The sequence below is a fragment of the Cupriavidus sp. SHE genome (assembly GCF_000812445.1).
Classification (GTDB): Bacteria; Pseudomonadota; Gammaproteobacteria; order Burkholderiales; family Burkholderiaceae; genus Cupriavidus; species Cupriavidus metallidurans.
The window spans coordinates 1-114,234 of record NZ_JWMB01000052.1; the positions used below are offsets into that span (position 1 = coordinate 1).

The following is a 114,234-nucleotide window of genomic DNA, read 5'->3' on the forward strand; positions in this document are numbered from 1 at the left end:
CGTGATCACCTACGCTACAATCTCCTGACCGCGCAGTACCACCTTCCTTCCCTGATCACGTTCGCCGAAACCGCTGATCACCTTCACCGAAATCCGCACCATTCCGACCCCAACAAGGTGAGTTCGTCCTACAACCACGCCAAGTACGTTGAGCCGCGCCGTCGGATGATGCAGGACTGGGCCGATCGGCTCGACCTGCTCGAACAGGGCGAAGTGGAAGCCGCGAGCGCGCATCTGACCATCCGTATCGACGGGGTGCCGGCGATGGCAGAAGTGGAGGAAGCGGTGGATGCGACCCTCGCGATGGCCGAGCCCACTCCTCCCGGCGTCCCGCCCGTCGTGGCCACGCCTATTGTCGTAACCCCGAGCAACGGCGGCATCACGTTCCAGCGGCTGTCTCAGGTACCGCCGCCTCCGACGCATGCCCCAGAGCCGGAAGTGTCCGCGATCCAGCGCGAGCGCGAGGAAATGCTGACCATCTACGAGTCTCCAAGCAGCTTGCCGGTCCCGCTGTTCGGCAAGCTGGCCGGAAAGTCCAAGGACCAGATCAACCGCGAACTGAAAGCGGGCAAGTTGCTGTCCATCAGTTTGGGCAATCGGGGGCAGCGTGTTCCCGATTGGCAACTGGTGCCGCTCAAGCACAAGCTGGCCCAGGTGCTCATGAACCAGTGCCCGCACGCGGATTCGTGGGATCTGTACCGCATGCTGACCCAGCCGCACCCTGACCTGGGGGACCGCGCGGCCATTGATGCGGTCACGCCGACCAACGTGCCGGCGATCATCCAGGTCATCATGGGCGACTACCAGCACTATGCGGATATGCCCGAGGCCATTGCCCCGTACCCCATCCCCGAGGATGTGCGGCAAAGCGTTCGTCGGCTGGTGGATAGCGCAGTAGTTCTAGACGGAGCATAGGGCTCTCAAACCTTGCAGGGGCCTTGCGGCCCCTGCATTACGCTTGCACCGCCTCCACGAGTTCGCTCAGCGTGCGCGGTGCGGGAGCGAAGAACACGGCGCCGGTGTGCGCCGTCGAGAAATCGAGCAGGCGGTCGTGCATGCCTGGCGGATCGCCGAGGAACATGCGCTCCAGCATCTTCTGCGTCACCCACAGATGCCTGGAGTAGCCGATGAAGTAGGTGCCATATTCGCCCTGGCCGGGGCGGCCGAAGGGCATGTTGTCGCGCAGGATGTCGTGCTCGGTGCCGTCGTCGTCCACGATCGTGGCGAGGGTCTTGTGCGATTTCTGGCCGCTCGTCGCGTCGGGCAATTCGACATTGCTGACGATCTCCCGGCCGATGATCCGCTCTTGCTCGTCCTTGGCGAGCCGAGCCCACGGCTGCATTTGGTGCAGATACTTCTGCACCACCAAGTAGCTGCCGCCGGCGAACGCCTGATCTTCACTGCCGACCAGCGTCGAGGCGCCGATGTCGTGCCCGGTCGGGTTGGCCGTGCCATCGACAAAGCCAAGCAGGTCGCGGGAGTCGAAGTAGCGAAAACCGACCACCTCGTCGGCCACCGTCACGCTGCTGCCCAGTTGGTCCAGCAGCAGGCGCTCGAATTCAAAACAGAGGTCCTCGCGTTCGGCACGGATGTGAAAGAACAGGTCGCCGGGCGTGGCAGGCGCGGTGTGCTTGGCACCCTCGATGGGCACGAAGGGCCGTAGTTCCTTCGGGCGCTTCCCGGTCTGGAAACGGTCCCATAGCGCCGATCCCAGTGCAGTGATGCACGACAGCCGGCCGTTGAGATCGCGGAAGCCCACCGTTTTGATCAGGTCGTCCAGCCCGTCCAAGACGCCGGCGACCGCCTGAAGGGCCTCGTGGCCCTCGGCGACTGTCAACGTGAGAAACACCGCCGCGCGCGACAGCGGCGCATCGATGCTTTGCGAGTCAATTGGTACTCGATCCCAACCACTTCCAACCATTCGTGCCTCCAAAGACCATGTTAATTCATCATATTGCCAGAGATGGAAGCGCTATCACTGGCGCGCTAACAGGCGCGTGCCGCTGCAATTACCCGCACGCAGCCTCGGCGAGAGCGGGCTATGGGGTATTCGAGCAAGCCGCCCTGTCCCTGGCAACCAACATTGCCCTGTGCTCGAACCGCTCAGAAACAACATTGGCTCGTCCGTGGGGCCGCTGCAGATATGTCACGATCTCGTAGGGGCCGTCTGAAAGCGGTCGCATAGTGATCCCCCACGCATGGGCACGCTCAATGCGCGATTGCGCGGAGAGCCCCACTCCGTAGCCAGCGGTCACCCAAAGCGCCATCATCTCGAACGAAGTCACGTGCTGAATGCTCTGCTGGCTCAACGGAAGAAAGGACAGTCGCTGATCCAGCAGTAGGCAAGCCTCCGCCGGCCAGCGAAACACCGGATAGTCCAGAAGCTCGGCAAGCGTGATCTTCGCCTGGGCAACTAAGGGGGACCCCAGCGGCACTGCAACAGCCACGTTCTCCACCCAGAGCGGTTGGCTTTTCACGGCCGGAGCACCAGCGTTCCGAAGCGTCATTCCAGCGTCGTAGCGGCCTTCCTCAAGGCCCGTCAACAGATCATCGGCTGAGGTCTCAAAGAACGTGATGGTGACTTCTGGTTCCTCCGCGCGCTGTAGGGCAAGAAGCGTTGTGAGGCAAGAGGATGGCACTCCGGGCGCGATAGCAAGCCTGAAATGGGAAAACTGGCTGGTGGCGTCATGCATGAGGGCCCCCAATAAGCGATCTGTCCAGAAAGGCAAACCAGCGTTGCAGGAAAGAGTGAAGTTTAACGTCGTTATCTTTAACGTGGTTAATTGTGGCAGATTGTTTGACGCTTCTGCTAATGCAGAAATCAACAATTCAGCCAGGCCGTCCTTCTGGCACATCGACGTATGAATCCGAGTCGGCGTTAGCCTTCGGACAGGCCGTGCGCGCTGCGCGCGTCGCTCAAGGAGTCGCGCAAGACGAGTTCGCATCTCGGGCAAGCATTTCGCGTTCTCACATGGGTAAGATCGAGCGTGGTGAGCACGTGCCCACGCTTCCGCTCATACTGAAAATTTCTACGGCACTTGGAATAAGCGCGGCTGACCTGATGACGGCGACCGAACGCAATCTGCGTGCCGACACTGATCCCTGAGTGTCTAGCCTGCCAGGCTCCGTCAACCGTCCGAAGAGTCGCGAAGGCGAACGATAAATCGCTCCACCGAAGCCGATAAATTGCCGCCGTCGGGCCGAAGCAGGTAGGTGGTGATCACGGCAGAATCCATCGCCAAGGGGCGGATCACCACATCCGGCCGTTGGGAGATGGGAATCTTGGTCGCCGTCATGAAGCCGATGCCGTAGCCGGCGCCGACCAACGTGAGCATCATGTCCAGCGAGGACACTTCCTCGACAACATTCAGCTTGTGCTCCAACGTGTTGAGCAGCCGCTTGAGTTCGCGGCAATAGCCCTCGCATACCTGCGGGTCGCACAGGACAAGTGGATGGCCTTGAAGTTCTTGAAGTGGCACCTCCTTGTAGGTGAGCAATGAGTGACGAGCTGGCACCGCAATCACCAGCGGGTCGTGCCAGATTGGTTCGGCAGCGATACCGTCGCCGACATCGCCCGTGTGCGCGAACCCGATCATGAAGTCGCCCGAACGCAAGCCACGCACTTGCTCTGCCAGAAGCACTTCTGACAAGCGTATTTCGATCTCCGGCTCCTCGGCGCGGCAACGAGCCAGAAATGCCGACAGCCGTGGATCGATAGCCCCATCTGATACAGCGATGCGCAGGCTACCGCGCAAGCCCGATGCCACAGCCTTGGCATTTTCACGAGCCTGTTCCAGCACTGTGAATAGACGGCGAACATCTTGCAAGAAGACCGCGCCCGCCGCCGTTAGAACTGTTCCTCGTCGGTTTCGGTCGAAGAGCACTACGCCCAACTCGTCCTCAAGTTCCTTGATGGCTCGTGATAGCGGTGGTTGTTCGATATGCAGGCGCTCAGCCGCCCGCGTGAAATGTAGCTCCTCAGCAAGAACTACGAAGCAGCGAAGATGGCGCAGCTCCATAGGCCACCCTCCCGTTCCGACTTATCCAACACTGTGCTATCTCCCTATAGAAGTGACTGCCATTCTGGCGGCGGCGAGTTCGGCCACATCATTGGAAACTTCTGGCTGAATGAGCCAGGGCTGGGTTGACCGTGCGATGGCCCGAGGCAGGCACAACACCAGGCGAGCCTGATCAAGTCCGTGGGGTGATAAGGATCAGACGAAGGCTATCTCCAGCCACGCACGTCAATGGATGCCGTGCATCGTCCCCGTCTGACCCTTGGCCGATTGCGAACCAAGCGCTTGAACACGCTTGCGGTTGATCATCACCTGCGGATTGCTGAGGCTCTGCTCCTGGTCCGAGCCAAGGCAAGTACCCTGGGGCAGACGGCAAATGCCGGCGAAAATATTCGCCGGCTCCAGTTGCTGCCCGGAGACTGGCGGGACCAGAATGCCTCTCACCAGAAAGTGTGAGACATCCTGATGCTTAGCCCGCGCCGGATGCTTAATGCCGCACTGAACCATGCGGGTCGATGACGTACTTGTATGCAGAACCCGCGTCGAACTCTTTGTACGCGGCGGGCGCGTCTTCGAGCTTGATGAACTTAGTGTTCATCATCGGCGAAAGGTAAGGCATGCGATCGTTCAGTATCGCCCGCATTAACGCGTGGTTGTAGTTGGCCGTCGGAGATTGACCAGCCGACATTCGCGGCGACTTGATCCAGGCGTTGGACCATTCCAGATCCATATGGCCTTTCTTGGCTTTCGGGTCTTTCGAGATCGGGTTTGCGCAGTACACACCGACCGTACTGGTCATTCCGCCGAAGCGGACATATTTGAGCATTGCGTTGGTAACAGCGCTCTCCACGATCTTGTCAGCCTCCGCGCCAAACCCGCGGCAGTCCACACCAACATAGTCGATGACGCGATCCACCTCCCTGTGCCCGGTAATGCGTTCGAGATGCTCCTCGATCGGCACGCCGTCGGAAAGGTTGATGGTTTCCACGCCGTGTGGCTTGAGAAGGTCCAGCCGCTCTTGAATGTAATCGGCAACGATGATGGCGCCTGCACCCAGAAGTCTGGCGCAGGCGGCACCCGCTCTGCCGACCGGCCCGGCACCGAAGATCAGGATGTTTTCGCCGACGACGTAGGCCGGCGCGGCTGGCCAGTCTGGGCCAGCGAACCCATGGAAAGCTGTGGGTAATACGTCAGAGAGAAGGGTCAGGTCGCGGATTTTTTCCATGGCGGCATCCTTGTCAGAGAAGCGAAGGAGATTGAAATCCGCATACGGTACGAAGAGATAATCACCTTGCCCCCCCGTCCAGCCACCGAGGTTGAACCCGTAGGCTCCGCAGTCGATTTCGGGGTTGGTGTTCTCGCATACATCGGAGCGCATATGCTTGCAGTTGTAGCAACGCCCACACCCCACATTGAAGGGAACGGAAACGATGTCGCCCTTCTTCACGACTTCGACGTCTGATCCCACTTCGATCACTTCGCCGGTCATTTCATGGCCCATGGTCATTCCCTTGGGAACAGCAAACGAACCGCGATAAATGTGAAGGTCGCTGCCACAGATATTTGTGGTAACTATTTTGAGGATAGCGCCATGGGGTGCGCTTTTCCCTTGAGGGGTTATCAGCTCTGGAAATTTGAAGGTGTTGACCTTCATTTCCAAGGGCTTCTCGAAAGTCACGATTCGGTTACCGGTCGGAGTCATTTCGTCACCTCTGTGCGTTAATGTTTCCATCTTCTAAATCGAAGTGGGAAACGAAATTTACCGCTGTCAAGAAGAACGATCGTGGTATTGCCTAGCCGTTGGCCGCGTCTCCTTCTGCGGTCTTGACAGCATCGGATCAAGCTCAGAAGTGGTCAAACTGGAATAATCTATGTGCAGATAGGCACGATCTATCTACGCGGGATCGTCGAGCCGTGCTCGTCTCCTAGCCGGGAGAGGGCAACGATCATCGCTACATCGCGCCTCCTAGCTTGATCTAGGAACAGTCAGCTCGACCCAGCGAGACATGAGGAGGCCGCATGCAGCAGGTACTCCTGCCCCCCCGAGTTGCCCCTGGACCTAGTGGCCTTCGATGGGTTGCTCAGCACGTGGCGCCTGTTAGCGGCGCACACGGCATGCCTGCAATCTTCGCCTGGTTGAAGCAATACAGAGTTGCTCTTCAAGACTCGCTATTTCAGGGGGCTTTGAGATGAGTCTGCTTTGGGCTGGAACCGACGATGGATCGATATAACGGATTGAAGAGTGGTGGCGAGTTCGGGGGTGTGCACCATTTCGAGCAATGCACGCGATGACGGTGCCTCGAACGCATTTTTCCCAGCAACGAATCCGACATTTGAGTGCGACATTGGTCCATTGATTGCGATTGCGTGGAGATTTGGAATGTGCGCGAGTTGGCCGGCGAGAGATTGCGGAAGAACTGCCGAATATTTTCCTGTCGCCACGTGTGCCGATAGCACGTCAATTGAATCAGTGCGAATAGTCTGCGCGGTACATTGCATCAGCCTATCTTGAATGGGTTCAGGTACTGCCGAGTTCAGCACGCAGAGTTGTCTATTGAGAACATGGTCCCACGTTGTGCTTCGGGGTTGCTGTGTTCTCGCGGCGTGAAAAAGGAAAATGCGTTCACGGTACAGAAGGTGAGTATCGAAGTCTTCCCCTGGGATATCCTCCAAATGCATGAGTGCGATATCCAAATTGTTTTCTCGAATCGCCTGTAGCAGGGAAGAAGCGCCGGAAACCAGAACTGATTGTTGAAGTAAGGGTGTTTTTTCAGCAAGGGCGATGCTTAATGTGGGCGCTACACCGGCAGTTCCTGGGAGTATCCCTAGCCGGAATTGCCCCTCTATACCTCGCCGTAGTGCGGAGAGTTCTCGCTCCAGCCCTTTGCAGTCGTCATACATCTGCTGAGCCCAAGACAGTACGCGCATCCCTTCAGAAGTGAGGCCGTCATAGCGTCGGCCATGACGCACGATCTCGACACCCATGTCTTCCTCCAATTGCTTAATGCCCGCGGAGAGTGTCGGCTGAGAAACATTGCAGCTTTTGGCCGCGTTGCCAAAATGGCCTTCACGGTGCAAAGCAAGCAAGTATTCAAAGTTTCTTACGATCATATATTTTCTTCTGATAAAGTTGATTGGATTTTATACTTTCACGAAAAACCCTGCGCACGCTTCGATCCGCGTCCAACCTTGGGCACGTAGCTGGCACGCATGAAAGGCTGCCGCGCGCAGTGTCCATACAGTAGGTTCGACTCGTCATCGACGGTCAGCACCACAACGCACGGGACAGCCAATAGCGCGAACACAGGTGCTTTGCGCTGTGGGCGAGTCGTCCTCATGTAGCTTAGGGAAACTTATATGGACGCCTCCCGAAGCTCAATGGGGTAGTCATGCTGACGTATAGGTAGGAGCAGTCTTATATCCGGCCTGTTTGTGCAGGCCGACAAGCCTACTGGCCCTGATGGAATCCGCTGACGAGGCCCTCATCTGAAAATCGAGCTGATGGTGTGCCCATAGCTCATATTCCCTACCAGGTTTACCTCGTCACGGTCTGACCTATTTCGCCATCACGTATCTACCGCGTGCGCTCCTTGTGAAGCCTTTTGTCTATAAGCTTTTTCAATGCCCTACAGGGCATGCCGTAAAGAGTTCTGCGCGATATCGGGAGCCTTTGACCAGCACAGCCCAAACGGTTCTCGCGAGTTTATTGGCAACTGCGGCCACCACCACGTTATACGGTCGCCTGGCAAGCAAGCGCTCAACCCACTCAGACTTCTGCCCCCTGGCAATGATTGAGCGGGCATCATGCATAAACAGTGTTCGCAGATAGGTGTCACCGCGCTTGCTCAGCCCCAGTTGCCGAACTCGACCACCTGTGCCTGTCTGTCGAGGAACCAGTCCCACCCAAGCGGCAAACTGCCGACCGGAGCGAAAGGTTTTGGCATCGCCCAGCGAGGCAACTGCGGCTGTGGCCGTCAACAAGCCTACTCCGGGGATTTCTGCAATTTTTTGACAATCGAGACGCTCACGCATGCAGTGTTTCAAACGGAGTTCAATCGCTTGGATTTCTTCGTCCAGCCGGATTACCCGTGCCCACTGCTCGCGCAGACTTTCCAACAGCACATGGGGTACTTGATTTTCCGCATCGACGAAGGCGTTAGGCACCGCCTTGGTCAGCGGGGTGTAGCCTTCCGGCAACACAATCCCGAACTCATAGAACAAGCCGCGCAATGCATTGCTTTGCATAATGCGAAATTTCAGCAGTTGAGCGCGGATGCGGTGCAGCGAGAGGATGGCCTGCTGATCAGCTTGTTTGATTGCGACTTGGTGGGCGTCGGGCTGCTGCACTGCTGTCCATATCGCTTGGGCATCAGCCGCATCGGTCTTGTTCCTGAGTACGAATGGGCGTACCGAGCGAGGAGCCAGTAAGCGCACCTCATGCCCCAACTGCTGAAGCTGGCGCGCCCACCAGTGCGCACTGCCACAAGCCTCCATCGCTACCAAGTAGGCCAGTGCGCACTGCCACAAGCCTCCATCGCTACCAAGTAGGGCTGACGCTCGGCGAAAAACGCCAAAACCTCTTCACGCCGCAGCTTGAAACGTTCGATTTTTCCGGAGCGCTGATCGACGGTATGCAGTTGGAAAACCTTCTTGGCGATGTCCATACCAATCACACTCTGTTTCATGGTGGATCCTCCTGTTAGAGGTGTTCTTGCTGTTCACACGCGTTACTTTGACACTTGTATATCGGGGCCGCGAGATCCGCTTGTCGTGCACAGTGCGGCGGTCGGCCCGCTGCCGGGGGGAGGCGTCCATACCATCTGAAGAAGACTTCCAGATTTTGGCAAAATACCCGGATTCCACCCGCTGAGTTTCCCCATGAAGCAGATGACCTTCGCTGACGCCGAGTACGCCGGTAAGCGCAAACAAACCCGCAAAGAGTTGTTCCTGATCGAGATGGATCGGGTGGTGCCGTGGAAGGGTTTGATTGCCTTGATCGAGCCGCATTATCCCAAGGGTGAAGGCGGTCGTCCGGCCTATCCGCTGATGGCGATGCTGCGCGTGCACCTGATGCAAAACTGGTTCGGTTACAGCGATCCAGCGATGGAAGAGGCGCTGTACGAGACCACCATCTTGCGCCAGTTCGCGGGGCTGAGCTTGGAGCGTATCCCCGATGAAACCACCATCCTCAACTTCCGTCGTTTGCTGGAGAAGCACGAACTAGCCGCCGGCATCTTGGCTGTCATCAATGGCTATCTGGGCGACCGAGGGCTGTCGCTGCGCCAAGGCACGATCGTCGATGCCACGCTGATCAATGCGCCGAGTTCGACCAAGAACAAGGACGGTAAGCGCGACCCGGAAATGCATCAGACCAAGAAGGGTAACCAGTACTGTGTGTCACGAACACAGGTCGTATGACCTGTGATGCTGTACCGAAGATGGAAGTAGGCCTTCCGAAGTCGGCTTGCAGGAGCAGGCTTCAAACCACCCGGTGCTGCTGCATCCAAAAGGTGCGGTGGTGAGCAACCGAGGAAAAGTCATCCCATGATGATGGCAGGTGAGTATGGAGAAGATGAGCGAAAGCAAACCGTCCGATGACGCATCGTTATTCCCTAAAGTGCTGTCGAAACTGAGGTTGAGTACTGGCTTCAGGACGAGTTGGGGCGTTACCTGCTTACGGCCCCAGTGGCAGCCGGTGTAAAGGCGGCATGATCTCCATACAGGCTTGGGTACGGAACGTGAGAACCTTGTTCCAGATGCAAAGGAAAATGACAAATGGCTAAAACCATGAGGAAGAATACCAATGCTGGAATGAGGGGCGGAGCCTCCTGTAGTAGTGATGAAGCCTTTGTAATGAAGGCGGAGCGAAGGGGAGGCGTTATCCTGTCAACGAACGCTGTCAACCTCAGGGGATGAGTGGCGTGAGTTCGAACAAACCTTACAACATAGCGCGTGATATGGGAGGCCTATCAGCAGGTCAGAACCAACCGGGGAGCTGCTGGAATCGACGATGAGACCATTGCCGATTTTGAGCGGAACCTGCCGAAGAATCTTTACAAGCTATGGAATCGAATGTCGTCGGGGTCTTATTTCCCGCCGCCGGTCAAGGTTGTTGAGATACCGAAGGCATCGGGGGGTATACGCAGGCTGGGAGTGCCTACGGTCAGCGACCGTATCGCACAAACTGTAGTCAAACTCCTCATCGAGCCGAAGCTGGATGCGCTTTTCCATCCGGACTCATATGGATACCGACCAGGGCGTTCAGCCAAACAGGCCATAGCGATCACACGCGAGCGCTGCTGGCGATACGACTGGGTGGTGGAGTTTGATATCAAGGCGGCTTTTGATCACATTGATCATGAACTGCTGATGAAAGCGGTGCGAACCCATATCAAAGAGGACTGGATACTGCTGTACATCGAACGATGGCTGGTTGCTCCGTTCGAGGCAGCAGATGGCGTTCGCATTCAACGCGAACGTGGCACCCCGCAAGGCGGCGTGATCAGTCCCATGCTGATGAATCTGTTCATGCATTACACCTTTGACGCTTGGATGCAACGAAACAGCCCAAACTGTCCTTTTGCCCGGTACGCCGATGATGCGGTAGTGCATTGTCGTAGCGAGAGGCAGGCAGAACACGTGATGCGTTCAATCGCTTCACGTCTAGCAGTTTGTGGTCTCACGATGCATCCCGAGAAATCGAAAATCGTGTACTGCAAGGACAGCAATCGACGCGCGGAGTATCCGCATGTGAGCTTTACCTTCCTTGGTTTCACTTTTAGACCCAGGAAGGCAATCGGCCAACAGAACAACCTTTTCACCAGCTTCCTGCCGGGAGTCAGTGCGCAAGCGTTGAAGCGGATGCGGCGAGCAGTGCGCGAGTGGCGGGTCAACCGCCAAACTCACGTGACGCTGGCTGCTGTGGCTCGGCTTTACAACCCAGTGATACAAGGTTGGTGGCAGTACTATGGCGCGTTCTATCGGACGGCCATGCTTGGCATCTTTCGACATATCGATAGCGCACTCAAGCGTTGGGCCGGTCGTAAGTACAAAATACTTCACGGGCGCAAGCGGCGCATATCTCAATGGTTGGACACGGTGCAGACGGCTGCCCCTCGACTGTTTTATCACTGGCAAGTAACCGAGCAACAGGTTGGATAACGGGAGCCGTATGACGCGAGAGTGTCACGTACGGTTCTGCGAGCGGCTACGGGGGCAGTTCCTGTGGCCGACTCACCACTTCGGCAGTGCGACCTGAAAGTCGCATGGGTTTCTGTTCCGCAGGTTAACGCCCGACGGAACCGATTGTTCCACCACTCGTTCCCTACCCAGACAGGCGCGGCCGGTAACAGCTGGGTCTGAAGCCCTGGGGACAATGTAACCGCCGATTTTCGGTAGGTCGAACCGTGAGGCCAGACTGAATCTGCCAGCATCAAGGCGGAGAGGTGCTAGGGATGAACGGGTACGGCTAACACACGTGAACCTCATATAAACGTCGTCAAAATAGCCAAGCCAAAGATGCTGACAGGCTTGAACCAAAAGGTAAGCGGACAGGCAGGGGGTCTTACCGATACCCCCTCGTGGATGTGGTGCCGCCGGCGAAATCGAGGAGCCCGACCCGTTCGGAAATCCATGTGGAACAGGGTAAGCCCGTAGCGCTGCCGGTTTCGGCAGGTGAGCTGTAAAGCAAGCTGTTGGTGCTGCGGGTAAAGGAATGTGGAAAAAGCGAAGGTCGCCCTGTAATGGGGCGAATACAGGTTGAAAGATCATCTGGCGCGAAAGCGAGCAGACTTCCACAAGGTCTTCCATGGCGAAACAACCTGATCAATCGTTGTACGGAGGAAAGCAGATGGTAGTGCTCACATCCCATGCACAAGCACCGGCGGGCACTGGTGCATCTTCGAACTTCGAGTCGGTCTGGCCCCTATCCTGGTGCCAAATCGAATCGCAAGTGAAACGACTCCAGGTACGTATCGCCAAGGCAACACGAGAAGGCAGATGGGGCAAGGTGCAAGCCTTGCAGCGGCTGCTGACTCGCTCGTACCGCGGCAAGATGTTGGCCGTTAAGCGAGTGACGGAGAATAGAGGCAAGAGAACACCGGGAGTTGATGGCAAGATCTGGTCAACCCCTGTGGCCAAATCGAAGGGAGTGAAAGCGTTACAGCATCGGGGCTATTGCCCTCAACCGCTCAGACGTATCTACATACCCAAAAGCAATGGCAAGAAGCGCCCGCTGGGAATTCCAACGATGCGGGATCGCGCAATGCAGGCACTGTGGAAACTGGCACTTGAGCCGGTTGCAGAAACGCGTGCGGATCCAAATTCGTATGGATTTCGGCCGCAGCGATCCACGGCCGATGCAATCGCACATTGCTTCAATGCACTGGCGAAACGCAGTTCGGCGCAATGGGTACTTGAGGGCGACATTCGAGGCTGTTTTGACAATATCAGCCACGATTGGCTGCTCGCCAACGTACCCATGGATAAAGCGGTTCTGCGTAAGTGGCTTCGAGCCGGGTATGTCGATCAGGGAGCCTTGTTCGCAACGGAGGCAGGAACCCCGCAAGGGGGAATCATCTCCCCGATACTTGCGAATTGGACGTTGGATGGGCTGGAACATGTTGTCCACACAAGCGTGGCTTCGACGAACCGAAAGCGACAGCCATTCAAGATACACGTCGTAAGATATGCCGATGACTTCATCATCACGGGAACTTCGAAGGCTATCCTGCAAAGTCAGGTTCGACCTGCAATTGAGGCATTCCTGAAAGAGCGAGGCTTGGAACTCTCTGATGAAAAGACTCACATCACGCATATCTCGCAAGGCTTCGATTTTCTGGGCCAGAACGTACGTAAGTACGCTGGCAAGCTACTCATCACTCCGGCTCGCAAGAGTGTGAAAGCGCTTCTGGATAAGGTCCGGGAAATCACAAACGGAAACAAGGCGGCGATGCAAGCAAACCTGATTCAGGTCCTGAACCCGGTAATCCGGGGGTGGGCCATGTATCATCGTCATGTTGTCGCTGCCAAGCGTTTCGCGTGGATCGACCATCAGATTTGGCGAGTGTTATGGCGCTGGGCTGTCCGCCGGCATGCCATGAAAAGTGCCCATTGGGTAAAACAACGATACTTTCGTGTAGTGGGTCAACGGCACTGGATTTTCGCCAGCAAGGAAAAAGTACGTGGCATGAGTCAACCCGCTTGGCTTTTTGCCGCAGCCAGTGTTTCGATTGTTCGGCATATCAAAATATGCAGTGCAGCGAACCCGTTCGATCCGGCATGGACGTCTTACCTTGAGCGCCGAAGAGCGCATTGTCAGGTAGCCCGGTCTCACTCAGGCTGCTGGAAGGCTTGAGCCGTATGAGGCGTGACTCTCAAGTACGGTTCTTAGGGGAGGCAGGAGTGGTAACACTCCTGCTTTACCCGACTGAAGGCGCACATCGGTGTCGATGATGAGTCGGGCTTGGTGCACAGCGTGGTGGGCACGGCGGCCAACGTGGCCGATGTCACCCAGGTCGATAAGCTGCTGCACGGCGATGAGAACATGGTCGGTGCCGACGCGGGTTACACCGGCGTCGAGAAACGCCCTGAACATGAAGGCCGGGAGGTCATCTGGCAGATCGCCGCCCGCCGTAGTACTTACAAGAAGCTTGATAAGCGCAGTGCTTTGTACAAAGCCAAGCGCAAGATTGAGAAGGCCAAGGCTCAGGTACGAGCCAAGGTCGAGCATCCGTTCCGGGTGATCAAGCGCCAGTTCGGTTATGTGAAGGTGCGCTTCCGTGGTCTGGCGAAGAACACGGCGCAACTGGTGACGCTGTTCGCGCTGTCGAACCTGTGGATGGCGCGCCGACATTTACTGGCGAATGCAGGAGAGGTGCGCCTGTAATGTGGGAAATGGCTGCCGCGAGGTGCTCGCGGCGGCTAAAAACACAGAAATAGGCGGGTGATCTGAGCGTTTTTGATCGATTTGCCGCTTTTAAAATCGGCAGGGGCTGAAGTCAGCCAGAAATACACAACTACTTCAGACCATCCCTAGTAGTCGCCCTGGGCGCGGGCCTGGAGTCCGACGCGCCAGTCCTGGTCAAGCTGGTCGTCGGTGCCGAGTTGAGAGATGTCCTTTTCTACCGGTCGGGGACCATGCACCTCGGGGAGCATTTGAAAGTGTCCGTTCGAAGGCATACAATCGAGAGTCTACATGCAAGCTACAGCGCCGCCACGGTGACACCACGCCGGATGCGGTCAGCAGACCGGGAGGTGTTACTTGAAATGCACAACCGATATGCCCGCCAGTGTCATCACGACACTCACCTACCTGGTCAAGCACGATGCGAAGCCCTATGTGCATACCGAGGCTCTGACCGGCGACAGTGAACCGCATTACTTTGCCGAGCAGGAGGAGCGCGAGGTCACGATACACAGCGGTCGTCCGTTGGCAGACAGCCTTTCTCTGGACAAGCAGGGGTTCGAATTCCATCGGCGGGATACGGTGGTCGACGACCTCTACGACGATACCTCAGTGGAAAACGTCTACTATGAAGAGGTCAAGGCCTTGATCAAGGAGTTGACGGGCGCGAGCCGGGTCATCATCTTCGACCACACCAGGCGCAGCGACGCCGAGGGGCGGGATGTTCGCGGCCCAGCCAGCCGTGTGCATAATGACTACACAGAGCACTCGGGGCCTGAACGTATCCGCGACGCGCTGGGCATGGATCAGGCCGCCACACTGGCAGCGGTGCCGGTGGCCCAGATCAACCTCTGGCGCCCGATGAGCGGGCCCGTTAAGCGCTCGCCGCTGGCCGTGCTGGACGCCTCGACGCTCGACCCCAATGACCTGCTGGCCACCGACCTGGTCTATCCGGATCGTATCGGTGAGATCTACCACCTGGCCTACAATCCGCACCAGCGCTGGTACTATTTTCCGGACATGCTCCGTGACGAAGTCTTGCTGATCAAGGGGTATGACTCGCGTCACGACGGCCGAGCCCGCTTCACGCCCCATACCGCCTTCCGGGACCCAAATACGCCGCCGGGAGCCCCACCGCGCGAGAGTATCGAAGTTCGCACCCTGGCCTTCTTTGATTAAGTTTTTGCCACCTGGCGGATAGCTGATCCACCCATGACTGCAGAGCCCTCGGCTACGGTGTGGGTGATGCCAAACCGATGTCGCTCTCTAGGGACACGCTGATCGATTACGGGTTCCGTTTGCCTTCATCGAAGAACAACCGGCCATTGAACTTTGACGAGTTCGAGAAGGTCAAGCCTCAGACCATCTTTGTTTCCGCTACTCCGGGCGACTACGAGCTGAGGGTGTCGAAAGGCAGGGTTGTCGAACAGGTTATCAGGCCAACGGGACTGCTTGACCCCAAGGTTGAAGTGCGGAAAGCGGATGGATACATAGATGACCTGCTTGCCGAAATATCGAAGTGCGTGAAGAGAAAGAATCGAGTGCTTGTGACTACGCTGACGAAGGTCAGTGCAGAAGAGCTAACGGATTTCTTGACGGACAACGGGATTCGAGCGCGCTACATGCATTCGGACATAAAAGCGGAGGATCGTGTTGAGATCATCAATGGCCTGCGCGCAGGAGAGTTCGATGTTTTGATTGGGATTAGTCTTTTGCGCGAAGGGCTGGATATTCCAGAGGCATCATTGGTTGCCATTCTCGATGCAGACCGTGCAGGGTTCTTGCGTTCGGCCCATGCGCTCATTCAGATGATCGGTCGAGTCGCTCGGAATGAAAACGGCAAGGCGATCTTGTACGCCGACGCGGTGACGCCGGCGATGAAGCAGGCGATCGATGAGACCAATAGGCGCAGGCAGCTTCAAATTGCCTTTAACGAGGAAAATGGGATTTCTCCAGCCTCGTCTGTGCGAAAACTAGCAGGGGAAGAGACGAATACGGAGGAGCCCACCGTTCATTCCGAGGCTTTCTGCGAGAACTTGTCCGACCTTTGCGATCAGATCACTGCCAAGGAACAGCAGCTACTCGAATTTACCGATACCGGTGACGAGCAGCGCGTCGAAGACATTCGTCGTCAGTTGGATGGGTTGTACCGGCAATTCATTTACATCTAATCGTTCGCCGGCATTGGGTTGCATGGCCGACCGATCTGCATCTGGGGCAAGCGGGCAGACGGTCGGCTCATCATTCAACCGGAGGGGTGAGCCGCCGAGGCTCAGTGCCCCGCTTTCCAAGATGTGTGCCCTACAGCGTCTTGCGAGGAGTCAGGGCAAAGCTGGCAACGATCCCACGGCGAGCAGCATTTCATCAAATACCGCTCGAACCCGTCCTGGAATGGGGCCACGCTGAGGCCGATAGACGTACAACCCCCATGCCGGAGGTTCTTCGTTCTCCAGCACTCGCACCAGCTTCCCGTTGGCAATGTAGGGGGCAGCCATGTAGTCCGCCAGTTGCGCGAAGGCGATTCCGGCCAACGCTGCCCCCATTTCGATGTCGGCATTGTCAGCGACGAGAGTGGGTGCGGTAGGTGTCCACTGGCGTCCCGCCTTGAAGTGCCAAGGCTAGGGGCGGCCGGTATTGATATCCAAGGCCACGGTAACTGGCAGGCTGCTTAGCGCATCGATGTTTGCAGGTACGCCCACTTTCTTGATCAGGCGCGGAGCGGCAACGATGGGGAGTCTCATGTCGGCGGCCTTGCGTGCGACGAAGCGGCTATCGCGCATGAATCCGACCCTGATCCCGACGTCAATCCCTTCGTCAACCGTATTGCTGATGCGATCGGACAGGCGCACATCCAGCGTGATGCCGGGATGACGCGCGGCCACGCGCTCCAGTGCCGGTAGCACCGCTCTGGTGCCCAAGCTGTGCGGTGCGGTGATGCGAACCGTGCCGGACAGAGAGGCCTGCTGGTCGGAGCTAGGCGTTCGCCACAGATCCTCGAACCGCTCCAATGCGGGGCGCACTTGGTCTAGCAGCCCTTCGCCGAAGGCGGTGATGCGCACCTGGCGCGTGCTTCGATGAAACAACACCTCGCCGTAGTGTTGCTCCAGTTGCTGGATGGCACGGGTTACACCTTGCGGAGAAGTCCCCAGCCGGACGGCCGCATCGCGAAAACTGCTGCTTTCGGCCGCCACCCGAAAGATGCGCAGTAGTTCCATTTCTTTGTTCATGACGCACGCCTCATGGCCGGTTTCGCTGCTCGTTAATTGTTCCAGATTGTGGAATTATAAAATCGCAACAATTCCATATACAAGGAGAGCGCGGTTGCCCAGACTGACAACACCCCGGAATGCTCCGCTCCGAACAACCCAACAAGGAACGCGAATGAACGCTGCGACTCTCATCACTGCCTACTACGACGCCTTCAACCGCGGCGACCGCGAGGCCATGCTGTCAATGTTGACCGATGACGTCGCGCACGACTTGAACCAGGGCGCTCGTGAGGTCGGTCGCGAAGCCTTCCGCGCCTTCCTGCAGCGCATGGACCGCTGCTATGGCGAGCAACTGCGCGGGATCGTGGTGATGGTCAGCGCCGACGGCCTGCGTGCAGGCGCGGAGTACGTGGTGCATGGCGAATACAAGGTGACGGACGACGGGCTGCCGGAAGCCCAGGGCCAGCGCTACGTGCTGCCGGGCGGCGCGTTCTTCGAGATCCGCGATGGCAAGATCGCTCGTGTCACCAACTACTACAACCTCGGCGACTGGATCGCACAGGTTGGAGGGGACGCCTGAAATGACCAGCGACGTGCAGGTGCTGGTTCGTCGTGGCCCGGACATTGCCGAATGGTTCGATGCCGTGGCAGGCCTGCGGGCGAGCGTCTTCCGCAGCTTTCCTTACCTGTACGAGGGCGACACCGAATACGAGAAGCACTACCTCGCCATGTACGCCCGTTCGGCAGACAGCCTGCTGGTACTCGCGCTCGCTGATGATGTGGTCGTGGGTGCGTCCACGGGGTTGCCGCTCGGCGATGCGGAGCCGGCCTTCCATGTGCCGTTCGCCGATCGAGGAATCCCGGTGGAGGCAGTGTTTTACTGTGGCGAATCAGTCCTGCTCCCGGCCTTCCGGGGCCTTGGCCTGGGCCATCGCTTCTTTGACGAGCGCGAAGCGCATGCCCGTTCGTTGGGCGGCATGCAGTGGGCATCGTTCGCGTCGGTGGATCGTGCAGACGACGATCTCCGGCGTCCTTCCAACTACCGCAGTAATGACCCCTTCTGGACCCGTCGCGGCTACGTGCGGCAGTCGGACATGAAGGTTACGCTGCCCTGGAAGCAGGTGGGTGAGCCGAGCGAAACCGAGCAGACGCTCACGATGTGGCTGCACTCCCTGGAGAACGCGAAATGAAAGTAGCAGTTGCGAAATACTCAGTGGGTCAGCCCGCGGGCTTCGAGGCATTTGCTGCGCGGCAGCGGCTGGTTCTGGAGGAGGCGCGCCGTGGCGGGGCGGAACTGGCCGTGTTGCCCGAGTATCTATCCCTCGAACTGGCTGCAACGTTCGAGCCTGGCATCCGCCATGATTTCAACGCCTCTCTGGCCGCGCTGCAGGCCTTGCAGCCTGCGTGGCTGGCACTGTATGCCGACCTGTCGCGCGAGTTGTGCATGACCATTCAGGCCGGTACGTTTTTGACCCAGGTTGGATTGGACCGCTACCGCAACCGGGCTTGGTGGTTTGCGCCTGACGGCACACGCGACTACCAAGACAAATTGCAGTTGACGGGGTTCGAGAAAGACGCCGGCGTCATCGAGGGTGGCGACGAACTGAAGGTGTTCGATTTGAAAGGCGTGCGTGCCGGCATCGCTGTTTGCTATGACAGTGAGTTTCCATTGCCCGTGCGAGCCCAGCGAGAGGCGGGAGTGCGCCTGCTGCTGGTCCCGAGCTGTACCGACACCCAAGCAGGTGCAACCCGGGTCCGTGTGGGCTGCATGGCGCGGGCACTGGAGAACCGAATGTTCATCGCGCAGGCCGTGACGACCGGAGCTGCTGACTGGAGCCCGGCGCTGGACACGAATACTGGCGAGGCCACGATCTATGCACCCATTGATCGCGGATTCCCGGAGGATGGCATTCTCGCGACGACTTGCGGCACGCAGACATGGGCGATTGCTGATCTGGACGTTGAAGCCCTCGAACGAAACCAGGAACAGGCCCAGGTTGCGGTCGATCGTGACTGGGACGGCCAGATGTTGCCTGCACTGAGGAAGGCTCGGTACTCGGGTCGTCAGGTCGCCTAGCCGGTCTCATCTTGATAGCTTCAGCTCGATGAGTTGGCTTAGATAGGCCATATCTATCTGCGCATAGATTTTTCCAGTTTGACCGGTTTTGAACTTGCCCCGATGCTGTCGATACATGCAAGAAATATTCATTGATTTGAATGTTTTGCGCTTCTTGGGAACAAATCTGTACTAGCCTGTAATAGTGCTCGAAGAGCACAGAATTTGTGGCGAAGTTCGGCCGCATATACTATGGTGGAGTATTGTATAATGCGGCGGTGTACCCAAGTAGAGAGGTGTTCGATGCCACACAGCCCGGAAGAAAAGAAGCAAGCCCTGACGCGCATCCGGCGCATCAAAGGTCAGGTAGCGACTCTTGAGCAAGCGCTCGATGCAGGTGCGGAATGCCCTGCAATTCTTCAGCAGCTTGCGGCCGTTCGTGGGGCAGTCAACGGATTGATGGCAACCGTTCTGGAGAGCTATCTGCGGGAAGAGTTTCCCAGTAGCGAAATCAGGAGCGATTCGCAGAACAAGTCCATTGACGAGACCATCTCTATCGTCCGCTCCTATCTGCGGTAGAGGCACCAGGGTGCCCTCGGTGAGGGCAAATTTAGTTAGCTAGTAAAGGAAGCGACATCATGAAATCACGTGCAGCAGTTGCCTTCGGGCCAGGAAAGCCGCTGGAAATCGTCGAGATCGACGTCGAGCCGCCGCGCAAGGGCGAGGTGCTCATCAAGATCACGAACACCGGCGTTTGCCATACCGACGCCTTCACCCTGTCGGGCGACGACCCCGAAGGTCTCTTCCCGGTCGTGCTGGGTCATGAAGGTGCGGGTATCGTCGTGGAGGTGGGTGAAGGTGTGACCAGCGTGAAGCCTGGCGATCACGTCATTCCCCTCTATACCGCCGAGTGCGGCGAGTGCCTGTTCTGCAAGTCCGGCAAGACCAACCTGTGTGTCGCGGTGCGCGCCACCCAGGGCAAGGGCGTGATGCCCGATGGCACCACCCGCTTCAGCTACAACGGCCAGCCGATCTACCACTACATGGGCTGCTCGACCTTCAGCGAATACACGGTGGTGGCCGAAGTCTCGCTGGCCAAGATCAACCCGGACGCCAATCCCGAGCATGTCTGCCTGCTGGGTTGCGGTGTGACCACCGGCATCGGCGCTGTTCACAACACGGCCAAGGTTCAGCCGGGTGACTCTGTGGCCATCTTCGGCCTCGGCGGCATCGGGCTCGCTGCGATTCAGGGGGCACGCCAGGCCAAGGCAGGTCGCATCATCGCCATCGACACCAATCCAGCGAAGTTCGAGCTGGCTCGTACCTTCGGCGCGACCGAATGCCTCAACCCGAAGGACTTCGACAAGCCGATTCACGAGGTTCTCATCGAGATGACCGGTTGGGGTGTCGATCACACCTTCGAGTGCATCGGCAACGTCAACGTGATGCGCTCGGCACTAGAAGCAGCACATCGTGGCTGGGGCCAGTCGATCGTCATCGGCGTGGCTGGTGCAGGCAAGGAAATTTCGACGCGCCCGTTCCAGTTGATCACCGGTCGCACCTGGAAGGGCTCGGCTTTCGGCGGGGTCAAGGGCCGCACTCAACTTCCCGGCATGGTGGAGGACGCAATGAAAGGCGAGATCGATCTCGCCCCGTTCGTCACCCACACCATGGGCCTCGACGACATCAACAAGGCCTTCGACCTGATGCATGAAGGCAAGTCGATTCGCACGGTGATCCACTACTGACCGCCCACTACCCATTCAACACCAACCACCAAGGAAATTAATCATGTCCACTCCTGTCATTTCTGGCGATGGCATCTTTTCGCACATTTTTATCGGCGCTGCCGACCTTCAGAAGTCGGTCGCGTTCTACGACGCCGCTCTGGGTGCTCTTGGCATCAAGAACCTCGGTCCTTTCAACAACGGATGGGTACTTTTCGGTCGCGAAAAGCCGGCTTTCATCATCGCCCGTCCGGGCAATGGTGAAGCGCCCTCCAGCAACGGCGTGACGATCGGCTTTGCGGCCGCCACTCCCGCCGAAGTGGATGCCTTCCATGCTGCCGGCCTTGCCGCAGGCGGCACCGACGAGGGCCAGCCTGGCGCACGTGGTCACCTGCCGGGTGCCTATGCGGCCTACCTGCGTGATCCGGCGGGCAACAAGGTCTGCTCGTACACCTTCGTCTGAAAGCAAGGAAGCTGAGGGCGTTCTGAAAGGGCCAGCACAAGCCTCTATACGGCGAGCCTATTAGACGGACCGTGTAGAGCGGTGCCTGCTCATGAAGATCGGCCCGCAGCCATGTGCGAAACGCATGGCTGCGGGCATTTGCTTTGAAGCGTGTTTTTCAACCAATGAGAAATGAGGTCGTTATGCAAGAGCCGGCCAACATCAATGCGACGACCGTACAACCCGCCCCGACCGCCACCGTGTACGGCATGCCGGCCTATGCCGATCGTGCTGCGGCCGTGGGTGAAGTGCATGCGCGCCCGCATCTGTTGATTCAGGCCCCCCGCGGCATATTGCAGCTCGCTTTCATGACCGAAGGCGATCAGGCCAGGGATCAGATGGCGATGAGTGAGTTGTCTCATCGCTTCGGCGTTGCCGAGCCCGACCACGCTACGCCGCTTCACGGCATGACATGGGATGAGGGAGACCTGCACTGTGAAAAGCACACCGAGTTCTCAACGTATCTCTGGTGCGCTTCGCTGGATTCCGAGACGGGAGAGCCGTGCGGCGAAAATCCGTTCAAGCATGGATTTGTTCCTCCCGGCCCGGTCGTATCCGGCATCCGTTTGAGACTTCTTCCATGGACGCCGGAAACGGAGAAGGAGGCCGATCGCTTCGATCCTGCCAGCCTGTGCTACTCGCTGGTGGAGAACGGCTCTGCCGCCATCCTCACCGACTTCCGACAGGATGAGGATGGCCTGACGCAGATCCTCGTCCTTGCCCGCGATTTGACCCCGGCGCGGGCGGGTGCGCTGGCTCAACGTCTGCTGGAGATCGAGACCTACCGTACCTTGGCGTTGCTGTCCTTGCCGTTGACGCGGTCGATGACGTCGGAGCTGCGGCGCATGGAGTCGCGCCTTGCGGCGATCACCGACGAGATGTGTACGAGCTTGGTGGAACGGCGCGACAGCGACGTGCTGCTGTCCGAATTGACCGGCCTGGCTGCCGAACTGGAAGCTGGCGTTGCGGCGAATCTCTATCGCTTCGGCGCCAGTCGTGCCTACTACGAGATCGTCGAGGAAAGGCTGGCAGCGCTTTCGGAAGAGGCCGTATCCGGGTACTGCACCTGGGCGGATTTCCTGCAGCGTCGCATCGCTCCCGCCATGCGGACATGCCAATCCGTAAAGGAGCGCCAGACCAAGCTCTCCGACAAGCTGACCCGGGCCATCGCGTTGCTGCGTTCCTGGATCGACGTCGAGCTTGAACGCCAGAACCGCGATCTGCTTGCGTCGATGAACAACCGGGCCAAGATGCAATTGCGCCTTCAGCAAACCGTCGAAGGCCTGTCGGTCGCGGCAATTTCTTATTACGTCGTGAGTCTTCTCGGCTATTTTCTCAAGGGCATTCCGATGGTTCACGACAGCGTGGCGCCGGTGATGGCGGTTCTGGTGCCTGCGGTGATGCTGACGATCTGGTGGATCGTGCGCAGGATCAGACACGCCCACGGCGACACGGCAGCGGAAGAGAAATCTTCCTGACGAGCTGCCGTCCTGGCGCGCGAGAGCTGCGCCGTTCCTTTGAACATAGGAGAACTACATGGAACGCATCGAACATCACGCCAGCTTTGATGGTTGGCAGGACGTTTATCAGCATGAATCCACGACGCTCGGTTGCACGATGAAGGTCGGCGTCTATCTGCCTCCGCAGGCACAGCACGGCAAGGTGCCGGTGCTGTACTGGCTTTCAGGCCTCACCTGCACCGAGCAGAACTTCATCACCAAGGCCGCCGTCCAGCGCTACGCGGCCGAACATGGCATTGCCGTCGTCGCGCCCGATAGCAGTGCTCGCGGCGAAGGCGTTGCCGACGATCCTGCCTATGACCTCGGACAGGGGGCGGGTTTCTACGTCAACGCCACACAGGAACCCTGGGCTGCGAATCATCGGATGTACGACTACGTCGTGCAGGAATTGCCGGCGCTGATCGAGGCCCACTTTCCCGTGACAGCGGAGCGGAGCATCAGCGGCCATTCCATGGGAGGACACGGCGCTCTGGTCATCGCCCTGCGCAACCCGGGCCGTTATCGAAGCGTCTCGGCCTTCTCGCCCATCGTCGCCCCCACCCAGGTTCCCTGGGGGCACAAGGCCTTCGAGGCGTACCTGGGCAGCGATCGGGAAGTGTGGAAGCAGTACGACACCGTGGAGCTGATTCGCACCGTGCAGGAGCGTTTGCCGTTGCTGGTTGATCAGGGCTTGGGCGACGAGTTCCTGGAGAGCCAGCTTCAGCCCGACCTGCTGCGCAAAGCCTGCGACGAGACGGGGCACCCGCTCACGTTGAATCTGCGCCCAGGCTACGACCACAGCTACTACTTCATTGCCAGCTTCATTGGCGAGCATATGGCACACCACGCATCGGCGCTGAAACGCTGAGAGAGGAGATCAGGTCATGACAAAGACCTCCAAAAACCGACATCACGTCGTCATTATCGGAGCGGGCTTCGGCGGGATCGAGGTTGCCAACCAGCTTGCTGGTGTCGAGGTCGATGTGACGATCATCGATCGGCGCAATCATCACCTGTTCCAACCCTTGCTTTACCAGGTCGCAGGTGCGTCACTTTCGACATCCGAGATCGCCTGGCCTATTCGCTATCTCTTCCGAAATCGCCCGGAAGTGAACACCTTGATGGCGGAAGTGGAAGGTATCGACCAGGACGCGCGTCAGGTCATTCTCAACAATGGAATGCGGCAAACCTACGACACGCTCGTGCTCGCGACAGGTGCTACCCATGCCTACTTCGGACACGACGAATGGGGGGCTTTCGCGCCGGGGTTGAAGACGCTGGAAGATGCCACGACCATTCGGGGCCGAATCCTCGCGGCTTTCGAGGAAGCAGAGCGCACGAGCGATCCTCAGCAGCGTGCCGCGCTGCAGACGTTCGTCATCATCGGTGGTGGTCCCACCGGGGTTGAATTGGCCGGAACCATCGCCGAGCTGGCACGAGACACGCTGGCGCGTGACTTCCGCTCGATCGACCCGAGCACATCGCGGGTTGTACTGATCGAGGCTGGCCCGCGTCTGTTGTCGGTCTTTCCAGAGGATCTTTCGGCCTATACGCGCCAGGCACTCGAAAAACTCGGGGTCGAGGTCGTGCTGGGTACTCCGGTCACCGAATGCTCGGCCGACGGCGTGGTGTATGGCGGCAAGCCCCTTTCGGCCAAGACCATCGTCTGGGCCGCCGGAGTCCAGGCGTCTCCCGCGGCTCGCTGGTTGGGCGCTGCGTCTGATCGTGCTGGTCGAGTGGTCGTTGGCCCTGACCTGACGGTGGCCGGTCGCCCGGAGGTCTTCGCCATCGGCGATACAGCCTCGTGCACCATGGCCGATGGGAAGCCCGTGCCGGGCATCGCCCCGGCCGCCAAACAGCAAGGGAAGTACGTCGCTAACCTGATTGGACGGCGTTTGAAGGGCAAGCCCGCTGACGGGCCTTTCAAATACCGGCATCAGGGGAACCTGGCCACCATCGGCCGCAGCCTGGCGGTGATTGACATGGGGCGGGTGAAGCTGCGTGGTGCCTTTGCGTGGTGGATCTGGAAGCTGGCGCACATCTACTTTCTGATCGGCACGCGAAATCGTCTCAGTGTCGCTTTGAGCTGGGTATGGAACCACAGCATCGGCTACCGCGGCTCTCGCATCATCATGCATGCGATTGCCGACAAAGAGCCCACGGCGTTGGATAAATCCGGCTCTCTGGATTGAGGTGCCCACCTTATCGGAACGTCAACTATCAGAAATGCCAGGGAGAGGAACTTGACCGATCTATTCACGACAAAGCCCAAGCCTCCCTTGGCCGAACTCCTGCGGCCCAAGACGCTGGACGAATTCGTCGGGCAACGGCACTTGCTCGGCCCCGGCAAGCCGCTGCGTCTCGCGTTCGAGGCGGGCAAGTTGCACTCGTTCATCCTCTGGGGGCCGCCAGGCGTGGGCAAGACCACCCTAGGGCGCCTGGCCGCCAGTGCGACCGACAGCCGATTCATCGCCATCTCGGCCGTGCTGGCCGGGGTGAAGGACATCCGGCAAGCCATCGACGAGGCCCAGGCCGAACTGGACAACCATGGTCGATCGACGGTGCTTTTCGTCGATGAGATCCATCGCTTCAACAAATATATAAAAGTCATTGTAAATCAACGACTTAAAAATATCTTTTGTGCCTTTTTTGTGCCTTGGCACAACTTCCAGGCTCGTAGCTGCATGATTTTAGGGCGGGTTCAACATGGCTGACCTGTTCGAAAAATCGCCTGTTGCGCCCTTGGCTGAAGCCCTCCGACCTAGGGTGTTGGACGAAGTGATTGGGCAGTCGCACCTGCTTGGGGAAGGTAAGCCCCTGAAGCTTGCCTTCCAGTCTGGCAAAGCGCACTCAATGATTTTCTGGGGGCCACCTGGGGTCGGCAAAACCACACTGGCAAGATTGACCGCCAAAGCTTTTGACTGTGAGTTCATTGCATTGTCGGCGGTGTTCTCTGGGGTCAAAGACATCCGTGCAGCGATGGAACAGGCCGAGCAAAACCTTGCCCAAGGTAAGCACACCATCTTGTTCGTGGATGAGATTCACCGATTTAATAAGTCACAACAAGATGCGCTGCTGCCTTATGCGGAATCCGGGCTCGTAACCTTCATCGGTGCGACAACAGAAAATCCTTCGTTTGAAGTCAATTCTGCTTTGTTGTCCCGATCTCAAGTCTATGTTCTGAAGTCTCTGACGGACGATGAGTTGAAGGAACTGTTCGTCAGGGCAAGAGAAACAGTACTGGGTCATCTGACCTTTGACGAGCTGTCCATTGAAACACTTGTCGGTTATGCGGATGGTGATGCCCGTAGATTCCTGAACCTGCTGGAACAGTGCAGTACGGCAGCCGGGGCTGCTGGGGTAACGAACATTGATGCGGACTTCATCAAGAATGCTCTGTCATTGAACTCGCGGAGGTTTGATAAGGGCGGGGACAACTTTTATGACCAGATTTCCGCCCTGCACAAATCAGTCAGGGGTTCAAATCCTGACGCTGCCCTTTATTGGCTGTCCAGAATGCTGGATGGCGGGGCAGACCCAAGATACTTGGCTCGTCGCATTGTTCGCATGGCTTGGGAAGACATTGGGTTAGCCGATCCAAGAGCTATGCAGATCGCTAACGATGCAGCTCTGACTTATGAGCGCCTGGGTAGTCCAGAAGGTGAGTTGGCACTTGGACAGGCAGTGATCTATCTGGCGATTGCTGCCAAGAGTAATGCAGGCTACATGGCCTACAACAAGGCGCGTGCCTTCGTGAAGCAGGACAAGAGCCGAGAAGTTCCCGTTCATCTTAGGAATGCTCCTACCAAACTGATGAAGGAACTAGGCTATGGACATGAATATCGCTATGCCCATGATGAACCCAATGCTTATGCTGCGGGTGAAACCTATCTTCCTGATGGACTACAAGAACCAGGATGGTATCGGCCAACACCTAGGGGGCTGGAAGCAAAGATTACAGAAAAGATGGATTTCTTGAGAAAACTAGACAATGAAGCAAGAAGAAAGAAGTAGTCTGTCTTGCTGGTTATTCGTCAATTCGTTTTTTGGCTTTGATATTCGGTAGAAGCTTGACATTGTGAATTTTGTCTTTATGGTTAATTGTAATAATCATAGAGACATAGATGGCATACAAGAAACAATACCAAAAAAAAGAATACGCCAAGACTGAAGAGCGAGACTATCAGCAGGAGCTAACCAACAAGTTCATTGCACGTATTGAAGAAGCGATTGCTTGTGAAGAGCAAGGCTTGAAGTGGGAAAAGCCATTTTTTAGTTGCAACGAATGGCCAAGAAATGCCCTGACTGGTGAAAAATATCATGGCTCTAATGTTGCAACTCTGATGACTGAAGAGTTCAGCGATCCACGCTGGATGACCTTCGTTCAAATGCAAGAACTGTCCAAGGCAATGGAAACTCCACTTCACATAAAGAAGGGTTCCAAGGCCAGCTACATCATGAAGGTCGTTCCAGCCTATCAGAAAGATAGTGACGGCAATGTTCTCAAGAATAGTGATGGGAAAGCTCTTCCTGTTCTTGATGAAAAGGGTAATCCCAAGATCGGCTTTAAGTGGTATCCCGTTTTCAATGCCAGTCAGATTGAAGGAATGCCACCTTACATTCAAGCCAGTAAGGAAGTGAAACCGGTTGAAGAGATTGAACTACTCTCCAAGGCTTTGCAGGAAAGAACCGATCTCAAAGTGGAGCACTCAGGGGTATCTCGTGCTTACTATTCTTCTGCCAAGCATCTGGTTCATATGCCTGAACCCGGTCTATTCAAGAGTAGTGAAGCCTATGCCGACACCTTGCTACATGAGTTTGGGCATAGCACGGGGCCAGCATTGGGCAGAAAAATGGGTAATGGGTTCGGCACGTCCGAGTATGCAAAAGAAGAGCTGATTGCCGAATTGACTTCATCATTCATGGCTGTTGAGTTGGGTATCCCCCACAATCCTTCCAGCCATGAAAATCATGCGGCTTACTTGAGATCGTGGCTTTCTGCCCTGAAAGATGACAAAACCTTGATCACCAAGGCAGCTAATCAGGCATCCAAGGCTACCGAATATCAGATTGAGCATTTGGAAGCCTACAAACTGACCCTTCAGCTAAAAAACCAGCAGGCTCAAGACATGGCAGATCAGGCGATTGCCACTGCAAAAAAGGGCTGTGCGATCAGTATGTAGTTGAAAAACCACGTCGTGGCGTGGCTTATCGGGATTGTGCAGTGCCCTTTGGCTTGGCAACACTCGCCTGTTTGGCCGTTTCAGGGTAGAGATCGTCGGTTTTCAACTGTGCCAGCCACTCAGGGCCCAATTGGTTGCGGACTTGTTGAAGAAGAGCAGACTGATTGTTGTCCAGTCCCTTGTAGCTACCAGTGGTCCAAGCTGCATTGAGTTTTTCCTTCCAAGCCTGACCGTTCTTCTCACTGTAAGCCCTGAGAACTGCACGCTGATCTTCCGTTAAGGTTTGGTTTTCAGTAGTGGCAACCTCCTTGGGCTGGTAGTCTTTGGCGCTGATTCTTCCCAATTCGTCGTATCGTAGATATTTGTGACTGCCTACTGGGAATTTTTCCTTCAAGGTCTCTTCGCGGTTGGCAAACTCTTCTTTGCCTTGCAGTAGCTTGGTGCTGTGGATGACTCGGACGAATATCTTTTCGTCGTTCTCGCCAGCAGATTGAGCCACAAAATATTTCCCACTGTGCAGAATTTCTCCGACAGCAAAGCCTTTGGTTGGAGCTTTGTAGATGAAGGCAACCGTCTTGTTGTCATGTGCTTGGTTGAAGGACAACACGGATTCCATAGCTTCTCGTTCGCTGGCAATCGCCTTGGCGGTGCTCCTGGCTTCCTTTAATTTGTACGTGAAGCTCTTGATCTGCTCATCCGTGGCCAGATTTTCAATTGGAATTTCATAGATGGCACGTTTGATGTCCGGTTGTTCAATACGCTTGGCAAAAGCATGTTTTTCATCCTTGCTGTTGAATAACCAATACACATCATAGCTGTTCGGAAGATCTACAAGGTATCGCTGGTTGTCGGGGTCGGCAATCACAGTCACACCATCCAGTTCCCCTGTTTGTATCTTACTTGCTCTTGTTGTCATGGCTTTCCTTTCGCTCATGATCAAGAAGTAGCAAAACAAAATATAAAGTCAAATCTAACAAGATGAGTGGCATTTCTCTTGCAATCCTTTTTTGTTTTTGTATGTTTGATTAAAAAAGGAAATCAAATGCAAGAAATAGGAAAGCGTGAGAGTTTCAGGGACAAGATACTTGCCATGCTTCCTGAAGAAAGAAAGCTTGACTTGATGAAGGTCATCAATGATGCAGGTTTAAGATCGGATGATGAAGCCTTCGCTCTTCTCTATATTATGGGATACATCAAGACACTGTATGAAGATATGCCTGATGCCGTAGAGCAAATGAATCATGTGGTCTGGCAAATGTCTGATTCGCTTGAAAGTTCGATGCAGGCGATTTTGAACAAGAATCTTGATAGCATAAAGATGGATATACACGCACACAGTAGCCGTGCTGCGGGTAATCTTCAGAACATGAGTCAGCGTTTCGCCCAACTGCTACAGGCTCATGAGGAAAAAATTCAAAGCTACGCCAGTTTGCTTGATGCGGAAAACGAGAAGCTACGTGAGAAGAGCCGCCACTTGTTCATCAGTGCCATGCGATCCAAGCTTCCCGATCTGATTGAACCCTACCTTCAGCAGATGGTGGAAGCTCCCTACACCATCAAAGGAATCGCTCGCGATTTTCTAGTCTGGTCGTCCAGCATGGCGGTTGTGTTGATCGGCTATGAACTGATCAAACGATGGCAATGATTCACGTTCTTAATCTTCCTGATACATGGCAAAAGGACCTGGTTCGGCGATGAATCCAAGGCGATCCGCATCCGTCTGTGTGGCAAATTCCCTTTCAAGGTCGTCACAGTAGCCGTCGTAGAGATGGTCTAGCTGTTCATCAATCATGATCTGGGTGGCTAAGATTGGCGGTTGCGGCGCTTGATAGCTGTCGTGGGAAACATCCCAAAATCGGTCCATATCAGGGAGTGTGGGACTGCTCGGCTGGGCATCGATCCATTCAGCCGGTTTGCTCTCTGCTCTGGTTTTGTAGGACAAGATCGGTACTGTCAGTATGTAGGCCGGATTCTGTCGGGCGAACAAAGCCAGATAGGTGATGGTTAGCGTCGCTTCATTGGCCCCCAACAAGTTGAACTCGTTGGCCCCCATGACTTTTTCCTGGTGGTGCTGTTCATCCACGGAGGTGGATTTTCCCCCGTCGCTATGGCTCACGCTACGGTGCAGCTTGGCGATGGTTTTTTCACCCAACAACTCGGAAAACTTGTTGGCTGTGAAGCCGTCATTGACCCCCAAGATATACATGCTTCCGGTGTTCGCGGTTATGAAATCGACGAATTCCTGCCCGTAAATTTTCACCAGTTGCGCGAGATCCTGCATGGCCAGACTGAGACTGACCCCCCTTGAGCGATACAACGATAAAGCAGGTGCGGTGAAGGCTTCAATGTTGCCGTAAGACTGGAATTCATCGATCAGTATGTGGAAGCGGCGGCTACGGCTGTCGGTCAAGTCACCCAGAATGACGGTGTTAGCGAAGTAGAGAATGCCCTTGATCAGTCCTTCGGTCAGCGTGGGAAAACTCTCGGACGGCTTCAAAATGAGCACTTTTCGCTTCGGCTTCTCGCTCATGATCCAAGCACGTATTGACAGCTTTTTGATGCTTTCTGCCTTGTCCCATTCGTCAGCATACTGAACGATAGTGGCACACAAGCTTTTCCAGCCATCCATGAACGCCGGTTTCATTAGCGCCGCTTTCTCATTGCCGCTCAGATACGGAAAAATGCGCTGGTTCTGCTCGTCAATCGGTTGTTTGATGAACTCGGCAAAGTCCTTCCATTGCCAGTTTGGCTGTTTTCGCTTGAGATGTAGGCAAACCCCCTTGAAGTAGCAGGTCTTCTTCAAACGGATGGTTTCGTTCTCATCGCTCAATTGATCATTGACCATATCCTGGGTGACAAAGCTCAGATAAGCCGAAGAACGTAAGGCTCTGGCTGTCGCTTGATAGACCGGGGTCTTGCTGTCGTAACAGTCGTGAATTCGTCCCAACTGAATGATGTCAGCCGTGTAGGTGCCCAGATTGAACATGACACTGGCCAAGGTGTCCTTGGCTGAATTCAAGACCTGTCGGGCTTCAGGATAGTGCTCGCCAATGATCAGGGACAAGGCTTCGCCGTTCCTGGTGAGCAGATGGGCCAACATGCCATAGTTCCATGCCTTCGGTGCCAAAATCTGTAACACCTTGGTTGCCCCTGTACAGACGGCTACGGCAGCCAGTGACCAAATCTCGTTGCTCTCTTCAACGGGGATTTTTCCCTTCCAGAAAGCATTGGCCACCAACGGGTTGCGTAAGTCTTCCGCGATGTTCCAGCAAACCCCACCTTCTTCATGCGGCGCAATTTTGATGATGTGGCTACTGTGGAAATACTTGCAGTAGTCCGATTTTGGGGTGTCGGCGATCAATAATTTGAGGGCTTCGCCGTTGCGAATACGTTGATAGACCTGAGCTACTTCCAGAAAGTAGATGAGCTGGGTCTTGCCGCGCCCCGTTCCACCAATATAGAGCGCGTGCGAACGACGAAGGGTTTCTGGCTTCTCAATGAATCGGCCTGGCTTCAGATGCTGGGGGCTGTAATGCTTCGGGTTGGTGGGATTAAATTCCTGGTCGGCGCCGATCACCAAGCCTGAACCTTTCCCGTTGCGGCAAAGAAAGCCGAATTCGCGTTTCAAGGTACGGTAGGCGATTTTTCCTTCCAGCAGTTCCTTGCCCCTGATATGGCGAACACCCCCCACGGGGTTGAGCGATTTCCAGAAGATCCAGCCACCACAAGCCACACCGACAACCATTGCCATCAGCCAACGATAGACAAGGTAATCGCCCAAACCGATCTGGTTCAGACGGTGTAGATAAGCATGGTAGTAGTGAAAAACTTCCCCCTGAAAGAGCTTGGAGACGAGTCCAGCAAGGACTTGCCAGAACGCCTGCACATGAAAAATCGGTGGTCGCTCGCTGGGTGGTGCAGGAAAGAAGGGATAGTTGGCCCATGACAACAACAGCACAAGGCTGGTAACAATCACGGTGACGAAAAGCCCCATGAACATGGCTGAACCGACATGAACCGTCTGGATGGTGGTGTCCAAGGGCTGCTGATCGCCAGGTAACATCCACTTTGCTTTGTTCTCTCTTTTGATAGTCATTCTGAACTCTCAAGCCATGAATTCAAGAAAGAGAAACGCTGCATAAAACAAGATATACAACAAGACTGGAATGATGAATTTCAGCTTGTAACTATGTTCTGCCCACCATGGATTTGGGGGGTTGATGTACGATTGATTTCTGTACTTGTAATCCCCCATGATCTCGGTGGGGATGAAGACTGAATCTTCTTCTGTCAAATCTTCTTGTTTGTGCTCCATGATCTTCTCTTCTTCTTTTTGTACAAGCTACAAAAATAATCAGAGAAAGCAAGCTAACAATCAAAAGTTTAAAGAAAAATTGTTACTTCAACTTTCCCAACTTCCCCAGATACCCCAGGCTTTTTCAAAGTCGACACAACGGTGTATGGAATCCATCTATATACCCATTTTTTTCTTGATTAAGAAAAGAATGGGGTATCTGGGGAAATCCTTCGGAACCAGCATAAACAGGGGCTTTGAGCTTCCCCAGGCGCTTGGGGAAGCTCTGGGGAAGCTGGGGTAAATGTTGGGAAAATGCTTCAGTTTTTCCGCTGGGGACACATGATCTTCCCCGTGCTGGTCAAAAATTACCCCAGGCCATGGGGAAATATCCCCGGCTAAAGCTGAATTTTCCCCAGGACTTCCCCAGGGGGTGATCGAGATTGTGAGTCCTCGGTCAAGTCGTTCATTCCCTTGAATCTGCGAAATCGCTCTCTGATGACCACCTAATCGCTTCAACCTGAGCGACTCTAACCGACCCATAGCAGACGTCTATATTTGGCATAGATAGCACAACTTATTTCCCTCACAGGCACCCGCGACCATGTCACAAAAATGACATCAACGAGTCATCAGGGTGTCATATCACGACATTACCATCGCTGCAATTCAGATTCGTAATCAGGTCATCATTTTTGATTACGAATTCAAATCTGCCGGAGGTGTCATGATCGAACTACAGAATGTCTCAGTCAGTTATGGTGATGCGATTGCACTGTATCCCACCACTCTCAAACTCCATCAGGGACAGTTCACCGTATTGCTCGGATCTTCCGGCGCTGGAAAATCCACGCTACTTCGCTGTATTAATTCGCTGCATGCGTCGCAGCGCGGCACCACCATTGTCGCCGGCTTAGGAAATTTGGCGAACTCGCGTGCATTGCGCATGCATCGCCGACAGACTGGCATGGTGTTTCAACAGCATCAATTGATTGGCCGACTGACGGCTTTGCAAAACGTTTCGATGGGCCGAATGGGCTACCACACGGCATTACGCAGTCTATTCCCCCTCCCGGCGAAGGATCAATCCATATGCCTGCAAAGTCTGGACCGAGTCGGCTTATTGCACAAAGCCTTAAGCCGTGTCGACGCATTGAGCGGCGGCCAGCAGCAACGCATCGGTATTGCCCGGGCTCTGGCTCAGCAACCTAAACTGGTGTTGGCTGATGAACCGGTAGCCAGCCTCGATCCTGCTACTGCAGAGCGAGTGCTAAGTCTGCTGCACCGCATTTGTAAAGAGGACGGGATTTCGGCGGTCGTCAGCCTGCATCAGGTAGACCTCGCTCAACGTTATGCCGACCGTATTATTGGCCTGTCCCATGGCCGAGTCATTTTTGATGCCGCACCGCAGACTTTGGATCAAGCCAGTTACGACACGCTGTATGAACAAGTACCCCGTTCTTCTTTGAGCGTTCCACAAGACGCTCGAGAGGAACGGCTTATCGATACTTCATTTCCCATGCAACTTGCTACCGTAAAGGATTGATTATGAAAAAACTCGCATCCGCATTAATGTCTGTCTTGCTTGCCGCCGTCTGCAGCATTGGCCATGCATCATCCAATCCCGATCCAGAAACGCTCAAAGTTGCGCTACTGCCGGACGAAAACGCATCGACCGTAATTAAAAACAACAAGCCGCTCGAAATCTATCTGGAAAAAGAGCTGGGAAAGAAAATTGAGCTGGTGGTTACCACTGATTACTCGTCAATGATCGAAGCCATGCGTCACGGCCGTATCGACATGGCATATTTTGGCCCCTTGTCGTATGTGCTGGCTAAGCAAAAGAGCGACATCGAGCCATTCGCAGCGATGAAGCAAAAGGGTAGCACTACCTACCAGTCCGTATTGATCGCCAATACTGGCGCCGGCATCGCCAAAATCAGTGATATCGTCAACAAGAATGTCGCTTACGGTGATAAGGCATCCACCTCCAGCCATTTGATTCCGAAGTCGATATTGGCGGAAAACGGTTTGAAAGCCGGCGAAAACTATCGCGAACACTTTGCCGGTGCGCATGACGCGGTGGCCATGGCCGTGCAAAACGGTCACGCGCAGGCTGGCGGCTTGAGTAAGCCGATTTTTGAATCCCTGGTTCAGCGCGGACTGGTCGATCCCAACAAAGTAAAAGTTCTTGCCGAATCGAAGCCATATCCGCAATACCCGTGGACCATGCGCAGCAATCTGAAGCCGGAACTGAAGGAAAAGATCCGTGCAGCCTTCTTGAATCTCAAAGATCCGGAAGTCCTGAAACCTTTCAAAGCCGATGGTTTCGGCCCGATCAGCGACAAAGACTATGACGTGGTGCGCAGCCTTGGCACACTGCTCAAGCTCGATCTGTCGAAGTTCTAAGTGAGCGACAGCATGCAAGCTGATTTTGGTTTGATTCTGGCCGAGCGCCAGCGCGTATGGAACCGCACGATACTGCAGTTTGCCGTTGTGCTGGCGATTGTGATCGGTTGCTGGTATTACGTCGGCCTATTTGATGCCGAGCGATTGAAGGATGGCATGCCAAGCCTGGTAAAAATTGCCGGCGAGATGTTCCCACCGAACTTCTCGCAGGCTGGCACCTGGGTCAAACCGGTACTGGATACCTTGGCCATGAGTATCGCCGGCACGGCAATCGCGGTATTGCTATCCATTCCCTTAGGAGTGCTCGCCGCGCGGAATACTAGCCCTCATCCACTCGTGTATCAAGCCACACGCGGCATGTTAAACGCTTTGCGATCGATACCCGAACTGATCATGGGCATCCTGTTCGTGGCAGCCGTTGGCTTCGGCGCATTGCCGGGTGTTTTAGCCCTAGGCTTACATTCGGTTGGCATGATCGCCAAATTTTTTTCGGAATCGATCGAACATGCCGATCCGGCACCGGTAGAAGCCGCGCATGCAGCGGGCTGCACGCCATTGCAGGTGATTTTTCATGGGATCTTTCCCCAAGTGCTTCCGCAAATGGCCGATACCGCGATCTATCGATGGGAATACAACTTCCGTGCTTCGACCGTGATGGGCATGGTCGGCGCCGGTGGAATCGGGTTCGAGCTGATGGGCTCTCTGCGCATCATGCAATACCAGGATGTCTCGGCTATTTTGCTGGTTATTTTAGGCATGGTTACCCTCGTCGACGCCTTCAGCTCCTTCCTGCGTCGCAAGTTCAAATAACTCCCAAAGCTTACAAAGGTTTTTATGAAGCCCAAAGTCGTCCTCACCCACTGGGTGCACCCGGAAATCATCGAATTGTTGTCCGCTAGCGCCGATGTTATCCCCAACACCACACGGGAAACCTTGCCGCGTTCTGAGGTAATTGCGCGAGCCAAAGATGCGGATGCACTCATGGCTTTCATGCCGGACAGCATCGACAGCGCGTTTCTCGAGGAATGTCCAAAGCTGCGTGTCATCGGCGCCGCGCTTAAAGGCTATGATAACTTCGATGTCAACGCCTGCACACGCCACGGTGTATGGCTTACGATTGTGCCGGATTTGCTTACGATCCCGACCGCTGAACTGACTATCGGCCTTCTTCTCGGTTTGACAAGGCATATGCTGGAAGGCGATAGGCAAATCCGTAGCGGACACTTCCAAGGCTGGCGGCCGACACTATATGGCTCTGGTTTGACAGGAAAAACGCTTGGCATCATTGGTATGGGGGCGGTCGGCCGTGCAATCGCCCAGCGCTTGGCTGGCTTTGAAATGAATCTCTTGTATTGCGATCCGATTCCGCTCAATGCCGAACAAGAAAAGGCTTGGCACGTACAGCGCGTCACGCTCGATGAACTGCTCGAAAAATGTGATTATGTCGTGCCGATGGTTCCGATGGCCGCAGAGACACTGCATCTGATCGATGCCACCGCGTTGGCCAAGATGAAAACCGGTAGCTACCTGATCAATGCATGTCGCGGCTCGGTCGTGGATGAGAATGCGGTGATAGCAGCACTGGCGTCTGGAAAACTAGCTGGATATGCAGCCGATGTCTTCGAGATGGAAGAATGGATACGCGCTGATCGCCCGCAGGCTATCCCCAAGGCGCTGCTCGACAATACGGCACAAACGTTTTTTACGCCGCATTTGGGATCGGCGGTCAAGGAAGTTCGGCTTGAAATCGAGCGGCAGGCAGCGATGAACATCATCCAGGCACTCGCTGGTGAAGAACCGATGGGCGCGATTAATCAGCCGTATCCGGGAGTAAAGGCGGCGTGATAGATCTGGAGCGTGTGGCGACGTTCATTGCCGTCGTCAAATGCGGGGGCTTTCGCGAAGCGGCGAAGCAAACTGGATTGTCCCAGCCAACAGTAACGCAGCATATCAAGCGGCTGGAGCAGTCTTTGCAGGCCCGGCTGATTGACCGCGCAACAATGCCGCAAAGCCTGACATTGGAGGGAAAGATTTTTTTCCCCTATGCGGAACAATTGCTCCGTACTAGCCATAAGGCTACGGCAGCCCTCCACAATAAAAGCCTGGTCGTTGGTGCAAGCTCCAATATCGGCATTTATCTTTTACAACCCTATATCAAGGCGCTCCAAGATAAATTAGCAAACAAGATCGATGTGAGGATCGGCAAAAATATCGAGATTGCCGCTTTGCTGGAAACGCTTGAAGTGGATGTAGCGGTAATGGAGTGGTGGGACTCACGTCCTGGGTTCGTCTCAACAGTATGGCGGCGCGAGAGGATGGTTGTCATTGTTCGCCCCGGCCATCCTTGGGCTGCCGAGTCGACCATTCCACTTAAGTGGTTAAAATCCCAGAACTTGCTTGGAGGCGAAGCGGCTACCGGAACTGGGCGCCTACTACAACAATATGCCGGTGCCGACTCGGCAGAGTTCACAGTGGGTATGCAGTTAGGTAGCACCGAGGCGGTCAAACACGCGGTCCACGCAGGGCTAGGAATCTCGCTTGTGATGGAAAGCGCGGTCAAGCATGAACAGGCAAGCGGATGGTTACATGCAATTCCGATTGAAGAAGATGTTTACAAAGATCTTTATCTCGTACATCGCTCAGAAACTTCGTTAAGCGGTCCGGTGGCAAGCCTTGCAGATTTGATTCTCCATTCTCCGGATTTAGGCTCAATAGAATATAAATAGCAAAACGAATGTCTGCTTCTGGCCGTTCCCTGCCTGAACGATGCCGGTCATAACAACAATATTTGGTGGTCAGGTGCAAGGCGATTTGATGGCCAAACTCATTCGAGATTCCCCTTGAATCCATCGCACTGGGTGAGTTCAAGGGGTTCCTGTGTCGCCCAGGTCACGCTGAAGAAGATGGGGCAATAACATTGCAGAATGTCACTGCTCGGTTGCCCGACACGACGGATACGTCCTTCTCGCCAGATGGCGTTGGCGCAAGTTCGGCAGATGATGTCGCTACTGAGTTCGTGTGCTTCTTCGGATTTGGCGAGTGCTTTGAGTGTGGGGCTGATGATCATGCGGTTCTCCTTTTTATTATCTGTGCATCGTGGATCGTGTCTGCTGTTGTGCCTGGTGCATAGCAAGTTGCTTCAACCGGGCTGATTGTTGGGCCTGAAGGTTGTGCTGCACTAATTGGGCTTTCACAGCTTCGGGAATCGTAGGGGGCTGGGTTTTGGCGTGACGAATTTGCTCAACTCGTGCCATCTTCAAGGCTTCGTAGGTGTTTCGGGCTTTGCCATCCAAGATTTCGTAGTCATGGCTGGTCTTCTTGAAATTGGTCTTCGCCATCGCTTCCACAATACTGGTCAGGCGATCCAAGGGATGGGGGGCATGTCCGGTCGTCGCTTTCCAGTGCTGGTCCAGAAAGCTTCGGGTCTCGGTGAAGGACTCCAAGGTTTCACTGGATAGGTCCAGATTTTTTTCACGGGCAATCCACTGGGCAACTTGTTTCATGGATGCCGTGGGGGCTTTGCCGTCCAGCTTGCTTTCCATGCGGCTGACCATGTCTTCGCTGAGATACAGCTTCAATTCGTGACGGTGGCGAGAACAGGCGACATAGGCATGGTGCAGGCTGTTGGTGTTGCTGGATACGAAGTAGAACGACTGGTTTTTGGTCTGCCCCTGACTTTTATGCACTGTGACTGCGTAGGCATGGCGTAGGGCATGGGATTTTCCGAGATCCAGCACGGTTTCCCTGCCGTCATCCATCTTGAGCTTGATCGCTTTCGGCTGGCCGGTGAGTTTGCTCAAGAAAATCTCACTGACTTCCCCCGTATCGCTGTTGTTGAGTTGCTGGGTGTCGGCATCGTCGGACTTCTGGTTTTTGGTGAAAACCACACGATCACCCATGGCAAATGCTCGTTCCTGCTTATCCTTGCACTGAACCACGACTTCTTGCTCTGGCAATTGTCCCGATTGCTTGAGCTGGGATCGCACTGCCAGATTGATGCGTTCAATGTCGTCGTTGGTGGTGGCCAAGATGATTTTGTCCTTGGCCGGGCTACTCGCCGATAGGTAGTCATTGACGATCTGGGCAAGACGTTGCTCGTCAGACGGGGTGATGATGACCTTGCCGTTTTCGTAAAGGGTACGAATTGCCTGATGGGCTCGGCCACTGGCGAAGTCTTCCACCATCTCGCGTTGCCACTGATCCACCTGTCGGTTGATTTCTCGAACCGGGGTCGTGACGAAATCCTTATTAAGCTGGGAAAAATTTGAGCCAAATCCCACGCTTTGGAGCTGCTCACGTTCACCAACTAGAACCAGCTTCGCCCCTGCATTATTAATATGCTGGATCACACGGTAGAAGGTGTTGGTGTCGGCCATCCCTGCTTCGTCCCAGAAGAGAACGGACTGACGATCCAGCTTCAACTTCCCTTCGTCCAGCAGACGTATCAGTTTGGTGGTGTTGTGGAAATCGTTTGACCCCATGCCTGTGGATTCGGCCAGACCCTTGCTTGCTGTTGAACTGGTCGAAGTCCCGAAGACCTTGAAGCCATGGGCCACATAGAACTCACGGGCCGCCTTCAACAAGGTGGATTTACCGGCACCGGCTCTGCCAGCCACATTACAAACAGCCCCTGGTTCGGTCAGGATCATCTGCACGGCTTCACGCTGGCCGAGTGCAAATTTGAATTTTCGGTCGGGGCCGGACTGCTGACGCTCATAGTCCAGAATGAAACGGGCCACCTGATCACGGTCAAACCTGAACCCCTGTTCCTGCTCACGTGCCTTCAGGCTGGATGAGATATAGGTGTCCTTGGCAATCGTGGATCGGTGCAGAAAACGGGCTTCGCGCATGAATCGCAGTTGCATGGACTGACGGTGGTTGGGATCGGTGATCGTGCCGTCCAATAAGGGCTTGAAGTAGTCCATCTGCGCCTTGCTCATGGACAGCACGCAATCCTGTTCAAAAATTCGGGTGGCTTCTCGTTCGGCTTGCTCGCCGCTCATGCTGGGCAACAGTTGTTTCTGGATGTGGGCCAGATATTGGCTCTCTGTCATCGCCACATCTTTGTGATGGCGAAGAAAGGTCTCTTCCATGACTTCGGCCGTCAGCGGCGGCTGGGGTTTGTGGGTTGCTTTGACACGGGATAATTCCTGCTTGAACTGGGTCGGTGTCCAGCCCATGCGCTGAAATTCCTGATGCCAGACGGCTTTCAGTTGAACCGGTGACTTGTTGGTTTTCTCGTCACGGGACGTCAGACGGGCGAGCTCTTCAGCCTGGTAGCCAGATTTCCCCGAAGCTTTCAACACCTTCTGTATCTCTTGTTCGCGAGTGGATCGCCAGTCACAGACCTGGGCAGGGATCAAGGATTCGGGCAAGTCAAAGGAAACCGTTTTTCGTTCCTGCTCCTGAAGAAACTCGTTGGCTACGTCTTCATCGTGCTTGACGGGATCGAAGACAAAGCCGAATTCTCGTTCCAGACCTTCCTTCATGTGGCGCATGAAAATGGCGTCCAGTGCTGAAGCATTCGCTCCGATCTCATCCGTGCATAGGCTGTAGAGCTTGCCGTCGTAACCACGGGCAACATTCAGCAGATCAAAGTGGAAGTGCAGAAAGGGACTCTCTGAGCGTGAGTCAATATGAAAGAAGGGGATACCCAAGATTTCGGCAGCACACTGGTAGTCGGTGCCATCCTGACCTTTGCGGATACGGGCCAGATTGAGCATTTCAGGGACAACAGCCTGCCTGAAAACATCGTTGCAAAGCTGGCTGAAGCGTTTTTCAATGCTGGGGTCTTCGGTGGCCAGTAACGCCATCGCCGTTGAAAGTCGTTCGCCAAAGCAAAAGATGAACTCCGTTCCCAGTCGGTTCTTTTGCTCGCCCTTGGCTGGGTAACGATAGCTCCCGTCAGGATTGATCGGGGTGGCCGTCTTCCTGAACTGCACCATTTTTCCCCTTGGGGTGTCCTGTGCCTGGCTGAACAACGCCGATGATTCGGACACGGGACACCAGCCGTTGGACAAGTCCTTCCATAGCTCAGGGCTGAGAAATTTACCGTCCAGTCCCAAGCTTTGCGCCAGATCGCCCAATAGCTTTGGGTTGTAGGGATTGCCGGCCAGAAACTCGGCAAATCGGGGATCATTCAAGTCATGAGATTGCTCGTCGGGAAACTGCTCGGCAATCGAAGCCAATAACGACGTGCTGTTGTAGTTCAGTTGCTTCTCGTGATACTCCAGATTGGTCATGGAAGCATAGTTACGCAACATCATGACGGCTACTCCATGTTCATGCTCTGAACGATAAAGTACAAGTCTTCAATCCCTGAACTGAGCTTGGCAATTTCGTTTTTTACCGCAATCAACTCATCCTTCAAGTCATCGAAGGCGTCTGACTGATCCCTGTTCTTTTCGTATTCACGAAGGGCGATTCGCCAAGCTTCGCTTTTGTTTTTTGTCTGGTGATCTTTCATCACAAGGTCAAGAAGCTTCGCATCATCTTCAAAAACCTTGATGCCATCCATACGTGAGTGTTCTTTCATTTGTTCTCCATTTTTGATTCAAGGTAACAAACGAAGTTGCAAAGTCAAGGTTTAATCTGACAAGTGGAACGAAAATGTTCTATAAGGTCGTTTTGACTGTCTCGAAGGCACTTAACGCATCAAGATACATTTTAATGTGATAGGTGCTTATGAACTGCAAAACGGTAAAAAACAGAGAGAGCGACAAAGAAAAAGACAAAGGTAGACAAGCGAAGACAATGCACGACAACGAACAATCATTGACAAGACAAGCTTGGAACAAAGGCTAACAAGCAAAAAACAAAGAAAAGACAATGCTCTGACAACAAACAGACAATATCACTTGATTTTGTGACAAAAATTTATTACTTCATGACTAGACAAGAGCAAAGGATAAGGTCATGGAGATTCAAGCTATTTTGAACAATGCTGTCGTGCAAGCAGAACAGGAAGCTGTTGCGACAACCAACAAGACACGTTTGATTGATGTGTTCAGGGAAAACTACGATGACTGGAACGCTCGTCTATTTCCGGCATGGAAGAAGGTCGGCAAGGTGTGTCATCAAGAACTTGCCTTGCTACTCAACCAAGTCGGATTCAGCACGGTCAATCCAGCGATGGTCAGCCGCTACATGAAACTGGTCAGGGACGAGCGAAAGAAAAACAGAAATCCTGTGACGGTCACTCAGTCAGCGAAGGCAACAGTAAAAAATCCAGCAGTCCCCCCCACCCAATCGGTGACGGAGGGCGCATCAGGAAGCGATGATCACGATTGGCTCGATCCTTCCTGGTTAGGGGATGAACCGAACTGGACTGAGCTGGTGATGCCTGGTGCTCGTCGTCCCAAAGTCGCAGAAGACTGGGATACTCACTGGGAAAATGTGTGGCGTTGGCTCTATTGCTTGGCTGATACCCACGGTCTGAACTCGTTTGATCGCACGGTGTATGCTGGCTTCAAGAAAATCAGTGCCAGTATCGGCGATCTCTGGCTGGACTTGAGCAAGGTGCGTCGGTTAATGAACTTGGCAGGGGTGCCACTTGACCCCAAGGGAGTAGGTTGCCAAGGTGGTTGAAAAATCCAGTCGCCACTTCATCGATGCAGTCGCAGAAGTATTTATGAAATTTGCTTGCTGGGGTAGAATTTCTACTGGCTGGATCGAAGCCTGCTGCCCACCTTGGCAAACCCGAATAGGACGATCAGCACTCCGCATATTTTGAGATTCCATTTCATGGGGTCGGCAGTGGGCACCGTGTTCCATGTTGGAGATCTCAAATGGCAAACAGCTATATCGTCACTTCCAAGACACTGAGCCAACTCAAGCAAAAGGCTCGTGATTTGAAAAAATCAGCGGGAATTCCGCACCACGAAGCACTGGAACAGGTTGCCAAAGGCATTGGGCTACCTAACTGGCACAAAGTGGCTGAGTCAGCAGAAATAACTGCACAAACAGAAAAGGCTTACCTATCAGGTCTCATCGTCGCCTTCGACATGAAGGATGCGGGGAGTTTTGACCCCGCGAACATCTTCATCGAAGATCAGCAGGCACTAGCATTTTGCGAAAAGGATTTGTTGGCTTCCTTTCGGAAAGCTTGCGAAGATGAAGGTGAGCCGGCGACCGAAGAAGAAGTAGAAGACTATCGAAATGAGTTGCACTGGAACCATGTGTTGTTTCGTTATGTCGGTCATGAACTCCCCGTGACTGTTCGTGATGCACTGAATCTCATCTATGAAAAGTCCTTTTGGGCACCACTCTATGTGTGGTTGAAGGGGGGGTTCTACGAAACTGGCTATGAAGGGGCGCAGGATGAAGAAGGTGAAATTGCCGGTATCCGATTATGAACCAGTCGATTATGCTATCCGCTTACCCTGTCGATAGTGTGCAGGTGACAGCCGTTTGACTGTATCAAAGGCTGCCTTGTAGTCGGTGACTTCCCAAAGCCATGCTTCTTGGATTTCGTATTCTGTGTTGTAGAGTATCCAGATCAAAAAATCCCAGTCGTAGTTTTTGGCTTTGGGAACCAAGGTCACGAAGCTTCCTGGCTTGCCACTGGGTCGATTCCCCTTAACCTGATACTTCTTACCCTGAAATATGAAGTCATGTCCCTTCTGGACAGCAGTCATTCCCTGCATCACAGAAGAGTATTCTTCCGTGGGGCACCCAACTAAATGAGCGGCATCATATTCTGACAAGGCAGAAGTAATCGATGGTGCATTCCCGTAGGCTCGTTCCCAAGCCAGAACGGTTTCTACCAACTGCTGCCGCAAACTGATCATTAAGATTACCTTTTGGTTTTCTGGGGGTGGCTTTCTAGGATGCCAAATTCACCCGTTCAAGAAAAGTCCTTCCACAGCTTGGCTGACACTGGGAATGAACCTGTTCATGATGAACTGGTCGCCCCTGTCTTGCGCCAGATAGTCACCATCGCCAGGGAAGTAAGAGCCGTCTGTCTGTTTGCGTTCCGATCTAGGGGTGAAAACCTCTCGTAGGGTATTGTTTTTGAGCAAGTCAAAGATTCTTGGGCTCAAAGTCTGCTCAAGGATGAAATGGGGTTCATGTCCGAACTGTTTAAGTAAGCCATCAATGAGAGATTGGGCATTGTTCTCGGTGGCTTTTATGAACCCCACGTTGATAGCAAGGATGAACTTTGCCCCGTTGGGGAAGGTTTCTCTCAAGCTCTTGTAGGAAGTAATGCTTTTCTGATCCTTGATAGGGCAAACGAAGATCACTTCGGCGTCGGCGAAGTCCAAAAAGTCGATGAAATCCTGTGGGCTACCCATGCAAGTTGCCAGTTGGTGCGTGGCATTGGCTGGCAAATCGAAAACAAGGTAGTTGGAGTCAGTCCCAAGACTACTAGCTACTTTAGATTTTTCATCAGGGTTAGCAATGTCCAGAAAGGCAACTCCTTGGGATGGGTCTTGCAAATGCAATGGCTTCAATGCACCGTTACTGTTCTTCTGCCCATATCGTTCATACAAGCCTTGAAAGTTACGGTCACAGACATAACCATCGACCTTCTCGGTCATTCTCAATGTTTCAAGAATCACGGATGCTACGAGCGTCTTGCCAATGTTGCCTGCATCGGATGCCACAATCACAACTTTTTTCTTCATGTCTTTTCTTTCTTTTTTGTTTGTCTATTTGATTTACAAAAAAACAAAGAAAAAATCAATAGTAAATCAAGTCAATTTTTATGCTTAAATTGATTTTATTTCTTTGAATTTAAGGAAGTTGTCATCGTCTTTGTTTTCAGTAAATCAAACGTTGGAAGATGCTTTGTTGAAATCTTGTTGTTCAGTAAAATTTCTCCATGACCAGATCCGAACTCATTGCTCGTTTGGCTGAGCGCTTTCCACAACTTGTCCTGAAAGATGCCGATAGCTGTGTTAGTGAAATTCTCACTGCGATTGCCGATAGTCTGAAGGCGGGAAATCGCGTTGAAATCCGTGGCTTCGGCTCGTTTTCCTTGAACTATCGGCCTGCTCGCACGGCGAGAAACCCCAAAACGGGCGAAAAGGTTGCCGTAGCAGGGAAGTTCGTTCCGCACTTCAAGGCAGGTAAGGAACTACGGGAATTGGTAGATCGCCGATGAACACCATGCAAAAGAGACTCCGAAGAGTCTCTTGAGCTTAGTGGGTTGTGCTTTCTTTCCAGAAGGCCAACTTCTTCTTCAATGGTGGTGCGGCACAGTCTTTGTCCAAAATATCGTCTGTCCAGCAGTGTTCGGATTCCTGGCTTGGAACCTTCCAGACTAATGGATCGTCGTAGAACTCGTCGGCGAAGGGATCGCACTCGTTGTATGCCTTGCTGATGCTCGGAGTGTTGGGCTCTGCTTGATCGGCTGGGGGCTGAACGACAGGCTCTTCCACCTTCACGGGCATGGTGAATGAAATCGGTTTGATATTGAGCGCTTCCAATACCTTTTTGTCCTTTTCTGGTAATGGCATGGATGGTTGTGTTACCAAGGTAAGCAAATCGGACTCTGGGGGAGTGGTCTGGTCTGTTTCGTTCGCGCCTGGTCGGGTCAGACTGAAGAAATCACTGACCTTGATATGCTGGGCAAAGCGCTTACGGGCTTCGGCAAGCTTCGGAAACTTGAAGTAGCGTCCAATCGCCTTGTTCTTCCATTCGGCATAGCTGTCTGGGAACTGAAAAATCTGCTGCACCTTGGCGTTGAAACTCTGCTGGTTGAAGCCCTTGATATTTCGGCCTGCCGTATTGTGGAAGGACTGGAAGTGTTCAAAGAGTTCGCGGCGGGGAATGTTGAGCTCCTGGTCTTCCATCTTCTCGGCTTGATAGCGTTTGTCTTCGGGGATCGGATCAATCGCCCCGGCCAGAATGTTGAAGATGAAGCTTTCCACAGGGGCAAGGTTCTGCGCCTTGATCAAGTTCTTGGCGTCCGTTTCAATGGAAATCGTGGGCTCGAAATGGGTGTAATCCACTTCGTTCTGGAAGAAATGCACCAAAGCGTTGGCGCCGCCGTTGTTGAGCCAGTCATAGTAGGTTTTGAAGTATGACTTGTAGCCGATCAACTTGTTGCTGCAGGTGAAGGCATTGTGGCGACGGTCACTGTCTTCGATACGGACTGGGTTGTCGTTATTGCTGGTGAAAATGTGGAATGAATAATTCTGGATTTCCACGGATGTGACGTTCTTGATTCGGCTCTTGCGTGTGATACCGGTGATCAAAGGCTTGATCAGCTCGTTGGTCTTCTTGTCGCCGGAGAAAATGGATTCTTCGTGCAGAAAATACTTGGTGTGGTGATACTCGTGGTTGAAGCCAGTCAAAAGCTCGTCCAGATTATCCACAACTGCCGTATGGCTGGGGCACATCGCACGTAGGGTCTCGGAAAGAGTGGTCTTGCCTGAACCCTGCTTACCCTGAAGGATGATCGTTGTATCGGTTCGGATATGGGGATACTTCACAGTGAAACCGATCAACTTGATGATATGGGCTTTCTGCTCTGCTGTGCCTTCAATCAGATTGTCAATGTGGTTCAGAAAAGGGGTTACATCCCCCTTGATGGGCTCCACAAACCCCGTCCAGAAATTGAACACGTTCGGATCGTCAAACTTTGGGTTAGGGTCAAATACCGTGCGCTTGTAGCTGGTACAGATGTCACTACGGGTTTCAAGCCAGTAGTCCGCAAACCAGACCTTCTCTGAGTAAGTGGTTTTTTGATACTGCTTGTCGATCTTGAAGTGTGACTTGATCTTTGACTTGCGGAACTCATTTTGTGAAAAATAGGAGTAAGTAAAGTCATTGACAAAGGTTTCACTACGGTCGTTGTTGGTAATTGAACGCCTTTGAAGGATGGGCGAGATGATCACAGACTTTCCACCCATATCTTCAATGAAGAAGTAATTAGAAAATTCGTTGCAGTATTGAAGCATAAGTTGCTTGTCTTTGATAGATGAACAAGCATTGTAAGTTTCGTCATTGTTTAGAATGCTTTGGTAATTGACATTTACCTTTCTTTTGATTAGAGTCATAAGGAACCTTTCTTGTTGTTTGTTTTTTTTATGGATGCGACTTTGGCGAGTCGCATTTTTTTCTTTTTACTTCATGGTGAATGTTTCGTTGTTTCTAAATTCTTCTGCTTTGCCTTGAAGAAAGTTGCGAGTCAGTGCTTGCCAGTTAACGCCAGCTTGTCGTAGCTCACGAATATCCTTCATTAGCTTGTCGTCAATGACGACATTGAAGAAGTTGTGTTTTTTGGATTCTTTGATCATTTGATGTCTCCTGTGGTTTATCTGTACATAACAATTTATTTCTGATTGTCAAGATTGAGAATGTTGTCAATGAAATCGTCGGATTTTCCCGGATTCCCCAGACACCCCAGGCTTTTTCAAAGTCGATACAGCAGGGTATAAAAGCTATATATATCCACTTTTTCTTGTTAACTTGAAAAAGGATGGGGTATCTGGGGAAAACCTTGCAAAGCCCCATGAATACTGGCTTTTGCCCTCCCCAAGCGCCTGGGGAAGCCCTGGGGAGCCTGGGGTAAAAATCACAGTTTTGGTCTTCAGGTGTAAATTTTTCATCGCATATTTCTCCTGTTTTGCCCAAGTTTCCAAATCGCCTGGGGTAATTTCCCCAGTATTTCCCCAAGTGCCTGGGGTAGTTATTTCTGTTCGTTCATGTGCTGTACAGTATTTAAGAAATCTGCGAGTGCGACATCTTGAACACTGTGCAGAAATTTCAATGCCACTTCATCGGTTTCATTCTGGATGGCTTTCGCAGTACGTAAGATGGTTGTGGTTAGAATGTGAAGCTTCTTGGATTGGGTCATTGTGTTTCCTTTCTTAATTAGTAATAGATTCTGTTTTTAAGCATCTCACGGCGATGCTTAGTTTTCTTGTGGTCTGGGTCGTCTAAAAATAAAACTGCCATCAACTGCCCAGACCAGGATGATTCGATTATTGCGAACCAATTTACATTGCTTATTTCGGTCTCTTCGATACTTAGAGCAATGTCAATCGCTTGATCAACTTCATCACAAAGCGCCTTACCAAAGACGGTATGATTCCATTGCGTGACTTCTTCTAGTTCTTCGGGAGAACATTCCTTGTAGAACTCGGCTATGGTTTTGCATTCAAACCCTTTAGATAGCTTTTCCCATACATCTGACTTGATCTGTGATGCATAAGCGTCGGCAACGAATTCACGTGGTTTGGTGCTGTAAAATAATTTGGCGTTTCCCATTGTTGTTTCCTTTCCCACTTGTTTAGTTGTTAATGCAATTGTAGTTTTCACGAATTTGACGTACATGCTCGTCGTATTGTTCTTTGTAGTCCCCCACAGACTGCACAAAGGTTTCAATATCTGAGCGAGACTTGAAGCTCTCTACAACGGCTGTCAATCGCTCTTCCATCTTGTCAATGTGCAAGTCAAGATCACCGTAGTAGCCCCACATAAGCGCCACTAGGTCAAGGAAGTGAAACCAAGGGCTTTCTGGGGTTTCACGCTCATGTAAAATGCACTCCTGATAGACCATAAAGCTGGTAAGGATTGAGCCCTTGATTTGGTTGTTGCTTAAATTGCTCATACCTTTGTTGAGTGCCTTGCCGAGTTGATTCTTGTTTTTCATCGTTTCTCCTTTTTTTGGTAATTTGTTTTTTGGTTTATACGGTTGCATACACAGTGGTAATAAGTGGATCATTCCTGGTAAAGTCTTTTCGTGCATCGGGGAAGAACTGGTTGGGAAGCAATGAAACCATCTGAATCTTTTCAGTGTTCATGATCTTCCAGCCATAACCATCAGTGCAGCTTGTTCCTCCTGTTTGAAATCCACGAACATACTCGTTGCCATTTGCTGCGGTGCCGACAATGTGTGGTTCAATGATTCGTGGTAATCCTTTGTAAACAACAACAAGCATTTGCTTGTTTTTGATTGCATCTATTATTGTTTTCATTTTGTTTCCTTTCGTTTGTTGTTAAAGTATGTCTATTACAAACCAAAGGGATAAAATGATCTCTTCGTGCAAAAACCAGTTCGGAATTTGACATGAGTGACCATAGTGTGTTAGGTGCTACGCTTGTTCAGTTGCAGCCTTCAACCCTGAGTAAGGAAAATAGAAGCGACGACAAGCCACAGACTTTCAAGAAGGCCCGTCGTGCTTCACCTACCAGTCAAAGCCGCTCATCTGCTCGGTTTTCTAAAAATTCCGATCTGGAGCGCCTGCGAGTCCAGACTTGGTTTTTCCATGTGGTTGAACGTGCCATTGGTAGCCAACTTGAGCATTTCCAGTGGGTCGAGTGGCAAAAAGCGGTGCTGGGGAATGTTTTGGATCAGGTGCCGCTTGCCCGTTCGCTCCAGGCTTGGCTAGATGAGCAAGGGGATTCGCTCTGCGATCTAGAAAAAGACTCAGCGAGTCAGATGGCTGCCAGACACTATGAAAAGGGTGAAAGCAGTCCAAGGGAGATCACCCTGGGCGTGTTCGACAAGTTACTGCCAGGCTCGCAAGCCGTGTATGACCTGGGCTTGAACGGTGAGCCGGTCTGGAAAATTCTTGATGGAGACTTGAATACCTGCCGGGACTACCTGGCAATAACCGTTCCCCTTGGCAGCGGCCTTGACGAAGGGATTGAGACGCAGGTTCAGGCAGTCATGGATGCACTGATCGCCCCAGCTTATCGTTTGAAGGTGGGCGAAATTCCTGATTTAGGCAAAGTTCAGATGTCCTTGCATCCAGTCTGGCTGACGCGTATCAATGAGCATTATCGTGATCTCAATGAACAGGATGAACCGGATACGGTGCTGGAAGTTCAGTCTATAGACGACCAGATTCTGGCTGCACTGGCCCTATGGCATATCTGTATGGCAAGCGGTTCAAGTCTGGTGCTGCGTCTTGAATGGCTGCTGGTGGGGCTGTGCTACGGCACCATCGCTGATGTCTTCAATGAAGGCATTCAGGCGTATGTGCTGAACATGTTGAAACGACGAGCATCAGAGATAGATGATGCCTTGAGAAAAAGAAAAGTGGCTTTCAGTCCATTTGAAGCACGTTGGAAATCCGTACATGGACCTGAGAGCAACTGATTGTTGCCTGTCTGCTAATTGCCCTTCGCTACAGTGATGATGTCCTGCATAGGCACCTTCTCATAGCAAGCATTCCAGTGACTGGCGAACACGTTGATGAGCATGATCAACGGCATGTCCAAGGTGAAAACTTCATTGACCCATAGCGGATCGTTCTCGTATTGGTAGCTCTCAACCGTGTAGGTCAGGGCGTATTTACCTTGGCTGTCGTCAATCACCCGATAGCCAAACTCCCGCATGTGGCAACCCAGTTCCTTGAGTTGTTTGGTGAAGCTCAGGATGTTGTCTATGGCTTGCTGCGTGTCTGCTCGTTCAAAGGCTTGCCCAAAGGCATCCAGAATTTGTTGGCTGTTGGAAAAATAGAATTCGCCTTGCTCAACCAAAGCACGGGCGATCTCTTGTCCAAGGGCAGTGTTCGGGCTGGCATAAATGCCTGATTGATCCAGTTTGCTCGGTCGTCCGTGCATATGGGTTACTCGCGTAAAAAAGCCCACCGAAGTGGGCTGGGGTGAAATCAATTTAGATCAAGCTTTGGCGGGAACTTTTTCTGGATGATTTTCCACGTATTTCTTCACTTTTGTGTCGAACCAATTCACCCAATCATTGATAAGTTTTTTGCCTTTATCTGAATCCAAAAACTCTGCATTTTGGGCATTTTTTTCTTGGAGCTTCATCAGCTTCTCTTTGGTACTGCCCGGTTTCATAAAGAAAGCTAGGTGGCTCTCATTGGGAGTCTGGGGGAGATTGCTATCTTGGCGAATCAGGGCAGAACGCAAACCACTAACCGATTCAAAGGTGAAAACGACAGGGCCTGTTTTCTGCTTTCTGGTTTTCCCGCTGTCGTCACTTTGGGTTGTGTCGACATCACCGGTTTGGTCAGGTTTTATGATACCAAAACGGGTTGCTGCTAATTTTAGGTCATTTTTTGTGTAAGCTTGATTTTCAATCAATGAGACCAATGAAACCTTTTCCGTTTGGATCAATGTGACAATATCTTTAACCTTCTTGATCTGATTGGCTTCCCATTCGGATTTTTCTGCGGTTAGTGAAACAAGCTTTTCTAATTCTTCTTTGCTCAAGCCATCGGAAACTCTTTTTCCTAGTTCCGCTAGTTCAGCCTGTTTTGGGAAAGTCATCTCTTTACCTTTCAAAGTTGTTGAAGCATTTGATTCAACGAAGCTCATCAGGTGTTTCGTTGATCTGTATGGATCATAGCATCAAGTGTGGCTGCGTCAATGCTCGCTAGACATTGCTCAAAGTCTTTGTAAGAAGACTGCTTTCATCTTTCACATATGTAGTTACGTCATGTTGTTCTTGTGTTCTTTGCCCTTTGTTTTGATGAAGATAGCCTTGTCAAGACTGTCTATGACAAGGGGTAGTGGCTTAGAATGCTAGGGTGCCGTTGCATCGGATGCTGACGAGCCCGGTTCCTGGGGGGCAGTGTCCCCTTGTTGAACATATAACTAGATAGTTCAGGGCCATGATCACATCCTTCCATGCCAAGTATTTTGCTCACGAGCTGACCAGACGGCATGCTCCCAATGATGTTGGTCGTCTGTCTCAGTCCTTGTTTGACGCCAGTGTCGACTTGAACCCCCATCAGATTGAAGCAGCTTTGTTCGCCTTGAAGTCGCCACTCTCCAAGGGAGTGCTACTGGCTGATGAAGTCGGTTTGGGTAAAACCATTGAAGCAGGGATCGTCCTTTGCCAGTATTGGTCTGAGCGGCGTCGCCGTCTGCTGGTCATTTGTCCAGCTTCGTTGCGCAAGCAATGGGCGCTTGAGCTGGAAGAAAAATTCAACTTGCCCGCCGTGGTGCTGGATGCCAAGACTTCCCGTGATTTTCTGAAACAAGGCAAGTCACCGCTGAATCAGAAGGCCATTGTCGTCTTGTCCTACAACTATGCTCACAAGATTCGGGATGAGCTCAAGGCGATCCAGTGGGATCTGGCGGTCATTGATGAAGCCCACAAATTACGCAATGCCTACCGTGAGAGCAACAAGATTGGTCAAGGTCTTCGGTGGGCTACGGAAGATTGTCGCAAGCTGCTGCTAACGGCAACACCATTGCAAAACTCCCTGCTTGAGCTGTACGGACTGGCCACGCTCATAGATGACCACATCTTTGGTGATGTGAATGCCTTCCGCAGTCAGTATGTATCGGCAGGGGGCGACTTGGACGGTTTGCGGGAACGGCTGTCGGGGTTTTGCCGGCGCACCCTTCGCAATCAGGTCACTGAATACATCCGCTACACAGAGCGAAAGGCAATCACTCGGCCCTTCAGCCCTACGGACGATGAGCACCGGCTGTATGAAGCAGTCGGTGAGTTTCTGACCCGTCCCAACAGCTACGCCATCCCGCATCGGCAACGGCACCTGACCGAACTGATTCTTCGCAAACTGCTGGCTTCTTCGTCATTGGCAGTTGCAGGCACCTTGGAAACCATGAAGGTCCGGCTGGAAGCGTTGCGGGATGAAAAAGTGCAGGATGACCCCGATTTCGCCGAGTCACTGATTACCGACGAAGACATTGAAGGCGATCTGCTGGACGAGATCCTGGAACTGGATGACCTTGAAGAAGACGGTGACACCCAGCCACAAGACATAGATCGCAAGCAGCTCAATGAAGAAATTCGCCTGCTAGGTGAGTTGGCTGCGCTGGCACGCAGTATCGGCACCGACACCAAAACCCGAAGCCTGTTGTCGGCCTTGGATATTGGTTTTCAGCAGATGGCGGTGACGGGGGCACAGAAGAAGGCACTGATCTTCACCGAATCCCGCAGGACACAGTTTTACCTGAAGGACTACCTTGAAGCGAACGGCTATGCCGGGCAAGTGGTTTTGTTCAGTGGCACGAACAACAGTCCTGAAGCTACCGCCATCTATGAGAAGTGGCTGATGGCCAACCAAGGCACGGGGCGGATTGCTGGCTCTCGTGACATTGATATTCGGACGGCCCTGATTGAGCATTTCAGGGACAAGGGCACCATCTTGATCGCCACCGAAGCGGCGGCGGAAGGGGTGAATATCCAGTTCTGTTCCTTGGTCATCAACTATGACTTGCCTTGGAATCCCCAGCGGGTTGAACAGCGGATTGGCCGATGCCACCGCTATGGCCAAAAGCATGATGTGGTCGTTATCAACTTTCTGAACGAGCGCAACCAGGCAGATCGCCGTGTGCTGGAACTGCTGACCGAAAAATTCAACCTGTTCAACGGGGTGTTCGGGGCTTCCGATGAAGTGCTGGGTAGCATTGAATCAGGGGTGGATTTTGAGAAGCGCATCCTGACCATCTACCAGGAATGCCGAACCCCAGAAGAAATCGAGACTGCCTTCAAAACCCTGCAAGCTGAAATGGACGAGCGCATCCAAGCAAGGATGAGCGATACCCGAAAGATGCTGCTTGAGAATTTTGACGAAGATGTCCATGAGCGGTTGCGGGTTCAGTTGTCCGACACCAAGGCCCAGCTAGATAAATTCAGCAAACGCTTTTGGTCAGTCACTCAGTTCATGCTCCGTGACCAAGCACGGTTTGATGACGAAAACCTTGCTTTTGATATTGCAAAGCCACCTGCGCAAAGCATCCCTGCGGGTCGCTATCACCTGATTTCCAAGTCAGGGCCCAAGTCCATAGAGAAGGATGATCCCGACTACGGCACTTACCTGTACCGACTGTCGCATCCGCTGGGCGAGTATGTGATTGATCAGGCCAAAGCATTGGACACCCCCGTTGCCAAGGTGGTTTTCAATGTCAGCCAGCACCCAACCCGCCTGCACCTGGTGGAGTCTCTGCGGGGCAAGCGGGGCTACCTGACCCTGACAGCCTTGGCGATAGACAGCTACGAGCGGGAAGAATATTTGTTGTTCTCCGCCTTGGATGCCGATGGCTCACCCCTTGAGCAAGAAACCTGCGAAAAGTTGTTCAACTGCATGGCTGACAGCGCCGTTCCGACGACAATCCCTGACTCGGTGGTGACGAGACTCGCGGCAGAGTCACAGCGCCATGCCAAAGCCACCGTCAGTCAGTCGCTGGAAGCGAACAACAAGCACTTCAATGAAGCCCGTGAGAAGCTGGAAAAATGGGCTGATGACTTGGTTCTGGCGGCTGAAAAAGCCCTGCGAGACACCAAAGAGCAGATCAAGATTGCACAGCGGCAGGCTAGGCTGGCTACAAACCTGGACGAACAGCACGAGATACAGCAACGTATCCAAAAGCTGGAAAAGCAGCAGCGCCGACAGCGACAGGAAATCTTTCAGGTGGAAGACGACATCATTGAAAAGCGGGATGCCCTGATTGAGTCGCTGGAAAAACGTCTGACCCAAAAAACCGAATCCAAGACCCTGTTCTCCCTAGAGTGGGCAGTGGTCTAAAAATGATTGAACGAGTGAGAACATGAGCAAATACGACGACCTGGTTCGCAAGCTAAAAGAGATTTTTCAAATTGACCGTCCTGAGCTGGACTTTGGTGTCTATCGGATTCTCAATGCCCGTGTGGGTGAGATCAATGACTACCTTGAGAACGGACTGAAAGCAAAAGTCGTTGAAAGCCTTGCTGCCTCTGGTGCTGGCAACCTAGAAGCCTTGCAAAAAGAGCTGAAGGACAAGGAAGCCCAGTATCGGGCTGACGGCATGGACCCTGACAATGTGCCGAAGGTGAAGGAATTGCGGCAGAAGATTGCTGACCTTGGTTCAGGTGGGGCAGAACATGAGAATGCCGTTTTCACCCATTTGCTGACCTTCTTTTCCCGCTACTACGACAAGGGCGACTTCATCAGCCAGCGGCGCTACAAGGGCGATACCTATGCCATTCCCTATGCCGGGGAAGAAGTGGTGTTGCACTGGGCGAACAAAGATCAGTATTACACCAAGAGCGGTGAGAACTTCTCCAACTATGGCTTCAAGCTGGATGATGGTCGTACCGTCAAGTTCCGCTTGGTGGCGGCAGATACCGCCAAAGACAACCGCAAGGACAATGACAAGGAACGCCTTTTTGTCCTGATTGACCGGCACACCAGAACCCTTCTGGATGAGAACGGCGATGAGTATGAGCAAGAGTATTTGCCGATTGAAGAAGTCGGCAACGAGCTGGTGATTCGCTTTGATTACAAGGCCATGCCCAAGGGCAGTAAGCAGGATGTTCTGGTGTCCAAGGCTGTGGATGCCATTCTTGCCGATCCTGCCGTTCAAGCGCGTTGGCTGGATCTCAGCCGAAGGGAACCGACAGAGAAAAACCCGCAACGGACATTGTTGGAAAAGTGTCTGACCAGCTACACCACGAAGAATTCAGCCGACTACTTCATTCATAAAGACTTGGGTGGCTTCCTTCGTCGCGAACTGGACTTCTACATCAAGAATGAAGTCATGCATCTTGATGATGTGCAGTCGGCAGAGAAGTTTTCTGACATTGAGAAATCACTTCGCCTGATCCAGACCCTTCGTGCCATTGCGTTAGACCTGATCACCTTTCTTGCACAACTGGAAGACTTCCAGAAGAAACTTTGGTTGAAGAAGAAGTTTGTGGTTAGCACGAATTACTGCATTACTCTTGATCGCATTCCAGAGAGTCTTTATCCAGATGTTGTGGCTAACAAGAAGCAGTGGGAGCAGTGGTCGCTATTGGGAATGCTTGATTCTGAAAAGAAAGATCTTCTGAGTGATTCCAGTGTTGGTTCTGTTGATTACCTTAAATCGCATCAATTCCTGATGGTGGATACGTCGGTATTTGATGGTGAATTCAAAAAGTCTTTGTTAAGCGAAATACAAGATTTGGATTGTGAGCTAGATGGACTTTTGATGCATAGTGATAACTTTCAGGCATTAAATGTTCTGCAAGATAAATATCGTAATGGCATTAAAGGTGTGTATATAGATCCGCCATACAATACCGATGCTTCGCCAATTGTTTATAAGAATGGTTACCAACATTCATCTTGGGCTAGTCTTTTTGGTGATCGAATGTCTATGGCGATGCCACTTCTTGAGGATGGTAGTCTTGTTTGTGTCGCCATTGATGACTTTGAATATCACCATCAGTTTTCAATAATGAGTGGAAACTTAGGTTTCAATCATAGTGGCACTGCTGTTGTTAGAAGTAAGCCTCAAGGGCGTCCGACACTCTCTGGATTCTCTGCTAATCATGAGTATGCTGTCTTTTGGTCGCGTGCAGAAAAGCCCGTGCTTGGTCGACTTCCAAGAAAGGGGTCAAAGGCTGATCGTTATCCGTACTCAGATGAAAAGGGTATTTATTCCTGGTCAAATTTTCGAAAATCTGACCTGCTCCCCGAGATTAGTACGGTAATGATGTAGAGTCTGCCCCATACGGAGGCAGCATGAAAAAACGATTTACCGAAGAACAAATTATTGGCGTACTCAAGGAAGCCGAAGCCGGTATGAAAGTGGCCGAGGTATGCCGGAAGCACGGCATCAGCGACGCGACGTACTACAACTGGAAATCCAAGTTCGGCGGAATGACGGTATCCGAGGCCCAACGGCTAAAGGCGCTGGAGGCCGAGAATGCCAAGCTCAAGAAACTGCTGGCAGAAAGCCTGCTGGACAACGCTGCGCTAAAGGATGTGCTCGGCCGAAAGTGGTAAGCCCGCAGGATAGGCGAAGCGCCGTGACGCACATCATGCATGTCCACGGTCTAGGCGTAACCCGTGCCTGCGGGCTGATAGGAATTTCCCGCTCGTTGTATCACTACGAATCCCGTCGTCCTGACGACGAGGAACTGCGTCAGCGTCTTTGCGAACTGGCAGCCATAAAACGCCGATATGGCTATCGGCGTCTGCATGTATTGATGCAGCGGGAGGGATGGCAGGTCAATCGGAAGAAGCTGCTCCGCGTGTATCGACAGGCCGGCCTGAGCGTCAGGCGCCGCAAGAGGAAGCGCATCGCGGGCGTGGAGCGGCAATTGAAGGTTCAGGCGACGATGCCCAACCAGAGCTGGTCAATGGACTTTGTATCGGATGGATTGGCTGATGGCCGCCGCTTGCGCTGCCTAAACATCGTAGACGACTTCACCAAGGAATGCCTGGCTATCGAGGTGGATACATCGCTGCCAGGCACACGGGTCGTATCAGTGCTGTCGCGCCTATCAGAGCTTCGAGGATTGCCGCAATCGATTACCATCGACAACGGCCCCGAGTTCGCCGGTAAGGTGCTCGATGCCTGGGCTTATGCAAACGGATTGAAGCTGAACTTCATCGAGCCAGGTAAGCCGCAGCAGAATGCCTACATCGAGAGTTTCAACGGCAAGTTTCGGGATGAATGCCTGAATGAACATTGGTTTGTTTCGATGCGGCATGCTCGTGAAATCATTGCGGCCTGGCGACAGGAATACAATTCTGAGAGGCCGCATAGTTCCCTTGGCTATCTGACGCCGCAACAGTTTGCAGAGACTTTTTTAACCGCAGACTCCAAGTCGTTCTCGTACTAAATTGGGGAGCAGGTCAAATCTGGAACAGACTCAAATAGAGAAGACAGGAAGAAGTCTTTTTATCCGGTTTTTGTAAAAGGAGATGAAGTTCGTGTTCCTGAAATGTCTCTTAACCTAGAGACTGAAGGATGGGATGTTTTGGAACAACCCGTTCTTGGTGAAGTTGCAGTTTGGCCTATCGATCAAGATGGAAACGAGAAAGTCTGGACGTGTTCTGCAAAAAGACTTCGTGGGGAACTTCATGATTTGAAGGTTATACGTGACAACGATGGAAGCATTGAGCTTCAAAAGAAATACAGACCTAATCAAGATGGTGCTCTGCCGGGAACATGGTGGGATGGTTCAGAGTATTCAGCCAGTGAAAGTGGAACTAAAGTTTTGAAAGATTTGTTCAAAGCTAAAGACTTTGATTTTCCAAAAAGCATTAATCTTGTAGTAGATAATTTGCGGGTCTTGAATATACAAAATTCAGAAGTGGTTCTGGATTATTTCGGCGGTTCTGCGACGACGGCTCATGCCGTCCTTAGTCTCAATCGCGAAGATGGTGGCCATAGAAAATATATTGTTGTTGAGCAAGGCGAATATTTTGACACTGTAACAAAACCTCGTATTCAAAAGATTGTTTATTCTTCTGACTGGAAGGATGGGAAGGCTACGGCAATAAATTCTGGGATTTCTCATTTTTTCAAATTCATCAAACTTGAAAGCTATGAAGATACGCTGAACAATCTTCATTTGACTCGTTCTAAATCCCAGCAAAGTCTTCTTGACTCCATGCCGTCAGAGGCGAAGGAAGACTACCTTTTGCGTTACATGCTGGATATTGAAAGTCGTGGCTCTTTGCTATCAGTGGATAAATTCAAGAAGCCCTTTGACTGCAAGCTGAAGGTAACGGTGGATTCTGCGGGGGCCTATGAAGAGCGAACCATTGACCTGGTGGAAACCTTCAACTACTTGATTGGTCTGCGGGTCAAGCATGTAGATATGCAAATTGACCGGGGGTTTGTCGCCGTTACTGGTGTGCTTCCGTCTGGTGAAAAAGCTCTGGTGCTGTGGCGGGATGTTGAAAAGCTCTCGTATGACGAGCTGAACCGCTTGTGCGACAAGCTGGCAATCAACCCTGCTGACAGTGAATTTGATGTCGTCTACATCAATGGTGATCACAACATTCCGGCAGTCTTCACCAGCACAGAAGCCGAAGGGGGTATCACCAAAACCCTGAAGATTCGCCAGATTGAACCTGAGTTCATGTCCCGCATGTTCAACACGGAAGCTTGACCATGGCCAGCTTTCACAAACAGCTTGTTCTTAACCAGTGGTTGTTGGGCTTCTTCAAGGGTGGCAGTCTTGCCGGTCTGAAAATTCGTCTGGGTGAAGATCGGCATGAAGGCATAGATGATGACGGGCAAACCGGCTTCTTTCATGAGCTGACCCAGAACCTGTTTGAAGTGGATCGGTTCAGTGATCAAGAGCTTCGTCGCTATGACCTGAACATTGTCCAGCACTGGAACGCCATCACCGAACGGCGCAACAAGCTTGAGGGCACTGTTCTCAACATGAAGTATTTCCAGTATCTGTCTCTGCTCTTCACAGAGATTTATCTGGACTGGTATTTCAACAAGCCCCAAGCCTTGCTGGATGGCCTGAACGAGCAACTGAAAGCCTACAACAAGCAAGCCGATGCGGATAACCGCTTTCAGCCGTTCAATGCTGACGAGCTGAACAAGCTGGCCTTCTGGAATGCCACGGGCAGCGGCAAGACCCTGCTGCTGCATGTGAATATTCGCCAGTACCTGCACTACTTCCAGAACGGCAAGGATACCTACCCAGACAAAATCATTCTGCTCACGCCGAATGAAGGCTTGTCTCGCCAGCACTTGGCTGAACTGAACTTGTCGGGTTTTGGCTTCAGCCGCATGTTTGACAAGAATCGCAGTGGTGTCTTCAAGGGCACGATTGAGATTATTGACATCAACAAGCTGGGCGACGAAATGGGCGACAAGACCGTTGCCGTTGAAGCCTTTGAAGGCAAAAACCTGGTGCTGGTGGATGAAGGCCACCGTGGCACGGGCACGGCAGCAGGGGCCTGGATGTCTCGCCGTGAAACGCTGGTTCGTGGTGGTTTTGCCTTTGAGTATTCCGCCACCTTCGGTCAGGCTGTCGCCAAGGGTTTTACGGTTCAGAAGGCCGAAGCCGAGTTGATGAAAAAGAAGGCGAAAGTTCTCTTTGAAACCACGAACCTGAAGAAGCTGGATGAGTCGCAGAAGCAGTCTTTGACCCTGACCACGGAAGAAAAACGGCGGGCTCGCACCTTGGCAACTCGTGAGGTGTACGCCAAGGGCATTCTGTTTGACTATTCCTACAAGTTTTTCTACGAAGATGGCTATGGCAAGGAATCGCTCATCCTTAACCTGAAGGATGAAGACTTCAGCCAAGAAGACATTGCCCGTCAATACTTCACGGCCTGCCTGTTGAGCTTCTACCAGCAGCAATACCTGTGGGGTGCGAACCGCGACAAGCTGACCGATTTCAACATTGAAAAGCCCTTGTGGGTGTTCGTCGGCAATACGGTGTCGGGTGAAGATTCGGACATCCTGAATGTGTTGCGTTTCTTTGCGGGGTTCCTGAACGATGAAGCCAAAACCAAGCTGTGGCTGAAGGATTTGCTGGCTAACACGGCACGCTTGCTGGACGGTAAGGGTCGCAATATTTTCCATGACCGTTTCACCCCGTTGATGGCGTTTAGTGCGGATGATGTGTACAACGGCATCCTGAAGCTCTTGTTCAATGCTGATGCCAAGCAACGGCTGAAGGTGGTCAATCTCAAAAACAGCAAGAGCGAACTGGTGCTTCGGGTGGGTGAGTCGGAGCCGTTCGGCTTGATCAACATCGGTGACGATGCTGGCTTTTTCAAGGAAGCCGAAAAGCCAGAAAACCTGGCGTTGTTTGACACGGAAGCGGATGACTTCGGCGGGTCGGTGTTCGGCACACTGAACAACAAGGACAGTGAGTTGCATGTGCTGATTGGCTCCCGCAAATTCACTGAAGGCTGGAGCAGTTGGCGGGTTTCCACCATGGGCCTGCTGAACATGGGGAAGGGCGAAGGCTCACAGATCATCCAGTTGTTCGGTCGTGGTGTTCGTCTGAAAGGGCGGGATTACTCTCTCAAGCGCAGCACACCAGCCCAACGGCCTAAAGGGGCCCACCTTGAACGCTTGGAAACCTTAAATATTTTTGGTGTGAATGCAGGCTACATGGCCGCCTTCAAGGAATACCTGAAAGAAGAAGGGATCACCCCGACCGATGAAATCATTGAACTGGATTTTGAGACTCGGCCCAATCTGCCGAAGAGCAAGCTCAAAACCCTGTCGCTGAAGGACGGCTACAAGGACAACCAGATCAAGGGATTCAAGCGCACCGTTTATCCGTGGCTCTACGAAGTGCCTGCTGAGTTTGCGGGCAAGATCAAGGAAGCCCACATTACCTTGGACTTGTATCCCAAGCTGGAAGCACTGGCCAGTCAGGACAAGGGCGGGGCCGGCCCTGAAGGCAATATTCGGCACATGGGCAAGATTGCCAGTGAAACCATGGCACTGTTTGACTTTGATCGCATCTACCTTGCGGTGCAAGAGTTCAAGCAACTGCGAAGCTGGAGCAACCTGCGACTAGACCGGGCTCGCCTGATGGATTTTTGCCTGAACCATCATGACTGGTACACGTTGTTCATCCCGAAATCTGAACTGAGCATTCGTGGCTTTGCCGATATTCTCAAACAGGAAGAAATTCTGATCCGTCTGCTTCAGGACTACACCGACAGGTTCTACAAGTCTTTGAAGTCCGCGTATGAAGGGCAGTTCTACGACATCGTGACCGTCAAGGAGGACGACGATACGCTGCTCAAGGTTTATCAGTTTGAGATTGAAGACACCGAAGACGGTGAAGCCTACGAGAAGAAACTGAAGCAGCTCCAAGCGTTGGTGCGGGATGGCAAGCTGGGCGAAGCGAGTCAGTGGAATGCGGGTCAGATGGTGGCGATCTGTTTTGACAGCCATCTGTATTACCCCCTGTTCGCCATTGAAGGCGCGGTTCCGCTAAAAATGCGTCCCCTTGCTTTTGATGCACCCAGCGAAATCCAGTTTGTGCGGGACCTGGAAGCTTTTTACCAGTCGCCCTTGGGGCAACAGATCATTGGTAAGCGCAGTCTTTATTTGCTGCGCAATGCCGATACCAAAGCCAAAGGGCTGGGCTTTGCCTTGGCGGGAAATTTCTATCCCGACTACCTGCTATGGCTGGTAGATGAAGAAACGGGCCAGCAGTGCCTGAACTTCATTGATCCGAAGGGTATTCGGCAGATGAACCTGACCGATCCCAAGTTGGGTCTATATAAGGAAGTCAAAGTTCTTCAGGACAAGCTGGGCGATCCCAAGCTGACACTCAACGCCTTCATTCTGTCTGGGACAGCCTTTGGTGACTTGCTGAATGTGACCTGCAAGCAACAGGAACTGGAAGAACGGAATGTGCTCTTCATGGACGAAGGTGGGCCGGCTTACCTGAAGAAAATGTTTGAACGGACAGGGGTGCTGTGATCTTTGAGACCACGGTTCCAAACCGTGGTCCCTTGTCTGCTGCTATTTTTAGCGGTCGGCATTGTAGGTGTCATTGGTCACATTGGTGCTGCTGTGACCAGCCAGCAAGCTGATTTCCTTGGGTGTCAGCTTCTCGCCGTTTTGTAGCTTGCGGATGATGCCTGACAGGTCTTGGTCAATGGCAACTTTCTGTTTTTCAATCTCGGTCGTCTTCAACCCGAAGACCTTGGCAAGCTTGAAGTTGTTGCCTTCGGCTTGACGCAGATTGTTCGTGATGGCGGTCCTTCTCGTGTCATGGAAGTAAAGCCGTTCTCTTTCATTATCGTAGTAGCCAAGTTGTTTTGTTGCTTCAACCCAATAAGCGCGCATGTTGAAGTAGGTAAGCTTGAAGACTTTGCCTTTTTCTTTCCTTCGGTCGTTTAGGTATTCAAGGAAAGATGGCTCAATGGGGATGTCACGGGGCTTTCCGTTTTTTGTCTTCGGGATCAAGACGGTCTGATTTTTCCAGTCAATGTTTTCCCATTCCATTGAAAGACACTCAACACGGCGGCAGCCTGAGTAGATGCACTGGATGAAGCAATAGTAGGGCTCTTGGTTGGCCTTCATTTGTAGGTATTCTGCAATCTTCAATGTTTGTTCTTCATTGATGATGGTTCTTCTACTGTTGTCTGGCTTGGGCTTCTCGTTTCTGGGAAGTTTCTTGACGGGGTTTTCAAGGCCATCTTCAAATTCAGTGAAGTATTTATAGGCGTGGGTGAAAGCCCCCGAAATTGTAGAAAGCTCACGAAGTAGGGTGTTTGCCTTCACCTTTCTTGCCTTGATATAGGCAATGATGAGCTGCATATCTACTGTCTCAACGAAAAAATCGCCAAACGGAATTCCGTCCTTCATGTAGTCAAAGGAATCATTTCGGGTTTGCTCGATAATTGCCTGAACAATCGTCTTGCTGTACTTGTACTTGTTGATCCGCTTGTGAATCAGCTCGTAGGGAATCTTGAACTCAGGAATGGCCCTTAGACTGCGATTTTGATTGGTCTTGTAGGAGTTGGGGCTTTGTTTGGACAGGTGTTGCTTGAAGTGCTCTGCCAAGAGCATTCTCATGGTGATCTTGTTCGCTTCGGCGATCAGGTTCTCTACCGTGGCCATGCCCGATAGCTCTTTTTCCTTCTGAGCTTCCCAATCCTTGGCTTCTCGCTCGGTATCAAACAGCTTGGTATGAGCCTTGCCGTTGTGCTTTACCTGGGCACGGTATTTGACTACTGTGATGTTCCGCTTGGTCTCTGGGTTCTTGCGGGAATACTCAACGGTATAGACGGACATGCTAACCCCTACGTGTGATGTGGCTGCAAAAGTGTGCGGCCGCCGACTGCTGAAAGCCAGATCGGCACAAAGAAAAAAGTTTGTGCCAAATTTGTGCCGCGTTCAAGAAATTTGTGCCGAAAAGTCTGTTAAAAATCGTCGTAAGTCGTTATTTCATAACAAAGTCCAGTGCTTTAGTGACCGCTTCAACAAGGCGCAGCAGGATGCCCTGCTGCCCCATGTCGAGTCGGGGCTCCTGACCCTGGTGGGGGGGACGACCGAGCATCCGGGGTTGGCGGTCAATTCCGCACTGCTCTCGCGCGCGCAGGTCTATACCCTCGAACCGCTGTCCAGCGACGAACTGAACCAACTCTACGAACGCGCACTGCCGCATCTCCAGGGCGTCACGTTGGACGCGGACGCGCTGGATCTGCTCAAGGGCTTTGCCGATGGCGATGGCAGGCGCTTCCTCAATCTGCTTGAGCAGGTGACGAATGCGGCGTCGGGCGCTGGCAAGACCGTGGTCGATGGCCAGTCCGCCAAGCTGTCCACCAGTCCATCGCTGCGCAGGTTCGACAAGGGCGGTGACGAGTTCTACTGGCAGCTCTCAGCCTTCCACAAGTCGCTACGGGGCTCCGACCCTGATGCGGCCCTGTATTGGCTGGCCCGCATCCTTGACGGTAGCGGCGACGTCAGCCAGGTGACCCGCCGCATGGTGGTAGTGGCCAGCGAAGACATCGGCAATGCCGACCCGCAGGCGCTGCAACTGGCGCTCAATGCCGCGCTGGCTTATGAGAGGCTGGGTTCCCCCGAAGGCGAAATACCGATTGCCCACGCGGCGACCTACCTTGCTGCCGCCCCCAAGTCGAACGCTGCCTATGCCGCCTGGAACAAGGCGAAGACCTTCGTCAAGAACAGCGGCTCCCTGCCTGTGCCTCTCCATCTTCGCAATGCGCCGACGAAGCTGATGCAGCAGATGGGGTATCACGAAGGCTACCGCTACGCTCCTGACGAGCCCAACGGCTACGCCGCTGGGCAAAGCTACTTTCCCGAGGGCGTGGCGCGGCCGGGCTGGTATCAGCCAACGGACAGAGGTGTTGAGCGCAGGCTGGGAGAATGGCTTACTTGGCTGCGCTCGCTGGATGATGGGACGCTGCCAGAGGCGGACGCCTGACCGGTCGCCTCCGAAACCGGCTCATCGCGACTTCACGAACTACAGGAACAGGATAAGAACATGTCAGCCACTTCTTTCGGTGCATCCTCGGCGAATGTCAGCCTGGGACGCGTTGCCCGCTATCTGCGCACGGAGTCTGGTGCTGCGGTGCTGCTGGTGATCGTCACGGTCGTGGCGCTGGCGTGGGCGAACTCGCCGCTATCCGATGCCTATTTCGAGTTGTGGCACCTGGACGTCGGGTTTGACTTCGGGCCGCTGGGCCTGCACATGGACCTGCATTACTGGGTCAACGACGGCCTGATGGTCGTCTTCTTCTTCCTGATCGGCCTGGAGGTGCGTCAGGAGTTCGCCCACGGATCGCTCCGGGATCGCAGCCGTGCCGGTCTCGCCCTGATCGCGGGGGTCGCGGGTGTTGTGCTTCCCGCTCTGGTGTACGTCCTGCTCGTGGGGCTGGCCGGAGGTCAGGGCCTGCACGGGTGGGGTGCGGTGGTCGGCACCGATACGGCGTTCATGCTGGGCACCCTGGCGATCGTCGGTCCGCGGCTGTCCGGTCAATTGCGTGTGTTCCTGCTCACCCTGACCGTGGTCGATGACTTCCTCGCCGTGTCCATCATCGGCATCGTCTATAGCGAGGAGATCCGGGTCGTCCCGTTGTTGATCGCCCTCGCCAGTCTCGTTGCGCTGTGGTGGCTAGGGCGCACCCGCCAGTGGCGGGCAATGCCGTATGTGCTGATCGTGATCGTGCTGTGGCTCGCAACCGTGTATTCCGGCATCCATGCCTCTCTCGCCGGGATGGCCGCGGGGCTGCTGATCCCCGCCTATGCGACGCAACGTCACGGGGTCGTTGCGGCAAGACAACTGTTCCGCGACTTCTGGCAGTCGCCGAGTGCCGCATCGGCCCGCGCGGTGGACTGCGGGCTGTCCCGGGGTATCTCGGTGAACGAGCGATTGCACGAGTTCCTGCGGCTGCCGACGGCGCTGCTGATCGTGCCGATCTTCGCCTTGGCGAACGCCGGGGTGGACGTGCGTGGCGGGCTGCTCGCCGAGGCCTTTGGCTCGCCAGTCACGTGGGGCGTCATCGCAGGGCTCGTGCTCGGCAAGCTCTTGGGCATCGGGCTCACCACGCTCGTCGCCGTCCGTCTCGGCCTGGGCCGGCTGCCCGAGGGCGTCGGGGTGGGGAGCGTGTTCGGTGGGGCGGCGCTGTCCGGGATCGGCTTCACCGTGTCGCTGCTGATCATCGGGCTCGCGTTCGGCACGACCTCCGACCTGGGCCGCCAGGCGACGGTCGGCGTGCTCGTGTCGATGGTGTTCGCCACGTTGCTCGGGTGGCTGATCTTCAAGGTCGCCGCCCAGCGGTGGGGTGAGAAGACCGCTGACCTGCCGATGGTGCTTGAGCCGCCGGTCGATCCGGAGATCGATCACATCCGCGGGCCGGAGGACGCCCAGCTCACACTCGTCGAGTACGTGGACTTCGAGTGCGCGTACTGTGCGCACGCCACCGGTTCGTGGGACGATCTTCGCGCCCACTTCGGTGACGACCTGCGGTATGTGGTGCGCCATCTGCCGCACCACCCGCACGGGCCGATTGCCGCGCGGGCGTCCGAGGCAGCGGCGAACCAGGGGATGTTCTGGCCGTGGCTGGACTTCGTGTTCACCCGTCAGCATGCGCTGGAGCGCGAGCATCTGATCGGCTACGCCGCCGAGCTTGGGCTCGACGTCGAACGGTTCATCGCGGATCTCGACAGCCCTGCGGTGATCGAGCGTGTCGAGCGCGACCTCGCCAGTGCGGTCGCCAGCGGTGCGCACGCCACGCCGACGTTCTTCGTCGAGGGTCGTCGTCTGCGCGGCAGCTACGACGCCCGCACTGTCACCGCAGTGCTCGAAGCCAGCCGCCGCGGCACCCGAACTCAGGAAGTCCCGTCCTGAGCGGGACGAACTACAGGATAAAAACTTGCCAAACAATTCTTTCGGTGAATCCTCTTGTACCGCTGCGGCCAGCGGCATGGTGGAAGTGCGCGGTGCGCGCGAGAACAACCTCAAGGAGGTGGACGTCTCCATCCCGCGTAACGCGCTGGTGGTGTTCTCGGGTGTCTCCGGCTCCGGCAAGTCCTCGCTGGCCTTCGGCACCATCTATGCCGAGGCCCAGCGACGCTACTTCGAGTCGGTGGCCCCCTATGCGCGGCGACTGATCGAGCAGGCCGGCGTGCCGGACGTCGATGCGATCGACGGCCTGCCGCCGGCGGTGGCGCTGCAGCAGCAGCGGGGCTCCAGCAACGCGCGTTCCTCCGTGGGCAGTGTGACCACCTTGTCCAGCCTGGTGCGGATGATGTATTCGCGCGCCGGCGCCTATCCGGCCAACCAGCCGATGCTGTACGCCGAGGATTTTTCGCCCAACACGCCGCAGGGAGCGTGCCCGACCTGCTACGGCCTGGGCCATGTGTACGAGGTGACCGAGGCCATCATGGTGCCCGATCCCTCCCTGAGCATCCGCGAGCGGGCGATCGCCTCCTGGCCCCCCGCCTGGCAAGGCCAGAACCTGCGCGACATCCTGGTCAGCATGGGCTACGACGTTGACCGACCGTGGAAGGACCTGCCGAAGAAGGATCGCGACTGGATTCTGTTCACCGAGGAAACACCGACGGTGCCGGTGTACGCCGGCTTCACGCCCGCCGAAACCCGCGCCGCGCTCAAGCGCAAGATGGAGCCGAGCTACATGGGCACCTTCACCGGCGCCAGGCGCTACGTGCTGCACACCTTTGCCAACACCCAGAGCGCGTTGATGAGAAAGCGCGTGTCCCGGTTCATGGAGGGCAAACCGTGCCCCACCTGCCACGGCAAGCGGCTCAAGCCCGAGGCGCTGTCGGTCACCTTCGCCGGCGTGGACATCGGCGCGTTCATGCAGATGCCGCTGGACCAGTTGGCGGCCTTGCTCGAACCCATCGCCCAGGGCGATTTCCGCGCCCATGCAGCGGGGGCGGCTACGGACAAGGAAGCGACCCGACGCGACCGTGCCGAACGCGCGGCCTCCGGCCGCGCCGTCCATGCGGTATCGCCCGACGTGCGCCGCACCTCGGCGCTATCGGAAGAAAAGCGCCTCGCCGCGCAGCGCCTGGCCGGTGGCGTGATGGCACGCCTGCGCCAACTGCGTGGGCTGGGCCTGGGCTACCTGACGCTGGACCGGGCCACGCCGACGCTTTCGGCCGGCGAGTTGCAGCGCCTGCGGCTGGCCACGCAATTGAGTTCCCTGCTGTTCGGTGTCGTGTACGTGCTCGACGAGCCCTCCGCGGGCCTGCACCCCTCCGATAGCCAGGCCCTGTACGACGCGCTCGACCGGCTGCGCGACGCCGGCAACTCGGTGTTCGTGGTGGAGCACGACTTGGACCTGATGCGCCGCGCGCAATGGCTGGTGGATGTCGGGCCGGATGCTGGGGAGCGTGGCGGCCGCGTGCTCTACAGCGGCGAGCCGGATGGCCTGCGCAAGATTGCCGAATCGCGTACTGCACGCTACCTGTTCGATGAGATCCCCGCGCCGGGAAGCCGGGCACGCGAAGCGACCGGCTGGCTGGAGCTGCAGGACATTCACCGCCACAACCTGCATGGCGTGAATGCGCGCATTCCGCTGGGCGTGCTGACGGCCGTCACCGGCATCTCCGGCTCGGGCAAGTCCAGCCTCGTCGCGCAGGCCCTGCCGGAGCTGGTGCTGCTGCACCTGGGCCACGAGCCGGAAGACGATGTAGCCGAAAGCGCCACCAGCGAAGGGCCGGCAGTGATCGAAGCGACCGGCGGCCATCTGGCGGGCGACGTGGACGCCGTACAGCGTCTGGTGCAGGTGGACCAGAAACCGATCGGGCGCACGCCGCGGTCGAACCTGGCCACCTACACGGGCCTGTTCGACCATGTGCGCAAGCTGTTCGCTGCCACGCCCGATGCTCGACGCCGCCGCTATGATGCCGGACGGTTCTCGTTCAACGTCGCCAAGGGGCGCTGCGAGACTTGCGAGGGCGAGGGTTTCGTTAGCGTGGAACTGCTGTTCATGCCCAGCGTGTACGCGCCGTGCCCGACCTGCCATGGCGCGCGCTACAACGAGGCCACGCTGAAGGTGCAGTGGAACGGGCGCAACATCGCCGAGGTGCTGCAGATGACCGTGGACGAGGCCAGCGAATTCTTCGCGGGTGAAGACGCGGTGGCAAGGCCCCTGCAACTGCTGCGCGACATCGGACTGGGCTATCTGCGCCTGGGACAACCAGCCACTGAGCTTTCCGGTGGCGAGGCGCAGCGCATCAAGCTGGCGACCGAGCTTCAGCGCAGCCAGCGCGGCCGAAGCCTGTACGTGCTCGACGAGCCGACTACCGGGCTGCATGCGTCGGACGCCGACCGGCTGCTGGTGCAGTTGCAGCGCCTGGTCGATGCCGGCAATACCGTAGTGATGATCGAACACGATATGCGCGCGGTGGCCCAGGCCGATTGGGTGATCGACGTGGGGCCTGGTGCAGGCGCTGCCGGCGGCAGCATCGTGGTGGCGGGCTCCCCTCAGCAGGTGGCCCGAACGTCTGGCAGCAGAACCGCTCCGTTCCTTGCACAGGAGTTGGCGCGGGCCGAGTAGCTCAGTTCGCCAAATGTTGCCAATTTTCGCGGGGCATTGATCGTCGCCACACGACGGTGGCGATCAATGCCCGAATCGCGTCATCCTTCCTGAGTCAGAGCAAGATAGGGATTGTTGGGCGGTATTTCGGCGAGTGCCAAGGACCCATCTTCGAGGAGGTAGCCATGCAGTCGGCGGGACTTCCTCGGGCCCGTGACTTCACAGGTCCAAATGTTCAGGCCATTGGGCTGCTTTCGATGTAGCTGCAGCTTCTCGAAGCGCTTCTGCACCCACTGCCAATCCTGTTGATTCTCCTGCTTGGCGAGTGCGGCCACTTCGGGATGCTCCTGCGCATAGCGTTGGAACACACCCGGGCTGACCAGGTAGGCCGTCTCATTCACCGTATGCACGAGTGCCTTCGCGTCGTTGATGATGAGCCGTCGTGAGGCGATTCCCTGCTTCAGCCAAACCATGAACTGTTCCCCGGATGGCTTCGTTGCCGATGACCCAGGCGTAGGCGCGGGTGCAGGTGCAGGCGATGGAATGGACGTCGCGGCTGTTGCTGGCGCGGGGGTGTGGAGGAACTCCTCGGCATCCTGGCCAACGCCGGCCGACTCACCCAAGCCCACCATCGCGAGCAAATCCTCCATGACGTCGGGCACGGGCTGGGCTGCGGGCGGTGAAACGATGGTGGTGCTGTCGCCCTCCCAAATCGGAGGCTCTTGACCTCCCTGCGCTGGGTTCACCGAGACGGTAGGCGCGGGAGCCGACATGCAGGCGTCGTTTTCCGCGGGCGTCGCGTCGATCTCTACCGTGCCCGCGAAAGGTGCTGGTCGCTCGCCAGACTCCCAGATCAGCGCGGGAGCGAGACGCAACAGGGTGAACGAATGGGACCAGCCGGTCGTGCTGGTCACGGTCGCGCGCCAGACCGCTTTGCCGTCCGAGGTGGGCTGGAGCATGCCGTGGTCTTGCAGCACGTTGAACACGGCGGTGTTGTTCGCAGGAATGCCATCGATCCCCTGAGACAGGAGGTGTGCGCGCAGTTTGTCCGAAACCGTCTTGCTCACCAGCCACAAACCATCCTCGGTGAGCCAGCCATCGGAGGCTTCCGGCTGGTTCAGCTTCAACTCTTCCTTGAGCAGATAACGCAGCCCGTCGAGCAGCTTGCGTTGCAGTGCGTGCTTGGGTGCTGCCATGACGCGGGCCGGATCACCACCCAGCTCCTGAGCCACAGAAGCGCGATCAGCCTGCACGACAAGCTCGCCCAGGACCCCGGCATGCTCGTACTGTCCGGCCAAGACGTAGAGCAGCGGGGCCCATAGCGCCGGGTAGCCACTGAGCCAGTCCAAGACGTGCCGATCGAGCAGTTGGCGGTAGAGCAGACCTGTTGCAGCACTATGCAAGCGGTATTCACGATCCTCACGATAGCGGAAGCGGTACGGCTGGAGCAGCGGCCCGTGCCAGGGATGCCAGGTGTTGCCGTCGGCGAGTTCGACGTGCAGATCGACAGCGATCTTGCCGATGTCGTGCAGTAGTGCCGCGTAGGCGACGGCGGCGGTCCAGGCCTCGGACTGCGCCGCCTGGTCCTCGGGGCTGGCACCGATGGGCAGCAGATGGGACTGGCGCAGCTTCAGGCTGTAGGCGACGATTTCCAGGCCGTGGTCGAGCATGCCGCCCGGGTAAGCGTGATGGTGGCTTTCGGAAGCGGGAAATTGCTGGACCAGCTCGGCATATCGTTCCAGCGGCGTGCGGTACAGGGTGACGAACTGCTTGCGCGAGAGGGAGGTGCGCTGCCAGATGTATTCCAGCAGCTTCTGCCGGCGCGGCGTGGCCAGCAGCGATGCGGCCGACTCGGGCCGCAGCAGCCCTTTCGGGAGATCGAGGGCGGGCGCTGGCGACGGAGCGGCAGCGACCGGAGGTCGTTTCCGCTGGAACAGAAAGAGCATGCGGGTGTCCTGGTGGTGGGCCGAGCGGGGGGCCTTTTCGCCTTTTCGAGGTAGGGCCTTTCCCCTTGCACCCCATTCCCTTGCCCTTTCGGCCCTTTAGCCTTTAACCATTTGGGTATAGGGCGTGGGGCATTGACCGTCCACGGCCAATGCGAGGTTCGGCGGGCCGGATTGATGCGTGAAGGCTTGGTGTTCCCGCCCTACGATGGGCCGATTCTTGGACTCGGGAGGACGCCATGAGACCCCATATTGACATGGTAAGGAATATTCCTTACCATCAGGGCATCGCTATTAGGAGAACGGCCATGCCTGCCATTCATGAAGTTGCCACGCTGACCTCCAAAGGCCAGATCACGCTGCCCAAGCCCATCCGGCAGGCGCTCGGTGTCGATGCCGGCGGCAAGGTTGCGTTCGACCTGCGTGACGGAGAAGTCGTCGTGACCCGTGCCGACGCCGAGCACGAGGACCCCGCCATCGGTGCGTTCCTGAGTCTGCTGGCCCGCGACATCGAGGCGGGCCGGAACGTCCATGGTCTGCCCGAGGATCTAACTCGCGCCATGCTGGAGCAAGCGGGTCACGGCGTGAAGCTGGACGAGGAAATCGACGGCGAAGTGGAACTCTGATGCAACGGCATGGCTGGGCATTGCTGTTCCACGACTGTGTGATCGAGCAGTTGCAGAAGCTGCACGCAGCCGCACGGCGCGCGCAGGAGAACGACCCGGAGGGCTTCGAGTCCAACGCCAACGTCAAGCTCTTCCGGGCCTTGAACCAGTTGATATTAGATGTGGTGCCCGGTGATCCGGCACGCGACGAGTACCGCCAGGGCAACACCCTGGGGCTGGCCCACCGGCACTGGCGAAGGGCCAAGATCGGAAGGCGGTTCCGGTTGTTCTTCCGGTACGACTCGAAGGCCAAGGTCATCGTGTACGCCTGGGTCAATGATGAGCAGACCTTGCGGTCTTCGGGGAGCAAGTCAGATCCCTATGCCGTGTTCGAGAAAATGCTCGGACGTGGAAATCCACCAGACGATTGGAACGTATTGGTGCAGGCAAGCAAGCAGGATTGGAGCAAACTGGAATAGGCATTCCTCATGTAGCAGGAGACGACCATGAACACGACAACCCGCATCAGCACCGCAGAACGCCTCGGCCGCAGCGTTGGCCGTGGATGGCGCGCCTATGCGCGCGGCGAGCGAAGGTTGTCGTGTTGGCTCGCCTCCAAGGGGATGCCGCTTGCCGGGGCCACCGTGCTCGTATGGGTAGTGAAGCTGGTCGCGCTGGGATTGCTGTTCTACGCCGCGTTCTGGCTGGCGTTGGTGCTTCTGGTTGGGGTTGCCGCAGCATGGACGGCCAGCAATTCGACGGTCAATGATGATCGCTGGACGCAACCGGACGAACTGCGAAACGGCGAGGCAGGCTTTGGCCTGTATTCGTCCAGCGGTCAGCGGATCGACCCGCACGACCCGAACGATCCGTTCAACGACTGAAATGGGCGACCGATCAAAGCACCTTGCCGGTAACCTTGTTTACGCCTGATCCCGCGCTGTCGCGTGCTTCCTTGGAACCGACAGCCAGGTTCTGAGCGATTACCCCGGCTTTTACTCCGACCCACCCAAGCGCTGCCACCCAGAAAGTCGGCAGGACCAAGAACATCGTGCCGGTGACGAACATCAAAAGCATGTCGCCGAAGGCATTGTTCAGCCCCACCAGCGGGTCGAAGTTGGTATGCGGCCGGTTCCAGCCAAAGCCCCACCCGTAGAGCGCATCGAGGATGGTGCTGTCGATCCAGCGTGCGAGCTGAAACCAGAAGTCCGTGAAGAACAGCGCGAACTGGACGGTGCTGACGGTGACGACCATCTTCAGGTCATAGGTGCCCACGACCAGCACTAGCGGAATGCAGATCACGAGCGCCATCTTGAGCAGCGCGAGCACCATGGGCAGTGCTTGGCGCACTACGTCCATTGCCGGGAAGGCGGCGAGAGCCCCAACCGCCAAGCCAACATCGCTGGTGGCACGGTTGACGACATTGGGCAATGTCTTGTCGATCTGACCGCCGTAGTCCGTATAGACGCTGCCTTGGTTCAATTTCTGCTGCCGCGGTGACGCGATGGCGCGGATCACGGAGTCGTCCACCTCGGCCCGGCTCAGGAATCCAGCCCAGCCCGCCAGGCGATTCAGCAGGCTTGGGTCCACTTGCCCCAGCAGCCGCGCGCGCAGTCCGTTACTGCCGTCGGACCACCACTGCCTGCAGGTCGGGTAGCCGCCACCATTGGCAACCTGCGCAAGCCCAGCGTCGCGGGTGTCGTCATAGGGCCATGCCTCGCGCGCCGTGCTAGAGCGGTAGCTGTCGTAGTAACCGCCCGTGTCCGTGAAAAACCTCGAACCGATCCAGGTCACATCGTTCATCTGCGTTTCGTCCAGCTCCGGCCGCGCCATGAACAATTTGGCGCGAGCCGGTCCATAGCAATCGTGCGTGAAATCCGCCACTTCTTGGGCCAGCACCGGGTCGTCGATGCGTGTGGCATCGATCTCCATCCGCATCTGCCGCAGATCCGTGCCGCACGGGATCGCAGCCACCGAGGCGCTCGTGACGGCGCGCGAAAGCGCGTGCATGAAAGCCCACCAGACCGGAACCTTCGCCGACTGGTTGTTGATGGTGCTGAAGGACTGCGACCAGCCAGTTTGCGCGGGCTGCGGCACGCTGACCTGGCACTGCGCCGAGCGCGAGCTGTCGTACTGGATAGTGCTGAGGTCGACGTCGATGAACGGAATGCCGGCGAACATCACGACCACGATGGCCACAAATACTCGGTTCTCGATGCGCGCCGCCGAGAGCACGCCCTTGTTGCCTTCGTCGGCGCCCTCCGCTCTGGCCTTGAGCCATTCCTGGATGACGATCGCCACAAAGGGCAGCGCAAACACCCCGCTGGACACCAGCACGGCCCAGATGCCGTTGTTGACGATCCAGGACACGAGGGTGAGGTAGTACTCCAGGTAGTCGGTCGTGAAAAGCGTCATTGCCTCGATCTCCCCTCAAGCGGCCTGCATCAACAGGCTGGCTTCGAGCGCCACAATGGCAAGGACGCCGGCGACCTCTGCGCGGATCAGCCGACGTCGCGCCTGCGTGCTGTCTTCGCGGGCCAGCAGCCGACGGCGCATCCAGACCCATCCATAGGCCGTACCGCCGTACAGGCACAGTCGCCAGATGAAGAAATACCCTGCGGACGCCGCCAGCCACCGCTCCCAGGCCGCGACACTGCCGACCAGGTAGATGCCCGCGACGTTGGCCCCTACGGCGGCGGCCACGACCAGCACAAGCCATAGCAGGGTTTTCGCCGCGTGCCGGCTGAACAGCCAGCGTAGTGGACGCCAAGTCATGCGAGCCTCGCTCATGGCCGACCTCCCGGATTGCCCTTCTGGAGTTGGTCGAGACGGTCGGGCACCGGATCGCCCTCGTAGATGCCGCGCGAACCCGAAGCGCGCGTGCTATGGCGCTGAATGATGGCCATCGGCGAGTTGTTGGCCAGCTCGCGGCGCAGTTCCAGTTCCGTTTTGAGGTTCTGGATCTCGCGGTCGAGCGTATCGCTCTCCTTGTTCACGGCCTCCACCGCAAGCTCGTTGGCCGCGACGTTGGGCTCTTTCTTGCCCGTGAGCAGCGTGCGCTGTAGCAACAGCGCCTTCTCCAGCACGGAGGACAGCGCGACCTCGGACGCCAGGCGCTGCGACAGCAGGTGCTGGTCCGGCTCGTCACGCAGCGCCTCGATCACGCCGCGGGTGATGGGCAGCGATGCACTGCCAGCCTCGCGCAGGTTCTCGGGCGTCGTGTTCTTCGCCTTGGACACCAGATCCTGGAGCGCCTGCAGCTTGGCGTCGTATTCTTCTTGGATCAACGGCGTCAGCCCTACGCCGGGCGTCGTCTCGGTCTTGGTGCAGGCATCGCAAGTGCGCTGTTCCTTCTCGCCGAGTACGCGCGTGGCCCACTCGACGGCGGCCTGCGGCGAGGTCCAGGTCTGGCACGAGAGACTGCTGCAACTGGTCGGTGCGATGGACGATGTATCGGTCACGCCGCGGCCGTTGACCAGGTTGTAGCCGGCGCGGGTGACATCGCCGACGACCTTGATCGCGGGCTGGCCGGAGCCTCCCGCGTTGCTGCCCCCGACCCACGGCACACCGTCATTGCCGCGGCGCGTCTCGGCCTGCTCGACGGCCGAGACCGCATCCGTGCTCGACACCGCATCGCGCAGCGCCAAGCCTTCTGCCATCTGGCTCCAGCCGAGCTGCCCGCCCGCCGTCTCGGCCATCCTCTCCGCCATGGCACGGCACGTCAGCTTGGAGCGGTCGAAATCGAGCCGTGCCTGCAACACGCCATTGGTGAGCAGGTTGTAGAGGCCGGGATCGGCCCGCTGAATGATCAGTGCCGGCAACGACGCCACCGCGCTGGTGGCGCTTTGGATCACCGATGACATGATTTGCTGGAAGCCGTTGGTGACGCCGTTGAGCTGATTCTTCAACGTGGTCTGGATGCTCATGTCACCGCAGATCAAGTTGCTGTTCCAGCCCACGCCGACCCCGAGAGAGCGCATGCCAGCCGCACGTCCCATCGACACGGCGTTTCCGCCGCCGATCGAGTACATGACGTCATCGCCGATGACACTGCCGCCGGTCTGGTAGCCCAGTTGGCTCCAGGCCACACCGCTCGTCAGCGCGAGCGCACCGGCCACCGCCATGACGATCCTCGTGCGACGTACCCGGCGGGAGAACGGATTGAATGCAGGACGGAACTTCATGGCACCACCTCAGAGGAAATCGACGCTGCCGAGAAACACCTGGCCCCGGCGTTCGCAGCACGCATAGGGCCGCCACAGCGCCCAGGCGTAATCGCCTTGCCGGGCCTGTGTCAGGGCGCCGCTGCGCGGGAAGACCGAGCAGGACGAGGACAGGACTGGCGTGAGTTCCTGCCACTTGCCCGTCGAGGCATCGCTCTCCATGAGCGCGCCAGCCGGCCAGTAGCCATCGCGGGAGTTGGCGAGCAGCGGCTGATAAACGTGGATCTGTCCCCGGCGCGTGACGACATCGCCTGCGCGCTGGGCCACCACTGCACTGGCCTTGTGGTCGTCGGTCTGGTGCAGGAAACCCCCGCGGGGATACACGTTGCCCCAGAGGTTCATCGTGGTGCGTGCACCGACCTCACGCATGCCGGGAATTAGCGCCTCCGGGTAGGCCATCTCGGGCACGTTGTAGCGCCAGGCCAGCGTGTCCAGGGTGCCGAGCAAGTACGGCATGAACGCCGTGCCCGCACCCTCGCAGAAGTAGCCCGAGGACGACACGAACTGGTTGAACACCTCGACGCCCGGGTGCCCGATGACGTCCGCGTTCTTGAACTTGGCGAGGTTGTTTTCGTGGTCCTCGTTCGTCGTTCCGTCCCCGCCGGTTTGGGCGGATGGGTTGGGCGTGCTCATCGGCCGGACTTCGATCCAGGGGTTTTCGCCGGTGTTGCTGTAGCTGGAGACGATCGCATCGGGGATGTAGTGGCGGACCTTGATGGACGTGCGTACCGTACAGCCCGTCCAGGTGCAGTAGAGCCAGTAGCAGATCCCGACGACGCGGTATTCGAGGCAGTCTGGCGATGCCACCGAGCCGACGATGGTTGCGGTGTTGAGCGCGTAGCTGCCCGTGGCGCTGAGCAGCAGAACGGACGCCACGCCAGCACGCAGGCGGCGCATCAGGTCGAATGGGCGGGTCACGGCTGGGCCCTCCAGTGCTGCTCGATGCGAGCGACTGCGCGGGCCACATCCGGTTCGCCATAGACGACGTAGCGTTGATCCACCACGACGGCCGGGATGCTGGTGATGCCCAGGCTCCACGCGTCGGTGACGCCCTGGTAGGCGGAAGCGATGCGGCGTTGGAGATCGGTGCCGCCGCTGTTCAGTCGGCGCTTGACGATGGCGGTCGCCTGCTCGGGTTCGGCGGGCAGTTCCGCAGAAAGCTCCGCTTCGATCCGGTGCGCTTCGTCCAGCTCGATCAGCCGCTCGCCGCCCATGGTCTTGACCGGATGGCGGCTGTCGGTGATGACCAGCACATCGGCAGCGAATGTGGCCGGACTAAAGACACCCAAGGACACCGGCAGTGCAACGGCCAGGCCAAGGGCTCGCCAGCTTGGCGCGAACCTGGGAAAAGATGCTGGCATGACACGTGCCCCGGAAGTTGATCAGGGCCATAGTCAAACGCCGAATCCGGTGCAGCCCCCACAAACAATGCGCATCGCGGACACCCCGCATACCTGCTTGCTTCGGGGCAAGGAAGAAACGGAGGCCGAAGCCCCCGTTGTGATCAATGAACGATGCGCTACAGCAAGCTGTGCTCCGCGAAGGAGTACGGAATCCCCTGGCCAACGATGATGTGATCCAGTACCCGAACATCGATCAGCGCCAGCGCTGCCTGCAGTTGCTGGGTCAGCGCACGATCGGCGCTCGACGGCTCAGTGACACCCGAGGGGTGCTGGTGCGCGAAGACCACTGCGGCGGCTTTCAGCTCCAATACACGCTGCACGACGACACGGGGATAGACCGCAGTCGAATTGATCGTGCCCCTGAACATCGGCTCGTAGGCCAACACTTGGTGCATGCTGTCCAGGAAAACGATTGCGAATACCTCGTTGGGCTCAGCGACCAGTTTTAGACGCAGGTAGTCCCGCACGGCGGCCGGTCGGCTGAGGCACGGTCCGACTTTGAAGATCCGTCTCTCCAGCAGCGCGATAGCCTGCTGGATGATCCAGTCCTCACGCTGGGCTGCGACAGCGGAAAGCGACTCCACGCAGGAGTCATTGACGACGAGAGACATGGCGAACCTCCGGATGATGAGATCAGAGGGCGCACGCCCTGGGAGGGCAAGCCCTCCTGGGGATGAGAACAACGGAACAAGGTGCATCCACCACCACGCAGAGGTGATTGTTCGCGGCCAGGATGCGGAGCGAACGGGGAGCGGTCAGCGCAGAAGACTGCGCCGTAGCCTCAAGGACCGCGGGCTACCTGGGCATGTCGCCGACAACGTCGGCAGGCATTTCGGTGGCGGGTGTGGCGGGTGGTTCATCAGCGGACAGCATGTCCATGGCCGACAGCAAGGCATCGCCTTCGATCGGTCCCTGCAGCAGGATGGACTGACCCGTCTGGCGATCGAGCAGGCGCAGCGACGGCGTGGCCGTCACGCCGCTTTTCGTGGCTTCCGCGGCCTGGGCGCGGATGGCCGCGTCGACCCGCTCGCTTGCCATGCACTGCTCGACGGCCGGCGTCGATTCGGGGTAGCGCAGGCCATCGGGCAGTCCCAGGCCGTCGCTGCGCGTGTGGGCATAGACCCACTCGACGGCTCGCCAGAAGGCAGCATGCCCGCCGGCTTCGGCGACGCACTCGACCAGACGCGCCTCGGCCAACGCGGCCGGCTCGTGCGCAGCCAGCGGCTGGTGATGCCATTGCAGGGTCACGTCGGCGTTGCTGCCGACCCAGCGCTTGAGCTGCGGGAAGTACTCCCGGCAGAACGGACATTCCAGATCGGCATAGAGCGTCAGTGTGAAACGGCCCTCGGGGTTGCCCATTTTCCAGGGCGGCCCGGCCATCTGCGCCGTGCTAGCCGGCGTGGGCGACTGCGATGAGGATTCGCCGGGCGACCGGGACACGAGCCAGATCAGCAGCAGCGCGACCAGCGCAGCAGTCAAGGCCCAAGGCCAGCGGGGCCGCCTGTGGCGACGGCGGAACGCCTGGACTTGTATCGGAATGGAAGGACGCTTCTGCTCCATGGTGTTCTCCGGCTTACGACAGTTCCAAGGCCGGCGACTCGATGCCGCGTGCCTGGTCGATCTTCTCGGCGACCTTGAAAGCTGCTTCCAGCTCGGTGCAGCCGTATTGCTGCATGAGCTGGTAGCGCTCTGCCTTCTCTTCGGGTTCGGTTTGCGCGAGCGCGAGGTACAGGCTCGGCGGCACGGCGCGGAACAGCACTTCCATGCTCTTGGAGAGGATGACGCCCTCGGTGAATTTCCCCGCCTCTTTGCGCGCCGAAAGCATCAGCGCTTTCTGCGCGGGCGAGAGTTCGCGGAACCGGGCGATCTTCTCTACCTCGTCCGGCGGCATCGACAGGCAGATCCACCACTCGATCATGTTGAGCATGGGTTCCGCGGCGCGCGGCAGATCGTCGATATTCTGCGTCGCGAGCCAAAACCAGGCACCCAACTTGCGCCACATCTTCGTGATCTTCACGACGTAGGGCGCGAGCAGCGGGTTCTTGGTGATGATGTGCCCTTCATCGGTCACGTTGATGATCGGGCGGCCCAGGTACTGGTCGCGCTCGGCGATGTTGTTCACCGTGCTGATCAGGCTGATGTAGGCGATGGAAAGCTGCGCGTTGTAGCCTTCGCGGGCATAGGTCGCCAGATCGACCAGGGTGATGTCGGCCTCGGGCCACGGCGTGCCGTCGCGGTCGAACATTTCGCCATCGGTGCCTTGACAGAACATGTCCATGGCATCTGCCATCTCCAGCAGCCGCACGCGCCGCATCTCTGGCAGCGTTGGGTCCTGGCCGCGCTCGCGCAGCGCGTTGCGCACGTCGCGCGTGAGCACCGTGCGCTTCTCGGCCACGCAATGCTCGGCGGCGTCGAGGATGCACTGGCGGATGAGCGAGCGATCGGCCCGCGTCATCCGGGCCTCTTCTTTATCCTCGCCGCCGGTGATCATCAGCCGTGCGGTGATTTCCAACTCGCCGAGTACGTCGCGCTGCTCGTCCGCTTCCATGGCCGATGCATCGGGTGGCATGTCCTCGTCCAGCACATCGGCATCCAGCGTCTGCACGTCGCTCGGCGTTTCGATCAGCCGACGCGCGTCGGCGAACGGCGCCAGGCTGATGCCCGAGCCAGGGGCCAGCTTGACCCGGTTCACAGTCAGGCCCAGGCGCTTGGCGAAATCGCTGAACAAGCCGAAGCTGTTGCCGGCTTCCACGATGAAGAGGCGCGGCCGGTAGATGGCCGTGACCTGGTTCAAGAGGTTGTTGAGCGTTGCGCTTTTGCCGGAGCCGGTGGGGCCGAACAGGAACAGGTGCGCGTTCATCTGCCGATCCAGGCGGTTGAGCGGGTCAAAGGTGATCGGCCCGCCGCCTCGATTGAAGAACGTATTACCCGGATGGCCCGTGCCCTGGCTGCGGCCCCAGGCCGGTGAGAGGTTCGCCACGTGCTGGGCGAACATCAGTTGGGTGAACCAGTTCCGTCGATCCTGGCTCGGGTTGTAGCAGCACGGCAGCCAGCGCAGATAACTGTTCAAAGGCGCGACTTCATCGTCCTCGCGCACGGGCTGCAAACCGGCGTTAAGCATCACGTTCGCCAGATCAAGGCCGCGCCGGTCCAGTTCGGCTTCATCCCGGCCGCGCAAATAGAACGCCAGTGTTCCCCGGTACAGCTTGTGCGCGCTGCCGATCAGCGAGCGGGCCTCCTGCACATCCTTGAGCGTCTGTTCCGATGCCAGTGTTTCGCCGACTGCCTTCTTCGCCAGGTGGTTCAGGTGCGATTCGAGGATGTCCTGGGGGGTCGCCACCATGGTCAGACACATCGTCGTGTCCTCGGGCATCTGATCGAACAGCGTATTGATCGCATCGCCTTTGCGAGTTTCGCCAGTCAAATGCCCCGTGCCGGGCGGCATGCGCAGCCGGTCAGTGACCAGCACACGATGCGGCATGCCGTCGAAGTGCCAGGTGCCGTGCTCCGCGTCCGAACGTGGCTGGCTGAAGAAAAGCCGCTGGCTGAAATCCCGTCCGCTCGCCAGCTCGATCTCACCGTCTTCTGTCTCGTCGGGGTAGCGTGCCAGCGCATAGAAGCGTTCGCGGTCCTCGACCCCAGGGCCGAGCAGCGTGGGACGCGGGTTAAACCACCGCAGTAGCCAGTCATGGACGTCGGCCGCGACCATGCGCCGGGCCTGGATGCCGGCGTTCGCCAGCCCGCCACACAGGCGATCACAGACGATGTTCAGCATCTGCTCGGGCGTCTGGCCGCGGCGGCTCGCCTGCCCGGTGGCCCGGCGATAGACGACCATGCGCACGCGCCGCGTCTGGCCGCGCCAACGCAGCCGCGTGACCACCGTGTCCTCGAACAGCCCGCCCGGCTTCGCTACCGCGCGCAGGTGGTGTCCGAAGAAGCGAAGGTAGAACTCGGTGAAAGCCGTATTGCGGGCGCGCGGCTGCACGTAGTCGCGCAGGGTCTGCATGTACTGGTCGAAGCTGGGTTCGTCCTGGGCGTAGAGCTGGAGTACCCAGGGGTTCTCGTCCAGTTCATCGAACGAGTCCTGGAGCGCGTTCTCCAAGGCGTCGCGGGCATGCGCGAGCCAGCCGGGTTCCCGGCCCTCGGTGCCCAGCGGCACCAGCTCGTAGAATGCCGCGACCGATTGCCCGTCTTCCAGCAGCATGGACTTCGAATCGGGCAGGAACTCCACCCAGGGCAGGAATTCCGCGAACGACGGCGCGACGTCGTACAGCGCCTGCTCGTCGGCCACGGTCGCCGGCCTGCGGCCATGGACCGCCGTGCCGGGTTCTGGGATGCCGGCCTGGCGCAAGGCCTCGACGTGGCGTTGCCAGCCCTCCGGCCGCTCGTCATCGCCTGCGCCGGATGCGGCCAGCTTCGGCGCGGCCGACTTGTGCCAGGGGAGTTTCCAGCGCATCAGTAGTCCTCCACGCGCTCGCCCGGCATGGCGTACTGCACGCGCTGGTACAAGGGAAAAACCGTCGTATAGCCCGGCACGGGCACCGGGTCCGTGCCTGCCAGGTGCGGGTACACGTACATCACCAGGTCGGGATTCGGCAGGCGCTGGAACTGGCGATAGACCTCGTTGCGCGCTGTGCGCGTGTAGCGCATCTGCTCGGCGGGCGCGGCCTGTACATCCATCTCGGTCAGCGGCCGGCGCAGGCTCTGGCGCGCGTCGAGCAATTGCCTGCGTGCCACCTGGCCGGCGCCACCGCCGCCGTCACCGGCGTTCTGCTGCCAGATGTCCATCATCGTGCTGTCGCCGTGGGGCAGCAGCTTTTCCTTGCTGGTGGCGCAGCCGCCGAGCACCGCGACGGCAAGGGCCAGCGCCAGGCCCTTATTCAAGTTCGAGAGCATGGCTTTCTCCTGCACGGTGATCGACCTTGCGACCTTCGGGATCGAAATCGATGGCGAGCGGCTTTTCGAGGTGGACGGCGACCTTTGCGCCGGGTTGGACATAGACGGCGGCGAAGGCCTGGCCGTACAACTTGTTCACCCAATCGGCCATGTCGCGCACGCCACCGGCCAGGATGCGACCTACGGCCTCGTTGCTGGAAATGCCGACGCTGCCGATGGAACCGTCTGCGCCCACGTAGGACATCTGACCGCTGTCGCTGTCGATGAGCGAGGCCACGCCAGCACCCGCCGCGGTGATCAGCGCCTGCGAACCGAGGTACTGCTGGGCGTTGCTGCGCCGCTCTCCGCTGACGCAGGGAATGCCATAGGGATCGCTGATCCAGCCCAGGCCCCCACTTTGAGAGTTCTGCTGCTGGTTGTTCTGCTGGTTGCCGTCGCGGTCTTCGGGAATCGTCCGAATGGTCCCGTCATGGAACACAAAGGTGATGCTGCGCACCTGGCCGCGCACGCAAGAGAGCGTCCAGTCGCCCGAGGCCGTGCCGGAAAACACGGCGCCCGCCACGTCGGGAATGTCGATACCGTTTGCCGTGAGATTGTCGGGACCGACCAGGACTTTGAACGGATACGGATCGTTGACCGTACCGTCGATCGGCACGCGGCCGATCAGCGCCGTCATTGCCACCGATCCCATCAGCGTCGAGTTGGTCGGCACCGTATAGACCGGCTTGGCGCTCTTGACGCCTGCGGCGCGGGCGCCCGCGTTCGCCACGGTTTGTGCCGTGGTTTCCAGCGTGCTCTGCGCGGGGCCGAAGCTCGTCGGAAAGCTCATGCCGCCACCCGTGCCGCGACTGCCGTTACGCCCATCAGCGGGCTTCGCGTCGTCCGGCTCGACCCAGCGCACGCCGCCTTCCATGCCTGCCTCGTCGCCGTTACGCAGCCCCAGGCCCACGGGTAGATCGGCGTGGCCGCCGCCGCGCCCGCCGATGCCTTCCAGGCGCCGCTGCAGGTCGGCGAGCAGTCCCTCGGTCTGCTGGCGTTCGCTGGCTGCCTGCTGCTGGTCGCGGCGCAGGTTGGAGCGCTCGGTCTCCAGCGCCGAATTGATGCGCTGGTCGATCGAGTTCTCGCGTTGGCGCAGGCGCTGGTTCTCTTCGCGCTGGGACTTGTTGTCGGACAGCGCCGTCTGCAGTTCGGTGCGCAACTGCTTCACTTGCGCCACGAGCGTCGCCACGGTATCGCGGGGGGTATCGCCCTCGATGCCCAGCGCCTTCATCTCCTCCGGCGTGAGCTTGGCGCCGGCATCCGCAGCGGGCGGCGCCGACGAGCCTCCACCCGAAAACAGCCGGATGGCGACGAACAGCACCAGCAGGGCCACGGGGATCATTAACCACTTCAGGAGTCCGTTACTGCGCATGGCGGGCCTCCTTGTCGTCGGTGGCCTCGGCTTCGGGCTGCGGCAGATGCACGGCTGGGTCGAAGCGGTTGATCGCCGGCAGCAGCGATTGCGCGAGGCCGTGCCCCCGCGTCACCAAGTACAGGACGGTCGTGTCCTCTGGCGTCCCGCGCGGGCCGAGTGCTTCGTGCTGGAAGGTGGCGGTGAGGAAATCGCCCTGCAACACGCGCGGGTCCAGGGTGATCCAGCCGCCGCTGCTATTGGTGAGGCGCACGGCTGTGACCCACTGGTCTTCCAGACGCCACGAGGCGAGCGCAACTGCGCGCACCGGCAGCGTCGGCACCAGCGTGCCGAGGTCGAGATCGCGGCGCAGGTTCACCCGCATGACGCCCGGCAGCGGCTCCACGGTGCGCAGCGGTGCGTAGAGGTTCTGCGCGGCGAAGCGCGTCAGCACGACCGGAACCGGGGTTTCACGCCGCGCTGCCCGCGCGCCTGCCTGGTCCTGGGCGCGCGCCGGGGCGTCGTCTGCTCCGTCGGCTTGATCGCCATAGCGCGTCGGGGCGCTGTCGCCCTCGACGATGCGCACCGGCTCCAACTCGGCTTCGCCGTCCTTGGCCGGCTCGGCCGCGATATCGAGCAGAATCAGCGCGCCCGTGTCGGCATCCTGCAATTGCAGCCGTGTGGGCTCGATCGGCTCGCTCGCGCGCAGGTACACCGCGCCGCCCGCACTCTGCACCCGCAAGCGCTCGCCGACGCCCGCGGGCACGCCCACGCGGACGTTCCGGTTGATAAACACGACGCGCTCCTGCCCGACACGCAGGGGCACGGCCAGGGGCATGCGTTCCCAGCGAAGGATCTCCACGGCCTGGGCAAAAGGAGCCGAGGCGACGGCCAGCAGCCCCAGCAGTGCGAGTACAAGGTGCTTCATGGGGTTTCTCCTTGAGGCGCTTGCGGAGACAGGCCGCCAGGTGCCGGGCGCGACGGCTCCGGTGTGCTGATGCGCTGGGGCGCACCCTCGTAGCAGTCGAGCGCCAGGCCAAACGGATTGCGAGCGGGATCGATGTCCACCCGCGTGACTTTCACGGGGTAGCGCACCAAAGCCCGCTTGACTTGTTCCGCCCCGTAGTACTCGTCTGCGGTGATGTCCAGCGTCACCACCCAGTCGCGGTCGGACACCACGCGCACGCGCGCCGTGGGGTCGTCACCGTAGCCGCGACCGGGGATTTCGTAGATGCCGCGCACGCGCTGACGCAGCTCGCCCGTGGAGCGGCGATAGTCGTAGTCCGCCCGCAGGAAGGCCTGGCAGGATGGGGTGAGGTACGGCGAGAGCGTGTGGAGATTACGCGCATAGTCCTCTTCGCCATTCGTCGGCCAGCGGTTGAGGGTCTGAAACACGTAGAACGTGAACGCATAGACCGATTCGGGCGGCACTTCCCACCACTTGCGGGTACTGCCGGAGCGCAGATCAGGCGGGACGTGGATGGTCAGGTCGCGCGGAGCGCTCCACCAGCCGCCGCCCATGACCAGGGCGACGATGACCAGCGCGCCAGCACCCAGGCGAAGCGTCTTGATGTGCGCCTGCAGATGGGTGATCTCGTTCTTGAAGCGGCTCATCGTGCCCCCCTTGCAGCAGACCTTCGGGTGGTCCAGAAGCCGGAGCGTGAGATCAGCACATGGCCGCCCACCCAGCCCGCCACCAGCGGATAGCGCGTGGCGATGCGCCACTGGAGTTGCCGATACAGCCAGGTGTCGGGACGCCCACGCTTGAGGCGACGCAGGATGCCGCCCCCGATGAACACGCCGAAGGCCACGCCCAGCACGACGAACGTGGGCGCGAGCGCGATCGTGCGGAACACCCAGGACAGCGGCGCACCGACCAGCAGGCCGGCGGCGCCGGACAGGCCGCAGCAGATCCACAGCTCGTCGGCGGTGAGGCCGCGCACGACAACGGGATGGCGGTTGAGCCGGTGCGGAAGGAACGTGACCGTCCCGTCAGCACGGACGTGCTGCTGCTCGGACATACCGGCCTCGCCTTACAGGATGCCGGTGGCTTCGGTGAGCAGCCAGATGCCGATCACGAGCAGCACCGCGCCGATGGCGACCGTGAGGCCGAATTGGCCCCAGGTTTTGCGACCAGTGTGGATTTCCGCGTAGGTGCCGTAGGCGTGGTAGCACACGCCAATGAACATCGACGCCACAACCAGCAGGGCCACGAGCATGATGATGTCGTAGCCGTAGTTCCTGATCGTTTCCATGATGCCGTTGCCCGTGCCGCGGGTCGGGTTCTCCAGTTGCGGCAACCCCTGCGCGAACGACAGCGCGGGCAGCGCGGCGGCGCCCAGAGCCACGGTGGCGCGCTGGACAAAACGGGAAGTGAGGATGCGGTTTTGCATGGTCAGGCCTTTCAGGTCAGGAGAGGAGGAAGAAACTCAGGACGAGGTACATCGCGACGAAGCGGATGCAGACGCCGAGGAACTGGCGCTGGTTGAGGTGGCTCTCGGACCACCCCACGTAGGCCGTTCGGATGGCCCAGACGCCCCAGACGAGCAGGACCGCGAACACGACGCCGACCAAGACGGTCGCCATCGCGGAAGGCGCGATGCCGCTGTTGGCTTGAAATGCCGAGACCTGGGCGCCGTTCATGGCTTGACCTCCGCGGTCGTCGGCGATGGCTCGACGGCCCGCTCAGTGCGGTAGTCGCCGGCCAGTTCGGAGGGGTCGCGCGGCTGGGCACGCGAAGGTGAGAGGTGGGCCTGGATACCGGCGCGCACGCGCGCTAGGTCAGCCAGCAGCCGCGGGTAATCGAAGTGGTAGCGCTCTCCCGGCTGGATGGGGGCATGCGCGGCGCTGTCGGCGACGGTGCGCTCCAGCGCGTCGAGCTGGCGCAGCGCCGCGACCAGTTCCTGGCGCTGCGTGGGGGGCTCGGCCAACGCCATCGGGGACTGGCCCAGCAGGAGGGCCGTCACGAGAAAAGTGGGCACGCCGCGATGCGCGGCGCGCAGCCAGATCGGAGCCAACATCGCGCCATTCCTGTGAAATCAGCAATGGCTTGATCGTGGAGATCAGGGCTGCTTTAGGCCACAAACAATAGGAACTGGGGCCGACCGGATTAGGTGCGCAGCGATCCGCAAATACAGGAGCGAACGACGCTTTGTTCTACAGTGCGTCCCAAGAAGATGGCTGTCCAGCACCCGGCCACAAACCCAGGGCGACGAGCCGTTGTTCCTTATCAGGCCACTCTTGTTTGCTGCGGCATGCGACTGTCCATCGCGCCGCGGCAACGCTGGGCTGCTGAAGGAGCGCCTGGAAGTAGATCGCATCCACGGGGGACAGAGAGTGGCCAAGCACGACGACCTTCTGGATGGCTCCCAACGCCTGAAAAAACGTCCTATGCTGGGCGATCAGTTCCTCGGAACGCTTGAAGGTGGCTGAGAAGTAGTCGTCGATGATGTCGTTGGCTTCAGCCACCCGGGTATCGATCTCCTCGATATCCGGACGGTCGTTGAGCGAGGGGCGGGATTGGGGATTCCAGGCGTGGCCCAAGACCAACTCATCGTCTGCCGCATCGGATCGGCCGTGGATGTGCAGAACACGTGCCAGATCGATGCCATAGAGAGTGTCCAACGTGCTCGTGTAGTTGAAGGTCAGGAACAGCGCCTGTGGATCCAGCGTCGCAAGCCGTCGCGGGGCGGTGTCGTGTGTCGGGATGGGCAAGTCTCGGATCCATTCGGCAAAGCGCGTCCGAAGCCCCTTGGACAGTCGCTCGACGACGTTCCCCACCTCGTACTGAAAGTCGTGGTGCCCTGAATCACTCCAGTCCTCGGCACCATAGGCCCCCATGAAGTGCCCCAAGTTGTCGACCAGCATATCGGCATCCAGTTCAGCCAGGGCTAATTCCAAGTCGCACCAGTCGTCTCCGGCTGGAAGGTAGTCCTCGACCTCGCGATGAATGTCCCGGTCTGTGGCCAGGACATACTCCTTGAACTGTCCGAGGCCCGATGGAATGCCGTGCCACAGGTCGAATCCATTGCCGACTACATAAAGCGTGGTGGGGTGCACGGTGTGCTCCTTAGGTCCCAAGAATCCGAAGTGTCTGGGCATTGAAGGTTATGGTCGATATAGTAATATCAAATAGCGTAAATAACCCATTTGAGGAGTCAGTCATGAGCGTCGTTGCAGACCGTCTCGGCGTGTCGACCCTTGTGGGTACGCCCAAAGAGATTCAGGCTCAACTCGCTCGGTCGCAGGCTGACCACGTGCTGGTGGTGGCGTTCGACCACATCAAGCCCAGTGTTTTCGCGGCATTGGCGGAAAACTTCACCAACGTCGCTTCATCCATGTTCGAGGTGCTGCTTGAACGTCAGGACCGCGAATCGCTCGAACGGCTGGCAGAAATGCTCGTGCCGCGCAATCCGCTGTCGCCCCGGCTGCTCAAGGAAGCGAGCCTGCTGGTGCAGGCGCGTAAGGCGGTGTTGGAAAGTGGAGACTGGTTGACCGCCGCGAACATCGCACAACTCGCGGAACTGAGCACCCGGAACCCGAGCGCTCAGCCCAATAAGTGGAAGAAGCAACGCCAAATCTTCGCTATCAACCACGGTGGCATCGATTACTTTCCGGACTACGGGCTGGATCGTGACGCTGGTTTCCGTCCACTGAAATCGCTGGCCAAAGTGATTGAAACCTTCGAAGGACACAAAGACGGCTGGGGCATGGCTTATTGGTTCCGCTCCGAAAACAGCTTCCTGGGTGGAAATCGTCCCCAGGATCTACTCGCTTCGGCACCGGACCGTGTCATTGCGGCCGCTGTGGATGAAATTCTTGAAATGACCCATGACTAAGCGATGCGCCAATCTGCCCGCCGATGGCGAGCCACCTAGTGAACCATCCTCGGCCGCGTCTGAGCCTTCGCACAACGACGTCGGTGCCTACGATGCCGTGCTCGAATTGGCCGACAGGATCGGAGTGTCCATTGTCCAGGGGAAGAGTTGAATGGAATGCTTCCGGATCGATGAAAGTGGTTATACCGGCTTTGACCTGATGAACCCTGAGCAGCGGTTCCAAGGAGCGACGGCCATCGCCATTGAGGATGACGAGGCCGGGCGCCTGATCCGGGAGCACTTTCCCAAGCTTCAGGCGGACGAACTCAAGTACCGGGCGTTGGCTCGGCGCCCAGCCAATCACCCCCGTCTGATGGCGCTGCAGCGCGACTTGCTAACCGACCACAAGTGCGTGACCTACGTCTGCGACAAGCGCTACCTGTTGCTGCTGATGTTCCTGGACTACGCGGTCGAGCCGTTCTACTATGAGCGCGGCATGGACTTCTACGAAGACGGGCAGAACTACTCGCTTGCGTCGCTGCTGTATACGGTTGGACCGACGCTCCTCGGCAAAGGCGCGCTCGACCGGCTGTTGGTCAGCTTCCAGCGCGCGGTGAAGGAAAAGAGCTCGGAGGCGCTTGGGAACCTGATCGATGCGGCGTGCGCATCGCGCTGGTGGGAACTGCCGGAAGCGCTTGGCCCGCTTGCGCAGTTCGCTGCCCCTGAATGCCTGAAGGCGATCGTCACGCCGGGCGTCAACACCGATGCTGCTTTCGTGGTGCTGCAGTCCCTGGTCAGTCGGATGGAAATCATGGCTGACGGCCCGTATCGGGTCGAGCACGATCAGTCCAAGAACCTGCTCACTTATCACGACCTGCTGCAGCGGTACATCCGCCATGAGAAACCGATCACGTTTCGTCAATCGGAGATCGCCAGCATCACCTTTCCGCTCAAGCTTCAGTCCGTGACTCAGATCGATTCAAAGCACAGTCCTGCAGTGCAAGTGGCGGACGTGATGATCGGCGCGGCCATCGAAGCGGCGAATACGCTTACCGGACAACGCGCCGGGGTACTGGATGCCGAGAAGGTCATGGCGCTGTACGCCGATCATCAACTGATCCATATGCTGCCCTCGATCGACTTCGAGGAGCAAAAGCGTTTCCGTCAGGGATCCCAAGCGGGGCAGGTCATCGACTATTTTGCTGAGAACTTCCACAAACCGTAATAGCGAATGGAAGCATGACCCGCCTGTGCCTACTGCGCTGGCGACCGATCAACATCATCAAGGACGCCATCGAAGCGTCTTCCTGTGTAGAGGGGGCTGCATGGCAAGCATTCATTCGGAGTACCACCGCTTCTTGGCGCACTTGGCGCAACGCCAGGTGCATGACGACGTGTGCCGGCTCGCGCATCTGGTGCTTGATCACCTGCAACCTCTGGCTGAAGTTGGTGCAGCGCGCCGTGGACGCTCCACCCGCATGGCGCCACTGGCCGTCGCCCATTTGGCGCAGATGCCGGTCGCGTACCAGGGAGATGGCCACGGACCCGAAGTCGGGCCGGCGCTGGGGCGCCTGCGCCAGCTTGAGGTGGGACCGTTTCGCGGATTCATGCGGCAAGAGACATTCGACCTCAGCCACGACATCACTTTGGTCTATGGCGCCAACGGTACCGGCAAGAGCAGCTTCTGCGAGGCGCTGGAAGTGGCGATGCTCGGCTCCATCAGCGAGGCCCAAGTCAAGCGGGTCGACCAACGGACATACTGCAACAATGCCCGGTTGCGTCGCCATGTCGCGCCCGTCCTGTCTTCCGGAGCACCAGACCAGGCCCAGGCTGTGCAGCCCAACGAAGCGGAGTACCGCTTCTGCTTCATCGAAAAGAACCGCCTCGATGACTTCGCCCGCATCGCGGCGCGTACTCCGGGCGATCAGCGGCAGCTCATCGCTACCTTGTTTGGCGTGGATCAGTTCAGCGACTTCGTGCGCGGCTTCAATCCCGCGCTCGACCAAGACCTGATGCTCGTCGGCGCCCAGGCTACTCAACTCGCGCAGCGGCGCTTGCAGTTGGCGAACTCTGAACAGACGATCGCTGCTTATCCGCAAAAGATCGCGGCGGTGGAGAACTCCGAGCAAGCGCTGGCGCAACGAATGTCGCCCGGCGCGACGTACCAGGCTTGCGTTGACTGGCTGCTCGGCACACCGGAGCAGCAAGGGCGGCTGCCGTACGTCCAGGCGCAACTGGTTGCCGTCCCACCTGCCGTTCATGAGGTGAGCCAAGCGCGGCTGCAGACGCTGCTGGATGAGGCTTATCACCTTCAAGGCCTGTGGCAGGCGGCCACCGGACAGCTTTCGGCGCGTGCTGGGGAAGTGTCGTACGCTAAGCTCTACGAGGCTGTGCTGGCCTTGACTGACGGGGCGACCACCTGTCCCGCATGCGGAACCGGATTGGCTGCTGTCGCACAGGATCCTTTCGCCAAGGCCCGCACGGGCCTGGAGCAGCTCGCGCAGTTGGCCACCCTCCAGCAGCAGGAAGCCGGCCTACGGACGCAGTTGAGCGAGGCGGTGCGGGCGCTGTGGGACGAGATGCGTCGGGTAGTCGCGGTTGGCGCAAACGCTTGTCCTGCACAGTTGCAGGCAGCAGGCCTGCCTCCATTGCCGCCTACCTCGACAGGCGCCTGGCTTGGCGCATGGGTCGATGGCGACCGGCGTGCCTGGAACGCTCTGCTGCAGGTCACGGAAATCATCGAGCGCGCCGACGCGCAAGCCCGCGAAGCGCATGCCCTGCGCGGGGCGCTGGCCCGGGAGCGGGACGCACTGGACCAGCACCGGCTGGAGATCGAACGGCTGCGGACCATACGCATGACAGCCGACCAAGAAATGGCCGCTGCCCGCCAGACCGTGGCCCAATTTGACGAGGCGAACCGTGAGTTGATCGAGTCGGTCGCAACCGAAGTGCCGGTAGTCGCGCACCACCTGCGGGTCAAGGCCGCCTACGACGGCTTCTTGCCCGAAATCCAAGCCTACTTGGCCGCATTGCCGGGCGTGCTGCTCCAGGGCCTCGGAGAACAGGCACGCAATCTGTACAACGCATTCAATCGTGCTGATCCGCCTGGCGACCTCTTGCACGCGTTGTGGCTGCCTGTCGCCGAAAACGGCAAGATCGAAGTAGAGTTCACCGGTGAGCCTGGCGTGCGCTATGACGCGCTGGTGGTCTTCAGCGAAGGGCATATCAAGTGCCTGGGTCTGGCGATTCTGCTGGCGAAGAACATCGCGCAGGGGTGCCCCGTGGTCATTTTCGATGACGTCGTCAACGCGATCGACGATGACCATCGTGACGGAATCTGGCGTACCTTCTTCGAGGATGGCTTGCTCGTCGGCAAGCAGGTCATCCTCACCTCACACGCCGAGGAGTTTCTGCACCGGATCCAGCAGGAATTGGGCGCCCGGCGGGCCGGGTCCATCAAGCGCTACAAGTTCCTCCCGCACCAGGGCGAGCATGAGCTGCGCGTTGACAGCGATCCACCGACGAAGAACTACGTCCTGTTGGCCCAGCAGGCGTTGGCAGCCGATGAGAAGCGTGAGGCGCTGCGCCAGGCGCGGCCCGCGCTGGAGAGTCTGACTGACCGTCTCTGGACTTGGCTGGGCCGGCGAGCAGATGGGCGCATCGAACTCAAGCTAGGCGGGCCACGCTCCCCCTGGGAATTGAACAACAAATGCGCAAAGTTGAGATCAGCCGTCGATCGCATCTCCGCGCAGCATGCTGGCGCGCCAGACGTCGTTGTCGCTTTGACCCGGCTGCTTGGTGTTGGTGCAGGAAGCATTGAATGGGGGTGTCTCAACAGCGGTGTCCACGATTCCCAGCGAGACCACGAGTTCGACCGCTCCTTAGTGAGAGTCATTGTCGAATCGATTACGGCGTTGGACGCTGCGTTAGATGTTCTGCAGAACCGATGAGCACTACAGCCACGCGGGACAGCATTCGCCTAAAGGTATTTCTTGAAGCTGCCCGCGGTCAGGCTCACGGCCAGCCCCAGCAAGGCGGCGCTCGGCAGCAGAATCAGCAGTGGATGCACCGAGATCGGCAAGGCCAGGTACGTGACCCAGGGCAGAACGGCCAGCGGCATCAGGCTTGCTTTCGCGCGGTGGTAGATGAAGCCCGATTCGCGGCCCGCGCCGAACCGGCGCACGTCCCTCCGCACTAGGCCGTCGATCAGGCCGACGAATGCCGCGGTGAGGATCAGCGGCAACGTGAGCACCAGGACCAGCAGGCGCACAAGGAAGGTCAGCGTCGTGAAGGCTGCGGCGATCAGGTAGCTCTCGGTCCAGACATAGGCCTGGCTGATGTAGTAGCGAAAGTTGCGTGTCTGCCCGTGGCTGGGTGCACGGGCGCGCTCGGCGGTCTGGCTCATGCGCTCCAGCAAGCCCGAGCGCACGAACACCCATTCGTATCCGGTATCCACCAGCTCGTGCGCCGTGCGCCCCGGTTCCTGCACGACCACGCTGCGCGTGAAGTGGTTGGACAGGTGCCCCAACTCGTACTGCAACATCTGCTGGGAGTGTCGCCAGCCCTCGTCCTTCCAGAACAGGTGCATTCCGACGCACTCCACGACAATGGAGAACAGCAGCGAGCCGATCAGCACCCCCAGCAGCCGGAACGGCAAGGTGATGGTGCCGACGATCAGGCCTTGGCGCTGGTTCTGCTCCCGCTGCGCGGTCGAGGCGGCATCCTTCATGGCGAGGCCTCATTGCCGGCGCTGTCGTCGGTGGCCACCGGGCCAGGTTCGGCCGCAGCGGCATCATCCAACAGGTCGTCGGGCAAGGCCCCGTCCTGCAACGCCGGGGAACTGGTGAACTCCCACCACTGCGTGGCCTCGCTGTAGCTCTGGCGCATGTAGCCCGCCAGTTGTTGCAGATCCTGCGGCATGACCTCATCGGGGTCCGGTGCCGGCAGCGGCATGCGAACCTTCCAAAGCTGGCCGCCCTGCAACAATGCGAAACATTGGCCCTTGGGTAAGGCGACGACGTGCGACGGCTCGATCATCGGCACGCTGGACATGCTGATGCGGTCCTGCGTGTTGCTGGTGAAGTCCGTCGCGCCGCGGATGTCCGAGCTGTCGGTCGCGCCGGAGACGATGGTGGTCGTATAGACCTCGACCTTCGGCAATTGCCGGGTCAGCAGTTCGGCGGTGGCCGTCTCCCTGACCCTCAGCATGAACAGATTGTTGAAATTGCCAATCACTTGACCCGCTTTGGCGCGGTTCCCGATACGGGCCTCGATGTCCGAAAGCGTCTGCGTGTACGCGGTGACCTGCAGACCGGCGCCGCCGCCTTTGTTGATCAGCGGCACGAACTCGTCACCCATCAGTTCATTGAATTCATCCGCGTGGACGTTGATCGGCACGCGCGTGCCAGCCGATGCGCCCGGCAGGCCGTCATCGATCCCGTGCTTGTAGATATGGCCTGCCACCGAAACGAGATCGCTGAACATCGAGTTGCCGACCGCTGCGGCGACCTCGGCATCGGATAGCGCGTCCAGGCCCACATAGACGACTGCGCGCTTTCGGATGACCTGCATCCAATCGAAGATCGGGCGGGGGTCGGCCAGGTCGGAATAGTTCGGCGCCAGAAGCTGGGAAATCTTCCCGCTGGTGAGCTTCTCCAGCAGCGGCAGCAAAGACGCGACGATCTTGTCGAAATACGTCTTGTCGTAGCGAACCGCCGAGCGCAGGCCGTCGAGCACCGGGTCGTAGTTACGGGCCTGGGATAGGTACTGCTCCAGCGCCACCACGCGCTTCTCGCGCCCAATCATGTTGCGCGGGATGTTCTTCTCGTTGAGCTTGGCCTCGATCTGGACGATCACCTCCCAGGCTTTGGGCTCGGTCTTGGCGAAGTAGTGCTGGGCGTACTCGATGAACAGCGCGTCGATGTTGATGACGTGCCGCTGGATCAGCATGTAGTCCGGGCGCTGCCCCAGTTCCACCAAGGCGCGGGCAATGATGTTGACGAAGCGCCACGCGAATTCCCTGAAGGCTGCGCTGTTGCCTTCGCCGGAGAGCTGCCCCGCGATGCGGGTGGCGACTTCCGAGATGCGACCGAATCGGCCTACGGCGTTGTAGCGTGCCGAAATGTCCGGCCACCCCAAATGGAAGACATAGAACTCGCCTTCGCGGCCCGCGCGCTTGGCCTCGACATACATCCGCTTCAGGAGATCGGCATCTCCTTTGGGGTCGATGACGATCACGACCTCGTGTTCGCCCGCGGCGTTCCTCCGGCGGATGTCTTGAGTGACGAAGAGTTCGGCCAAACGTGTTTTGCCCACCCTTGTCGTTCCCAAAACCAAGGAGTGGCCCACGCGCTCACCCAGCGGCAGGCTGACGTCCACCTCGTCGGGTTCGATGCCGTGCAGGCGCGGCAGGCCGCCCACTGGCGGCAGCGGCCGCACCGGATTGAAAGGCACGTCCCAGCCGGTGAGTTTCGATAGCCGGGACAGCGGGAACGGCGCGAACTCCAGCCGTTCCTCCAGGCGCCGGGCCAGCCGATAGGCCGGCGTCGGCTCGACGTAGCGCCGAAACTCTGGCCGGTACGTCTGCATGAGCCTATGGGTGTGTTTCTGCTCCCACAGAAAGCCGCGTCCCACAAACAGACGTTGCTGGCTGACCGGCACGTCCTTGCTGGTCATCACGTAGCGCGGCAGGCGACGGATGTTGCGCCGGTAGCACAGGATGACGCGGGCATCGCGGTAGCGGATCGCGCCATAGGCTCCGAACGCCAGCGCGCTGCCGACACCCATGGCGGGGCTCAGCGCGAGCGACCACGGGGCCACCAGGGACAGAAACGCGGCGCCTGCACACGCCGCGACGGTATATAGCTCCACCGCTGGGCGAAGCAGAACCTCGACCGGCTGTTTCCCCGACATGGCTTCATTGCTCGATGCCGGTGGCCGTGACTAGCGCCGGGTAGTGCCGCAGGCCCAAGCGCTCGGCCAAGTCGTCGCCGGACACGGGCGCAAGCGGCACGCCGGACGCCAGTGCGCGCAGCCGCGCCAGGCCTTGCACGGTCTCGACGTTGACCACCAGACCGACCGCGCCGCGCTCGCGCAATGAGGCTGCATGGCGGCGCAACCAGGCCTGGGAAGCCTCGTCGTCGCCCACGACCACGAAGGGACGCAGGCCCGGGGCCTCGATCACCCGCCGCGCGACGGTGCCGGGCGTGAGCTTGGCGCTGCGCACCGGCAACATCGCGGCCTCATCCGCCGGCGTGGCCGGGATCTGAGTCGCAGGGATGGGCGATCGGGCCGGAGTGTTGGCGCGCGGCTGGAGGCTCAGGGCTTCGTAGTACGGCAGCGCCGACGTGCCGCCACGGTCTTCGACCAAGATCAGCGGCTCGCCGGCACGCGAGGCCAGCGGCAGACCCGCCAGCAGCACGAGCAGGCCTTTCGCCGCGAGATGGGCCAGATGGGATTTCGTCATGGGGTGGTCTCCTGGCGCGCGGCGAGGACCGCGGCGGTTGGGCGCGTGCCCTGCACGCGGGCGAGGTGGCGGGAAACGCTCCGCCGGTAGCGGGCTGCGGGCTCGCCCCCCGCGGGGCGGTGGTAGCGGCCGATCGCCAGCAGCCAGTTCTCCCCCGGGATGTGCTGCTCCTTCAGGATCTCGGAGGCGATGGCGAGGTTGCGGTACGGATCGAGCAAGTCGCACGGGCTGGTGAAGCGGTGCTTGTGGTAGCCGAGGTTGATCTGACCCAGGCCCGCGTCGATGCGCGTGTGCGGCGTGGAGCGCATCGCCTGCTGCAAACCGGCGCAGGCGTCGGCGCGGGTCGCATAGCGGCGCGATTGGCCGGCGACGTTGAGGGACCACGGCCACGGGACGATGCGTCCGTTCCGCCGGATGCCGCTCTCCTGCAAGGCCACGGCGTAGAGCACCGTGGAGGGAATGCCCGCACGTTGGGCGGCAAGCTGATAGGCCGGAGGCGGAACCTCCTGGGCATGGACGGCGCAGGCGTACAGGCCAGCAGCGATCACCAGTACGCGAAACCGCGCCGTCAGGGCTGGCGCTGCCATTGGCCGTTCACCTCGCGCACGACCGCGGGCAGATCGCCGGGCAGACCCAGCGACAGCCAGCGGCCGCCGTCGTGGTTGAGCGTGATGGTGCCGCTGCGCACCCGTGTCGGGTCGATCTGTGCGCGCTTGGCCCAGTCGCGGATGCGCGCGTCGTCCTGGCGGCTGCCGACCATGTACAGGTCGAACTCGGTACCTGAGGATTGCAGGCGTTGCACGAGCTGTCCGCAGGCCGCGCAGCCGTCCTTGACGAACACCGCCGTGCGGCCGCCGCCGCGCACTGCGCCGCCGCTGGGTTTGTCGTCAGGCAGGTTCACCCGTTGCATGCCGGGGTTCAGGCGCTGCCAGGCTTCGTCGTAGGCACGTTGATAGGCAAGCAGCTTCTCGACGCGGCGCGCTTCGATTTGCACCTGCAGTTCTGCGTAGCGCCGCCGTTCCTCGTCGGTGCGGGCCTCGATGCCCAGGGCGGACAGAGGGTCCAGGTTAGGCGAATAGATGCCCAGCGGCCCGTCCATCAGCTCGCGGTATAGCGCCCATTCCTGCGGTTGGAGGCCCCAGTCGCCTGCTACCTGGTCGTCCGGGGTTCGGGCGACCAGCGGACGCTCCTGGTTCTGCGCATTGCGGGCCGGGGCGGTGACCGGCTGCTGCGCCCAGGCGGGCAATTGGGCGGATGCCAGCAGGAGCGCGGAAAGGATGATCGACGGATTCATGTGGTGTGCTCCGGTCAGGGAATCGCCACGCGACGGGTCTGGTTGCCGGCCTGGAACACGGCGGTGTTGCCCTCAATCGCCTGTAAGTGCCACGGGCCGAGCGCATCACCTGGCAGCAGCACCTGAAGCTGGTCAGGCGTGAAGTCCGCACTGCTCGGCGCAACGGACACGCTGCGCTGGCCAGCGCGCAATTCGGCGCCGACGACGCGGAACGGCAGCGGCGGCGGTTCGGGCTTGGCGGCGGCCTTGCCCGATGCGCGCGGCTGGGCGGGTGCTGCGGCGCGCGGAACGGGCGCAGCGGTCTGGCGCGCCTTGATCTGCTCGACCTCCGCGCGCAGCGCCTGAAGGTCGTCGGCAGCGGCATAGCCGCTCAGCGTTTTCTCAACCTGGGCAGCGCGTGCTTCCAAGACTTGGCGGGTGTCTTTGAGGTCTGCCGCCGTTGCGACGGCCGAACGCTGCTGGATGGCCTCGATCGACTCGACCAGGCCCGCCGCCCGGGCTTCCAGGCGTTGCAGGCGGGAATCCAGCCGTTCCTGGTCGGCCTGGTCGTTCATGGTCTGGTAGCCCAAGGCTACGAAGACGCTGAGGCCGATCAGCCAGAGCCACAGAAGGCTCTGCACCATCACGACGGCGGCCGGGCGCCGGGCAGACTGTGGGGCGCTCATGGCTGGCCTCCCGAAACCGAAGGCTCCAGCGGGAACGTCTGCACCGCCTCGGCGGCGGGTGGCTCGGATGCGGGTTCGATGACCGCGCTGTCGGCGGGCCGTTCGAAGCAAATCTGCCGTGCGCGATCATCCGCGTGCAGTTCCCAGGCCGGGCCAGCCAGTGTGAGCAGCGCATCGCGCAAGGTCATGGGGCCGAGGTGCAGGTGCGCCGCCGGCAGCGGCAGCGCGTACAGCTCGATTACCGCGTGCGCCGTCTGGCACAGGCTGTAACCGCTGCGCTTGAGCACATGCCGCAGCCCATCGCCGACGGTGGCGCGGGCATCTTCGGGCATGGACACGTCGATGGTCTGCAACAGCAGGTCGCGTTGCGCCGCTCTGGGTGCCAGCTCGACCAGCGTGTAGCGACCGTAGCGCACGACGGGGATGTACTCGGGCGCCTCGGGTTCGGGCGTGGCCAACACTTCCTCGATGGCATCAGGTGCGGGCGGCGCAGTCGTCGTAGCGCAGCCGCCAGCCAGCACCGACCAGAGCAGGCCGAGGACTCCTGCCAGCAGGCGGCGTTCGGGATGGTGAAACCAAGGTGGAGAGGGGCACATAAGCTCGGCGTCCTGAAACAACGAGCCCTCACCATCGCCGCTAAGGCCCGGGGCAGCAGCAAACAATGCGAACCACGCTGCGTCCGATTTGCCGGCAGCGGTCTAGTCGAACAAAAGCGGCCTTGAGGGCGCCGAAACGGAAAAGCTCAGTCGCGGTCGGCGGATGGAGGCCGGCCGCTTGACTGCTACTATTTGTTAAAACACCAGTGGACGGGGGCGTAAATGAGGGTTTCTCGGGTCAGGTTGATCAATTTCGCCAATTTCTCGGATGTTGATGTCGAGACGGGGGAAAGTATCGTCATCGTGGGAGAGAACAAGGTTGGCAAGAGCAATTTCATTCGCGGCCTGCAGTTGATCCTTGATCCGGGCTTGTCTGAACGCGATCGACAACTGGGGCTTGAACATTTCTGGGACGGACTTGGCGAAGACAAGGTTGGTGCGACCATTGAGGTCTCTGTGGATCTAACGGACTTCACAAACGATCCCCGGCTGATGGCTCACCTCAACGATTGCGTGATTGATCCTGGCCCACCCATGGTGGCCCGACTCACCTACCGCTTCCAGCCTAAGGCGGGCCTGGGGCGCGCCCCGGAATCGTTGAAGGACTATGAGTATGTGATCTTCGGTGGCAACGATCCCGAAATGCGTATCGGCGGCGCACTTCGCCGGATGTTGCCAATAGATGTTCAGGTAGCCCTGCGTGACGCTGAGAAGGACCTTGCGAGCTGGCGCAATTCGCCATTGAGGCCACTCATTGAGGATCTTGCCGCGTCGTTGGATGATGACGCCCGTGAGGAGATTCAGAATCAGGTCGACCAAGCACAGCGAGAGCTGGCTGGACACGAGGAAGTGGTAGCGACAGCAGAACGGATCAGCGAACGGCTGATCGCAATCGCCGGGGGGCAACATGCTGTCCCGGTATCGCTCGGACTTGCACCTACACGAGTGGATGCATTGCTGCGTAGCCTTCGGCTGCTTATCGACAACGGTGTTCGCGGTGTCGGCGATGCCAGCCTAGGAACGGCGAATCTGATCTTCCTGGCCTTGAAGAGCCTCGAACTCGACCGTCTCGTCTCCGAGGGGGAGCGCGACCACACATTCTTCGTCGTCGAGGAGCCCGAAGCGCACCTGCATCCGCATGTCCAGCGTCTTGTCTATCGCTACTTTCTCGGCACAAGAGCGGAAGATGAGGACGAAGCCCCTCCACTGACGACAATTCTCACTACTCACTCGCCGCATATCGCAAGCGTTACACCGATTAGGTCCATCGTTCTCCTGCGTCATAACGCAACGGACGGGAAAACCGTCGCGGTTTCGACCGCGAACACACCTTTCACACAGAGGGATGAAGACGACCTCCAGCGCTACATCGACGTCACTCGCGGAGAAATATTATTTTCCCGGGGAGTGATTCTGGTTGAAGGGGACGCCGAGCGCTTCATCATTCCCGCGTTCGCCGACGCCCTCGGGATTCCTTTCGACATACTTGGAATCACTGTGTGCTCGGTCGGGGGGACGAACTTCACTCCTTATGTGAAGCTTTTGGGCCCTAAAGGGCTAAATATTCCACATGTAATTTTGACAGATCGCGACCCGGTCAATGGCAAACCTCCACTAGCCCACAGGCGATTAATTAATCTCTTAAACGAGGTCGATGACGAATATGGTTACGATGACCTGGATATAGATGAGGTGCTCAAATACGCCGCAGAGTTTGGATACTTCGTCAACGAGAGCACGCTGGAATCCGACCTATTTGCCGCCGGAATGACCGAGGCGATGAAGTCGGTAATCGAGCAGGAGTTGCCGCTGAGGCAAGTCACCCGGGACGCATTGCAAGAGTGGGTGGATGATCCGGATCAGGTCGATGAAGACCGGCTGCTGAAGTTGATTGAACGGATTGGCAAGGGGAGATTTGCACAGGCACTTGCGCCGTCGGTGTCTGAGGACGTTTGCCCGGCCTACATTCGCTCTGCGCTGGAGCATATCCGCGATGCCGTCGCGTAACGTCGGTACAGCCTACCTGGCGCAGGCTGCCGAGTTGGCTGGAAATCCAGGGCAGTTGGCAGCTTACAACTCTCAAGGACATTGTGTGGTACTCGCTGGTCCCGGGAGCGGTAAGACCAAGACACTCGTCCTAAAGCTCGCCCGCATCCTGGCCGAAGACGTCGAGGCCCCTCGTGGCGTTGCGTGCATCACTTATAGCCAGGAGTGCGCTCGCGAACTCGCTCGCCGAATTGAAAACTTGGGACTTCAGCAGGCACCTAATCTTTTCATTGGTACGGTCCATGGGTTCTGTCTGCGTCATCTCTTGATGCCGTATGGACGCCTGGCCGGCCTGCCCATATCTTTCCCACTTTCGGTAGCCACTCAACGAGTCAGTGATCGGTTGTTGAAGCAAACTGGAGATGCGCTTTTCGGCCAGAACCATCCGTACAAAGTTATTGACCTCGGGCGGCATCGCCGTTCCGTGCTCAATCGAAATAGCGTCGCTTGGCGTAGCGAGGAGGAACTCGCTGCCTGGGCCGAGGCCTACGAGGCCGCTCTGCGCGACGAGGGGCTGATTGACTACGATGACATGGTTGTCTTCGGCCAGCGTTTGATCGCCGAGCACGACTGGGTACTACCTCTGGTTCAGGCAAAATTCCCCGTGCTCGCGGTGGATGAGTACCAGGATTTAGGCGTGGCACTGCATCGCATCGTCAAACGCCTTGCCTTCGACGGGGGTGTCCGACTTTTCGCTGTCGGGGATGCGGATCAGTCGATATATGGATTTACGGGAGCTGATGGCGCGTTGCTCATGGAATTGGCGGCTCGCAGAGACATTGAGCCTGTCCAGCTTCAATTAAATTACCGTTCTGGTGCAGGGATCGTGACTGCGTCAGAGATGGCGCTTGGAGAAGCCCGAGGCTATCAAGCGAGCGATCCTGCGCGACAAACGACCATCGAATTTGTCCTGCGCCCGGGTGGTATGGCGGACCAGGCTGCGCACGCCGTCGCGCAGATCATTCCGGCGGCCTTAGCCTCCAAGCCGGGACGAACACTGGGCGATATCGCGATCCTATACAAAGACTATCGCGCAGGCGATATCGTGGCTGAAGCTGTGGCAACCGGTGGTCTCGATCACATCCGTGTGGATACCGCAGCACCTTACCGCAAGGTTGCCCTAACAAGTTGGGTAGAAGATTGTGCGGCGTGGTGCGCGGGTGGCTGGCGTGTTGGACGCCCACAATTGCGTGGACTACTCGACCGCTATCGCGCATTTCATCGGGCGAGCTTGGACGATTCACAGGCCAAGCGCGAAGAGCAAGAGCTAACCGCCTTGCTATGGGAGCTGCGTGCTGACCAGCAACCTGCGCGAGAATTTGTTGCTTCGCTGCGCAACGGTGTAGTGGATCATCTGCTGGCGGCTGAATTGGCGCTCGCTGATCAGAAGGAGCAACTGGATCGCATGACGGCAGCGCTCGCTGAAGGCGGTGCACTGGCTTCGCTAGACATCACGAGTTTGGGCGGTCGGGACGGTTCGCCCGATCACCTGAATCTGCTGACACTGCATTCCGCAAAGGGCTGTGAGTACGACGTCGTCATCATGGTTGGACTCGACCTCGGAAATCTGCCGTGGCGCAATGAAACTCCAGAGAAGTTGCGCGAAAGTCGCCGGCTCTTCTATGTGGGACTCACACGTGCTCGCGACGAGGTCCACATGCTGTATTCGGGCTTCGTTGATGGCCGCTATGGCCCTATGCGCTTTGGGCGCTCGCCATTCCTTGATGAGCTGGAGGCGCGAATGCGTGCCGCTGGCATTTGAGTGTGAACCCGGGAATCTGGAGTGTCGGTGCTGCGTCGGCGCATGTCGAGCAACACCACAGTCGAGCTACATCTTTGCAGCCAAGCGATTGGCTGCGAAACGCTCGCGCGCGAGTCTGGCGGCGTTATTCATCGAGTCTAGGTTATCGATACACCATAGACCGTTGATGCAAAGAAAGCGCTCACTAAGCACTGCTTCAAGTATGTTTGGAAGGGTTGCGTTGAAGAATCCGGCACCCTTGACCGTTGGGGCCGGATCTAGCTCAAGCATCGCGACCGGCAGGTCAGAAAGGCACGGGCCGAAGTGGCCGGCCGAAGGGAACTTGCCCCCAAACTCGGTGCGCAGACGCTCCTTTCCCATGCTCTTGGTGAGAGTGCTATATCGCTCCTGCCGCAGCAACCAAAGAGACTTGATGCCCGCCTCGCGGTACCGCTCTTGGCGTTTACGGTAGTCACGGAGCGACTGATACGATCTTTGGATCTCGACAGCCAACCTAACCCCATTGCGCTCACCCCAGACATCAGCCTGCCAGCGACCTGCATCACCCGAACCCGGCATTTCAACCGAGGCACGGAATCCAAGATCTTCAAGCACGCTGCGCACAAGTATCTTGGCCGCCAGGTGCCATTGGCTTTCTTCGGAAGTACTGCACGCACCTCCTAGATGCGCGAAGAAGGGGTACCCATTAGCACTAACCTTGGGAATCGCTGGAGCGTTGCAGCAAGGCATCAGCAGATCACCGACGCAGTACGCCCGTTGCAACTCTTCCCACTGCGCCTGAGACATATGCAGTGCGTTGGCTGCACCAGTACCATCTGCATATGCTGCTTCGATCACCATAGCCATAGTGCCTCCTTGAATCTCGGTATTGTCTGATCAGTTTAGCCTTCCCCGCGCTGGGACCGGGGCGGTGATCGAATCCTCCGAGCAGCAATTTCCTAGAAAAATGCCGGCACCCCCGAAAGGATGCCGGCAGACAGCAGATCACGCAGTTACCAATTGCCGGGCCAATGCGACCTCGACGGAATCACCATCCTGGTTCAGGACATCGAGCCCCGATTCGGGTACATCGCCCGAAGTGGACTGCGAGACCATGATCTTCTTGGCCATCAGCTCCAGGCAGGTCATCTGCGAGGAGCCGGCGTAGCCCAGGTAGATCACGCGCACGGACAGCTTCTGCCCGATACGCCAAGAGCGGCGTGCCGCCTGCTGGAGCGAATACACGTTGTAGCCCGACTGCATGAACACGATCGTCGGAAACTCCAACAGGTCCAATCCCGTCTTGACAAGCTCGGGATTGGTGATGAGCACGTCGATGCCACGGTCCAACTGCTCGGCGATCCAGTCCTCGCGGCGGCTGGCATCCACGCTTGCGCGCAGTACCGCCACTTTGAAGCCTTCCTGCTCCAGCAATACCTTCAACCGGCTAGTCGTGTCGCGCGTGCCGGTATAGACCGTGTAGGCCAGAACCTTGCGGCCCTGTGCTTTCTCTTCCCTGCAGATGTCGATCAGCTCACGCTCCTTGGGGCTGATCTCGAACTCGTTGAACTGAGCCGGGACGAACGCCAAGGTATTGCGTGTGCGCGGATGCACCACGGTCTCCGACCGGAAGCAGCAGTCCGGCCAGGCCAGCAGCACGTTGAGGACCACACCCAGCAAGGTTGTATCGCGTCGCGCCAGAGCCTGTTTCAGCTCCGCGGTCAGCCGACCCGCCAAATCGCGGTAGGCCGCGGCTTGCGCCGTGTCCATCGCGACTTCACGGAACTCCTCGTCATACGGTGGCAGAACGTTGCCGCCGATGTCTCTGAGTTTGAGGAAGATCGTGAACGGCAGGATGCAGCGCAGCACGCCCTTGGGGCCGAAGCCCGGAGCTTTGACCGTTCTGACACTGACTTTCGTGCCTTTCGCGGTCTTGTGCGCCGTCCCGGTGCTCTCGGAATAAATGTCCTTCAGGACACCGTGATCGCGCATGAACGCCATCGCGGCCGAGGTCATGCTGCCGCTCGTGGTCGGGCGATAGCCGTCTTCGATCATCCGCCCGGGAAGGGCTCGGAACAGCAGGTAGAACAGATCGTCGCCGTAGCCGCCCATCAACGTGCCGGTCAGCAGTAAGGTCTTGCGAGCCTTCGCCGCCAGCACGCCCATGGCCTGGCCCTGGGCGCTGCCGCCGTTCTTGTACTCGTGGGCCTCGTCGGCGATGAGCAGGTCGAACGTGCCTTGCGGCAGGTAGCGCTTGATGAACTCGGACGGTTGATAGCCGCCCTCGCCAAAACCGAACTCCATGTTGGCCATCGCACGTTCCATGCGCGTGGCTTGACGGTCGGAAAACACCAGCTCGCCGTTGCCGTCCATGAGGTTGATGAACTCATGGATGTTGTCGCCCAGCATCGACGCCAGGAACCCGTCGCCGAACTTCTGCATCAGCTTCTGCGCGGTGACTTCCCCGATCGTCGGGATGCGCTTCAACGCTTTCAGCACGGCCGAGGACTGGTCGCTGCCGGACAGGCTGCGCGGGCGGATCAATGTCCACAGGGGCGCGGCGCAATGGCTGCACTTCCTGCGGTACTCCTCGGCTTCGAGCGCGACCGGGTTGACCGGCTCGCCGTCGAGGTCGGTGATGACCGTGCCGCAGTCAGGGCACGCTGCCACGTCGCCATGGCGGGTGCGCCGCGTGGTGAAGACAGGCTTCCAGTGGAATCCCATCCGCATCCTGACGCGCCCCAGGACAAAGAACTCCTGGCCCGTGGGCTGCACACCCAACTGCTCGCGCAGCTTGATGAGCTTGACCAGCGTGTCCGGGCCGTTGAGCACCCAGACCTTGGCGCCTGCCACCGTCTCCTGGATCTCGCGCCGCCACTTGTAGACCAGGTGCGGTGGAGAAAGAACCAGGGTACGGCGATAGCCTTCGGCGTTGAGCACGGCGGCTGTGGCGATACCAACGGTCGTTTTGCCGCAACCCATCTCGCCGTTGACGATCGCGGCGTGTTCGCCACGGTCGATCAGCAGCTCGGCGGCGGCATGGACGACTTCGGCTTGGGCTTGGAATAGCTTGCGTTTGAGGCTGGCGACGACGAGTTGACGATGCGCCTGCGGCTGGCCGGTATAGACCGGCGGATTGGCGCTGTTGAGGGCGTCGAGCAGTTCGTCGCCGAACTCGCCGACAAAATCCTGAAGGCTCAGGGTCAGAGGGTTGGATTCCGCGTCGAGCAGTTCGCCCTGTACGGGCGTGGCTTCGGCGGTAGTGTTTTCGAGATCGAGGGACATGGTGATGCTCCAAAGAAAATGGGGCATGCACCACCCCCAAAGGGGCAATGGCCTGCCCCAGGGTGGGAAGATCAATCGGCACACGGCCGACGGTGGATGGAAAACGCAGGCGCTGGCGGCCTGCTGGTGAAATGTGCTTAGTCTTCGGACGGCAGCACGATGGATGTGAGATGGCGTTTCGCATCGGTGACGATGCGAATGCGCAGCGCACGATGAATCACGTAGTGCGATTCCAGCAAAGCACCCGATTGAAGTGCGATGCCGTTGGCTTGCCATTGCCCGTCGCTGACGTCCCCCCAGTCGCCACGGACATGGCGACGGAAGTACGGAATCGGGTCAAGACGACCGGTGCGGACCAGGCGGTCGATACCTTCGCTGAGGATGAGTGCACCTACCGGAAACAGCAGGTCCTGGCAGTAGGTTTCGATGTGTCGGGATGCCATGGATTCCTCCTTGATGGATTCATTGAGCCACGACACCCCTGGCGGAGTGAAGTGGCTCCGTCAGGTGACTGGGATGACGATGGGTGACTTCAGATCATGTCGCGCTCTTCGGGAAGCTGGACAACCGTGGTCTGGTGGTCTTCGCTGGTCTTGACGATCAGAACCAGCTCCGGCGTGATCCGGTAGTAGGAGATCATCAGGTTGTCCTGTTGGAGTGCGACGTCGTTGGCCTTGCGGGTGGCCTTGTCGATCTCGCCCCAGTCACCGCGCACATGGCGCTGGACATAGGTCAAGGGGTCGATCAGGCCTTTGCGGGCCAACCAATGCACCTTCTCGCTCAACTTCAGCGAGCCCGGTGCGAACAACGGTTGCTTCTGCGGCGCGGGCCGCTTGAACAGATTTGGGAACATGGTGTTTCTCCTTCGATGTGGTACAGCAGGACAGCAGCGCGTCCGGTGGATTAACGAATGGTCAAGACGTCGCCCCGTGTCGGGGAGCCAGGCGTCATGTCCCACGCGCGGATGACAGGTACGAACTTGTCGGTGAGGATGCGGGTCTCGGCGATGGAGCCGTCTTCGCGTTCGGTGAATTCCCGCTGGAGCGTCTTGTCCTTGTGGGTGTCACCTTTGACGACGAGCACGCGCCCCGTCTTGGAGCGCACAACCCCCGAGATCGCGCCTGCGGCCAGAGCCAGGGCGAGATGCCAGTGGGACAAGGCCCGCGCCGGTGGACGCAGCGACTGCTGCGCGGCCCCCAGGTGCGTGTCCTGCGACGGCCAGAGGCCTTGCAGCCTGCCAACCTCGTCGGCGAACTGCTCGGGCTCCATCGTCACGCGGAAGAAATGCTCCGGCTCGGCCGGACTGGCGGGGACGATGTACGGCAGGAACGGCCATTCGCTCGGCAGTTCGTCAGCTTCGATCTCGCCTTGCCCAACCTGCAGCAGCAGATTGCGCACGGCCTTGACGCCATCCGAGGCCTGCTCGCGCTGGCGCACCCGCCGGCCGAAGATCACAACTTGCTTGAACTGCGTCTCCACCGCTCGGTAGATGCGCAGGTCGGTGTAGTGGCGCGTCAGCCAGCCGACCAGCTCCGCGTCGAGCACGTAGCCGGGGACGATGAAGACCAGCACGCCGCCGTATTGCAGCAACGACAAACTGCGCTGGTAGAACAGTTTTTCGAGGCGGGCACGACCCTGGCCCTGATAGCCGATGTTGCCGTTGACGTCCTTGGACAGGTCGCCATACGGCGGGTTGAGCCAGAGCAGTCCGAACGACTGCTTGGAGACCATCGTGTCCATCAGGTCCGCGTGCAGGCAGTGATCGACCAGGCCGCGGGCATGGCGTGCCCGCTCCGCGTCGAACTCAACGGCGAACGCCTTGGCCTGCTCGCGCCCGAGGGCGTGGGCGGCTTCGGCGATCGCTACGCCTTCGCCGGCGCAGGGATCGAGGATGCACATCGGCCCGTCGCTGGGCATCAGTGCGTTGAGGGCTCTTTCGAGCGTGGGTTCATCAGTCGGGAAATACCCGTTCTTCACGAAATTGCGGGCAAGCCGCGGGAACATGAGGGCCATGGAAGTCTCCTGGTTGGCGGGGATGAAAGACGGAAGCACACCAAGGCGTGCCTCCGAGGGTGGGTCAGGCCGCTACCACTTCCGGCGTCCAGATCTTGGCCGGGTATGGATAGGCGGTGAGCACGTCACTGCGGATCAGGGAGCCCAGCGCCAGGGTCAGCGTCGGCACGTCGATGGCGAGCCGATGGCCTTCCAGCGGCCCGAGGGCGAACGGAAGGCGGCCCAGCATCTCGCGGCTTTGCAGCAGTTCCAGCACGGTCTCGCGCCAGTGGTCGAGCAGCGGCAACGGGCACGTGTCCCGCACCAGCGTCCACAGGCGGTCGAGCCGGTGGGCGCTGTCGCGTGGCAGCAATGCCAGCGCGCTGGCGTTGGCCTTGTCGGGCTTGACGCAGCGCCGGTCGAACAGCCACACGTTGGACAGCGAACCGAACAGCGTTCGCCGGTAGGCGCGCGTGATGCGCTTTTCCAGGCGATCGACGTTGCCGATGAACACCGGGACGCTGCCGCCTTGGTCGGTGATGACGTGAAACTGGTCCAGTCCCTGCTCGTCGCGCCCAAGGGTCAGGCGAGCGAGGAACTGCTGGACGGCGGTGTCCCGCGCCCAGATCGACAGGAAGATCAGGTTGCCCTGGTCGTCGCCGACGCAGGCGTCGGCCATCACATCCGGGCATTCGTCGATGCGGTACAGCGTGGTGGAAGAAGTGTGTGCGGGCATGGTGGTGTCCTCGGATGAACGGGAACAGCACCGCCCGCTGGGGCAAGTGCTGCCCCTGGGGGTGGAAGAAAACCGCTCAGTCCGGCTCGAACTGCCGGGTGTGCGGGTTGAAGTGAAGCACCTCGTCCACCGCGGTGATCGGCGTGAAGCCGTCCAGGTAGATGTTGTTGAGGTACTGGTCGCGGTAGGTCAGTGCCTGCCGCGCCTGTTTCTCGGTGAGGCCGTTGCTGATGAAGTACTCCAGCATCTCCTCGTCGGAGGACACTTCGTCGTTGGACAAACTCCCTTCAACGAGCGCCAGCAGCGAGGGGGAGAGCGCAGCGAGGATCAGGTCCATGTCGGTTCCTCCTGGCTCAGACCATCAGCGTTGCGGCGGGTGCCGTGACAGCCGTGGGTGTGCGTCGCCGAGCGTGGTAGGCGCGAACGCCTGCACGCCATTCGGCAGACTGCTCCGGTGCAAGGTCCAGATAGGACAGCGGGCACGAGTAGTAGTACGGGTGCATGGACTCGTCCAGCGGCTTGTAACCCCACTGGCCGCCGCTGCGTTCAAGCAGATCGCAGCGGATGTAGCGCAGGGATTGGCCCGGCGCGAGATCACGATGTACGCCTTCGACCTTGGCCGTCACTTCCGCGACAGACCAGAGGACGTTGCCGCGCAGCGCGTGGGCGATGACCTTGACGCTGGCGCGCTCGGTCTCTTGCGGTGCGATCAGTTCCGCGATCAGTTCAGACCGCGATTGGGGTGAGAAATACCAGCCCATGAGAGGCCTCCTGGAAAAGTAGAGCCGGAGGCCTCCCCACGGGGAGGGCCTCCCGGCGGGTGATGAAAAGCCGCAGGTGCGGCGAAGGAACCTATGCTTTGCCCTTAGTCCCAGTCGTCATCGTCGCGATCACAACCGGCCGGGCAGTAGCCGAACTCGATCCCATGCGAGCAATAGCCATGCTCCGCATTCCAGTCCTGGGCTTCCTGCCGCTCGGCGGGTGTTGCGTAGTCCCATTCGTGGGCTGCGATTTCCAGGGCCTGAGCTCGCTGGCTTTCCGGCAACCGACTAGCTTGCGCGTCGATCTCCGAACTGAAAAGCGTGACCCAATGATCCCAGGACAGGCCGCAACCACGCTGGGCGTGCTCGGCGGCTGTCTTGCAAACAGCTCGCCATGCGGATTCATCCAGCGCGGAACGGGGTACATCGAAAGCGATGGTGGACATGATGGAGACCTCCAGAAAATGGCCGAGGCCTCCCCCGCAGGGGGAAGGAACCCCGGCGGGTGGATGAAGAACACCGCGGATGCGGCGTCTGCGATCACGCAGGTTGCAGTTCGGCCTGACGGCTCCACTCCTGCGTCTTGAAGTCCAACGCAAAACCCAGTTCGCCCAGGCGGGCGATCTGCGCGCGCAGGGCGCGGCGGTCGATGGTCGAATCCAATTTCACGGACTCGCCCAGCGGCCACAGCAGACCGAACAGAGCGGCGTCGCCATCTTCGGTGCTGCCGGGGGCAGCCGCCGCAGCGGGCGTCGGCGCATCCACACCGAAGGGCGTGGTATCGACCAGAGGATCCGCCGACGCCTGCACGGGTGCGTGCTTGGCGGGCGTGGAGGCCTTGGCAGACTTGGCCGGCGTTGCTGCAGGCTGCGTCCCCAGCTCTTCATCGAGTGGATCGACGTCCTGGGTGGCGAAGCTTCGGGCTTCGTCGCGGCTCAGTTTGTCGATTCCGTTGAGCGTCATTCCGTCCAGGTTGGCGCGGATCTCGAACCGCATGCCGTCGCCGACCGGATAGGACTTCGGGAAGATGTAGCGGATGATGAATTCCCCGTCGTATTTTCCTTCGGGGTACTGCTCCAGCTCCGCATCCTTGACCGCGAACTTGCCGATGGGGGTGACAAGGCGGCCGACGGTGAACGGGCCGTTCTTGCCGCGTATGGTGCGCAGCGTGAGCTGGCCCGGAACAATGATGGGCGATACCGATTGCTCGGGCGCCGATGTGGTTGCCATGTTGGTTCTCCTGATGACGAATAGCGGGCCGCCGACGGCGCCCGGTGGATGAGAGGAAATGGACCTCACCCGAGCTGGGCGAGGTCCGCTTGGCATCACGCCTTGAGCTGGCGCATGCCTTCGGCCAGCAGCCACAACGCCCGGTTCAGGCGCAGGTTCTGGTCGATTCCTTGCACCGGACGGGTGCGTTGATTGCGGCCATTGGCCGAGCGTCCATTCAGTCCCCCTTTGACGAGGTTCTCCTGGACGCGGTTGAAGACGGCCCACAGGTCGTTCTTGCGGTCGTCCCAGCGCCTGGGCGCCAGAAGTTGGCTCTCCGTGACAGGGGTGGACTTGGCCGGGTCGTCGTACTTGAGTGCGAGCGCGGAATTCGCAAAGATTTCCGCTTCGCCCTCATCGAGGGTGATGGTGCGCATCGCATCGCGCGCGTCCTGCACGCGCTCGAAGCCTTCGAGAACCTCGTAGGCACCTTCGATCACCTGGCTTGCCACGTCGCCCTTGTGAGGAACGCGGATGTCGGCGGTGGTGTCACCGCAGACCAGGCCGTTGTGGCAGACGAACCGGAACATGCCGGCAAGCATCTGGTAGCTGCTCGTGCCGTCGTGGCTGTTGAGCAGGATGATCTCGTTCGCCTCGTCGCCGTTGATCTGGCTTGCATGGCGAAGTCGGATGAGATGCTTGGTGTACTCGCGCCGATCCTCGTTGCGCACGCGCGTCTGGCACACCATGAAGGGCTCGAAACCCTCCTGGCGCAACCTGGTCAGCACGACCGAGGTCGGTATGTAGGCATACCGATCGGACCGGCTCCCATGCGGAGCGTCGGCAAAGATCGAGGGAACAACGGCACGAATACGGTCGTCCGAGAGTGGGCGATCGGAGCGCAGGATCGGGGATTGCGGAGCAAAACGGGATGCCAGAGACATGGCTGATCTCCTTTGAGAAATGCGGTAACCGCGCGGTCGTGTGACCACGCGGGACTCGGGGGATGAAAAGACGCAAGCACCTTTGGCGTCTTGGGGACGCGGCGGATGCTAGGGAGGAGAAGCGACAAGGCCCCATGAGGGGCCATGCCGGATCAAAACGAAGCGACCAAGGCCGGCTCCTGCTCCTCGACTTCACCCTCGGGCTCGCGCTCGGCGGACTCGACGGGTAGGTCGGAAACGGCGTCGGCGGCAGTGTCGATGGCGTTGTCGGCTTCGGGCGCGGGTGCGTCCTCCACCGTTGGCGCCTCGGCTTGCGCCTGGCTCATCGGATAGACCTGGGTGCCATCGATCTTGATCAGACCGATGTGGATCAGCGTCGACTCCAGGCTTGCGGCCGGTGCCCCAGCGTGCTCGCCCTTGGTACGGATGTACGGATCGATCTTCATGTCGTTGAGACGGAAGGCGATCAGCACCTTGCGATCCCCTTCGATGGCCTGCACGCATCGGCGAACCAGATGCTCGGCCCCGAGGGTGGCGACGATCGTGTCGAAGTACCGATATTCCGGTTCATCGACAGGTCCGGCCAATGCGGCGATGGAGCATGACAGGAACGGATCGCCATCCTTGGGGGTGACGTCCTTCGGACGGTTGAGGTAGCCGATGCCACGGGTAATCAGCTCGTGCTGCTCGATTGAAGCCAGTTCGGCCCGCTCGATCGGCTCGGCCTTGAGCAGTCGCGCCTTGAGGGACGCGGCGGCCTTGCCCTGGTTTTCGCCCTTGTCGCGGATGTACGCATCGCCCCAAAGGTCGCCGAGGCGGAAGCGCACCAGCGGGCGCTGCTTGGAATCGTCAACGCCGATGTAGCGCTGAACGAGCTTCTTGGCCTCGGCACCCGAGACCTTGACATCGAAGTAGCGGTAGCTGGGGTCCCTGGCGGGGCCGACCAATGCGGCGATGGTGCATGCCAGGAAGGGCTGCGCACGGCGGCCGCCCCTGACGGGCACTTCACGGACACGCTGGATGTAGCCGATGCCCGATGTGTGGAGGTCGAAATACGATTTCTCGTTGGACGTGGTGTTCATGGTGAATCTCCATTGGGAAAAGCGGAGACACACCGAGCCCACGCATGCGGGGAAAGGTGCGTAACCCCGCGGTGGGTTGATAAGGCGAAAGCATCCACCACCAGAGACTGGTGGCCGCTCGCGTATGGATGCGGTGCGAGCTGGCTCGGTCACGCAGTGGAAACTGCGCCGCAACCTCGAAGACCGATGATTGCCTGGCATGTCGCTGACAACGTCAGCAGGCATGGGGTCAGCATGGGCGGCCCTTGCGCGCGCGGCAGCAATCAATTGGCATCCGGGTGTTTCCCTTTGTCCACGCAGCCCGGTTCAGCGCAAGAAAAAGCCCCTCGAAAGGGGCTGGAGATGTCAGGCTTCGTACACGAAATAGTGTTCGCGCTGACGTGGGAAGAACACGTGTTTCCACGTGTCGCCGGTTGTATTGCCACCGTCAAACACGACCATTTCGTAGTCGTCAATGTCGGTGTCCATCAGATCGGCGCTGTCGATATGGCGCATGTGCAGCGTGCCGCTCATGCGCTCGAACACCAGAATCTGGCCGATGGCGTCGTTCTGGCTCATGGCGTTAACGCAGGCTCCAAGCTGATTCTCGAAGTCAGGCGTAGGCGAGATGAGATCGGGGAACATGAGATTGCTCCTATGGAATTGAACCGGCCCAGCTCCTGGTGGGAGGCGGGCTGGCATGTGGGGGATAAAGGGGAAGGCTTGCGCGTCGCGCGTCTGCTAGATCTCGGCCAGTGGCAGGCCCAGTAGCGCGGGTGCGTCAGCGTCTAGGATGAGGATGCGCACATCGGCCTGGCCGGCCAATTCAAGAATGTTCGCCAGGTCGTCAGGCATGCCCTTGTCCCGGTGTTCCTGCCGAAGCTGCTCCGCACTGATGCCCTCGGCATACTCCAGGTTCTTGTCTGTCCAGGGCGTGGAAATCAGCTTGACGCCGATCGCTGGGCTGTATGGAACCCGGAAGGCGATGAACAGAAAGGCCTCCGGTGTCGCAAGGTCCGCTAGGCTGGCCAGGTACTGGCCGGTTTCCTGGCTGATGTGCGCGCTGCTGATTTCCCAGCATCGGCTGTAATAGCCGGTCTCGAAACCCAACCGCTGCACCACGTCTCGCGCGGCCTCGGCCGAATAGGTATCACCGACGTGGACCGGGCGACCGTCCAGGTCGTCGCCATGGATGGCATAAACCACCGCACCCACCACGCCTTCGCCGCTGACGCCTTCAATGGCATCGCATTCGGCCATCAGTTCGGCACTGACAGGCACAGTGCCATTCCTGACCACCGCGAAGTCGCTGGTGACGATGCAGGGGGAAGAAACCAGCTCCTCGTCGGAGAGGTGCTGTTGGCTCGCGTGGATGTTTCGCCACACATGCGGGCTTCCGTCTTCGTAGCTGATGCACAGCGTTCGGACGATTTTCAGATTCCAGTAGCCGCGTACAAAGGGGTTGGGATTCTGGGTCATAGGATTTCTCCAGATTGAATAATGGAGCCAATCCCCGCCACCGGGAACTGGACCCCGGTGGGTTGAAAGTCGAAAAAGCGTCAGGCGGCACTGATCGATGGCTTTGGGCCAATCCGCGCTGGCTGACGGAGGGAAAATTGAGGGACATGGCCTGGTGGGCGCATGTCCCTCATGGGGTGGCGAACGACAAGGTGGTGATATTCCGGAAGCCGGCTCACCAACCGCTGTAGTTCACCAGCAGGTCGGCGATGACCTTGCGGCGTTGCAGATCGAGACCGTCGAAGTCCGACAGTCCTTGGAAGTGGCAGCGTTTGAGCATGGCACCGCCCTCGCGCGCGTTGTAGAAGCTGAACATGGCGGACAGGAACATGCGTTCTCCGCTGCTCAGGACGCCGAGAGCGTCGTTGGCACGCAGCATGTCGGGACGCAGATCCCACTTGCTCTTGGCCTGGTTCAGGCCTTCGCGTGTGCCGTCGCCAAACCATTGCGGGCCAGCGATCTCGACACCGCGCTTCCAGGCCTCGAAGAAGGCTTGGGGCGCGGCGGCGAAATGCTGCTCTTCCCGCATGATCTGATCGACGACTTCCTGTGGCAAAAGCTGGTTCATGACGTGATTCCTCCAGTTGGATCAGGGCGTGGCGAGCTGGGACCAGCCGCCTCTTTCTAGGGCACGTTGAGCCGCGACATAGCTGCGGAAGTACTCGCTGGATTCCCGCGAAACGGGACCTTCGGTATCGCGCGTGCCGATGTAGTG

General features: G+C 57.9%; 107 protein-coding genes and 5 pseudogenes (1 of these 112 only partly in view). 46 read left to right on the forward strand and 66 right to left on the reverse strand.

Annotated features, from left to right (window positions below; all coding sequences use genetic code 11):
- Positions 1–915, forward strand: a pseudogene (locus RN01_RS25285) (hypothetical protein); the annotation flags it as partial.
- Positions 916–952: 37 nt separating this feature from the next.
- On the opposite strand, the gene RN01_RS25290 reads toward RN01_RS25285, so the two are convergent.
- Both RN01_RS25290 and RN01_RS25295 read right to left on the reverse strand, forming a co-directional pair.
- Entirely contained in the window at positions 953–1,921 is a 969-nt protein-coding gene (locus RN01_RS25290) for a Dyp-type peroxidase (protein ID WP_020924940.1), read from the reverse strand.
- Positions 1,922–2,039: 118 nt separating this feature from the next.
- Positions 2,040–2,693 carry a substrate-binding domain-containing protein gene (locus RN01_RS25295; protein ID WP_023106332.1) on the reverse strand — a complete coding sequence of 218 codons (654 nt, stop codon included), beginning with the start codon at positions 2,691–2,693 and terminating at the stop codon, positions 2,040–2,042.
- Between the two features lie 119 nt (positions 2,694–2,812).
- On the opposite strand from RN01_RS25295, the gene RN01_RS33315 reads away from it, so the two are divergent.
- On the forward strand, positions 2,813–3,106 hold the full coding sequence (locus RN01_RS33315; RefSeq protein WP_009459591.1) for a helix-turn-helix domain-containing protein: 294 nt from the start codon (positions 2,813–2,815) through the stop codon (positions 3,104–3,106).
- Positions 3,107–3,128: 22 nt separating this feature from the next.
- On the opposite strand, the gene RN01_RS25300 is transcribed toward RN01_RS33315, so the two are convergent.
- The 4 genes and pseudogenes from RN01_RS25300 to RN01_RS25315 all read right to left on the reverse strand — a co-directional run bounded on the left by RN01_RS25300 (position 3,129) and on the right by RN01_RS25315 (position 8,701).
- Positions 3,129–4,019 carry a LysR family transcriptional regulator gene (locus RN01_RS25300; RefSeq protein WP_017514782.1) on the reverse strand — a complete coding sequence of 297 codons (891 nt, stop codon included), beginning with the start codon at positions 4,017–4,019 and terminating at the stop codon, positions 3,129–3,131.
- A 484-nt stretch (positions 4,020–4,503) separates the two neighbouring features.
- Positions 4,504–5,670 carry a glutathione-independent formaldehyde dehydrogenase gene (locus RN01_RS25310; protein WP_226929782.1) on the reverse strand — a complete coding sequence of 389 codons (1,167 nt, stop codon included), beginning with the start codon at positions 5,668–5,670 and terminating at the stop codon, positions 4,504–4,506.
- A 515-nt stretch (positions 5,671–6,185) separates the two neighbouring features.
- Complete coding sequence (locus RN01_RS33320; RefSeq protein WP_058655490.1) at positions 6,186–7,127, reverse strand: LysR family transcriptional regulator; 942 nt, start codon at positions 7,125–7,127, stop codon at positions 6,186–6,188.
- Positions 7,128–7,634: 507 nt separating this feature from the next.
- Positions 7,635–8,701, reverse strand: a pseudogene (locus tag RN01_RS25315) (IS110 family transposase).
- A 193-nt stretch (positions 8,702–8,894) separates the two neighbouring features.
- Between RN01_RS25315 and RN01_RS25320 the strand changes: the two are divergent.
- From RN01_RS25320 to RN01_RS25335, 4 genes and pseudogenes are all read left to right on the forward strand, one after another.
- Positions 8,895–9,407: pseudogene (locus RN01_RS25320) on the forward strand (IS5-like element ISPre1 family transposase); the annotation flags it as partial.
- A 561-nt stretch (positions 9,408–9,968) separates the two neighbouring features.
- Complete coding sequence (gene ltrA, locus RN01_RS25325) at positions 9,969–11,177, forward strand: group II intron reverse transcriptase/maturase (protein ID WP_231582312.1); 1,209 nt, start codon at positions 9,969–9,971, stop codon at positions 11,175–11,177.
- A gap of 688 nt (positions 11,178–11,865) precedes the next feature.
- Complete coding sequence (gene ltrA / locus RN01_RS25330; protein ID WP_035834956.1) at positions 11,866–13,371, forward strand: group II intron reverse transcriptase/maturase; 1,506 nt, start codon at positions 11,866–11,868, stop codon at positions 13,369–13,371.
- Between the two features lie 72 nt (positions 13,372–13,443).
- A pseudogene (locus RN01_RS25335) lies at positions 13,444–13,902 on the forward strand (IS5-like element ISPre1 family transposase); the annotation flags it as partial.
- Between the two features lie 146 nt (positions 13,903–14,048).
- Here the strand turns inward: RN01_RS25335 and RN01_RS34945 are convergent.
- Positions 14,049–14,171, reverse strand: coding sequence for a hypothetical protein (locus tag RN01_RS34945; protein ID WP_017513125.1), 123 nt, complete (start codon positions 14,169–14,171; stop codon positions 14,049–14,051).
- A gap of 106 nt (positions 14,172–14,277) precedes the next feature.
- Here RN01_RS34945 and RN01_RS25340 point away from each other — a divergent pair, with 106 nt between their 5' ends.
- Together RN01_RS25340 and RN01_RS25345 are read left to right on the forward strand one after the other, a co-directional pair.
- Entirely contained in the window at positions 14,278–15,099 is an 822-nt protein-coding gene (locus RN01_RS25340; RefSeq protein ID WP_024569584.1) for a CmcJ/NvfI family oxidoreductase, read from the forward strand.
- 59 nt (positions 15,100–15,158) lie between these two features.
- On the forward strand, positions 15,159–16,091 hold the full coding sequence (locus RN01_RS25345; protein WP_286962390.1) for a helicase-related protein: 933 nt from the start codon (positions 15,159–15,161) through the stop codon (positions 16,089–16,091).
- Between the two features lie 150 nt (positions 16,092–16,241).
- Here the strand turns inward: RN01_RS25345 and RN01_RS25350 are convergent.
- Positions 16,242–17,147, reverse strand: a pseudogene (locus RN01_RS25350) (LysR family transcriptional regulator).
- A gap of 154 nt (positions 17,148–17,301) precedes the next feature.
- Between RN01_RS25350 and RN01_RS25355 the strand changes: the two are divergent.
- From RN01_RS25355 to RN01_RS25410, 12 genes are all read left to right on the forward strand, one after another.
- Positions 17,302–17,709 carry a ketosteroid isomerase-related protein gene (locus RN01_RS25355; protein ID WP_017514126.1) on the forward strand — a complete coding sequence of 136 codons (408 nt, stop codon included), beginning with the start codon at positions 17,302–17,304 and terminating at the stop codon, positions 17,707–17,709.
- Position 17,710: 1 nt separating this feature from the next.
- Positions 17,711–18,319: a GNAT family N-acetyltransferase gene (locus tag RN01_RS25360; protein ID WP_007182546.1), complete on the forward strand. Its 609-nt coding sequence runs from the start codon at positions 17,711–17,713 to the stop codon at positions 18,317–18,319.
- Positions 18,316–19,206 (forward strand): carbon-nitrogen hydrolase family protein, encoded by an 891-nt coding sequence (locus tag RN01_RS25365; RefSeq protein WP_017514127.1) that lies wholly within the window; start codon positions 18,316–18,318, stop codon positions 19,204–19,206. The genes RN01_RS25360 and RN01_RS25365 overlap by 4 nt, the downstream gene beginning before the upstream one ends.
- A gap of 282 nt (positions 19,207–19,488) precedes the next feature.
- Positions 19,489–19,764, forward strand: a complete 276-nt coding sequence (gene frmR / locus RN01_RS25370) for a formaldehyde-responsive transcriptional repressor FrmR (RefSeq protein WP_007182548.1) — start codon at positions 19,489–19,491, stop codon at positions 19,762–19,764.
- 59 nt (positions 19,765–19,823) lie between these two features.
- Positions 19,824–20,933 (forward strand): S-(hydroxymethyl)glutathione dehydrogenase/class III alcohol dehydrogenase, encoded by a 1,110-nt coding sequence (locus RN01_RS25375; RefSeq protein WP_007182549.1) that lies wholly within the window; start codon positions 19,824–19,826, stop codon positions 20,931–20,933.
- 43 nt (positions 20,934–20,976) lie between these two features.
- A complete protein-coding gene (locus tag RN01_RS25380; protein ID WP_017514589.1) occupies positions 20,977–21,375 on the forward strand; it encodes a VOC family protein in 399 nt (132 codons plus the stop codon).
- A 182-nt stretch (positions 21,376–21,557) separates the two neighbouring features.
- Positions 21,558–22,892 carry a DUF3422 family protein gene (locus RN01_RS25385; RefSeq protein ID WP_017514590.1) on the forward strand — a complete coding sequence of 445 codons (1,335 nt, stop codon included), beginning with the start codon at positions 21,558–21,560 and terminating at the stop codon, positions 22,890–22,892.
- A 58-nt stretch (positions 22,893–22,950) separates the two neighbouring features.
- The gene (fghA, locus tag RN01_RS25390; RefSeq protein ID WP_011871465.1) at positions 22,951–23,781 is read left to right on the forward strand and encodes an S-formylglutathione hydrolase; all 831 of its coding nucleotides are present in this window, start codon (positions 22,951–22,953) and stop codon (positions 23,779–23,781) included.
- 16 nt (positions 23,782–23,797) lie between these two features.
- Positions 23,798–25,105 carry an NAD(P)/FAD-dependent oxidoreductase gene (locus tag RN01_RS25395; RefSeq protein ID WP_011871464.1) on the forward strand — a complete coding sequence of 436 codons (1,308 nt, stop codon included), beginning with the start codon at positions 23,798–23,800 and terminating at the stop codon, positions 25,103–25,105.
- Positions 25,106–25,156: 51 nt separating this feature from the next.
- Positions 25,157–25,627, forward strand: coding sequence for an AAA family ATPase (locus RN01_RS25400; RefSeq protein WP_024569583.1), 471 nt, complete (start codon positions 25,157–25,159; stop codon positions 25,625–25,627).
- Positions 25,620–26,927, forward strand: coding sequence for a replication-associated recombination protein A (locus RN01_RS25405; protein ID WP_024569582.1), 1,308 nt, complete (start codon positions 25,620–25,622; stop codon positions 26,925–26,927). Before RN01_RS25400 ends, RN01_RS25405 begins: the two co-directional genes overlap by 8 nt.
- A gap of 110 nt (positions 26,928–27,037) precedes the next feature.
- Positions 27,038–28,096 (forward strand): ArdC family protein, encoded by a 1,059-nt coding sequence (locus tag RN01_RS25410; RefSeq protein WP_035834955.1) that lies wholly within the window; start codon positions 27,038–27,040, stop codon positions 28,094–28,096.
- 25 nt (positions 28,097–28,121) lie between these two features.
- On the opposite strand, the gene RN01_RS25415 is transcribed toward RN01_RS25410, so the two are convergent.
- Positions 28,122–29,012 (reverse strand): hypothetical protein, encoded by an 891-nt coding sequence (locus RN01_RS25415; protein WP_024569581.1) that lies wholly within the window; start codon positions 29,010–29,012, stop codon positions 28,122–28,124.
- 126 nt (positions 29,013–29,138) lie between these two features.
- Here RN01_RS25415 and RN01_RS25420 point away from each other — a divergent pair, with 126 nt between their 5' ends.
- Entirely contained in the window at positions 29,139–29,741 is a 603-nt protein-coding gene (locus tag RN01_RS25420; RefSeq protein ID WP_024569580.1) for a hypothetical protein, read from the forward strand.
- Positions 29,742–29,750: 9 nt separating this feature from the next.
- Here RN01_RS25420 and RN01_RS25425 read toward each other — a convergent pair whose 3' ends face one another.
- Positions 29,751–32,192, reverse strand: a complete 2,442-nt coding sequence (locus RN01_RS25425; RefSeq protein WP_024569579.1) for a type IV secretory system conjugative DNA transfer family protein — start codon at positions 32,190–32,192, stop codon at positions 29,751–29,753.
- Positions 32,193–32,201: 9 nt separating this feature from the next.
- On the reverse strand, positions 32,202–32,411 hold the full coding sequence (locus tag RN01_RS25430) for a hypothetical protein (RefSeq protein WP_024569578.1): 210 nt from the start codon (positions 32,409–32,411) through the stop codon (positions 32,202–32,204).
- Between the two features lie 706 nt (positions 32,412–33,117).
- On the opposite strand from RN01_RS25430, the gene phnC reads away from it, so the two are divergent.
- From phnC to RN01_RS25455, 5 genes are read left to right on the forward strand one after another with little or no spacing between them, the layout of a single operon-like run.
- The gene (gene phnC / locus RN01_RS25435) at positions 33,118–33,936 is read left to right on the forward strand and encodes a phosphonate ABC transporter ATP-binding protein (protein ID WP_020200553.1); all 819 of its coding nucleotides are present in this window, start codon (positions 33,118–33,120) and stop codon (positions 33,934–33,936) included.
- Between the two features lie 2 nt (positions 33,937–33,938).
- Positions 33,939–34,799, forward strand: coding sequence for a phosphate/phosphite/phosphonate ABC transporter substrate-binding protein (phnD, locus tag RN01_RS25440; protein ID WP_004629229.1), 861 nt, complete (start codon positions 33,939–33,941; stop codon positions 34,797–34,799).
- 12 nt (positions 34,800–34,811) lie between these two features.
- Positions 34,812–35,609 carry a phosphonate ABC transporter, permease protein PhnE gene (gene phnE, locus RN01_RS25445; protein WP_024569577.1) on the forward strand — a complete coding sequence of 266 codons (798 nt, stop codon included), beginning with the start codon at positions 34,812–34,814 and terminating at the stop codon, positions 35,607–35,609.
- A 24-nt stretch (positions 35,610–35,633) separates the two neighbouring features.
- Positions 35,634–36,644 (forward strand): phosphonate dehydrogenase, encoded by a 1,011-nt coding sequence (locus tag RN01_RS25450; RefSeq protein ID WP_024569576.1) that lies wholly within the window; start codon positions 35,634–35,636, stop codon positions 36,642–36,644.
- A gap of 14 nt (positions 36,645–36,658) precedes the next feature.
- Positions 36,659–37,525 carry a LysR family transcriptional regulator gene (locus RN01_RS25455; protein WP_231108837.1) on the forward strand — a complete coding sequence of 289 codons (867 nt, stop codon included), beginning with the start codon at positions 36,659–36,661 and terminating at the stop codon, positions 37,523–37,525.
- Between the two features lie 98 nt (positions 37,526–37,623).
- On the opposite strand, the gene RN01_RS25460 is transcribed toward RN01_RS25455, so the two are convergent.
- The 3 genes from RN01_RS25460 to RN01_RS25470 are packed head-to-tail and all read right to left on the reverse strand — an operon-like array spanning position 37,624 to position 41,334.
- Complete coding sequence (locus RN01_RS25460) at positions 37,624–37,866, reverse strand: hypothetical protein (RefSeq protein ID WP_017514955.1); 243 nt, start codon at positions 37,864–37,866, stop codon at positions 37,624–37,626.
- 16 nt (positions 37,867–37,882) lie between these two features.
- Positions 37,883–41,065 carry an AAA family ATPase gene (locus RN01_RS25465; protein ID WP_024569575.1) on the reverse strand — a complete coding sequence of 1,061 codons (3,183 nt, stop codon included), beginning with the start codon at positions 41,063–41,065 and terminating at the stop codon, positions 37,883–37,885.
- Positions 41,066–41,070: 5 nt separating this feature from the next.
- Positions 41,071–41,334 carry a hypothetical protein gene (locus RN01_RS25470; protein WP_024569574.1) on the reverse strand — a complete coding sequence of 88 codons (264 nt, stop codon included), beginning with the start codon at positions 41,332–41,334 and terminating at the stop codon, positions 41,071–41,073.
- Between the two features lie 380 nt (positions 41,335–41,714).
- Here RN01_RS25470 and RN01_RS25475 point away from each other — a divergent pair, with 380 nt between their 5' ends.
- Both RN01_RS25475 and RN01_RS32585 read left to right on the forward strand, forming a co-directional pair.
- Positions 41,715–42,386, forward strand: coding sequence for a hypothetical protein (locus RN01_RS25475; RefSeq protein ID WP_039016799.1), 672 nt, complete (start codon positions 41,715–41,717; stop codon positions 42,384–42,386).
- Between the two features lie 200 nt (positions 42,387–42,586).
- Positions 42,587–43,153, forward strand: a complete 567-nt coding sequence (locus tag RN01_RS32585; RefSeq protein ID WP_024569573.1) for a hypothetical protein — start codon at positions 42,587–42,589, stop codon at positions 43,151–43,153.
- Between the two features lie 9 nt (positions 43,154–43,162).
- On the opposite strand, the gene RN01_RS25485 is transcribed toward RN01_RS32585, so the two are convergent.
- Positions 43,163–43,588 (reverse strand): hypothetical protein, encoded by a 426-nt coding sequence (locus tag RN01_RS25485; protein WP_024569572.1) that lies wholly within the window; start codon positions 43,586–43,588, stop codon positions 43,163–43,165.
- A gap of 48 nt (positions 43,589–43,636) precedes the next feature.
- Positions 43,637–44,425: a hypothetical protein gene (locus RN01_RS34090; protein WP_139379540.1), complete on the reverse strand. Its 789-nt coding sequence runs from the start codon at positions 44,423–44,425 to the stop codon at positions 43,637–43,639.
- A 197-nt stretch (positions 44,426–44,622) separates the two neighbouring features.
- On the opposite strand from RN01_RS34090, the gene RN01_RS33335 reads away from it, so the two are divergent.
- A complete protein-coding gene (locus RN01_RS33335; protein ID WP_017515951.1) occupies positions 44,623–44,904 on the forward strand; it encodes an integration host factor subunit beta in 282 nt (93 codons plus the stop codon).
- A 37-nt stretch (positions 44,905–44,941) separates the two neighbouring features.
- Here RN01_RS33335 and RN01_RS25495 read toward each other — a convergent pair whose 3' ends face one another.
- From RN01_RS25495 to RN01_RS34105, 6 genes are all read right to left on the reverse strand, one after another.
- A complete protein-coding gene (locus tag RN01_RS25495) occupies positions 44,942–46,804 on the reverse strand; it encodes a primase-helicase family protein (protein WP_152536334.1) in 1,863 nt (620 codons plus the stop codon).
- Positions 46,805–46,870: 66 nt separating this feature from the next.
- Positions 46,871–47,044, reverse strand: a complete 174-nt coding sequence (locus tag RN01_RS34095; protein ID WP_156149791.1) for a hypothetical protein — start codon at positions 47,042–47,044, stop codon at positions 46,871–46,873.
- A 392-nt stretch (positions 47,045–47,436) separates the two neighbouring features.
- A complete protein-coding gene (locus RN01_RS34100) occupies positions 47,437–47,604 on the reverse strand; it encodes a hypothetical protein (protein WP_017514386.1) in 168 nt (55 codons plus the stop codon).
- 17 nt (positions 47,605–47,621) lie between these two features.
- Entirely contained in the window at positions 47,622–48,017 is a 396-nt protein-coding gene (locus RN01_RS25500) for a hypothetical protein (protein WP_024569569.1), read from the reverse strand.
- A gap of 22 nt (positions 48,018–48,039) precedes the next feature.
- A complete protein-coding gene (locus RN01_RS25505) occupies positions 48,040–48,402 on the reverse strand; it encodes a hypothetical protein (protein WP_017514384.1) in 363 nt (120 codons plus the stop codon).
- 34 nt (positions 48,403–48,436) lie between these two features.
- The gene (locus RN01_RS34105; RefSeq protein ID WP_128646646.1) at positions 48,437–48,727 is read right to left on the reverse strand and encodes a hypothetical protein; all 291 of its coding nucleotides are present in this window, start codon (positions 48,725–48,727) and stop codon (positions 48,437–48,439) included.
- A gap of 92 nt (positions 48,728–48,819) precedes the next feature.
- Between RN01_RS34105 and RN01_RS25510 the strand changes: the two genes are divergently transcribed.
- Positions 48,820–49,854 (forward strand): hypothetical protein, encoded by a 1,035-nt coding sequence (locus RN01_RS25510; RefSeq protein WP_128646644.1) that lies wholly within the window; start codon positions 48,820–48,822, stop codon positions 49,852–49,854.
- Positions 49,855–49,868: 14 nt separating this feature from the next.
- Here RN01_RS25510 and RN01_RS25515 read toward each other — a convergent pair whose 3' ends face one another.
- Together RN01_RS25515 and RN01_RS34110 are read right to left on the reverse strand one after the other, a co-directional pair.
- Positions 49,869–50,321, reverse strand: a complete 453-nt coding sequence (locus RN01_RS25515; protein ID WP_017514382.1) for a hypothetical protein — start codon at positions 50,319–50,321, stop codon at positions 49,869–49,871.
- A gap of 57 nt (positions 50,322–50,378) precedes the next feature.
- Positions 50,379–51,038 carry a hypothetical protein gene (locus RN01_RS34110; RefSeq protein WP_152536333.1) on the reverse strand — a complete coding sequence of 220 codons (660 nt, stop codon included), beginning with the start codon at positions 51,036–51,038 and terminating at the stop codon, positions 50,379–50,381.
- Positions 51,039–51,334: 296 nt separating this feature from the next.
- Here RN01_RS34110 and RN01_RS25520 point away from each other — a divergent pair, with 296 nt between their 5' ends.
- The 5 genes from RN01_RS25520 (at position 51,335) to RN01_RS25545 (ending at position 61,874) form a co-directional block, all read left to right on the forward strand.
- Positions 51,335–54,223 (forward strand): SNF2-related protein, encoded by a 2,889-nt coding sequence (locus tag RN01_RS25520; protein WP_024569568.1) that lies wholly within the window; start codon positions 51,335–51,337, stop codon positions 54,221–54,223.
- Positions 54,224–54,245: 22 nt separating this feature from the next.
- Complete coding sequence (locus tag RN01_RS25525) at positions 54,246–56,159, forward strand: DNA methyltransferase (protein WP_017515099.1); 1,914 nt, start codon at positions 54,246–54,248, stop codon at positions 56,157–56,159.
- A 23-nt stretch (positions 56,160–56,182) separates the two neighbouring features.
- A protein-coding gene (locus RN01_RS25535; RefSeq protein ID WP_197067583.1) for an IS3 family transposase occupies positions 56,183–57,288 on the forward strand; the annotation gives its coding sequence in 2 pieces (ribosomal slippage) (positions 56,183–56,423 and positions 56,423–57,288; 1,107 coding nt in all).
- A 138-nt stretch (positions 57,289–57,426) separates the two neighbouring features.
- Positions 57,427–58,566, forward strand: coding sequence for a DNA methyltransferase (locus tag RN01_RS33340; RefSeq protein WP_197067584.1), 1,140 nt, complete (start codon positions 57,427–57,429; stop codon positions 58,564–58,566).
- Between the two features lie 2 nt (positions 58,567–58,568).
- Positions 58,569–61,874, forward strand: a complete 3,306-nt coding sequence (locus tag RN01_RS25545; protein WP_017514914.1) for a DEAD/DEAH box helicase family protein — start codon at positions 58,569–58,571, stop codon at positions 61,872–61,874.
- A gap of 48 nt (positions 61,875–61,922) precedes the next feature.
- Here RN01_RS25545 and RN01_RS25550 read toward each other — a convergent pair whose 3' ends face one another.
- A complete protein-coding gene (locus RN01_RS25550) occupies positions 61,923–63,194 on the reverse strand; it encodes a site-specific integrase (protein ID WP_024569565.1) in 1,272 nt (423 codons plus the stop codon).
- Here RN01_RS25550 and RN01_RS25555 point away from each other — a divergent pair.
- The 3 genes from RN01_RS25555 to RN01_RS25565 are packed head-to-tail and all read left to right on the forward strand — an operon-like array spanning position 63,193 to position 68,950.
- Positions 63,193–64,347 carry a recombination factor protein RarA gene (locus RN01_RS25555; RefSeq protein ID WP_231582315.1) on the forward strand — a complete coding sequence of 385 codons (1,155 nt, stop codon included), beginning with the start codon at positions 63,193–63,195 and terminating at the stop codon, positions 64,345–64,347. The two genes, RN01_RS25550 and RN01_RS25555, sit on opposite strands and share 2 nt — an antisense overlap.
- 60 nt (positions 64,348–64,407) lie before the next feature.
- Complete coding sequence (gene nhaA, locus RN01_RS25560; RefSeq protein WP_024569563.1) at positions 64,408–66,273, forward strand: Na+/H+ antiporter NhaA; 1,866 nt, start codon at positions 64,408–64,410, stop codon at positions 66,271–66,273.
- 25 nt (positions 66,274–66,298) lie between these two features.
- On the forward strand, positions 66,299–68,950 hold the full coding sequence (locus tag RN01_RS25565) for an excinuclease ABC subunit UvrA (RefSeq protein ID WP_020924950.1): 2,652 nt from the start codon (positions 66,299–66,301) through the stop codon (positions 68,948–68,950).
- 80 nt (positions 68,951–69,030) lie between these two features.
- Here RN01_RS25565 and mobH read toward each other — a convergent pair whose 3' ends face one another.
- Positions 69,031–70,875, reverse strand: a complete 1,845-nt coding sequence (mobH, locus tag RN01_RS25570) for a MobH family relaxase (protein WP_009876620.1) — start codon at positions 70,873–70,875, stop codon at positions 69,031–69,033.
- Between the two features lie 305 nt (positions 70,876–71,180).
- Here mobH and RN01_RS25575 point away from each other — a divergent pair, with 305 nt between their 5' ends.
- From RN01_RS25575 to RN01_RS25585, 3 genes are read left to right on the forward strand one after another with little or no spacing between them, the layout of a single operon-like run.
- A complete protein-coding gene (locus RN01_RS25575) occupies positions 71,181–71,498 on the forward strand; it encodes a type II toxin-antitoxin system PrlF family antitoxin (protein WP_009876619.1) in 318 nt (105 codons plus the stop codon).
- Positions 71,498–71,956 carry a type II toxin-antitoxin system YhaV family toxin gene (locus RN01_RS25580; protein WP_009876618.1) on the forward strand — a complete coding sequence of 153 codons (459 nt, stop codon included), beginning with the start codon at positions 71,498–71,500 and terminating at the stop codon, positions 71,954–71,956. The genes RN01_RS25575 and RN01_RS25580 overlap by 1 nt, the downstream gene beginning before the upstream one ends.
- A gap of 27 nt (positions 71,957–71,983) precedes the next feature.
- Positions 71,984–72,361, forward strand: a complete 378-nt coding sequence (locus RN01_RS25585; RefSeq protein WP_011871459.1) for a DUF3742 family protein — start codon at positions 71,984–71,986, stop codon at positions 72,359–72,361.
- 13 nt (positions 72,362–72,374) lie between these two features.
- On the opposite strand, the gene RN01_RS25590 is transcribed toward RN01_RS25585, so the two are convergent.
- From RN01_RS25590 to RN01_RS25670, 17 genes are all read right to left on the reverse strand, one after another.
- The gene (locus tag RN01_RS25590; RefSeq protein ID WP_009876616.1) at positions 72,375–73,892 is read right to left on the reverse strand and encodes a conjugal transfer protein TraG N-terminal domain-containing protein; all 1,518 of its coding nucleotides are present in this window, start codon (positions 73,890–73,892) and stop codon (positions 72,375–72,377) included.
- Positions 73,893–73,907: 15 nt separating this feature from the next.
- The gene (locus RN01_RS25595) at positions 73,908–74,267 is read right to left on the reverse strand and encodes a hypothetical protein (RefSeq protein ID WP_009876615.1); all 360 of its coding nucleotides are present in this window, start codon (positions 74,265–74,267) and stop codon (positions 73,908–73,910) included.
- Entirely contained in the window at positions 74,264–75,601 is a 1,338-nt protein-coding gene (locus RN01_RS25600; protein ID WP_009876614.1) for an integrating conjugative element protein, read from the reverse strand. The genes RN01_RS25595 and RN01_RS25600 overlap by 4 nt, the downstream gene beginning before the upstream one ends.
- A 69-nt stretch (positions 75,602–75,670) precedes the next feature.
- Entirely contained in the window at positions 75,671–76,618 is a 948-nt protein-coding gene (locus RN01_RS25605; protein ID WP_009876613.1) for a TIGR03756 family integrating conjugative element protein, read from the reverse strand.
- Entirely contained in the window at positions 76,615–77,061 is a 447-nt protein-coding gene (locus tag RN01_RS25610; protein WP_011871456.1) for a TIGR03757 family integrating conjugative element protein, read from the reverse strand. Before RN01_RS25610 ends, RN01_RS25605 begins: the two co-directional genes overlap by 4 nt.
- A 158-nt stretch (positions 77,062–77,219) precedes the next feature.
- Entirely contained in the window at positions 77,220–77,714 is a 495-nt protein-coding gene (locus RN01_RS25615) for a JAB domain-containing protein (RefSeq protein WP_009876611.1), read from the reverse strand.
- Positions 77,715–77,898: 184 nt separating this feature from the next.
- The gene (locus tag RN01_RS25620; protein ID WP_011871455.1) at positions 77,899–78,663 is read right to left on the reverse strand and encodes a DsbA family protein; all 765 of its coding nucleotides are present in this window, start codon (positions 78,661–78,663) and stop codon (positions 77,899–77,901) included.
- 13 nt (positions 78,664–78,676) lie between these two features.
- Positions 78,677–81,559, reverse strand: a complete 2,883-nt coding sequence (locus tag RN01_RS25625; RefSeq protein ID WP_009876609.1) for a conjugative transfer ATPase — start codon at positions 81,557–81,559, stop codon at positions 78,677–78,679.
- Entirely contained in the window at positions 81,559–81,999 is a 441-nt protein-coding gene (locus RN01_RS25630) for a TIGR03751 family conjugal transfer lipoprotein (protein WP_003158644.1), read from the reverse strand. Before RN01_RS25630 ends, RN01_RS25625 begins: the two co-directional genes overlap by 1 nt.
- Positions 81,980–83,410: a TIGR03752 family integrating conjugative element protein gene (locus RN01_RS25635; RefSeq protein WP_011871453.1), complete on the reverse strand. Its 1,431-nt coding sequence runs from the start codon at positions 83,408–83,410 to the stop codon at positions 81,980–81,982. The genes RN01_RS25630 and RN01_RS25635 overlap by 20 nt, the downstream gene beginning before the upstream one ends.
- Positions 83,400–84,317 carry a TIGR03749 family integrating conjugative element protein gene (locus RN01_RS25640; protein WP_009876606.1) on the reverse strand — a complete coding sequence of 306 codons (918 nt, stop codon included), beginning with the start codon at positions 84,315–84,317 and terminating at the stop codon, positions 83,400–83,402. The genes RN01_RS25635 and RN01_RS25640 overlap by 11 nt, the downstream gene beginning before the upstream one ends.
- Positions 84,314–85,003 (reverse strand): PFL_4703 family integrating conjugative element protein, encoded by a 690-nt coding sequence (locus RN01_RS25645; RefSeq protein WP_009876605.1) that lies wholly within the window; start codon positions 85,001–85,003, stop codon positions 84,314–84,316. Before RN01_RS25645 ends, RN01_RS25640 begins: the two co-directional genes overlap by 4 nt.
- Entirely contained in the window at positions 85,000–85,410 is a 411-nt protein-coding gene (locus RN01_RS25650; RefSeq protein ID WP_003158639.1) for a TIGR03750 family conjugal transfer protein, read from the reverse strand. The genes RN01_RS25645 and RN01_RS25650 overlap by 4 nt, the downstream gene beginning before the upstream one ends.
- A 12-nt stretch (positions 85,411–85,422) precedes the next feature.
- Positions 85,423–85,782 carry a TIGR03745 family integrating conjugative element membrane protein gene (locus RN01_RS25655; RefSeq protein WP_009876604.1) on the reverse strand — a complete coding sequence of 120 codons (360 nt, stop codon included), beginning with the start codon at positions 85,780–85,782 and terminating at the stop codon, positions 85,423–85,425.
- A 16-nt stretch (positions 85,783–85,798) separates the two neighbouring features.
- A complete protein-coding gene (locus tag RN01_RS25660; protein ID WP_009876603.1) occupies positions 85,799–86,032 on the reverse strand; it encodes a TIGR03758 family integrating conjugative element protein in 234 nt (77 codons plus the stop codon).
- On the reverse strand, positions 86,029–86,409 hold the full coding sequence (locus RN01_RS25665) for an RAQPRD family integrative conjugative element protein (protein WP_009876602.1): 381 nt from the start codon (positions 86,407–86,409) through the stop codon (positions 86,029–86,031). Before RN01_RS25665 ends, RN01_RS25660 begins: the two co-directional genes overlap by 4 nt.
- Before the next feature lie 136 nt (positions 86,410–86,545).
- A complete protein-coding gene (locus tag RN01_RS25670) occupies positions 86,546–87,448 on the reverse strand; it encodes a bacteriophage abortive infection AbiH family protein (protein ID WP_017514686.1) in 903 nt (300 codons plus the stop codon).
- Positions 87,449–87,552: 104 nt separating this feature from the next.
- Here RN01_RS25670 and RN01_RS25675 point away from each other — a divergent pair, with 104 nt between their 5' ends.
- The 3 genes from RN01_RS25675 (at position 87,553) to RN01_RS25685 (ending at position 92,156) form a co-directional block, all read left to right on the forward strand.
- Positions 87,553–88,227: a hypothetical protein gene (locus RN01_RS25675; protein ID WP_011871451.1), complete on the forward strand. Its 675-nt coding sequence runs from the start codon at positions 87,553–87,555 to the stop codon at positions 88,225–88,227.
- 151 nt (positions 88,228–88,378) lie between these two features.
- Complete coding sequence (locus RN01_RS25680; RefSeq protein ID WP_011871450.1) at positions 88,379–89,431, forward strand: DUF3800 domain-containing protein; 1,053 nt, start codon at positions 88,379–88,381, stop codon at positions 89,429–89,431.
- Between the two features lie 100 nt (positions 89,432–89,531).
- Positions 89,532–92,156, forward strand: coding sequence for an ATP-binding protein (locus RN01_RS25685; RefSeq protein WP_011871449.1), 2,625 nt, complete (start codon positions 89,532–89,534; stop codon positions 92,154–92,156).
- Positions 92,157–92,185: 29 nt separating this feature from the next.
- Here RN01_RS25685 and RN01_RS25690 read toward each other — a convergent pair whose 3' ends face one another.
- From RN01_RS25690 to RN01_RS25720, 7 genes are read right to left on the reverse strand one after another with little or no spacing between them, the layout of a single operon-like run.
- Positions 92,186–92,935 carry a TIGR03747 family integrating conjugative element membrane protein gene (locus RN01_RS25690; RefSeq protein ID WP_009876598.1) on the reverse strand — a complete coding sequence of 250 codons (750 nt, stop codon included), beginning with the start codon at positions 92,933–92,935 and terminating at the stop codon, positions 92,186–92,188.
- Entirely contained in the window at positions 92,932–95,118 is a 2,187-nt protein-coding gene (traD, locus tag RN01_RS25695; protein WP_011871448.1) for a type IV conjugative transfer system coupling protein TraD, read from the reverse strand. Before traD ends, RN01_RS25690 begins: the two co-directional genes overlap by 4 nt.
- 4 nt (positions 95,119–95,122) lie before the next feature.
- On the reverse strand, positions 95,123–95,671 hold the full coding sequence (locus RN01_RS25700) for an integrating conjugative element protein (protein ID WP_009876596.1): 549 nt from the start codon (positions 95,669–95,671) through the stop codon (positions 95,123–95,125).
- Positions 95,668–96,258: a transglycosylase SLT domain-containing protein gene (locus RN01_RS25705; protein WP_009876595.1), complete on the reverse strand. Its 591-nt coding sequence runs from the start codon at positions 96,256–96,258 to the stop codon at positions 95,668–95,670. Before RN01_RS25705 ends, RN01_RS25700 begins: the two co-directional genes overlap by 4 nt.
- Positions 96,240–96,965, reverse strand: coding sequence for a TIGR03759 family integrating conjugative element protein (locus RN01_RS25710; protein ID WP_009876594.1), 726 nt, complete (start codon positions 96,963–96,965; stop codon positions 96,240–96,242). Before RN01_RS25710 ends, RN01_RS25705 begins: the two co-directional genes overlap by 19 nt.
- Before the next feature lie 14 nt (positions 96,966–96,979).
- Positions 96,980–97,630: a hypothetical protein gene (locus tag RN01_RS25715; RefSeq protein ID WP_009876593.1), complete on the reverse strand. Its 651-nt coding sequence runs from the start codon at positions 97,628–97,630 to the stop codon at positions 96,980–96,982.
- The gene (locus tag RN01_RS25720) at positions 97,627–98,226 is read right to left on the reverse strand and encodes a PilL N-terminal domain-containing protein (protein ID WP_020924956.1); all 600 of its coding nucleotides are present in this window, start codon (positions 98,224–98,226) and stop codon (positions 97,627–97,629) included. The genes RN01_RS25715 and RN01_RS25720 overlap by 4 nt, the downstream gene beginning before the upstream one ends.
- Before the next feature lie 222 nt (positions 98,227–98,448).
- Between RN01_RS25720 and RN01_RS25725 the strand changes: the two genes are divergently transcribed.
- Positions 98,449–100,233, forward strand: coding sequence for an ATP-dependent endonuclease (locus tag RN01_RS25725; protein WP_011871446.1), 1,785 nt, complete (start codon positions 98,449–98,451; stop codon positions 100,231–100,233).
- Positions 100,220–102,034, forward strand: coding sequence for an ATP-dependent helicase (locus RN01_RS25735; protein WP_020924957.1), 1,815 nt, complete (start codon positions 100,220–100,222; stop codon positions 102,032–102,034). Before RN01_RS25725 ends, RN01_RS25735 begins: the two co-directional genes overlap by 14 nt.
- A gap of 66 nt (positions 102,035–102,100) precedes the next feature.
- Here the strand turns inward: RN01_RS25735 and RN01_RS25740 are convergent, their stop codons facing one another.
- The 16 genes from RN01_RS25740 to RN01_RS25815 all read right to left on the reverse strand — a co-directional run.
- Complete coding sequence (locus RN01_RS25740) at positions 102,101–102,880, reverse strand: competence protein CoiA (RefSeq protein WP_017514159.1); 780 nt, start codon at positions 102,878–102,880, stop codon at positions 102,101–102,103.
- A 138-nt stretch (positions 102,881–103,018) separates the two neighbouring features.
- Entirely contained in the window at positions 103,019–105,298 is a 2,280-nt protein-coding gene (locus tag RN01_RS25745; protein ID WP_011871444.1) for a helicase-related protein, read from the reverse strand.
- Positions 105,299–105,435: 137 nt separating this feature from the next.
- A complete protein-coding gene (locus tag RN01_RS25750; RefSeq protein WP_024569561.1) occupies positions 105,436–105,741 on the reverse strand; it encodes a hypothetical protein in 306 nt (101 codons plus the stop codon).
- Between the two features lie 89 nt (positions 105,742–105,830).
- Positions 105,831–106,151, reverse strand: a complete 321-nt coding sequence (locus RN01_RS25755) for a hypothetical protein (protein WP_009876589.1) — start codon at positions 106,149–106,151, stop codon at positions 105,831–105,833.
- A 50-nt stretch (positions 106,152–106,201) separates the two neighbouring features.
- Positions 106,202–107,335 (reverse strand): DUF6094 domain-containing protein, encoded by a 1,134-nt coding sequence (locus tag RN01_RS25760; protein WP_254912368.1) that lies wholly within the window; start codon positions 107,333–107,335, stop codon positions 106,202–106,204.
- A 40-nt stretch (positions 107,336–107,375) separates the two neighbouring features.
- Complete coding sequence (locus tag RN01_RS25765) at positions 107,376–108,026, reverse strand: hypothetical protein (protein ID WP_009876587.1); 651 nt, start codon at positions 108,024–108,026, stop codon at positions 107,376–107,378.
- 76 nt (positions 108,027–108,102) lie between these two features.
- Positions 108,103–108,363: a hypothetical protein gene (locus RN01_RS25770; protein WP_009876586.1), complete on the reverse strand. Its 261-nt coding sequence runs from the start codon at positions 108,361–108,363 to the stop codon at positions 108,103–108,105.
- Positions 108,364–108,379: 16 nt separating this feature from the next.
- Positions 108,380–108,787, reverse strand: a complete 408-nt coding sequence (locus RN01_RS25775) for a hypothetical protein (RefSeq protein ID WP_009876585.1) — start codon at positions 108,785–108,787, stop codon at positions 108,380–108,382.
- A gap of 104 nt (positions 108,788–108,891) precedes the next feature.
- Entirely contained in the window at positions 108,892–109,233 is a 342-nt protein-coding gene (locus RN01_RS25780) for a hypothetical protein (RefSeq protein ID WP_011871442.1), read from the reverse strand.
- Between the two features lie 94 nt (positions 109,234–109,327).
- Complete coding sequence (locus RN01_RS25785) at positions 109,328–110,017, reverse strand: DUF3275 family protein (RefSeq protein WP_009876584.1); 690 nt, start codon at positions 110,015–110,017, stop codon at positions 109,328–109,330.
- Positions 110,018–110,112: 95 nt separating this feature from the next.
- Positions 110,113–110,940 carry a DUF932 domain-containing protein gene (locus RN01_RS25790; RefSeq protein WP_011871441.1) on the reverse strand — a complete coding sequence of 276 codons (828 nt, stop codon included), beginning with the start codon at positions 110,938–110,940 and terminating at the stop codon, positions 110,113–110,115.
- 152 nt (positions 110,941–111,092) lie between these two features.
- Positions 111,093–112,022, reverse strand: a complete 930-nt coding sequence (locus tag RN01_RS25795; protein ID WP_009876582.1) for a DUF3577 domain-containing protein — start codon at positions 112,020–112,022, stop codon at positions 111,093–111,095.
- 345 nt (positions 112,023–112,367) lie between these two features.
- Positions 112,368–112,646, reverse strand: coding sequence for a hypothetical protein (locus RN01_RS25800; RefSeq protein ID WP_011871439.1), 279 nt, complete (start codon positions 112,644–112,646; stop codon positions 112,368–112,370).
- A 96-nt stretch (positions 112,647–112,742) separates the two neighbouring features.
- On the reverse strand, positions 112,743–113,480 hold the full coding sequence (locus tag RN01_RS25805; RefSeq protein ID WP_009876580.1) for a hypothetical protein: 738 nt from the start codon (positions 113,478–113,480) through the stop codon (positions 112,743–112,745).
- Between the two features lie 214 nt (positions 113,481–113,694).
- On the reverse strand, positions 113,695–114,087 hold the full coding sequence (locus tag RN01_RS25810; protein ID WP_009876579.1) for a hypothetical protein: 393 nt from the start codon (positions 114,085–114,087) through the stop codon (positions 113,695–113,697).
- Positions 114,088–114,108: 21 nt separating this feature from the next.
- Positions 114,109–114,234: the 3' portion of a hypothetical protein gene (locus tag RN01_RS25815; RefSeq protein ID WP_009876578.1), read on the reverse strand. Its footprint extends 87 nt past the window's final position; 126 of the gene's 213 nt are visible here — the last part of the coding sequence; the start codon falls outside the window, past its right edge; the stop codon is at positions 114,109–114,111.

Excerpts from the sequence above, each read along its gene's own strand:
- RN01_RS25470 (WP_024569574.1), bottom strand. The coding sequence starts at position 41,334 with ATGAAAGAACACTCACGTATGGATGGCATCAAGGTTTTTGAAGATGAT.
- RN01_RS34100 (WP_017514386.1), bottom strand. The coding sequence starts at position 47,604 with ATGACCCAATCCAAGAAGCTTCACATTCTAACCACAACCATCTTACGT.
- RN01_RS25295 (WP_023106332.1), bottom strand. The coding sequence starts at position 2,693 with ATGCATGACGCCACCAGCCAGTTTTCCCATTTCAGGCTTGCTATCGCG.
- RN01_RS25715 (WP_009876593.1), bottom strand. The coding sequence starts at position 97,630 with ATGAGCGCCCCACAGTCTGCCCGGCGCCCGGCCGCCGTCGTGATGGTG.
- RN01_RS25625 (WP_009876609.1), bottom strand. The coding sequence starts at position 81,559 with ATGCGCTGGAAACTCCCCTGGCACAAGTCGGCCGCGCCGAAGCTGGCC.
- RN01_RS25515 (WP_017514382.1), bottom strand. The coding sequence starts at position 50,321 with ATGCACGGACGACCGAGCAAACTGGATCAATCAGGCATTTATGCCAGC.
- RN01_RS25460 (WP_017514955.1), bottom strand. The coding sequence starts at position 37,866 with ATGATCATCAGCCCCACACTCAAAGCACTCGCCAAATCCGAAGAAGCA.
- RN01_RS25740 (WP_017514159.1), bottom strand. The coding sequence starts at position 102,880 with ATGGCTATGGTGATCGAAGCAGCATATGCAGATGGTACTGGTGCAGCC.
- RN01_RS25520 (WP_024569568.1), top strand. The coding sequence starts at position 51,335 with ATGATCACATCCTTCCATGCCAAGTATTTTGCTCACGAGCTGACCAGA.
- RN01_RS25580 (WP_009876618.1), top strand. The coding sequence starts at position 71,498 with ATGCAACGGCATGGCTGGGCATTGCTGTTCCACGACTGTGTGATCGAG.
- RN01_RS25630 (WP_003158644.1), bottom strand. The coding sequence starts at position 81,999 with ATGCTCTCGAACTTGAATAAGGGCCTGGCGCTGGCCCTTGCCGTCGCG.
- RN01_RS25650 (WP_003158639.1), bottom strand. The coding sequence starts at position 85,410 with ATGTCCGAGCAGCAGCACGTCCGTGCTGACGGGACGGTCACGTTCCTT.
- RN01_RS25550 (WP_024569565.1), bottom strand. The coding sequence starts at position 63,194 with ATGTCCGTCTATACCGTTGAGTATTCCCGCAAGAACCCAGAGACCAAG.
- RN01_RS25495 (WP_152536334.1), bottom strand. The coding sequence starts at position 46,804 with ATGACTCTAATCAAAAGAAAGGTAAATGTCAATTACCAAAGCATTCTA.
- RN01_RS25610 (WP_011871456.1), bottom strand. The coding sequence starts at position 77,061 with ATGCCAGCATCTTTTCCCAGGTTCGCGCCAAGCTGGCGAGCCCTTGGC.
- RN01_RS25465 (WP_024569575.1), bottom strand. The coding sequence starts at position 41,065 with ATGATGTTGCGTAACTATGCTTCCATGACCAATCTGGAGTATCACGAG.
- RN01_RS25795 (WP_009876582.1), bottom strand. The coding sequence starts at position 112,022 with ATGAACACCACGTCCAACGAGAAATCGTATTTCGACCTCCACACATCG.
- RN01_RS25415 (WP_024569581.1), bottom strand. The coding sequence starts at position 29,012 with ATGACAACAAGAGCAAGTAAGATACAAACAGGGGAACTGGATGGTGTG.
- RN01_RS25505 (WP_017514384.1), bottom strand. The coding sequence starts at position 48,402 with ATGAAAAACAAGAATCAACTCGGCAAGGCACTCAACAAAGGTATGAGC.
- RN01_RS25500 (WP_024569569.1), bottom strand. The coding sequence starts at position 48,017 with ATGGGAAACGCCAAATTATTTTACAGCACCAAACCACGTGAATTCGTT.
- RN01_RS25555 (WP_231582315.1), top strand. The coding sequence starts at position 63,193 with ATGCTAACCCCTACGTGTGATGTGGCTGCAAAAGTGTGCGGCCGCCGA.
- RN01_RS25680 (WP_011871450.1), top strand. The coding sequence starts at position 88,379 with ATGGAATGCTTCCGGATCGATGAAAGTGGTTATACCGGCTTTGACCTG.
- RN01_RS25710 (WP_009876594.1), bottom strand. The coding sequence starts at position 96,965 with ATGAATCCGTCGATCATCCTTTCCGCGCTCCTGCTGGCATCCGCCCAA.
- RN01_RS34110 (WP_152536333.1), bottom strand. The coding sequence starts at position 51,038 with ATGAGCTTCGTTGAATCAAATGCTTCAACAACTTTGAAAGGTAAAGAG.
- RN01_RS33335 (WP_017515951.1), top strand. The coding sequence starts at position 44,623 with ATGACCAGATCCGAACTCATTGCTCGTTTGGCTGAGCGCTTTCCACAA.
- RN01_RS25595 (WP_009876615.1), bottom strand. The coding sequence starts at position 74,267 with ATGAGCGAGGCTCGCATGACTTGGCGTCCACTACGCTGGCTGTTCAGC.
- RN01_RS25700 (WP_009876596.1), bottom strand. The coding sequence starts at position 95,671 with ATGACGAAATCCCATCTGGCCCATCTCGCGGCGAAAGGCCTGCTCGTG.
- RN01_RS25590 (WP_009876616.1), bottom strand. The coding sequence starts at position 73,892 with ATGACGCTTTTCACGACCGACTACCTGGAGTACTACCTCACCCTCGTG.
- RN01_RS34105 (WP_128646646.1), bottom strand. The coding sequence starts at position 48,727 with ATGAAAACAATAATAGATGCAATCAAAAACAAGCAAATGCTTGTTGTT.
- RN01_RS25360 (WP_007182546.1), top strand. The coding sequence starts at position 17,711 with ATGACCAGCGACGTGCAGGTGCTGGTTCGTCGTGGCCCGGACATTGCC.
- RN01_RS25600 (WP_009876614.1), bottom strand. The coding sequence starts at position 75,601 with ATGGCGGTGGCCGGTGCGCTCGCGCTGACGAGCGGTGTGGCCTGGAGC.
- RN01_RS25380 (WP_017514589.1), top strand. The coding sequence starts at position 20,977 with ATGTCCACTCCTGTCATTTCTGGCGATGGCATCTTTTCGCACATTTTT.
- RN01_RS25810 (WP_009876579.1), bottom strand. The coding sequence starts at position 114,087 with ATGAACCAGCTTTTGCCACAGGAAGTCGTCGATCAGATCATGCGGGAA.
- RN01_RS25385 (WP_017514590.1), top strand. The coding sequence starts at position 21,558 with ATGCAAGAGCCGGCCAACATCAATGCGACGACCGTACAACCCGCCCCG.
- RN01_RS25290 (WP_020924940.1), bottom strand. The coding sequence starts at position 1,921 with ATGGTTGGAAGTGGTTGGGATCGAGTACCAATTGACTCGCAAAGCATC.
- RN01_RS32585 (WP_024569573.1), top strand. The coding sequence starts at position 42,587 with ATGGCAAACAGCTATATCGTCACTTCCAAGACACTGAGCCAACTCAAG.
- RN01_RS25790 (WP_011871441.1), bottom strand. The coding sequence starts at position 110,940 with ATGTCTCTGGCATCCCGTTTTGCTCCGCAATCCCCGATCCTGCGCTCC.
- RN01_RS25545 (WP_017514914.1), top strand. The coding sequence starts at position 58,569 with ATGGCCAGCTTTCACAAACAGCTTGTTCTTAACCAGTGGTTGTTGGGC.
- RN01_RS33315 (WP_009459591.1), top strand. The coding sequence starts at position 2,813 with ATGCAGAAATCAACAATTCAGCCAGGCCGTCCTTCTGGCACATCGACG.
- RN01_RS25300 (WP_017514782.1), bottom strand. The coding sequence starts at position 4,019 with ATGGAGCTGCGCCATCTTCGCTGCTTCGTAGTTCTTGCTGAGGAGCTA.
- nhaA (WP_024569563.1), top strand. The coding sequence starts at position 64,408 with ATGTCAGCCACTTCTTTCGGTGCATCCTCGGCGAATGTCAGCCTGGGA.
- RN01_RS25395 (WP_011871464.1), top strand. The coding sequence starts at position 23,798 with ATGACAAAGACCTCCAAAAACCGACATCACGTCGTCATTATCGGAGCG.
- RN01_RS25720 (WP_020924956.1), bottom strand. The coding sequence starts at position 98,226 with ATGTGCCCCTCTCCACCTTGGTTTCACCATCCCGAACGCCGCCTGCTG.
- RN01_RS25725 (WP_011871446.1), top strand. The coding sequence starts at position 98,449 with ATGAGGGTTTCTCGGGTCAGGTTGATCAATTTCGCCAATTTCTCGGAT.
- RN01_RS25615 (WP_009876611.1), bottom strand. The coding sequence starts at position 77,714 with ATGTCTCTCGTCGTCAATGACTCCTGCGTGGAGTCGCTTTCCGCTGTC.
- RN01_RS25635 (WP_011871453.1), bottom strand. The coding sequence starts at position 83,410 with ATGCGCAGTAACGGACTCCTGAAGTGGTTAATGATCCCCGTGGCCCTG.
- RN01_RS25575 (WP_009876619.1), top strand. The coding sequence starts at position 71,181 with ATGCCTGCCATTCATGAAGTTGCCACGCTGACCTCCAAAGGCCAGATC.
- RN01_RS25685 (WP_011871449.1), top strand. The coding sequence starts at position 89,532 with ATGGCAAGCATTCATTCGGAGTACCACCGCTTCTTGGCGCACTTGGCG.
- RN01_RS34945 (WP_017513125.1), bottom strand. The coding sequence starts at position 14,171 with ATGCTCCCCGAGGTGCATGGTCCCCGACCGGTAGAAAAGGACATCTCT.
- RN01_RS25640 (WP_009876606.1), bottom strand. The coding sequence starts at position 84,317 with ATGAAGCACCTTGTACTCGCACTGCTGGGGCTGCTGGCCGTCGCCTCG.
- RN01_RS33320 (WP_058655490.1), bottom strand. The coding sequence starts at position 7,127 with ATGATCGTAAGAAACTTTGAATACTTGCTTGCTTTGCACCGTGAAGGC.
- RN01_RS25705 (WP_009876595.1), bottom strand. The coding sequence starts at position 96,258 with ATGGCAGCGCCAGCCCTGACGGCGCGGTTTCGCGTACTGGTGATCGCT.
- RN01_RS25655 (WP_009876604.1), bottom strand. The coding sequence starts at position 85,782 with ATGCAAAACCGCATCCTCACTTCCCGTTTTGTCCAGCGCGCCACCGTG.
- RN01_RS25355 (WP_017514126.1), top strand. The coding sequence starts at position 17,302 with ATGAACGCTGCGACTCTCATCACTGCCTACTACGACGCCTTCAACCGC.
- RN01_RS25425 (WP_024569579.1), bottom strand. The coding sequence starts at position 32,192 with ATGACTATCAAAAGAGAGAACAAAGCAAAGTGGATGTTACCTGGCGAT.
- RN01_RS25375 (WP_007182549.1), top strand. The coding sequence starts at position 19,824 with ATGAAATCACGTGCAGCAGTTGCCTTCGGGCCAGGAAAGCCGCTGGAA.
- RN01_RS25475 (WP_039016799.1), top strand. The coding sequence starts at position 41,715 with ATGGAGATTCAAGCTATTTTGAACAATGCTGTCGTGCAAGCAGAACAG.
- RN01_RS25770 (WP_009876586.1), bottom strand. The coding sequence starts at position 108,363 with ATGGACCTGATCCTCGCTGCGCTCTCCCCCTCGCTGCTGGCGCTCGTT.
- traD (WP_011871448.1), bottom strand. The coding sequence starts at position 95,118 with ATGTCGGGGAAACAGCCGGTCGAGGTTCTGCTTCGCCCAGCGGTGGAG.
- RN01_RS25800 (WP_011871439.1), bottom strand. The coding sequence starts at position 112,646 with ATGTTCCCCGATCTCATCTCGCCTACGCCTGACTTCGAGAATCAGCTT.
- RN01_RS25430 (WP_024569578.1), bottom strand. The coding sequence starts at position 32,411 with ATGGAGCACAAACAAGAAGATTTGACAGAAGAAGATTCAGTCTTCATC.
- RN01_RS25660 (WP_009876603.1), bottom strand. The coding sequence starts at position 86,032 with ATGAACGGCGCCCAGGTCTCGGCATTTCAAGCCAACAGCGGCATCGCG.
- phnC (WP_020200553.1), top strand. The coding sequence starts at position 33,118 with ATGATCGAACTACAGAATGTCTCAGTCAGTTATGGTGATGCGATTGCA.
- frmR (WP_007182548.1), top strand. The coding sequence starts at position 19,489 with ATGCCACACAGCCCGGAAGAAAAGAAGCAAGCCCTGACGCGCATCCGG.
- RN01_RS34095 (WP_156149791.1), bottom strand. The coding sequence starts at position 47,044 with ATGATCAAAGAATCCAAAAAACACAACTTCTTCAATGTCGTCATTGAC.
- RN01_RS25450 (WP_024569576.1), top strand. The coding sequence starts at position 35,634 with ATGAAGCCCAAAGTCGTCCTCACCCACTGGGTGCACCCGGAAATCATC.
- RN01_RS25585 (WP_011871459.1), top strand. The coding sequence starts at position 71,984 with ATGAACACGACAACCCGCATCAGCACCGCAGAACGCCTCGGCCGCAGC.
- RN01_RS25675 (WP_011871451.1), top strand. The coding sequence starts at position 87,553 with ATGAGCGTCGTTGCAGACCGTCTCGGCGTGTCGACCCTTGTGGGTACG.
- RN01_RS25525 (WP_017515099.1), top strand. The coding sequence starts at position 54,246 with ATGAGCAAATACGACGACCTGGTTCGCAAGCTAAAAGAGATTTTTCAA.
- RN01_RS25665 (WP_009876602.1), bottom strand. The coding sequence starts at position 86,409 with ATGTTGGCTCCGATCTGGCTGCGCGCCGCGCATCGCGGCGTGCCCACT.
- RN01_RS25420 (WP_024569580.1), top strand. The coding sequence starts at position 29,139 with ATGCAAGAAATAGGAAAGCGTGAGAGTTTCAGGGACAAGATACTTGCC.
- RN01_RS25750 (WP_024569561.1), bottom strand. The coding sequence starts at position 105,741 with ATGGCATCCCGACACATCGAAACCTACTGCCAGGACCTGCTGTTTCCG.
- RN01_RS25780 (WP_011871442.1), bottom strand. The coding sequence starts at position 109,233 with ATGTCCACCATCGCTTTCGATGTACCCCGTTCCGCGCTGGATGAATCC.
- RN01_RS25765 (WP_009876587.1), bottom strand. The coding sequence starts at position 108,026 with ATGCCCGCACACACTTCTTCCACCACGCTGTACCGCATCGACGAATGC.
- RN01_RS25410 (WP_035834955.1), top strand. The coding sequence starts at position 27,038 with ATGGCATACAAGAAACAATACCAAAAAAAAGAATACGCCAAGACTGAA.
- mobH (WP_009876620.1), bottom strand. The coding sequence starts at position 70,875 with ATGCTCTTTCTGTTCCAGCGGAAACGACCTCCGGTCGCTGCCGCTCCG.
- phnE (WP_024569577.1), top strand. The coding sequence starts at position 34,812 with ATGCAAGCTGATTTTGGTTTGATTCTGGCCGAGCGCCAGCGCGTATGG.
- RN01_RS25755 (WP_009876589.1), bottom strand. The coding sequence starts at position 106,151 with ATGTTCCCAAATCTGTTCAAGCGGCCCGCGCCGCAGAAGCAACCGTTG.
- RN01_RS25645 (WP_009876605.1), bottom strand. The coding sequence starts at position 85,003 with ATGAGCCGCTTCAAGAACGAGATCACCCATCTGCAGGCGCACATCAAG.
- phnD (WP_004629229.1), top strand. The coding sequence starts at position 33,939 with ATGAAAAAACTCGCATCCGCATTAATGTCTGTCTTGCTTGCCGCCGTC.
- RN01_RS25745 (WP_011871444.1), bottom strand. The coding sequence starts at position 105,298 with ATGTCCCTCGATCTCGAAAACACTACCGCCGAAGCCACGCCCGTACAG.
- RN01_RS25510 (WP_128646644.1), top strand. The coding sequence starts at position 48,820 with ATGAGTGACCATAGTGTGTTAGGTGCTACGCTTGTTCAGTTGCAGCCT.
- RN01_RS25365 (WP_017514127.1), top strand. The coding sequence starts at position 18,316 with ATGAAAGTAGCAGTTGCGAAATACTCAGTGGGTCAGCCCGCGGGCTTC.
- RN01_RS25310 (WP_226929782.1), bottom strand. The coding sequence starts at position 5,670 with ATGAAGGTCAACACCTTCAAATTTCCAGAGCTGATAACCCCTCAAGGG.
- RN01_RS25690 (WP_009876598.1), bottom strand. The coding sequence starts at position 92,935 with ATGAAGGATGCCGCCTCGACCGCGCAGCGGGAGCAGAACCAGCGCCAA.
- RN01_RS25805 (WP_009876580.1), bottom strand. The coding sequence starts at position 113,480 with ATGACCCAGAATCCCAACCCCTTTGTACGCGGCTACTGGAATCTGAAA.
- fghA (WP_011871465.1), top strand. The coding sequence starts at position 22,951 with ATGGAACGCATCGAACATCACGCCAGCTTTGATGGTTGGCAGGACGTT.
- RN01_RS34090 (WP_139379540.1), bottom strand. The coding sequence starts at position 44,425 with ATGAAGAAAAAAGTTGTGATTGTGGCATCCGATGCAGGCAACATTGGC.
- RN01_RS25775 (WP_009876585.1), bottom strand. The coding sequence starts at position 108,787 with ATGGGCTGGTATTTCTCACCCCAATCGCGGTCTGAACTGATCGCGGAA.
- RN01_RS25405 (WP_024569582.1), top strand. The coding sequence starts at position 25,620 with ATGGCTGACCTGTTCGAAAAATCGCCTGTTGCGCCCTTGGCTGAAGCC.
- RN01_RS25735 (WP_020924957.1), top strand. The coding sequence starts at position 100,220 with ATGCCGTCGCGTAACGTCGGTACAGCCTACCTGGCGCAGGCTGCCGAG.
- RN01_RS25785 (WP_009876584.1), bottom strand. The coding sequence starts at position 110,017 with ATGGCAACCACATCGGCGCCCGAGCAATCGGTATCGCCCATCATTGTT.
- RN01_RS25485 (WP_024569572.1), bottom strand. The coding sequence starts at position 43,588 with ATGATCAGTTTGCGGCAGCAGTTGGTAGAAACCGTTCTGGCTTGGGAA.
- ltrA (WP_035834956.1), top strand. The coding sequence starts at position 11,866 with ATGGTAGTGCTCACATCCCATGCACAAGCACCGGCGGGCACTGGTGCA.
- RN01_RS25620 (WP_011871455.1), bottom strand. The coding sequence starts at position 78,663 with ATGGAGCAGAAGCGTCCTTCCATTCCGATACAAGTCCAGGCGTTCCGC.